A 113,834-nucleotide genomic window follows, 5' to 3' on the forward strand; every position below is an offset into this window, starting at 1 on the left:
GGCTTGACGGCTTGAACCTTGCGAGCCGGTCTGAAGAGCGTGCGGGCGGTTGAGAACGTCTTCTCGATGCCGGCGACACGCAGCGCGATCGGTGCGGACATCTCGGGATTTCCCTTACCGCCGTGGCGTTTCGGGACGGCATCGATCAGCATCCGCGTATAGGGATGACGGGGATTGTTGAGCACCTGTTCAACAGGCCCCTGCTCCACCACCACGCCCTTCTGCATGACAACCACACGGTCGGCGATCTCCGCCACGACGTCGAAGTCATGGGTGACGAACAGGATGCCGGCCTTGCGGCTTTCCTTCAGCGTCTTGAACATATCGAGGATCTGCGCCTGCGTCGTCACGTCGAGCGCCGTGGTCGGCTCGTCGGCGATCAGCAGACGCGGCTCCATGGCAAGTGCGATGGCAATGACGATCCGCTGGCGCTGGCCGCCGGACAATTGGTGCGGATAGGCATGATAGAGCCGCTCGGGTTCCGGAAGCCGCACCTCCTTGAGGAGCGCCATCGTGCGCTCGCGACGCTCAGCCTTCGAGAGCGTGGTATGAGCCTTGAAGACCTCTTCGATCTGATCGCCGACCATGTAGCACGGATTGAGCGCGCTCATCGGCTCCTGGAAGATCATGCCCATGCGGTTGCCGCGCAGGCCGGAATGTTCGGCCTCGGAAAGCTTGAGCACGTCACGCCCCTCAAACAGGATCTCGCCGGCGGAAGGCTTCAACACTTTCGGCAGGAGACCCATGGCGGCAAAGGAGGTGATCGACTTGCCGGAGCCGGATTCCCCGACGATGCAGAGGATCTCTTTCTCACGGATCTCAAGCGATAGGTTGCTGACGGCGTGTGGACGATCGCCTCCTCTTGGGAGATCGATGGTGAGGTTGCGGATTGAAAGGACGGGTTCGGCAACGTTCGTCATCAGTTTCTGCCCTCCGGCGCGGTGATGTCGCGGATGCCATCCCCCAGCATGTTGATCGCAAAGACCAGGACGAACAAGGCGATGCCTGGAATGGTGATCAGCCAGCTTTCGAACAGCAGCATTTCCTTGCCCTCGGAAATCATCAGACCCCAGGAGGGGGTCGGCGGCTGCACGCCAAGGCCGAGGAAGGAGAGAGCCGCCTCCAGAATGATGGCATGCGCCATTTCCAGCGTGACGATGACGATCAGTGCGTTCATGACGTTCGGCAACACATCCTTGAAGAGGATGCGTGGCAGGCTTGCCCCGAGCACCTCGGCCGCCGCGATATAATCCGTCTGACGCACCTGCATGGTGGCGCTTCGCAGCACCACGGCAAACCGATCCCACAGCAGCAGGCCCAATATCGAGACCACGACCGTCAGCGAGCCGCCGAAAAGCGCGACGACCGCAAGAGAGACCAGCGTTGCCGGCAAGGCGAGCCGCACCGAGACAATGAACATCACCACCGCATCCACCTTGCCGCCGAAATAGCCGCCGAGAATGCCGAGCGTGGTGCCGATCACAGCGGAGATCATCGCGGCGGTAAAACCGATCATCAGGGAGACGCGAGCGCCGTAGATCAATCGCGAAAGATAGTCGCGACCAAGCGCATCCGTTCCGAGCACATGCTTCCAATCCCCCCCAAGGAAGACCGGCGGAGCAAGCCGTGCCAGAAGATCCTGCTTGTAGGGATTATGAGGTGCGATCAACGGTGCGAAAAGCGCAATCAGGGCGATGATCAGCAGGATGCCAAATCCGACCATGAAGCCGCGATGCTTCAGCGCCCGGCGCGCGAACACCCGCGATGGTGCCGGAGTGGCTGCTGCCTGGATGACGGTTGCGGTCTGGGACATGTCGTTCATCTCAGGCGGCCCTCAATCGTGGATCGAGCCATGCGTTCAAGACGTCGGCCAGAAAGGTGAAGACGATATAGAACATCGCAAAGATCAGGATCAGCGCCTGCATGGTCGGCAGGTCGTTGCGCGAGATCGATTCCCAGGCAAGGAAGCCGGCGCCATGCAGCGCGAAGATCGTTTCCACCACGACAGAGCCGCTGAACATGAAGCCCAGTTGCACGGCGCTCAGGCTGACGACCGGGATGATGGCGTTGCGCAAGGCATGCTTGAACAGCACCTTCCGTGGCTTCAGGCCCTTGGCCCGGGCGGTCCGAATATAATCGGACGACAGGACTTCCAACATGCCGGCGCGGGTGAGCCGCATGATGGCGGGCGTCGCGTAATAACCGAGAACGATCGTAGGTAAGATATAGCCGGTCCAGCTTGCCGTTCCGGAGGCCGGCACCAGGCCGAGATTGACCGAGAAGATCACTATGAGGATGAGGCCGAACCAGAAGCTCGGAATGGCCTGCCCGACCACGGCGATACCGAGTGCCAGCCGGTCTATAATGGTGTTCGGAAAAGCAGCGGCGAGAACACCCATGGGGATCGCCAGCAGCATCGCAAAGCTCATGCCGAGAAAGCCAATCGTCATGGTCACCGGCAGTCGGTCGGCAATCATTCCCGAGACCGGCTGCTTGAAATAGTAGCTCATGCCGAAATCGCCGGAAAGCGCCCGCATTAGCCATTCGACATATTGGAGCATCAACGGCTGATCGAAGCCGTATTGGCTGCGGATAGCGGCGATCGTCTCCGCCGGGGCGCCCTCGCCGGCAATCGCGATGGCCGGATCGCCGGCCATGAACAAAAGAATGAAGCTGATGAAGGACACAGTCAGCGCCACCAGCGCCGCCATACCGAGTTTGGTCAGGACAAATTTCAGCATCGTGTACCCTTAAGCGGGAGGCGCGACCCAACTAGTCGCCCTTATCTTCCGGAATACGCCATTCGCTGCATCCATGGATGCAGCGAATGGCGTATGCGCATGTCATTTCCAGCCGATTTCGTAGAAGCGAACCAGCTCGTCGGGGGTGGGCGTGAAGGAGACGTCCTTGCTCATGATGTAGTTGGTGGAATAATTCCAAAGCGGCACCCAATAGGCCTTGTCGGCAATCGTCGAGAGCGCCTGTTTGTAGAGTGTCTTGCGCTCGGCTGGATCGACGGAGGAATCGGCTTTCTCCAGAAGATCCGACAGGCTCTTGTCACGCGCATCGTCTTCGCCGCCCATGGTGAAGAACTCGCTGGTGATGGCCGAGGCATCGGCGATCGAGTTGGAGCCCCATGTCAGAAAGGACATGGGCACGCCTTCCTTGATGCGCTTTTCGCGCAACGCCGCATATTGCAGGTATTTGAGATTGGCCTTGATGCCGACTTCGGCCAGCATGCCGATCATGGCTTCCGCCAGCGGACGATCGCGATAGGCGTAGAAATCAATCTCGAAGCCATCGGGATACCCGGCCTCCGCCAGAAGCGCCTTGGCCTTGTCCGGATCGTAGGAATAGGAAGCGACATCGGTCGCGCAGCCGAACTGGCTCGGCGAGCAGGCGCTATTGATCACCTCCGTCGTACCCTTCATCAGCGCCTTGACGATACCGTCGCGATTGATCGCGTGGTAGACGGCCTGCCGAACCCGCACGTCCGTCATTGGATTTTTCGCGCCGCTTCGGCCAGCCGCATCGAGCGACAGATAACCGACACGCATGGTCGGCGCATTGAGGACCTGGAAATTGCCGCGGCCGGCCATCTTGTCAGCCTGGTCGGAAGGCACCTGCCAGACGAGATCGATCGTCCCGTTGAAAAGCTCGGCCATCTGCGTGTTGATGTCGGGGATCGTACGGATATCGATGGTTTCGACCTTGGCCTTCGGCTTGGCGGCGGCGAAATAATCATCGTTGCGCTTCAGCACGTAATGCTTGCCGGGCTCGACGCTGACGACCTTGTAGGGCCCGGTTCCGATCGGCTTGGTTGCTACACCGGCCGGTCCGACTGCGGCGTAATATTCATTCGGCTGTATGATGACGGGTCCGGCAAGATATTCGAGCGCTGCCGGAAAAGGTCCGTTGGTGATGATACGGACCTTGAATTGATCGATCTTCACCGCCTGCTTGATCCAGCTGGTCGCCACCGTGTTCTTGGCGCCATTCTTCGGATCGATCATATAGTTCAGCGTATAGACCACGTCGTCGGCGTCGAAGGGCTCGCCATTGTGGAACTTGACCCCTTGGCGCAACGTCAATTCCAGCGTTGTCGAATCCACCCACGACCAGCTGGTTGCCAGATTGCCGACATATTGGCCCGTCTTCGGATCGCGATAGAGAAGTCCGTCCCAGACCGCATTTCCAAGCAGGACGCCCTCGCGCGCCGTGTTGAAATAGGGATCGATATGCTCGAGCTCCTTTGAAAAGGCGATCGAGATGGTGTCGTTCGCCTTCCCGGCATTGGCGGTCGGCGCCAGCAGGAGCGGCAGAAACAGGGCGGCGGCAATAACAGCTAGTCTCATTGAAGTCCCCTTTATTGCCCATTATATGAGCATTTTTATTTGATGCTTACACTATACGCAATTCCGATTCACTGTATACAAAAATTAAAGATTGAACGCATAATTTCAGCTTTGCGTACAACGCTTTGTCATCATAGGCTTTAAGCAGCACAACTTCGGCAGGAGGAATCATCGTGGCTCAAAACAGACCGCCGGCGTCGGACGCGCTCTACGAACGGATCGAGGCCCTGATTGCCGAAGGCGTTTTCAAGAATGGTGAACGCTTGGACGAAGTACGCCTCGCCGGCGATTTCGGCGTGTCGCGCACGCCGCTTCGCGAGGCCTTGCGCTTGCTCTCCTCGACCGGACTGATTGAACTCATCCCAAACCGCGGTGCTTTCGTGCGGCAGCCGAGCTTCACGCGTCTCGTGGAGATGTTCGAAGTGATGGCGGAAGTCGAAGCCTGGTGCGCGCGACTTGCTGCCGGCCGTATCACCAAGGCACAAGTGCTGCTTTTGCGCCAGACGGCATCCGCCTGCGAGGCTGCCTTGCAGATACAGGACTATCATCGTTACTACGCCGAGAATGCCGCTTTTCACAATATGATCTACGACGCCTCCGGTAACGGCTTTCTCGCCGAAGAGGCGCGCAATCTGCAACGGCGCCTGAAACCGTTTCGCAGGGCGCAACTGTCCTTCGGCGACCGGCTTTCCCAATCGATGAGCGAGCATCGCGAAATCCTGATGGCGCTCGAGGCCGGCAATGTCGGGCGAGCCGAGGCCGTGATGCGCGACCATATCCGGGTGCAGAGCAGCACCTATGAGGAATACCGACTGTCGCTGACCGAGCGTTCGGCCTCTTAGATGAATGGGAAGCAACGCGGGCAAACCAGCAAGTCGGACACTACCGCCCTCTTGCGAGGCGGGATGCCGCTTTGACGATGCTCGTTTTGTTGATCCCATGATGCCCATACAGGTCCTGAACCATTCTTGCCCGGTTGCACGATCCGGCCGGTATCTTCCCAACCGGATCGCGTTTTTCAACATTCAGCCGTTGCGGAACGTATAGGCATAGCCGTTGATGGCCGGGGCGCCACCGAGATGGGCGTAGAGAACCTTCGAGCCCTCCGGGAAATAGCCCTTCTTCACGAGATCGATCATGCCCTGCATGGATTTGCCTTCGTAGACCGGGTCGGTGATCATCCCTTCCAGCCGCGCGCAGAGTCGGATGGCCTCCTTGGTCTCGTCCGACGGCACGCCGTAGACCGGATAGGCATAATCTTCGATCAGGATGATATCGTCCGACGAGAGTTCCCTGCCGAGCTCGACCAGTTCGGCGGTGCGCCGGGCAATCTCCAGTACCTGCGCCTTGGTCTGCTCAGGCGTGAAGGATGCGTCGATGCCGATCACCTGGCGCTCGCGGCCGTCCTTGGCAAAGCCGACGGTCATGCCGGCATGGGTAGAGCCCGTCACCGTGCAGACGACGATATAATCGAACTTGAAGCCGAGTTCCTTTTCCTGGGCTCGGACCTCCTCAGCAAAGCCGACATAGCCAAGCCCGCCATATTTGTGCACGGATGCACCGGCCGGGATCGGATAGGGCTTGCCGCCCTTGGCCTTGACGTCCTCGATGGCGTCTTCCCAGCTCTGCCGAATGCCGATGTCGAAGCCTTCGTCGACCATCTGCACATCCGCACCCATGATGCGGCTCAAGAGAATATTGCCGACGCGGTCATAAACGGCATCTTCATGCGGAACCCAGCTTTCCTGCACGAGGCGGCACTTGAAGCCGATCTTGGCGGCAACGGCGGCGATCATGCGGGTATGGTTTGATTGAACCCCGCCGATCGACACCAGCGTGTCCGCGTTCGAGGCAATCGCATCGGGAATGATGTATTCCAGCTTGCGCAGCTTGTTGCCCCCGAATGCCAGCCCGGAATTGCAGTCCTCCCGCTTGGCATAGAGCTCTACCTTGCCGCCGAGATGTTCGGAAAGCCGTTCCAGCTTCTCGATATGGGTCGGACCGAATGTGAGCGGATAGCGCTCGAATTTCTCCAGCATGAATTCCCCTTCAGCTTGTCGTGATACGGGGAAGACGCTAGCATCCCTTCAATGAAAGGTGCTCTCTAAGATGGGCCTTATATTTCTTCGTTATGACGCAAAAATTGAAATAGGATTACACTTCATCCAAATTATCCTTAATTTTCGGAAGATTCTCTCATGGCATCGGAACTGGATCGTATCGACCTGAAAATGCTGCGCCTGCTTCAAAAGAACGGCCGGCTCAGCAATGCCGAACTCGCCCAACTCGTCGATGTCAGCCCCGCGACCTGCCATCGCCGCACCCAGCGCCTGTTCGAGGAGGGCTACATCAAAACCGTACGCGCGATGATAGAGCCGCAAAAGGTCGGCCGTGGTGCGCTGGTGATGGTCGGCGTGGTGCTCGACCGGTCGACGCCCGAGAGTTTTGGCGCATTCGAAAAGGCCGTTGCCAAGCTGAGCTTCGTTCTCGACTGCAATCTCGTTGCCGGCGATTTTGATTATTTCCTGAAGATCCGCGTCGGCGACATGGCGGATTTCAACCGCATACACGGCACACAATTGATCGCCCTGCCCGGCGTCCGCCAGACCCGAACCTTCTTCGTGATGAAGGAAGTCGTCGACAATGCCTTGCTGGAATTCTAGCTGACCGCGCATCGCACGCGGCCAGCAGACATCTCAGAAAGGCCCTCGCCTCACACAAGTCCCGGCACAATCAGGACAAGCCAGGCGATGATCGGGCCGATGAGGGCGATCAGGGCGCTGTAGATCAGCAGGGTTTTCAGCACGCTCTCCCGCTCACTCTCCTGCGCATTGGCGACGACCAGGGCGCCATTGGTCGAAAACGGGCTGGTATCGACGATGGTGGTGGAGATCGCGATGGCGGCGACCACGCCGACGGCGCTAATGTGCCCCTGCAGGAGGAAAGGCACAGCAAGCGGAATGATCGCCCCCAGAAGCGCCGTCGACGAGGCGAAGGCGGAGACGATGGCGCCTGTAAAGCATAGAAGCAGTGCCACCAGCAGCGGCATTCCCAGGCTGGAAATGCCGTGCGCGACATAGTCGATCGTGCCGATCTTCTCCATGACCCCGACATAGGTGATGATGCCGGCGATGAGGAGCACGGTCGACCAGCTCACCTTGTCGATCGCCGCCTTCTGGGTTTTAGGTGATAGCAATGCCAGGGCAACCGCGACGGTCATCGCCACCAGACCGACATTGAACTTGAAGACCAGCGCTCCCAGCGCCAGCGCGGTCAGGCCAACCAGCGTCATCAGTCGCTCCGCCGTCAGGCCGGCAAGCGCCGTCTCTTCTTTTGTTTCCACATCAAAGACATGATGGCTGATGGGTGCTGCGCGCGTGCCGCCATGGCCGACGATGGCTCGCGTCACTCCCTTGGGATGCAGGTCCGGCAATGGGCCGGACGCCGCCGGCTGCTTGCGCAGCACCTTCGGGCCACCGAAGATGAAGAAGACCAGGACCGCGATGGCGAGGTTGAAGAAAAAGCTCGACAGAAACAGCGAGGTCGGCGCGAAAGGCAGCCCCGCTTTCTGCACGATCTGGTTGGTGATGCCGCCATAGACGCTGATCGGCGAGAAGCCGCCCGCCTGCGCGCCGTGGATCACCATCAGCCCCATCATCACAGGGCTAATGCGATATTGGAATGCGAACCCAAGCGCCACCGGCGCCAGGATCGCGACGGCTGCCGGACCAAGCGCGCCAAATCCGGTAATGATCGCTGCTACGAGGAACATGACCCACGGAATCCAGGCGACATGTCCGCGCACCAGCTTGACCGCACCCTCGATCAGCCAATCGATGGTACCGTTGATCTGCGCGATCGCGAACAGATAGGTGACGCCGACCAGCGTCAGGAACAGGTCGCTCGGAAAACCCGCGAAAATATCGGCGGTCTTCATGCTCATCACAAGTGAGCCGATCAGGAAGGCGCAGGCAAAGGCGAGCGCACCCATATTGATTGGCTGTATCGTGGCAATGACGAACATGCCGGCAAGCAGCACGATCGACAGGATCTGGATATTCATAACTTCCTCCCTCCGGAAACGCCCTCAGGCGCCGGTCCCCATTTTCTTGAATGCATGATCAACCCGCGCCGGTGCTACTCCCAAGCACCGAGGCGGACCTAAGCGCCTCTCAAGAGGCCTTTCCGTAAAGATCCTTGAATTGGTCGCGGAGCAGGTTCTTCTGAACCTTGCCCATCGTGTTGCGCGGCAACTCCTGGGTGAAGAGGACCCGCTTCGGCTGCTTGTAACGCGCAAGGCGATCCTGCAATGCGGCAAGCACGGCCTTCTCGTCCAGTGTCGCACCGCGCTCTAGGACCACGACCGCTGTCACGCCTTCGCCGAAATCCGGGTGCGCGACGCCGATCACCGCGCTTTCGACCACGCCGTCTAGCTCATCGATCTCGTTCTCGACCTCTTTCGGGTAGATGTTGTAGCCGCCGGAAATCACCAGGTCCTTGCCACGGCCGACGATATGGACATAGCCATCCTCATCGATCTTGCCGAGGTCGCCACTGATGAAATAGCCATCCTGGGTGAATTCGGCCGCGGTCTTTTCCGGCATGCGCCAATAACCCTTGAAAACATTCGGGCCCATGATCTCGATCATGCCGGTATCCCCGGGCGAAAGCGTCGCACCTGTGGCCGGATCGGAAACCCGCACGGTGACGCCCGGAAGCGGGAAGCCAACCGTGCCGGCCCTGCGCTCGCCATCATAAGGGTTGGAGGTGTTCATATTGGTCTCGGTCATGCCGTAGCGTTCGAGAATGGCGTGACCGGTGCGCTGCTTGAACGAAACATGTGTTTCCGTCAAAAGCGGCGCCGAACCAGAGATAAACAGCCGCATGTTGGCGACGGCCTCCCGGTTCAATCCCTCATGCTGAAGCAATCTCACATAGAACGTCGGCACGCCCATCATCAACGTTGCCTTCGGCATCAGCGACAGGATCTCGTCGGGATCGAACTTCGGCAACAGGAACATCGATGCGCCGGCAACCAGCGTCACGTTTGTGGCGACGAAGAGGCCATGCGTGTGGAAGATCGGCAATGCGTGGATCAGCCGGTCCTCCGCCGACACCCGCCAGTATTCGCGCAGCGCAAGCGCATTGGAGAGCAGATTGTCATGCGTGAGCATGGCCCCCTTGGAGCGGCCGGTGGTGCCGGATGTGTAGAGGATCGCGGCAAGGTCATCGGGAGCGCGGGCGGCATCAATGAAATCCGCAGGCTCCTCCCGGGCGAGATCCGTCAACGATCCCGCGCCATCCGCATCCAGCGTCTCGACAATCGCGCCATAGCGCTGGGCGAGTTTCTCGACCTCAGCCCGAGCCTTCGGGGAAACGACGACAAGCCTCGGCTCGGCATCGCCGATGAAATAATCAAGTTCGACAAGCGTATAAGCCGTGTTCAACGGCAGATAGACCGCGCCGCAGCGCACGCAGGCGAGATAGAGTATCAGGGCCATCGGGCTCTTTTCCACCTGAACCGCGACGCGATCACCGGGGCGGACGCCGAGCGCGTCGATGGCGCTGGCAAGCTGCCCCGAGATGCGCAGCGCATCTCCGTAGGTCCAGCGCTCGCCGCTGGCCGTCTCGATGAAAATGGCATCCTCGGACGTAGCGGACGCCCTGATGGCGTCGAACAGATGATTGCCCATACTCCCCCTCCTAAATCTGCTGCTCAGGTCTTTTGCATTTCGCCATGACGCCGACGGATCGGCTTGCCGAGACCGGCGTCGGTCGCGCCGGCCTCCGCCAGCTTCTTCACCTCCGGCGAGGCTGCAACCTCGCCGTATTGCGCAAGGGCCTCGTGGTTTTTCTCGATATCATCCAGCTTGTAAAGATAGTTGACCATCAGGCCGTGGGACTGGCGCATAGCCTTCTGGGAACGATCGGCAAGGAAGTTCAGCCGCTCCAGACGGGCGCCGTTGCCGAGATGAAAACGGGCGACCGGATCGATCGGCCGCCTGCCGTGACCTTGCTCCTTGACGAAATAGCGAGCGGCGAGCGGCAAGAGCACAGCCTTGACGGCTTGCGATCGCTCGGGATCATCCGCCCAGTCCGGCTCGTCGAGCAACGCCAAGGTTTCCAGCGTCTGCTCGCTGAGGTCGGCATTCTCGGCCTTGCGCAACCGTGCCAGCCAGCCGGCGAAACCCGGAACCGGCGACAAGGTCACAAAGGTCTTCAGACCCGGCAAATCGCGACGCAAATCCTCCACGACCTGCTTGATCAGGAAATTGCCGAACGAGATGCCCCGCAGTCCCTCCTGGCAATTGGAAATGGAATAGAAAACTGCCGTCGTCGCATCCTTGGCTGTAATCGGAGACCGGCTTTCATCCAGAACATCCGTGATGGCGGCGGGAATCGCCGTGGTCAGCGCCACCTCGACGAAGATCAACGGATCGTCGGCAAGACGCGGGTGGAAGAAGGCGAAGCAGCGACGGTCGGGCGGAACCAGCCGCCGCCGCAATTCATCCCAGCCGGCAATCTCGTGCACGGCCTCATATCTGATGATCTTTTCCAGAATATCGGCTGGCGTTGACCAATCGATGGGACGGAGCGTCAGGAAGCCGCGATTGAACCAGGAGCCGAAGAGATGGGCGAAATCAGCGTCGACAGCGCGAAACTGCTCCGTCGCATCCTTCATGCCCAGCAGGCGTTCGCGCATCTCCACCAGTTTCGCCGTGCCCTTCGGCGCAAGGTTAAGCCTGCGCACCAGCTCCTGGCGGCGTGGTTCGGCTGCCTGATGTAGATCGATAAGCGTGTTTGAATTGCTGTCGCTGCGGTAGCGATCGATCGCCTTGTCCAGTTTGGCGACATCGGGACCGAATTGGTCGTGCAGCATCAGCATGAAATCTCGCCGGCCTGTCGGATCGAGTTCGGTCCAGCGCTGAAGGATCTCGGCGGCCAAGGCCATGCCCGAGGCTTCGCCCCGGCTCGACAGAAGCATGTTGCAAAGAGTCTCGAGCGTCGTCTCTGCTTGAACCGGCCCGGCGCGCGTGCCCGCTGCGAGCAGTCTGCGTCCGCGATCCGTGATGCTTTGCATCATGTCGCTGAAGAAGGAAATGCCTGCCATGTCAGTATCCTCCTGGCGAAGCGGGATTGGGTGGGAACAGCCCTCCCAAGCGTTCCCTGTATATATGGCAGCTCCCGTGAGCTCGTCCATTTGTGTGCGACATATCTATTGTGGTATCGTTCTTAGGTTATCTTGTGCGCAAAGTAAACAATCTTGCATACAAGAATTTGATTTTTGCATTGGAGAGCATAACAAACATGTCCGAGAATGTCGTTCAACGCCTGCGCGACGAGATCGAAAACGGCATCATTTCAAACGATTTCGCCCCGGGCGAGCGGTTGGACGAGGTGCAATTGGCCACGCGCTTCGGTGTATCGAGGACGCCGATACGCGAGGCCTTGATGCAGCTGAATGCGATCGGACTGGTGGAAATCCGTCCACGCCGCGGTGCAATCGTGATCGACCCAGGGCCGCACCGTATTTTCGAGATGTTTGAGGTGATGGCCGAAATCGAGGGCATGGCCGGTTCGCTGGCGGCGCGGCGGCTGACGGATGCCGATCGCGCGGCAATCCTGGCAGCCCATGACGACTGCAAGCGCTCGTCCTCCGCTGGCGACAGCGATGCCTATTATTACGACAACGAGCGCTTTCATCGCACAATCTATACCGCCAGTCATAACGAGTTTCTGACCGAACAATGTATAGCACTGCATCGCCGCCTTCAGCCCTATCGCCGCCTGCAATTGCGTGTCCGCAATCGTGTCGCGACATCATTTTCCGAACATGACGCAGTCGTGGAAGCGCTCTTTGCAGGAGATGCGGAACGCGCACGCACGCTTCTGCGCCAACATGTGAGCATCCAGGGCGAGCGCTTCAGCGATCTCGTGTCGACCTTATCGCGCAGGTAGTCACTTGCGGCCGACGCATCACTTCTTTGGCAGCGACACGGTGCCGGCTGTATCCAAAGCAGGAATTATGCCATGAAGCATGGACTATACACACAACATCTTTGAGCGGTGCGATCATGAAGAAAATCGGTTTCCTATCGTTCGGGCACTGGACGCCCTCGCCGCAATCGCAGACCCGCTCGGCATCCGACGCGCTTCTGCAGTCCATCGACCTCGCCGTCGCGGCCGAAGAGCTGGGCGCGGATGGCGCCTATTTTCGCGTGCATCACTTCGCCCGCCAGCTTGCCTCGCCCTTCCCGCTGCTGGCAGCCGTCGGCGCGAAGACCAGCCGTATCGAGATCGGCACGGCCGTCATCGACATGCGCTATGAAAACCCACTTTATATGGCAGAAGATGCAAGCTCGGCCGATCTCATCGCCGGCGGGCGTCTGCAGCTCGGCATCAGCCGTGGCTCCCCCGAGCAGGTTATCGACGGATGGCGTCACTTCGGTTACGCACCGCCCGAGGGCGAGAGTGAAGCCGATATGGCACGCCGTCACGCGGAAGTTCTGCTCGACGTGCTGCGCGGCGAGGGCTTTGCCCAGCCGAACCCGAGGCCGATGTTCCCCAATCCTCCGGGTCTCCTCCGCCTCGAGCCGCACTCGGAGGGTCTGCGCGAACGGATCTGGTGGGGAGCGAGCTCGAACGCCACGGCGCTCTGGGCAGCCAAGCTCGGCATGAACCTGCAAAGCTCCACGCTCAAGGACGATGAGAGCGGCCTACCGTTTCACGTCCAGCAGGCCGATCAGATCAGGGTGTACCGCGAAGCCTGGAAGGCCGCCGGCCACAAACGCGAGCCGCGCGTGTCCGTCAGCCGCAGCATCTTCGCCTTGGTGGACGACCGCGACCGTGCCTATTTCGGAAACGGCGACCAGAGCCAGGACAAGATTGGCTTCATCGACGACAAGACCCGGGCGATCTTCGGCCGTAGCTATGCAGCCGAACCCGACGCTCTGATCAAGGAACTGGCTCAGGACGAAGCCATCGCCGAAGCCGACACGCTGCTCCTTACCGTCCCGAACCAACTCGGCGTGGAGTACAACGCGCATGTGATCGAGGCGATCCTGACCCACGTCGCCCCTGCCCTTGGCTGGCGTTAGCATCAGCTATGGATTGAGACCCGCCTGACGGAGCGCCTCATTGGTCGAGATAGCGCTCCGTCAGACGAGCCCACATGGCGGCACCGACCGTCAGGCTTTCATCAGCGAAATCATATTTGGCGCTGTGCAGGATTGCCGAATTGATGCCGTTGCCGAGGCGCAGAAAGCTGCCTGGCTTGTGTTCGAGATAGTGCGAGAAATCCTCGCTGCCGGGAATGAGAGCGCAGGTGCCGACCTTATCGGCACCGACGAGTTCCTCGGCGACAACGCGGGCAAATTCCGTCTCCTTTTCGGAGTTCACGACGACGGGGTGACCATGAGCATAGTTGATGGCAACCTGCGCTCCGTAGCCTTCCGCCACCGCTTCTGACAATTTCCGGATCCGCGCTTCGAGAAGCTCGCGCACCTTCGGATCGAAGGAACGGATGCTGAGCAGCATCCTCGCGCTTTCGGGAATGACGTTAGCGGCTTCGCCCGCATGGATAGAGCCTACGGTGATCACAGCCGTCTGCGTCGGATCGATGCTGCGCGAAACGACCGACTGCAAGGCAACGACGAGATTGCAGGCGACGACGACCGGATCGATGGTCAGGTGTGGTCGCGACGCATGGCCGCCCTTGCCCGTAATCGTGATCTCGGCCGTATCGGCCGCAGCCATCAGCGGGCCGGAGCGCATCAGCCAAGTGCCCTCGGGCGCGCCTGGATGATTGTGCAGGCCGAAGATCGCATCGAAAGGAAATCGCTCGAAAAGACCATCATCGATCATGGCCTGGGCACCGCTCTTCGCACCAGCCTCTTCGGCCGGCTGGAAGATAAGGTTCACGGTGCCGTTGAAGCGACGGGTGCGTGCCAGATATTCGGCAGCCCCCAACAGCATCGTCGTGTGGCCATCATGACCGCAGGCATGCATCTTTCCCGGAACGAGGCTCGCATAGGGCTTGCCGCTCTGCTCATTGATCGGCAGTGCATCCATGTCGGCGCGGATGGCGATGCTCTTCGTCCCCGCACCGGCCTTCAGGCGGGCGACGACGCCGTGCCCGCCGACATTGCGGTGAACTTCGTAGCCCCAGGATTCCAGCTTTTCGGCGACGAAACGGGCGGTCTCAGCCTCTTCGAAGGACAGCTCGGGATTGGCATGAAGATGCTGCCGGATACCGGTGAGTTCGGCTTTCATCGGTTCGAAATCCGAGAGGCGGGCAAAGTCGTTGTCGAGAGTCATGGCTGTTCCAATGGTTTGCATGAGCGGCACACCAAGCCCGCATGAGGCCGGCGGTCTCGCATCTGATCGGGGCCGCCGCGCTAGATGAAGCGCGACAGGAAGCTTCTGGTTCGTGGATGCTGGGGATTACCGAGCACATCTTCCGGCTTGCCCTGTTCGACGACCTTGCCGCCATCCATGAAGACGACGCGATCGGCCGCTTCGCGGGCAAAGCCTATCTCATGGGTGACGACGATCATCGTCAATCCCTGCTTGGCGAGATCCCGCATCGTGGCAAGCACTTCACCGACAAGCTCCGGATCGAGCGCGGATGTCGGCTCATCGAAGAGCATCAGCGTCGGCTTGATCGCCAATGCCCGGGCAATCGCCACGCGTTGCTGCTGACCGCCGGAGAGCTGGCGCGGATAACTGTCAGCCTTAGCCGAAAGCCCGACCCGGTCCAGAAGGATGCGGGCGTTCTTAATCGCCTCGGCACGGCTCTCGCCATGGATACCGACCGGCGCTTCAATGATGTTCTGCAGCGCCGTCATGTGCGGATAGAGATTGAACTGCTGGAACACCATGCCGATCTTGCGCCGCTGCAGGGTAATCGCATGGTTGGACAGTCGCTCCAGCCGACCCTTGCGAAGGCGATAGCCGATTTGCTCCCCGTCCACCTCGATCGATCCGCGATCGATGGCTTCCAGGTGGTTGATGCAACGCAGGAAGGTCGACTTTCCGGATCCGGACGGTCCGAGAATGACCACCACTTCGCCCGGCGCGACATCGAGATCGATGCCTTTCAGAACTTCGAGGTGATCGAAAGACTTGTGGACGTTGCGGGCGCGGACAAGCGGCGCCACGGTCGCGATCGCGTTCATTGGCCCGCCTCCTGCGCTACGAGCTGGGACGGTGTCTGTGCAGCCAGCATGATTTCTTTTGCGGGCTTGGCTCCGCCGGAACGACGATCACCACGGCCGTAATAACGCTCGATATAACTCTGACCGACATTCAGCACCGAGGTGATCAACAGATACCAGATGACGGCGACCAGCAGCATCGGCACGACTTCGAACGTGCGATTGTAGATCGACTGAACCGAATAGAGCAGATCCGCCATGGCGATGACGCTGACGAGCGAGGTCGCCTTGATCATGCTGATCAACTGATTGCCGGTTGGGGGCACGATCGAGCGCATGGCCTGCGGAATAATGATACGGCTGAGCGCCCGGGCGCGTGTCATACCGAAGGCCTCGGCGGTCTCGAATTGCCCCTTGTCGACGGACAGCAGGCCGCCACGGATGATCTCCGCCATATAGGCGGCCTCATTCAGCGCCAGACCGGCAATTGCCGCGGTCATCGGACTGATGACCGAATTCGTATCCCAGCTCACGAAGGTCGGGCCGAAGGGAATGCCGATCGACAGCGTCGGAAACAGGGTCGAAAGATTGTACCAGAAGATCAGCTGGACCAGCAGCGGCGTGCCCCGGAAGAACCAAATGAAAAGGGAGGCCAGCGAATTCGCCAGCCGGTCCTGCGACAGTCTGGCGATTGCCAGCAGCAAGCCAAGCACGATGCCGAACGCCATGGCAACAACCGTCAGGCCAAGCGACACGTAAAGGCCGCTGATGACCGTCGGATCGAAGAAATAATGCGCCACGACCGGCCAGCCGAAATTCTCGTTGCCGGCGACCGACCAGGCGAAATAGGTCGCAATCGCCAGCGTAACGACCCAGGCGGCCAGGCGACCCATCGGGAAAGGGCTGTGGGCGTTGGCCACATCCAGGGTATTCGCATCGCTGTCCGGCGATGCGATTTTGTCGGCCGCCGTGCTCATTTCGGCAACGTCCCGCCGAGGTTGATGCCCGGCTCCTTGATCATGTTGTTCTCAAGGCCCCACTTCTTCATGATGGCGGCATAGGTACCATTGTCCATCAAAAGCTTGACGGCATCCCGCAGGACCGGACCGAGCGGCGATCCCTTCGACACCACCGCACCCTGATAGAGATCCTCAAAGCCGTTCTTTTGGCCGACGCCCGTCAGTTCAAGCTGGCCATTTGCCTGCGAGACGAAATAGGTGAGCGGCGCCTGGGACGAGAAGAAGGCATCCGATCGCTTGGACCGCACCGCAAGGATGGAGCTGGGCTGATCGGTAAAGGACTGAACCTCGATCGCATCCTTGCCGTCGGTCTTGCACTTCTCGGCCTGGACCTGGATCACCCTCTCGGCGGAGCCGCCCGCCATGACGGCGATGCGCTTGCCGCAGGCCGTGTCGAGCGAGGTGATGCCTTTCGGATTGCCCTTCTGGACGGAGAAGACGACGAATTCCTGAACCCAGTCGACGAAATCATTCGCCTCTTCGCGGCTCTTGAAATCGCCCACCGGGCCGAAGGCGAACTGATAGCGACCGGAATTGATGCCGGCGAGCAGTGCGGGCAAGCCGCCGACCGTTTCATGCGCGATCTTCACGCCGAGCACCTCGCCGATGGCGTCGGTCAGATCGGCGCTTGCGCCGGTCAGTTCGGTACCGGTGACGATCTCATAGGGAGGAAACGAACCGTTGTTGACGGAAATCATCTTGCCGGCCGTGCGGATGTTTTCAGGCAGCTTGGCCCGCAGCTCTGCGTTCACGGACAGCTTCGGAAGTCCAGCATCCTGCGCGAACGCGGAACCCGAGATCATCAGGCTTGCCAGGGCAAGGTAGGCTACTTTCTTCAACGACATGCTCGTTCCCCTTTTTGGTTTGTATTCCTTAAGTGTCAGCCGGCAGCCCTAGCCTCGATGCGGCTACCATCGGTATCGAACGGAAAGAGTTCCTCCGGCGTCAACAGCCGGGGCAGGATAGCCTGCACATGCAGCTCATTGGCGAAATCATGGATCATGGCGCGATTGACCGCAAAGCCGCTCGCATCCCAGCCCTGCGGCAGCTCGACCGATGACTTTAGAAGTTCATCGAACATCCAGGGCGTGGTCTCGGCATATTTACGCCGTTTGCTCAGCCAGAGGCGCTGGGATTCATCAATAAGTGCGCTGAGTTCGGCGATCACCCAGGGATGTTCGGCAATAAAATCAGCCTTCAGGCCGATAAGATGCATACCGGGGACATAGCCCACGTCGTCGAAATATCGACGCTCGGCACCGCGAAAATCGGAAAGAACCTGCCGGAAGGGTGAACCCTTGGCGAAATAGCCGTCCGGCATGAACGGCGTGAAGATCGCGTCCAGTCCGCCATCCCTCAAAAGGTCGACCATGGGCCGCTCGCCGGGCGCGGCCTCGATGCGGCCGGGACGACCGAAGCCGTCGAGGCGGTCGACGATCGGATGCGCCTCGGTCAGCCGCCCCGCATACCACATGGCATCCTCGATACCGATGCCCTCGCGACGGAGCGCCGCCCGGGTCCAGGTATTGCCGGAATCGCGCCAGCCGGTGACACCGATGCGCTTGCCCGACAGATGCCCAAGCTCCGTGATGGGGCTGTCCTTTGTCGTGATGACGCAGCGGTGGCGAAAACCACGCATGATGAAATTCGGGATGCCCACGACGCTCTCGTCGCCATCGATGCGAAGCTGCGTATAGCGGCTAAATGACATTTCCGCCGCATCATAGGCCTCGCTCTTTCCGACATGCGAAACCAGGGTCCCGACCCTGTCCACCTTGATGTCGAGCTTTGGAGAAGAGACGTCGCCAAGAACGAGCGGCGTCATGTAGTCCCAATCACGAAGAGCAAGGCGGAGAGTCAGAGGCATGGACATTCACTCGCTGAAATCTTGTTTTCGAAGTGAATAAATGTTCAAATAAAGCCGATCAAATGTTATTACGTTATTGAACATTAAAAATGGCGCGGAAATGAGCGAAGACAAAAATCCAGGCTGGTTTGCCGAAAAATTGAGCGACAGGACCATTCGGGGAATCGCCATTGGAACCAGCGCGTTGATCCGCGCTGGCGCCCTGCCGGTCGGCACGAAACTGCCGCCCATCCGCGATCTCGCCTTCGCACTTGGCATCAGCCCTGCCACCATCTCGGAAGCCTGGAGCGAACTCAGGCGCCAGAAGATCATCAGCGGGCGGGGTCGCAACGGCACCTGGGTCAGCGGCGATCGCTTCGTTGCCAAGCCGGCGCGACTGGCAAGCAACGGACATTACGGCGAGGACGTCCTCGACCTCACCGCTGCCGTACCGGACGTCAGCCTGCTCCCAAAGCTGGCGGAGGCAATGGCCTACGGCGCATCGGCCGAAAACCTCAACAGCTATGAACGCAACCGCATCCTGCCGGAGCTTGAGGCGGCGATACGCAAGACCTGGCCCTACGAGCCGGAAGCATTTCTTGCGACAAATGGCGGCTACAACGCCGTCTATACGCTGGCGCATGCCTTGATCGCGCCGGGAGAAACGGTCGCGATCGAAGATCCGACGGGCATGCGTCTTCTGGACATTTTCGAAGATCGCGGCGCGCGCATTATCCCTGTGCAGTGCGATTCCGAGGGGCCACTGCCCTCATCCTTGCAGGCCGCGCTGGAGCATCGGCCTGTGGCCTTCATCTTCCAGCCACGCCTGCATTCGGTCACGGGCCAGACCGTCAGCCGGCAGCGCATGGACGCTCTGGAGCGCATCCTCAGAGATGCCGATACGCTGATCGTCGAGGATGACGGCATGGGCGATATCTCCTCCGCACCGCGCCATTCACTCGGACACCGTTTTCCCGATCGGGTAGTCCACATCTTCTCGTTTTCGAAGACGCACGGGCCGGATCTGCGCCTTGCGGTACTGTCAAGCTCGCGGGCAATCGTCGAGCAGATCCAGTCCTACCGGAGCTTCAGCGCCGGCTGGACGAGCCGCATTCTGCAAGCCGCAACCGCGTGGCTGCTGCGCGACGATGCAACGCAGGATACGCTGCATCAGGCGCGGGGCATCTATCAGACCCGGCGTGACAATCTTATCGACGCCCTGCGAGACAGGGGCATCGACGCCGCGCAGGGATACGGCCTTTGTGCCTGGATTCCCGTTTCCTCCGAACCCTTCGCGATGGTGACTCTGGCCGCGCGTGGCATCGCCGTTCATCCCGGTGCGAAATTCTCCAACCTGCCGAGTAATCATCTGCGCGTTGCGACCGCCACCCTCACCGACCGCTGCGAGGAGGTTGCAAACTCGATTGCGCTATCTGCTATCTATGACTGAGGCAATTTGCCATCGAGCTTGGCCGATGAGCACCGAGCAATTACTTCATCTCCTCCAAGCCAACCGCTTCTAGCTGAACACCACTCTTGATCCGCCTCTCTCGACGCGGAACGGTCGTCGCGCGGTAGCGGATGAAGCAACCGCCGTCGCTGTCGTGTTCCACCTCGACGTCGACACCGAACACATCGCGGATGCATTCGACAGTCAGCACCTCACGCGGCGTACCAAGCGCTACTAGCAGCCCGTCCTTCATGACGGCAAGGCGATCGCAGAACACGGCGGCGTGATTGAGATCGTGCAGGGCCGCGATCACGGTTAGGTCCTGCCGGCGCACGAGATCCAGAAGGCCGATCTGGTGACCGATGTCGAGATGGTTCGTCGGCTCGTCGAGAAGCAGTATCTTTGGCTGCTGTGCAAGCGCGCGGCCAATATGCAACCGCTGGCGCTCTCCGCCCGAAAGCGTGTGCCACAGCCGGCCGGAAAGATGGAGCATGTCGACATTGGCAAGAGCGGCCTCGACGATCGCGTCATCCGTCACAGACCAGGGCGATAACGCCCCAAGATAGGGCGTACGCCCGAGTTCTACGGCCTGTCTGGCGGTAATCCGCTCGCCGGTCTCCGCCTGTTGTTCCACCAGGGCCAAGCGTCGGGAGAGTTCGCGCCGCCCGAGAGAGCAGATCGGCGTGCCATCCAGAAGAATCTCTCCGGTCTTCGGCTTGCGGATGCCGGATAGCATCATCATCAGGCTGGTCTTACCCGAGCCGTTCGGCCCGACGATCCCCAGAAACTCGCCTGTGCGGACATCAAGCGATATCTCCCGCACGATCGTCGCTCCGCCTGCGCTCCACGAAACATTCCTTGCCGACAGGGTCATGCGCGCGCTCTTTTCTGGCTCAAAATCAAGGCAAAAGCGGGGGCGCCGACAAGAGCGGTGACTACCCCGATCGGCAGAACCTGGCCGTGTATCAGGGTGCGCGACAGGATGTCGGCCGCGATCATGAAGATAGCGCCGATCAGAGCGGCTGCCGGCAGAAGCACGCCATGGCGGACACCCACCAGCATCCGCGCCGCGTGCGGGATGACCAGCCCGACAAAGCCGATAGAGCCGACGATCGACACCATCACCGCGGTCATCATTGCGGATGTGCCGACGAGCACGAAATAGGTGCGGCGTACCGAAATACCGAGCGAGGCCGCCGATTCCGCGCCGAAGGTGAAGGCATCGAGCGACCGGGCATGCCAGAGGCAAATGACGAGCCCCAACAACGCGGCCGGAATTGCCAGCCAGGCATCCGGCCAACGCACGCCGGAGAGATTGCCGAGCAGCCAGAACATGATGCCGCGCGCCTGTTCGGCCGTCGCCGCTTTGGTGACGATGAAGGAAGTGAGCGCATTGAAGAGCTGTGAGCCCACAACACCCGCTAGGATGATCGCGGCCGTCCCACGCCCTGCCCTGACGGCCAGCAACGCGACGAGAGCGAAGGCGACCAATGCCCCCAGAAAAGCCCCCATCGGCATCGTCAGGAAGCCCGCGCCCAGACCGAGGATCGCGACACCAACGGCGCCGGTGGAGGCGCCGGCGGAAATGCCGAGGATATAGGGATCAGCCAGGGGATTGCGCAGCAACGATTGCAGGACGACACCGGACACGGCAAGCGCTCCCCCGCAGCAGGCGGCCACCACCGCGCGGCTCAGCCGATAGCTCCAGACGATCCCCTCATCGATCGGCTCAAGCGGATAGCCGGCACCCCAAAGCCGATTGGCCACGGTCTTGGCGACGGTCTCAAACGGGATCGATGTCTCGCCGATCGCCGCGCCCAGCCAGAGCGCAGCGACAAGAATGGCAAGTGCCAAGGCAACTGTACCCGTTCGTCCGATCGAAGAAAGGGCGCGGCTCACTGCGTCAGGCCGGCCGCTGCGATGGCATCAGCAAGCGCCTCGATGCCTTCTATCGTACGGATGGTCGGGTTCATCGCCTGCGCATCCATCTCGAAGACATGGCCACTTTTGACGGCGGGCATCAGGCTGGCGACCGGATCGTTTTCCAGGAACTTGCGCTTGGCCTCCGCACTGTCCAGCGGATAGCGGCGACGCTCCATCGCAGCCGCGACGATCATGCTTGGATTGGCTTTGGCAATCGTCTCCCAGCCCACCGTCGGCCATTCATCGTCGGTCTCGATGATATTCTTGATGCCGAGCGCCGACATGATGTAACCCGGCGCACCATTGCGGCCCGCCACGTAAGGATCGGCATCCTGGGCGCTGGAGAACCAGAAGGCGGCGGAAAGCTTGCCCTGCGCTGAAGCGACCTTGGCACGGGCCGTCGCTTCGCGTTGCTTCAGATCGGCGACCACTTCCTCGCCTTTGTCCTGCACATTGTAGATCTTCGCGAGATCGCGGATTTCCTGATAGACGAGATCCATGGTGAAGACCTGATGGCGGACGCCGTCGCTGGAGCCGGAGTTTTCCTTACCGACGCAATCGGACGGCGAGGTATAGACCGGGATGCCCAGCTCCTCGAACTGTTCCGGCTTGGCAACCACGCCTTCCGGTCCGACCTGCCACTGGAACTGAACCGTGACGATATCCGGCTTCTTGCCGACGACGCTTTCGAAACTCGGATCGTTGTCGGCAAGGCGCTCGATCTTGGCGTTGACGTCCTCATAGCCCTTCAGCACCGGCCCAACCCAGAGTGCTGTGCCGACCACCTTGTCGGCAACACCGAGGCGATAGAGGATTTCCGTCGTGCTTTGGCCGATAGAGACCGTGTGCGACGGCGCCTTCTGGATGGTGATCTGCCGGCCGCAGTTTTGGAGCGTAAGAGGGTAGCTGGTCTCCGCCGCCCTCGCCTGTCCTGTCAGGCCAACGACGATCATCGACATGGCGTACAGGCCGGCGCGAAGGGGCCGCTTGAAAATGGTCTTCATCATAATTCCCCGAAAGTGATGTGAACTCCGCCTAAAAGGGCGGTGGTGAAGGTCAGAATGCCCAACAGGCATTCCGAGCGGTCGAATGATCGTCAAAATTCGGGGAAGGCAGCGCACCAAGGCGCTGCGAAGCGTGAAGGATGGTCATGTCCTGCTCCTGTTTCGGGCATCCCCGCCCGTGACATTGGATAGATCTTCGACGGCAGGTCTCCTGGCTCACGGATATCAGTCGTCCATCTGCCTTCCCGCGCCTGATCAGCGCAGTGGCACGGCGCCTTTCGGCACCACGAGGATGGACGGCAATCCGCTTACAGTTGCGGGGGCAGCCACGGTCTTGGTCCCTTTTGGGTCGTCCGCACCGTGTTCCCTATTAATCCCCTCGGAGTCATCGTCGGGGAACCGTCGCGTTCAGTTATGCCAAGCACGACGGTTGCGTCAAGCCGTGAAAGGGACCGCTAGTGGACGGCGCTCCACATCCGCTGACGATGGCGAACAAATGCAATGTCTGCTTCTCCCTTCAGCGCAGGCGGGTTTATCAGAGTACCCACCGCAGCAAAGCCGCGAATCGATCTGGACATTATGATCAGTCCTCTTGAAATGTAATAACATTACATTCGCTATCAAAGTTCTTACCGGCTGTCCAGCTCCGTTCGGCCTGCTCATCTATGAGGAATACAACGAAAAGCACCAACACTCGCCAGGCCCGAGATCTCCTTCAGAAGCGCGGCGGTGTCGACGCGTGATAAGGGCGACGTGGTGTTCAGATCAAATATCGGTCAGGCGGTAATCTCGATCACGACGCGGCCGCGGATCTTGCCCGCCACTATGTCTTCCGCAAGCTGCGGCAATGCCGACATCGGCTCGACACGGGTCAATTTCTTGAGATGAGTAGGATCCAGATGCTGGCTGAGGGTCTGCCAGGCACGTTCGCGTCTCGCCATGGGCGCCATGACGGAATCGATGCCAAGAAGAGCGACGCTGCGTAGAATATGCGGCAGCACCGTTGCGGGCAGATCCGCGCCGCCCGCCAAACCGCAAGCCGCGACAGCGCCGCCATAGACTGTTTGAGACAAAACATTCGCAAGCGTCGTCGACCCTACGCTGTCGACGGCTCCGGCCCAGCGCTCCTTCTGGAGCGGGCCGCCCTTCTCGCTGAGCGTCGCGCGCTCGACGAAGCCGGAAGCCCCCAGCGAGGCAAGATAGTCATGTGTTTCCGGCCGCCCTGTCGACGCCGTTACCTTGTAGCCCTTGTTGGCAAGCAAGCTCACGGCCACGGAGCCGACGCCGCCCGCCGCTCCAGTGACCAGCACATCCCGACCGTCCACGCCGATCGTTCCCCAATCCTCCAGAGCATCGACGCAAAGAGCGGCCGTATAGCCAGCCGTGCCGATCGCCATCGCCTGCTCCAGGGAGAACTCCTGCGGCAGCGCGATCAGCCATTCCGCCTTGACCCGCTGATATCGGGAATAACCACCCCATTCGGTCTCGGAGAGACCCCAACCGTTCAACACGACCTTGTCACCCGCAACCCATTTGTCCGAGCGCGACTCGATGACGACGCCGGCGAGATCGATACCGCCAACCATCGGCGTGCGGCGCGCAATCCTTCCCTTGCCGGAAAGCGCCAGACCGTCCTTGTAGTTGACCGTGGAAAACGCGACTTCGACCAGAACGTCGTGGTCGGGAAGATCGGCCAAGGTCAGTTGACGGAAGGCGGCCTGCTGTTTGCCATCAACCGTGTCGATCACCATTGCCGTAAAAGAATCTGACATGGAATTCCCTTGAACTTCAATGCTTCTGAGGATGTGAGCCGACCAGCTTCAGGACTGCGCCTGCTCGCTCGCGCGGCGGCCGCGCGCATCGAGTGCGGCGCTATAACTATCACGCACATAGGCGAGGAGATTTGTGAGCGCCGCCGTTGCTTCGCCGACATCGCGATTGCTCAGCGCCTCATGGATCCGCTGATGGAAGGCAACGACCTGGCGGCGCTCGCGCACCCTGAAGACAATCATGTTCGTAATCGGAATGAAGGATTCGATCACGATGTACATCATCAGCTTCAAGGGGCCGTTGCTGGTCGAGTCGACCAGAGCGCGATGGAACCGCACATCGGAAGCGCAGAAATCTTCATCGCTGACGCCCTGATCCCGCTGCAAGGCAATCTCAGTGGCCATGGCCTGCAATCCCTCTTCGCCGCGGTTTTCGCAGGCAAGCCGGCAGCAGATGGTTTCCGTCTCAAGCCTTGCGGTAATGATCTCGTCGATATCGAAAGCGCCGATGCCGACAAGAAGCGTCGCGGCACCAGTAATCGCCTTCGACAGCCCCTCCGGATCGGGCCGCATCACGAAATTACCCCCTAGAGGACCGCGACGTGAATGAATGAGATTCTGCGCCGCCAGACGCTTCAGCGCCTCGCGCACCGTCGGGCGCGAAATTCCAAAACTCCGGGCAAGATCCTCTTCCGTCGGCAAGCGCTCGTCGATCTTCAGGCGTCCGTCCAGGATCGCGGACTTGATATTCTCGGCGACCTGCTTGGCGATGCCAGATCTTACCACTTCGTCATATCTAAGATTCATAGAGCTCCATCCTTCGCTCGAAAGCATTGATGCCATGCCTTCATCGAAAAGGCTATAGGTATTTAAATATAGGTTTGACAAATATCAGATAGGCGATAACCTGCCCCCGATCCAGATAACCAGGGGAACAGAATGGGCGGATCGATCGACCGGGCGCTCGCCGCTCATCCCTTATTTGCGCCGTCTTTACGGCTGCGAGAATTGTTGGCCCGCCTCAACGATAGGCTGGACAAGAACGCTGTTGTCATGGGCCCGGATGTCGGCGATGCCTATTGCGCGGACGCGACAGACAAGCGCGGTGTGCGGCCGTCCATTCTGTTTCGCCCCAAGGATACTGCATCGGTGTCGGCCATTCTTTCCGCATGCGATGCCGTTCGCCAGCCTGTGGTCGTGCAAGGCGGACGGACCGGTCTTGCAGGCGCCGCGCGGCCTTTGGCTGGCGAGGTTGCGCTGTCCCTGGAGCGCATGAGCGCGATCGAACCCGTCAACGCGGATGCCGGAACTGTCATCGCCCATGCCGGCGCGACCCTGCAGGCCGTGCAAGAGGCCGCAGCCAGCCACGGCTTCATGTTCGGCGTGGATATCGGTGCGCGCGGCACCTCCACCATCGGCGGCAACATCGCCACCAATGCCGGCGGCATTCGCGTCCTGCGCTACGGCATGTATCGCGCCCAGGTTCTCGGTTTGGAGGCCGTGCTGACGGATGGTTCGGTGCTGACCAGCCTAAAAGGCCTTCCGAAGGATAATTCGGGTTTCGATCTCAACCAGATCTTCATCGGCAGCGAGGGTACGCTTGGTGTCGTAACCCGCGCCTGCCTGCGCCTTCATCCCAAGCCGCGCTCACTGGCAAATGCATTTTGCGCACTCCCTTCGCTCAGCGCGGCAATCGCGCTTCTGCGGCGTCTGCGCCAGAGGTTGGGACCTTCCCTTTCCGCTTTCGAAGTCATCTTCCCCACCGTCTATGCAGGCGTTCTCAACCGCACCGGCGCGCCGCCGCCTGTGCCGGCGGGTGCCGGAATGTATGCGCTCATCGAGATGCAGGGGCAGGACGAAGCCGGCGACGAGGATCGCTTCGCCGCCGTGCTGATGGAATGCTACGAGGAAGGCATCGTCAGCGATATCGCGGTTTCCCGCTCGCTGCGCGACTACCATGCCATCTGGGCTTTGCGCGAGGCGGCGAGCGAGTTCATTTTCAGCATGGATCATGTCGCGGGCTTCGACGTCAGCCTGCCGATTTCAGCAATGCAGCGGTTTCTGGACAGGGCCACGGCCGAAATCGCAACTGTCGATCCCGCCGCGTCCATCTACATTTTCGGTCATCTCGGTGACGGCAATCTACATTTTCTCGTTCGCACGCACCACCATGATCGCGTCGCGGACGCGACATACTCCTGCGTCGCCAGCGAAGGCGGATCGATATCGGCCGAGCATGGGATTGGCCTTGAAAAGAAGAAGTGGCTGCCGCTGGTTCGAAGCCCGGCCGAGATGGCCGCCATGCGCCGTCTCAAATCGGCGTTCGATCTCAATAACATACTCAATCCCGGCCGCGTCTTCGACATGGAACCGACAGCACCGGGGGAGCGCGCATAAATGGCCACCCTCCCCGCAGCCGCCCACCCCGAAAACCAGCCCCAGGCCTCGGCCGCGACGACACCTAGCCTCGATGACCGCTACATGCTCGATCGGGGACGTATCCTCGTTTCCGGCACGCAGGCGCTCGTTCGCTTGCCGATGATCCAGCGTCAGCGCGACCTTGCGCGCGGACTGAATACCGCCGGCTATGTCTCCGGATATCGCGGCTCGCCCCTTGCCAGTTTCGACCGTGAAATGACACGCGCGAAGACATATCTCGACGATCATCACATCCGCTTCCAGCCCGGCCTCAATGAAGACATAGCCGCCACTGCCGTCTGGGGCACGCAGCAGACGGCGATGTTTCCGGGCGCCCGGTACGATGGTGTCTTTGCCATGTGGTATGGCAAGGGACCAGGCGTCGATCGCAGTATGGACGTGATCCGTCACGCCAACGCCGTTGGCACCAATCCGAATGGCGGTGTTCTGCTGCTCGTCGGAGACGACCACGGCGCGGTTTCGTCGACCCTGCCGCACCAGAGCGAGCATAATCTGATCTCCGCGATGGTGCCGCTCCTGTCGCCGGCCGGTGTCGGGGAATATATCGACTATGGATTGCTCGGCTGGGCGCTCAGCCGCTATTCCGGCGCCTGGGTCGGCTTCAAATGCCAGACGGAAATCGTCGAATGCACGGCGACGGTCGAGCTTGATCCCGATCGGCCCACCATCGTCTATCCCGAGGGTCATGGCGACCTCTCATTGCGCTGGCCGGATGGCCCGCATGCGATGGAGCGGCGGCTGGAAAACAAGATGGAGGCGATACACGCTTTCGCCCGTCAAAACGGCATCGACAGAACGGTCTGGGGTAGCACTGCCGGCAAAGCGAGGCTCGGTATCGTTTCGACCGGGAAGTCATGGCTCGACCTCATGGGCGCGCTGGCAAGCCTTGGCATCGACGAGCGCCGGGCCGGTGACCTCGGCATCCGGCTTTACAAGATCGGCATGGTCTGGCCGATCGAACCGGAATGCCTGCAACGGTTCGCCTCCGGCGTCGAAACCCTGTTGGTGGTCGAGGAAAAGCGCGCAATCATCGAAGACCAGATCAAGGCTCAGCTTTTCAACATGGCCGCGGACTGGCGCCCAAGGGTCTACGGCAAATTCGGCGTGGATGGTAAACCGCTCTTGTCCGCGGCCGGCGAGATCAATGCCGTCGCGGTTGCGAGAGCGATTGTCTCTCTCATCGGTGAGCATCACACCGATCTGCTGGCCAGATCGCGCGATATCGAGGCGCTCCTCGCGGCCAGTGCCACGGAAACGCCTGCGCTGAAACGCGACCCCTATTTCTGCTCCGGCTGTCCGCACAGCATTTCCACCCGACTGCCCGAAGGAAGCCGCGCGTCGACCGGCATCGGCTGTCATATGATGGTAATTGGGCTGGAAGAGCGCAACACCTCGACCTTTACCCAGATGGGCGGCGAAGGTGGCTCATGGATCGGCCTTTCCCAGTTTACGGACGAGAAGCATATCTTCGTCAACATGGGCGACGGCACCTATTTCCACTCCGGGCTGCTTGCGATCCGCGCCGCAATTGCCGCCAAGGTCAACGCCACCTACAAGATCCTCTACAACGATGCCGTCGCCATGACCGGCGGCCAGAAGCATGACGGCGACGTCTCCGTTCCCGGCATTGTCGGACAGATGCTCGCCGAAGGCGCGGCCCGGGTCGCCGTGGTGGCCGAGCGCCCCGAGGTCTGGCAAGGCAATCTGCCGCGCGGCGTTACCGTCAACCACCGCGACGAGCTGGATGCGGTGCAGCGCGAACTGCGCGAGGTGCCGGGCGTTACCGTCCTCGTCTACGATCAGGTCTGCGCTGCCGAAAAACGGCGTCGGCGCAAGCGTGGCGCTTTGGCCGTCTCCGACAAGCGCGCCTTCATCAACGAGCTCGTCTGCGAGGGTTGCGGCGACTGTTCCGCGGTTTCCAATTGCATCTCCATCGAACCGCAGGAGACGGAGTTCGGTCGCAAGCGGCGGATCAACCAGTCGAGCTGCAACACCGATCTCTCCTGCATAAAAGGCTTCTGTCCGAGCTTCGTTACCGTCGAGGGCGGGACCATCCGCAAGCCGGCGCCAAAGGCAGGCCAGGCAAGCTTCGACGACCTCCCTCTTCCGGCCATCCGACCGATCACCGACCGGCCCTACAACATGCTGCTCGCCGGCATCGGCGGGACGGGCGTCATCACAGTTAGCGCCATACTGTCAATGGCCGCGCACATTGACGGCCTAGCTGTACAGACGCTCGACCAGACCGGTCTTGCCCAGAAGAATGGGGCCGTCATTTCGCATCTGCGGGTCGCAATGACGCGAGAGCAGATCACATCCGTGCGCATCGGACCGGGGGAAAGCGATCTGGTCCTCGGCTTCGATATCGTCGTGTCAGCGGCCCAGAACGCCCTGTCCACATTCGCTGCCGGCCGGACCAAGGCCGTTCTTGACGATCATTTCGCGCCGACCGCCTCGTTCGTGCAGAACACCGCGATCGACTTTCGCCAGGAAGCGACGGTGAAGGCGTTGCGCAAAGCGGCTGGTGACAATGCCATCAGCCTTATCGCCGCGACAAAACTGGGCGCGGCCCTGATGGGCGACGCGATCGCGGCCAACATGTTCCTGCTTGGCCATGCCTGGCAGCGCGGTCTTGTGCCAATCAGCCTCCAGGCAATCGATGCGGCGATCGAACTCAACGGCACGGGCATTGCGATGAACCGCGCAGCCTTTGGCTGGGGCCGTCGCTCGGTGGTCGATCCGGAAGCTGTCAAACAAGCCGCCGCAATCGACCTGGACGAGGCGCCAGCCAAGCAGACGCTGGACGACCTCGTCGCCAAGCGCATCGAGTTCCTGACGCACTACCAGAACACCGCTTATGCAGCCAAATACCGCAAGCTGGTGACGACCGCCCGCAATGCCGAGGCACGACTGAAGCTCGGAGATGACTTCTCCGAAGCGGTGGCGCGCAATGCCTTCAAGCTGATGGCCTATAAGGACGAATATGAAGTGGCTCGTCTCCACAACGACCGGAGTTTCGCGGACAAGATCGCCACGCAGTTCGAAGGCGATTTCGAGATCAAGCACCATCTGGCACCGCCGCTCTTTTCCCGAAGGATCGACAAGCGCACCGGCAACCCGGCAAAGATTGCCATCAGCCGCAAGTTCATCTCGCCGGCATTCTCCGTGCTGGAGAAAATGCGCTTCCTTCGCGGCACACCGCTTGATCCGTTCGGTTACACGCACGAGCGTCGCATGGAGCGCAAGCTGGTCGCCGATTATGCGGCACTGATCAACGACCTCTCAGCAAACCTGTCGCCGGAAAACCAGCAGCGTGCCATCGCGCTTGCCCAACTCCCCGATCAGATCAGGGGGTTTGGTCCGGTCAAATCAGCGTCGATAGAACGTTTCGAGAAGAACAAGGCGGCCCTGTTGATGCAGGCTTCGAGCACTGCATCGCAACCGGCTGACACCAGCGTAAAGAGGAAAAGCATATGAGCATGACCGAGAGCTTCGAGACCATTCTCTACGACAAGGATGAACAGGACAAGTTCGCGACAATTACTATCAATCGGCCGGACAAGCTCAATGCGATGAACAAGACGACGGTGCGCGAGATCGACCGCGCCGTTGCGCTGGCCGTCGCCGACAAGGACGTCAATGCATTGGTGATCACCGGTGCCGGCCGCGCGTTTTCGTCCGGTTACGATCTGCAAGGCGCAGACTATGACGTCAGCATCGAGGACTGGCATGCCGACATGTCGGAAAATGCCCAGGCGCTTCTGAATATCTGGAAAGCTCCAATCCCCGTCATCGCCTCGGTGAACGGCTATGCGCTTGCCGGCGCGCTCGAACTCGTCATGTCGTGCGATCTCGCGATCGCCGCGGACAACGCCAAGTTCGGCGAGCCGGAAGTCCGGCACAATTCCGGCCCGCCTGCTCTCTTCATGCCATGGCTGCTGGCCACCCGCGATGTCCGCTGGCTGATGTATACGGGTGATCTGGTGGACGCCGAAGAAGCGCTGCGCATGCATCTGATCAACAAGATCGTGCCCGCCGATCAGCTCAAGCAGAAGACCGAGAACCTGGCGCGCAAGCTGGCGCGGATGCCGGTTCCGGCGATCAAATTCGCCAAGTCCTCCATCAACAACCAGCAGATCGCCGCCGGCCTGATGACATCCTTCGATTACAACGTGCACGCCATTGCCGCCCTCCATGTCAGCAAGGACGGGCAGGAATGGATGCGCAATCTTCAGAAGATGTCGCTGAAGGAATATCTCGAATTTCGCGACGCACCCTTCAAAGGGCTCGACTGACATCATCTCCCTCGTTGGCAGGCCGTCAAGCCGCCACAACAACACGGCTACGTTCATTCCGGAAAGGATCAGACAATGCAGACGGCCCCGTCCTCAAGGCAGGATATGGACAGCATTCCGGTCATAGATATCTCGCCTTTCATTCATCAGACCGCCGGCAGCGATGCCGTAGTCAAGGCGATCGAGGCCGCCTGCCGCGAAACCGGCTTCTTCCTGATCACCGGACATGGCGTCTCCACGGAGGCAACCGCGCAGCTTTACAATCTTGCCCGAGATTTCTTCGATGAACCGCAGGAGTGGAAGAAGCAACAAGGCCGGGGAACCTCGCTAAAGGGGGGCGTCGCTTTCTCCCCCATCGCGGACGAGGCGCTGAGCGCCACGCTTGGGATCAAGACGCCGGGTGACTACAAGGAAAGCCTGAATTTCGGGCCGCGCCTTCCGGGTGACGTCTGGCCTACGGTACCACAGGGATTGCAGGCGGCCTTCAACGCCTATTTTGCCGAGATGGAGACGCTCGCTGGGCATTTGCGACGCGCATTTTGCCGGGCGATCGGGCTTGCGCCCGATTACTTCGAGCCGGCCTTTGCAGACCACCTTTCAGCACTCCGCGTCATCAACTATCCGGAACAACAGGAAAGCCCGCTGCCCGGCCAGTTGCGCGCAGGCGTCCATACCGATTACGGCTTCATGACCATTCTGCGCTCGGAGGCATCTCCGGGAGGGCTTCAGGTCCGTAGGCGCGACGGCGAATGGCTGGATGCGCCGAACGTCGAAGGCGCCTATGTCGTCAATATCGCCGACGCCTTCATGCGCTGGACCAATGACGAATGGCTGTCGACGCCGCATCGGGTTGCCAATCCGCCCGGCCACTTCAAAGGAACGACACGGCGTCAATCCATTCCCTTCTTTGTCAATCCATCGAAAGAGACGCTCATCGAATGCCTGCCGCCTTTTGCGGCAAAGGCGCCGGCGAAATACACGCCGATTACCTATGGAGACTATATCGCGCTGAAGACAAGCCAGGCCTTCAGCAAGTCCTGAGCGCAGAAGCGAAACATCGCCTGCCGCACCAGCACCCACTGACACGCAGTATAACAAGGGGAACCCAGATGATGAACATGAACAGGCGGCAGCTTCTTGCCGGAATGGGCGGCCTTGCCGCAGCAAGCATGATCAACCTTCCCGCGCGCGCGCAAAGCAAGACGCTCGTCGTGCCAACGCTCGGCGGTGCCTGGGAGCAATTCTGGCGCTCCACACTTGCACCGGCATTTACGGCAAAGAGCGGTGCCGCGGTGACACTCGATGCCGGCAACGGCCGTGTCTGGAGCGCCAACCTGCGGGCGGCGGGCGCTGAAAATCCTCCCTATTCGATCCTGATGACCAACGAGGCCTTCGCCTCCAGCCTGCGCAAGGAAGGCTTCTTCGAGAAGCTCGATCTGACGAAACTGTCGAACTACAACGACCTCTACCCCCTTGCGAAGAAGACGGATGGTTGGGGCGCCGTGGCGATGGTCTCGCCGATCGGCATCGCCTACCGCACCGATATGGTCAAAACCCCGCCGAAGGGATGGAAGGACCTTTGGGAAAACCCGGAATTCAAGGGTCGCATCGGCCTCTACAACTTCGCCAACACGGCCGGCAAGATGGAGCTGATGCTGGCATCGAAGATCTTCGGCAAGGATCAATACGACATCGATGCCGGCTTCAAGGCGCTGGAAAAGCTCGGGCCGGTCATACAGGCGGACTTCAACCTGTCAACGGGCCTTGCAGCCGGCGAATTCGTGGTTGCGCCCTTCGACTTCGGCGAAGTGGCGCGCCTGCGCTCACAGGGGCTGCCGATCGATGTCGTCGTTCCCGAAGAGGGCATGCTGATGTTCGACCAGACGCTGAATATTCTTGCCCACGCCCCGGAAAAGGAACTCGCCTACCAATATGCCGACTTCCTGCTCTCGCCGGAGGGACAGATACCGCTCATGAAGCAATTCTTCGTCTCACCCACCAATTCCAAGGTGGTGGTCCCGGCCGATCTGCAAAAGGATGTGCCGATCTCGGGCGAGGCGATGGACAAGATCCTGACATGGGATTGGAATTTCATGAACCAAAAGCAGGCCGAGTTCTCGGAGAGCTGGGCAAAGGTCATGCGCTAGACGCGCCCTGATGATCCCCTCGCTATATGCCGGCCCGCCTCTATGCGGTCCGGCTGCTTTCTCGATATGGTGGCACGAACGTGATCGCCGCCGGCAGAATTTGGAAGATCGATCATGACAGAGGTGAGCATCGAAGCGCTGACCAAGCACTATGGGGCGTCTCTTGCGGTCAACGGCATTTCCGTGAAAATCGCCGACGGGGAGTTTATCTCCCTTCTTGGCCCTTCCGGCTGTGGCAAGACAACCACGCTGAAAATGATCGCCGGCTTCGAGGACGCTACATCAGGTGCGATCCGTTTTGATGGACAGGACGTCGTGCATGTGCCTGCCGAAAAACGCGACATTGGCATGGTTTTCCAGAACTACGCCCTGTTTCCGCATATGACCGTCGCGCAGAACCTGGCGTTCGGACTGGAGATGCGCCGCAGACCGAAGCGCGAGATCGCCGAGCGCACGGCGCGTGTTCTCGACATGGTGCAGCTCTCCGGCTATGCCGACCGCTATCCGCGCCAGCTTTCCGGCGGACAACAACAACGTGTCGCGCTTGCCCGAGCGCTGGTGATCGAACCTCGAATTCTCCTTCTCGACGAACCGCTTGCCAACCTCGACGCCAAGCTGCGCGAAGAGATGCGCGTCTTTATCCGCGACCTTCAAAAACGTGTTGGCATCACCACCGTTTACGTGACCCACGATCAGGCCGAGGCTATGACCATGTCGGATCGTGTCGTGGTCATGTTTGGCGGGCAGATCGCCCAGTATGGCGCACCAGCCGATATCTACGATCGGCCGGCGAGCCTCGAAGTCGCGCAATTCGTGGGACAGGTCAACATCCTGTCGGGCCGGCTACTATCGACGGAAGCGAACGATATCTCGATCATCGATACCGCGCTCGGCACGGTCAGGATAGGCAATGCTCCGAAGTCGCCCGATGGAGCCGTGACGCTGGTATTGCGTCCCGAGGCCGTCGAGTTGTTTCCGGAAAGCGCGGGACAAACAGGCACCCCGGCCACTGTCACTGCGAGCTATTATTCGGGCAGCCTGATTGACTACCGTTTGGCACTCGACAGCGGAGACACAATCAGCGTTCAGACTTTCCCCCGCAGCCGCTTCTCTCCGGGCGACCGTGTCACAGTCAAGGTCGATGGCGATCGCTTCTGGGCGCTCGGAGCTGCCGTATGAGCCTTCGAGCGAAATCTCTGAAGCCCTTTGCCCTGATCGCCCCGGCTGTTCTGCTACTCGGCGTCTTCCTGGTATTGCCATATATCAACATCGTGATCATGAGCCTGCGCAATCCGGGGAGCGGCACGCCCTATGCGCCCGGCTTCACCCTGGGGAACTATCTGAGACTCTTTGCCGACAGCTTTTACCTGGAGCAGACCGCAAACACGTTGATGATCGGTTTCATCACCACCTTTATCTGCCTTGTTCTCGGCTTCCCCGTCGCATGGCAGCTTGCGAAGACCCAGATGCGTTTTCGTGGCCTGGCCTATGGCCTCGTGCTCTCGCCGCTTCTCGTCGGCATCGTCATTCGCAGCTATGGCTGGACGATCCTGCTCGGCAATAACGGCATGATAAACCGCACCCTGATCGGCTTGGGCCTGATCGATCGCCCGCTCGGCCTGATGTACAACTCTCTTGGGATCGTGATCGCCCTGGTGCATGTCTTCCTGCCCTTCATGATCCTGCCGCTCATGAGCGCGCTGCAAGGGATAGACCCGTCGATCGAGACGGCTGCCCGTTCGCTCGGAGCCGGGCGCATCATCGCTTTCCGGAGAATTGTTCTGCCGCTGGCCATGCCAGGCATACAGGCCGGCTGCATACTGGTCTTTGTCCTGTCGCTCAGCGCCTATGTTACGCCGTCCTTGATCGGTGGCCTGCGCGTAAAGACGATGGCGGTCAGTGTGGTCGACGCGCTTATCGACACGTTTCAATGGCCCTTCGGCTCGGCCATGGCGCTGATGCTGTCTTTGACAGGGGCGATCATGGTGTTGCTGTTTGCAAGGCTCACCCGCATGAAATGGAAGGCGAACTGATGTCCAGGCACCTCCTCACCGGCTATTGCCTGCTGATCTACGCCTTTCTGCTGCTGCCGATCCTCGTGGTCGTCGGCGCCTCCTTCAACGCCGGTGCCTTCCTGACGTTCCCGCCGCAGGGACTTTCATTTCGCTGGTACGTGGTGTTCTTCCACAATGAGGTCTTCCTCAGTGCCATCAAGACATCGCTCTGGGTAGCCGCGGTCTCGACGGTGATTTCCTCGATCATCGGCACGATGGCGGCAATTTTCTATGTCCAGCATGCCGGACGCTGGAAGGAAAGCATCCGGCTCGCCATGCTCTTGCCGCTGCTGCTGCCGGAAGTGCTGACGGCCATCTCACTGTTGTTCTTCGTCTATTCGATCGGCATGGGCACACGAACGATCGCCGCGATGATCATAGGCCATTGCCTCATTACCCTTCCCTTCGTCTTCATCAACGTTTCGGCGGCCATGGAGTCCTACGACCCCGCCTGGAGCCTGGCGGCCAAGAGCCTCGGCGCGGGACCACTGACGCGGTTTCGTCGCATCATGCTGCCACTGATCAAGCCCGGCGTGATCGGCGGATGCCTGTTCGCCTTCATCATATCCTTCGACACGTTCACCATATCCTTCATGCTGAAGAACGTGGGGACCGCCACGCTTCCAATCCAGCTCTACGACTATCTGCGCACGAACTTCACCCCCGAGGCCGCCGCCGTATCGACGGTCTCGATCGTGCTCACCTTGTTCGTTGTTATCTTGTCGGAGAAAGTGCTGGGCCTTCGCATTCACCGCTTCTGATGTTCATGTCGAGGCGGAACCGGCGGTGCATTCGCCTCTTACTCCGCGGCCTCCGGCCTGGTCAGCGCCCGGCGGCAGGCCTCGATCGAAGCCAGTTCGATGCTGGCATAGTGATCGAATTCGTTGAGCACGCTCGTCCCGAGATCGGCCTCGAAATGCAGCTGATTGGGGCTGGCGGCAAACTCATGCTGGGCATCGTCGCCGAGATTCGACTGGAAGATACCCGCCGCACTCACCGGCAGGAAGTCCTCGTAGACGATAGGATCGAACTGCACCAAACCATCGGCGATCCACTGCTCGAGATCCTCACCGGTCAGGCTGCCGGCCTTCCGGCCCTTTTCCGTCAGCGAATAGCTGAAATAACCGAGTTCCTCGGTGCGGATCGCCTCCCAATTGTCCGGGAAGGTTTCGAAGGCTTTGGCGAGCGCCGCCTCGTATTCCTTGGCGTTCGAACCATCAGCAGCCGGCCGAACGATCCCGCGGGAATCGGTTAGGAGCGCGTCATAGAGCGCCCGGCCCTTGGGGGTCAGCGCGATGCCGCGCTGCTCGATCTCGCCGAAGCGGGCTGTGTGCGAGCCGGCCTGCCAGGAGCCATCCTCCGCACGAAAGGACACCGGCTCTTCAAGCGCCTTGAACGAGGTCTGGCGCAACAGGATCGGGCATTGGCGAGTCGGCGGCCCCTCGACCACCGCCTTCGGCACGATGCCATGCGCCGGCATGCGGGCCTGGACGAGATCGATGTCAAGCGTGCGCGGCGTCAGGTGATTGATATGCGGCCCCTTGAAGGAGACGACATCGGCGATCAGACGGTGAGCATCGTGCAGGCGGTGATAAAGCTCGGCGCTGACGTTGGCGCGATCATGCCAACGAAAGGTTTCGAGAACTTCGGAAACGAACCTGTCGGCATCGCCTGCTGCAAGCCCTCCATCTTTCTCAGCCTTTTCAGCGAGCGCGATTGCACCTTCCGTGAAGATCTTCCGGCGGGCAAGGACGGCCTCCGCCTCGGCGCGCAGCCTCTCGTCCGCGATCAGATCGAGCCGGAGAAGCGATGTGAAGACACGGAAGGGATTGCGCTTGAGGGCCGCGTCGCCGACGGGGCGAAAAGCAGTCGAATGCACCGGCACACCCGCCGTCGACAGATCGTAATAGCCGACCGGATACATGCCCATCACGGCAAAAATCCGCCGCATCATCGCAAGCTCGGCGGCGGTGCCGAGACGGATGGCGCCATGCCGCTCCTCAGAGATCCGCGCCAGCGAGTCCGTTTCGTCGAGTCGTTCCTGAAACTTGGGGTTCGCGGCCAGCGTTTCCGCATTGACCTCCGACACCAGTTCCATCAGCGCGCCATAGGCGGGAACTTCCTTGCGATACATGTCCGACATGGCGGCGGAGAATGCGTGGCGAATTTCATCGGGGGAAACATGCAACGTGGTCACGGGCATTCTTTCTTGCGAGCGAGTTCATTCCTTTTTCGCACAATATTGCTTGTTGGAATGGTTGTCCCATGACATTCTTGGCTGAGTTGATGCGTTTTGAGAATGAATATGCGCCGCAGCCTGGTTCCGGATATCGCCAATCTTCAGGCTTTCGAGTGTGCCGCACGGCATGGCAATTTCACCCGGGCGGCTGAAGAGCTGAACCTCACCCAAAGTGCCGTCAGCCGGCAGATCCATGCGCTGGAAGAACAAACCGGGCTACTGCTCTTCGAGCGTGTGCGCCGGCGCGTCATTCTTTCCGAGCCAGGAAAACGCCTGCTATCCGAGGTGCAGCGCCTGCTTGCTCAATCGGAACAGCTGATGATGCGGGCAGTCGCCTCGGCGGACAAGGACGAGTCGCTCAACATCGCAACGCTTCCGACCTTCGGCGCACGCTGGCTGATGCCGCGCCTGCCCGATTTTCTGGCCAGCCATCCCTCGCTGGCATTGACGGTGGGTTCGCGGTCAGAGCCCTTCGATTTCGACCAGGAGGATTTCGACCTCGCTATCCATTACGGCCAGCCGAGCTGGGCAAAGGCGACATCGACCTTCCTCTACAGCGAACTCGTGCTGCCAGTTGCAAGCCGGAAAGTGGTCGCAAGATTGCAAGCGCAAACGCCGGCGGATCTTGCCGACGCGCCGCTGCTCCATCTTACCACCCGCCCACGCCTCTGGTCGCAATGGCTGGAAGCGAATGGGGTGACGACGGACAATGGCTTTCGCGGCAACCGCTTCGATCAGTTTTCAATGATCATCGGCGCGGCCCTCGCCAACATGGGGGTCGCACTCCTTCCCTCCCACCTGATTGAGGAGGAGGTTCGCGCGGACGCGCTCGTGCCGGTCTTCGATCTGCCGATGGCCACCGAGTTCAGCTATTATGTCGTGCTGCCCGAAGGCCGCCAGAGCAACGGAGTGGCGAACGCCTTCAAGGATTGGCTAATCAGCCAAGCCAACACTGCTACAGAAGCGCTTACAGGTTAAACAGAACTCCCGATCAAACAGCCTTGCGACGCGGCGAGCGGGCCATCAGCCGGGCATAGGCGATTGCCGAAAGCATGTTCACATGATTGGCCTTGCCGGTTCCGGCAATGTCAAACGCCGTGCCATGATCGACGGATACGCGATCGATCGGCAGTCCCAGCGACACGTTGACGGCGGTCTCGAAGGCGACGAGCTTGATCGGGATATGGCCCTGATCGTGATACTGCGCGATGACGAGGTCGAAGGCGCCATTATAGGCGCGCGCAAACACGGTATCGGCCGAAATCGGACCGACGACATCGATCCCCTTCGCCTGCGCCTGCTCGACGGCCGGCGCCAGGAATTCCATATCCTCGGTGCCGAACAGGCCGTTTTCGCCACAATGCGGATTGAGCCCGGCAACAGCGATGCGCGCCGTCTTGCCGAGCCGCAGGAAGTGATTATGTCCGGCCTCGATGGTCGCCAGTACGCGCTCCGTTTTCGCCCGCTCGATCGCTCCCTTGAGAGAGACATGGGTCGAAACGTGAATGGTGTTCAGCCGTTCCGAGGCCAGCAGCATGAACGAACTCTTCGAACCCGTCAGATGCGCCAGCAAGCCGGTATGACCATCGAAATGATGCCCGGCGAGGTTCATCGCTTCCTTGTTGATCGGTGCCGTGACGATGACGTCGGCAGCACCCGACATGGCAAGATCGACGGCGCGGCTGATATAGCGCACCGAGGCGTCGCCGGCGACCGGACTGACCTTGCCGATCTCGGGTAAAGGCGCGCCGAGCGCCACCTCGTCGACCGCAATCCTGCCAGAGCCGGCGGCATCCGCAGCTGCGAATACCAGCCCGGTCGCGGCGACACGATCGGCGCGCTCAAGCGCTTCGATATTGCCGACGATCACGAAATCACGGCGTTCGTCCTCCGGCATCGCGGCCAACGCCTTGACGATCACTTCCGGGCCGACGCCCGCGGGATCACCCAGAGTCACCGCGACTTTCGCATTCCTGTCCATCAGTCCCATTCCCTTTCGGCGGCGCTCAGAAGGCGGCTTCGTAGATCGAGCGAATATCAGCGCGCGACAGATCACGCGGATTATTATCGAGCAGACGACGGATGGCAAAGGCATCGTCCGCCATGGCGTCGAGATCGCTTTTCGGGACGCCGAGGCCGGAGAGCGTCATGTCTATGCCAAGCTCGGCACAGAAGGCGTAGGCGGCATCAAAGACCGACTGGATGCTATCCGATGTTCCGCGACCGAGCGCATCCATGACGACCCTCGTCTTCTCCGGAACGGACGGCGTGTTGAAGGCGAGCACATGCGGAAAGATCAACGCGTTCGCGGCACCATGAGCAACGTGCCAGCGTGTGCCGAGCGGATAGGCCAGCGCATGACCGCCGGCGGTATTGACCGGGCCGAGACAGAAGCCGCCATAGAGAGACGCGAGCGACAGACCGGCGCGCGCCTCGGCATCGGAACCGTCCCTGACTGCCCGCGCCAGATATTTGCCGACGAGCCGGGTCCCCTCGATCGCGTAGAGATCGACCATCGGATGCGCCTTGCGGTTGGTAAAGGCCTCGACGCAATGAGCCATGGCATCGACGCCGGTTGCAGCCGTTATGCGCGGTGGCACCGTAAAGGTCAGCGCCGGATCGATGACGGCGATGTCAGCGAGCATATGCAGGCTTTCGACGGCAAGCTTGGCCTTCGTGTTGGGGTCGGTGACCAGCGCGCGAATGCCGGCCTCGCTGCCGGTGCCGGAGGTCGTCGGCACCTGCGCCAGCGCGACGCGACGCGGGCCTTTGACCTTGTTCGGACCGACAACCTCCCGCAGGGTCTGCGACGTACCGGTGAGAACCGCCGCGAGTTTGGCGAGATCCATGGCGCTGCCGCCACCGAACCCCACCACGAGATCGGCATCGGCCGCATTTGCCGCCGCAAGAACCTTGTCGAGATTGGTGGTGTCCGGCTCCGGCGCTACATCGGCGAAGATCGTAACATCACCTTTCAAGGCGAGAGCATCGACACGCTTCGCATTGAACGCATCGGAGATAACGAGAATGCGGCCATAGCCTTTTTCGCGCGCCCATTTGCCGAGGCGCTCCGCCGTCCCCACACCGAACTCGATCAGATGCGGCCGGACGATTGTAATAGGCGAATCCAAGCTGACCACCGGACTGCTCCTCCCTGTGAATGCCGCGGCATTCAGCTATCACGCAGATGTAAATTTGTTATACAATGTGGCTTTGCTTGGCAAGCGCCAGCTCTCAGCGAGCCGATCGGCATTCACATCCGATCGCCTCCGGCGACAGCCACACATACTTGATGGTCCGGCGATAATAGGTGTAGGCGACATGCACCACGCCATCCGCCCCCTGCACGATCGACGGATAGGAAAACTCGCGGTTGAGCGAGTCCTTTGAGTTATTGCTGAGGCAATAGCCGTCGCCGGTATCGAGATCGATCCGGCGCGGGAAGCTCGCACCACCATCACTCGAAAAGGCAAGGCTGAGCGGTGCGCGCGGCACACCCCAGACCGCCTTTCGCCGTTCGATCGCCTGCACTGGCGCGGTATCGATCGCCTCCCCGCCCTCGATCTCATCGTAGAGCGACTGCCGCCTGGCATCCGACATCCGCGCGTTGGAGTGGTTGTAAACCATTGCGATAGCGCTGTTTTTCAGCTTTACCGCCTGAATAGAAGAGTTGTTGTTCGGCAGATCTATCGGCTGCGGCGCGCTCCAGCTCTCCCCGCCATCCGTCGAGTGGCTGGCAAGCACGGACTGAGCAAAGCGGTTGCGATAGAAGGCGACGAGATTGTTGCCCTCGAGCGGAACGATGTTCATGTGAACAGCTCCGAGACTGTCCGGCACCGCCGTCATCACCCAGCTCTTGCCTTGGTCACGCGAGATCAACACGCCGGCCGTATCGGCATCGCCGGTCCAGCGCTCGCCGGGCAATCCGACGCAGCGAAAGACCGGGAGCAGCCACGCGCCGCGGCTGTTGACGATAATCGGCTGTCGGACAAACGTACCCGGGAGATCGCAGAGCACGCGGACCTCGCCGAACGTCTTGCCGCCATCCGCCGAGATCCGGCATTTGACAATCGACCCATCCTGATTTCCGGAGGTCTGCGAGGTATAGAGAAGCCAGACATACCCGTCAGCAGCATTGAAAATCAACGGGTTCTGCTCTGATTTGGCTGGATCGTCGGACATTTTCTCCGGTGCCGACCAGCGCGTTGCACCGGGGGAAAGGCGCGACATGTAAATAGAAATGTCGCCCATGCCCTCCATCGTGCCTCCAAACCACACGCAGGTGAGCGTCCCATCGGGAAGAAAGGCGAGATTGGCGGCGTGATTTTGAATGCAGGGAGACGGAAGATAGGCATCCGCGCGTCCCTTGTCCTTGGGGCTAGTAAGGATCTCGCCCGTCATCAGCGCCGGTACGGCATCCGGTTGCAAACCCGAGAAGATCATGATCGCTCTCCTTATGGCAGCTCGGCGTAGGCGTTGGAAAGTGCCGCATGATCCGCATCGCTGAGCGGCATCAGCGGCGCGCGCGTTCGCCTCCAGGCTGGATTGCCGGTCTTCAGCCCGATCATGGCCTTGATCGTCGGGATCTGCACATAGGAGTTGGACAGCGTGCGATAGGCGTTGATGCGCGCCTGGGCCGCGTCGACATCGGCGGCACGCATTTCGTCATGGACATGGTCATAAACGGTGCGCAGCGAATCCGCGACCAGATTGGACGTGGCGGTGATACAGCCGACGCCGCCGGCTTTCATCAGCGGCAGCAGCAACGGGTCGGCGCCGGCGAGAATGGAGAAGCCAGGATAGGCGGCGACGATCGCCTGCATATTATTGAAATCGCCGGCCGATTCCTTGATACCGACGACGGTTTCGCGAAACGCCTCGATCAACCGGCCGATCAACGGTACGGACAGCGGCACGCCGGAAACCTGGGGAATATGATAGAGGATGACCTGCAATCGGGGATCCGCGACCGTCTCGAGCACCTGTGCATAGGCGGCAAAGAGCCCGTCGTCGGAAACGCCCTTATAGTAGAAGGGCGGCAGCATCACCACCTTGGTGACGCCGAGCGAAAGCGCATGCCTGGTCAGTTCCACCGTTTCCGGAATGGCCGTCACGCCGGTGCCCGGAAGCAGCCGATCGGCCGGAATTCCTGCCTTCAGCGCCGCTTCAAGGATTGCACGGCGCTCGCTTGACGAGAAGGAATTCGCCTCGCCGGTCGTGCCGAGAAGTGCTACGCCATGACAGCCCTCATCAAGGAGGCGCTGGCAATGTTCGGTGAACAATCCCAGATCCGGACTGCCATCGGCATTCAACGGCGTTGCGGCCGCGCTGAATACGCCTGTAATCCTGTGATTGCTCATATCGTCCTCCCCGGATGAGCATGGCAGGCAGCAACACAGCCCGCAGAATGATGTTTTAATCGGCCTAGCCCGTATTGTTGTCAATATGACAATGTGCGCAAGATCCGCTTTAATTTTTCAAGTGCTTGAAAAACAATTATAAAACTTTTCCGTTAATTGAATGTACTTGTTTAAAATTAATTTTCATTGACATATTTACATTATCGGTTGAGTGTTTGCGCCTGTCATGACGCCCTTCGGGAGAGAAGGTGGAGGCGTCTCGGATTCTGTTTTTGGGAGGAACGGATGACTGAGCGGAAAACTGCGCCAAAGACGCAGGTGTCGCGCCGCGACGCATTGAAGCTAGGCCTTGCAGCCGGCATCGGACTCACGATTTTCGGAATGAATGCGCGCATCGTGCTTGCCGATGAGGGCCAGGTGCTGAAGGTCGCCAATCCCGCCTTCGACCAGGACTGGTCGCCGTTGCGCGGTGGCGGCAGAACCTTCCGCTGGAACTCGATCTGGTGGGCCTCGCCGATGTATTTCGACAGCGACGGCAAGATCCAGCCATACGTCTTTGTCAGTTGGGAGACGTCCGACAACAAGGTCTGGACCTTCAAGATCGATCCCAAGGCTGTCTTTTCCGATGGCAGCAAGATCACCTCGGCCGATATCAAGGGCTCGTGGGAAGTGGCCTCCATGCCGAACACCAAGAGCCAGCGCGCCGATCAGGTGCTGAGCAAGGTTCAGGGCTTCAAGGATATCAGCAATGGCGCGGGCACGGAACTGATGGGCGTTGCTACGCCTGATGACAGCACCGTCGTCGTCACGCTGACCGAGGTCGACCCGATCTTCTTCATGCGTCTTGCCAACCATATCGCGCCCATTACCAAGGCGGCGCAGTCGCGTGGCAGCGACGGTGAAGAGATCGCCGACTGGTACAAGCCGGAGAACAAGCCTGTCTTCTCCGGCCCGTTCAAGCTCACCAGCATCGACATCGATGCCGGCAAGCTCGCCTTCGAGCCGAACGAGAATTTCTTCGGGCCGAAGCCGAAACTGGCTCGCATCGAAATCACGTCGATCGAGGACAACGTCACCGCGACCTCGCTGATCAAATCGGGCGAATTCAATGCCCATACAGAGCTGATCACCTCGACGATCATCCAGGATCTCGGTCCAGAATTCTCCGCTGGCCCGCTTATCCCGACCAGCCAACATTTCTGGTTCAACATTTCGCGCGCACCGATGGATGATCCGAAGGTTCGCCAGGCGCTGATCATGGCGGTCGACCGAGACGGCCTGTTCAAGGCCTCCTATCCGGATGGCCCACACAAGAAGGCTGATCAGATCCTCAACGCCGTGCCCGGCGCGGAGAATTCCGGCTTCGAGCCCTACCCCTATGATCCGGCAGCGGCCAAGAAGCTGCTCGCCGAATCGAGCTATGGCGGCCCGGAGCGCCTGCCGAAGATCCTGTTCGTCGGCATTTCCGCGCCGGCTATCCAGGCGGCCGCGCAGTTCATCGCCGAGCAGTGGCGCCAGAACCTTGGCATCACCGCCGTCGACATGAAGCCGCAGCAGGATTCCTATGCCGGCCCGGACCAGAATTCGGTTCAGGTCTTCCGCGACGATGTCGGCACCCGCGTTCCGGACGCCGTCTCCTATCTCGCCGGCTGCATCGCCTCGACTTCCTCGAATGCGCAGAACAAGCTTGGCGGATACAAGAACGACAAGGTCGATGCGGCCCTTGCCGAAGCGGCGATCAAAGCTGCCGACGATCCGCAGCGCATCAAGCTGGCGCAGGATGCCCAGAAGGCATTCCGCGACGATTGGGCCTTCATTCCGTGGTATTCTCAGGCGATGTCGCGCTGGGCCACCAAGGAGGTCAAGGGCATGGACAAGAACCTCGACTGGCAGGTCGTGGCGCCCTGGGACATTTCGATCGGCTAGTCCGCCTGATCGCGGACCCTTTCGACCAACAACTGGGAGGTGACCTTGCTACGCTACGTGCTGACCCGGTTTGCCATCTGGATTCCGTCAGTGCTGATCGTGATGCTCGCCGTCTATGCGCTGGCCTTCTACGGCGCCGGCGATCCGATCAAGCTGATCTTTCTGCGCGCGCCCGGCGATGTCGCCTACAATCCCCAGCGCATCGAAGCCATCCGTGAAAGCGCCGGCCTCAACAAGCCGTTCATCGTTCAGTTCGGCCTTTACATATGGAACCTGCTGCACGGCCAGTTCGGCAATTCGCTGAGCTCCGGGCGCTCGGTCTGGGCGATGGTGAAAGCGGCAGCCCCTGTGTCCTTCCAACTGGCGCTCTGTTCCATCATCCTGACGACGATCGTGGCCATCCCGCTCGGCATGATCGCCGCGCTGAACCAGAACACGCGCATCGACTATGCGATCCTTGGCTCGGCTCTCTTCCTCTGGGCGATCCCGGCCTATGTTGCCGGTCCGCTTCTGATGGTCGGGCTGATCGTTCTTTTGCCCGGCGCCAGCGTGCCTTACGGTTGGGGCGGTATTTTCGACGTGCGCATCCTTCTGCCGCTCATCGTGCTCTCCTTCCAGCCGATTGCGCTGATCGTGCGCCAGACACGCGCCGCCGTCATCGAGGTCCTGTCGGAAGATTTCGTCCGCACCGCCCGCGCCAAGGGCGTGCCAGAGATCATCGTCGCGCTTCGCCATATCCTGCGGCCGGTGCTAACGCCCGTCGTTACCCAGCTCGGGCTGATCATGATAACCATCGTCAACGGCGCGATCTTCGTCGAGCTGGTCTTCGGCCTGCCGGGCCTCGGCCGGCTGACGGTGCAGGCACTGATCAATTCGGATTATCCCGTCATCCTGGCGATTACGCTCATCGGATCCTTCCTGGTGATGCTGTCAAACCTTCTGGTCGACGTGCTCTATCCGTTGCTTGATCCGCGCGCCAACGATGCAAGAAGGAGCCGCTGACCATGTCCGCTGTCCCCCTCTCCCCCATCATCAGTGAAGAAGAGCCGCCGGTCAGCCTGTGGCGCGACGCGTGGTATCGCCTGAAGCGCAACAAGCTCGCCATCTTCGGGCTGATCGCCGTCACCATCCTCGCCTTTGCCGCAATCTTCGGCCCATATCTCACGCCCTACGACTATCTGAGCCAGGATCTTCAGGCGCGAAATGCGGCCCCATCACTGCACCATCTCTTCGGCACCGACGATCTCGGCCGCGACGTCTTCAGCCGTGTCGTCTTCGGCACGCGCACGGCCTTTCTGGTTGCGATCGTCGTTACCTTCATCGCCGTGCTGATAGGGCTGGTGCTCGGTGCCATCGCCGGCTTCTTCGGCAATCCGTTCGACCGCGCCATCATGTGGCTGACGGACATGACCATGTCGGTTCCGAACCTCCTGCTCGTCGTCGTCATCAACGCATCCCTGAAGTCGCCGATTTCGAAATGGATGGAAGCGCGCTATATGGCGACGCTCAATCCCTTCTATCGCGAGACCATATGGGTCGATTTCATGCTGGTCTTCGGCTCGATGGCGCTGATCTCCTGGCCGCCCTATGCGCGCCTCGTTCGCGCTCAGGTGCTGTCGATCCGCAGCCGGCCCTATATTACCGCGGCGCAGGCGCTCGGTCTTTCTAACTGGATCATCATGAAGCGCTATGTCATTCCGAACGCGCTCGGGCCGCTGATCGTTTCCGTCAGCGCCGGGCTCGGAACCGCCATGGTACTGGAAAGCGCCTTCAGCTTCCTCGGCATCGGCGTCAATCCGCCGACACCAAGCTGGGGCAACATGATTTCGGATGGCCTGCGTGTCTGGCAGCACTACCCCCATCTCCTCGCCGCTCCGGCAGCCGTCCTCGGCCTTGCCTCGGTCGCCTTCAGCTTCCTTGGCGACGGCCTCAACGATGCTCTTAATCCGCGGGGCAGCAAATGATGGACACGACCAAATCCACCGAACGCCTACTCGATGTCCGCGGCCTGACCGTTGAAATCGCCGGCCGCAACGGGCCGGCCGTTGTGGTTGACGGTATCGATCTTCATGTCAACAAGGGTGAAACGCTCGGTGTCGTCGGCGAGTCCGGCTGCGGCAAGAGCCTGACAATGTTGAGCCTGATGCGGCTCTTGCCCAACAAGATCAGAGTGACGAAGGGCTCCGCCCGCTTCGACGGCCGCGACCTGCAAACCATGTCGAACCGCGAACTGCGCAAGGTACGAGGCGGTGATATCGGCTTCGTCTTCCAGGATCCGATGACCTCGCTGAACCCGGTGATGCGCGTCGGCGATCAGATTTGCGAGCCGCTGATCTATCATCGCGGACTGCGCAAGGCGGAGGCTCGCGAGCGTGCCGTCGAACTGCTGCGCCTTGTCGGCATTCCCGGCCCCGAAGAGCGGCTGCAAGCCTATCCGCACGAACTCTCCGGCGGCATGCGCCAGCGCGTGATGATCGCGATCGGCCTTGCCTGCAATCCCAAACTGCTAATCGCCGATGAGCCGACGACGGCGCTTGATGTGACGATCCAGGCCCAAATCGTCGATCTCGTGAAGGAATTGCGCCAAAAGCTCGGCATGTCCGTCGTCTGGATTACCCATGATTTGGCGTTGATCGCCGGCCTCGTCGATCGCGTCGCCGTGCTCTATGCCGGCACCGTCGTCGAGGATGCGCCGGTCGATGAACTCTACGCCCATCCGAGCCACCCCTATACGCGCGGTCTGCTGGCCTCGATCCCCAAACTTTCGGATGCGCCGGCAAGCCGGCTGAGTTCGATCGGCGGGACGCCGCCGGAACCCGGCCGTCGCCCCAAGGGGTGCCCGTTCGCGCCGCGCTGTCCGCTGGTGGAAGCCATCTGTCACGAGCGCGTGCCGAAGCTAGAGCCATTGAATGGCGGCGGAAACCATCGTACCGCCTGTTTCGTGGTCCAGAAAATGCGGGAGGCTGCATGATGAGCGCCCAACCGCTGCTCAAGATCGAAAACCTGGTGAAGCATTTCCATGTCCGGCTCGGCGCCTTCGGCGAACGGACGGCCACCGTCTACGCGCTCGACAACGTCAACCTCGAGATCATGGAGGGCGAGACGCTGAGCCTCGTCGGCGAGTCCGGCTGCGGCAAGTCGACGACCGGCTTCACCATTCTCAATCTCTATAAGGCGACCAGCGGCAAGGTCATCTACAAGGGGCAGGATCTTGCGACCCTCGGCGAGAAGCAGATGCGGCCCTTCCGCCGCGACCTGCAGATCGTCTTTCAGGATCCCTATTCGACGCTCAACCCGCGCATGACGGTCGGCGAGGCAATCGGCGAGCCTATGCTCTTTCACAAGCTCTGTACCAAGGCCGAGCTGAAGGACAAGGTTGCTACGCTCCTGACCGACGTCGGCCTGCCGACGCGCTTTGCACAGCGTTATCCGCACGAGCTTTCCGGCGGCCAGCGCCAGCGCGTGGTCATCGCCCGCGCACTTGCCTGTCAGCCGAAATTCATCGTCTGCGACGAGGCGATTTCGGCGCTCGATGTGTCGATCCAAGCGCAGATCATCAATCTGCTGCTCGACCTGCAAGAAAAATACGGCCTGACCTATCTTTTCATCGCACACGATCTGGCCGTCGTTCGCCACATCAGCACCCGCGTCGGCGTCATGTATCTGGGTCGTCTGGCGGAACTTGCGAGCCGCGAGGAGCTCTTCGGCAACCCGCTCCATCCCTACACCAAGGCGCTGCTCTCGGCGGTTCCCGAAACCGATCCGGCGCTGGAGCGCAGTCGCACCCGCCAGATCCTGCAGGGCGACGTGCCGAGCCCGCTCAACCCGCCGAGCGGCTGTCGCTTCCATACCCGCTGCCCGATTGCGATGGATGTCTGCGGCAAGGCCGTCCCCGACTGGAAGGAAGCCAAGCCCGGTCACTTCGTCGCCTGTCATGCGGTCAACACGGGAGCGGATGCATGACGCTGAAGGTTGCGATCATAGCCGACGACCTGACTGGCGCGCTCGACACCGGCACGCCGTTTGTCGAGGCCGGTCTCTCCGTCACTGTCGCGATCGATATCGACGCCATAGCGGACGCGCTCGCAAGCCGCTCCGAGGTTGTCGTGATCAACACGGACTCCAGAGCATTGTCCGAGCAGGAAGCAGTGGCAAGAGTCAGCCTCGCAGCCCGCGCTCTTCTCGCTGCCTCGCCGGATATCATTCTGAAAAAGATCGACTCTCGCCTGAAGGGCCATGTGGCCGCGGAAAGTGCTGCTCTGACGGCATTCTTTGGTCACCGCGAAATCGTTCTTGCACCAGCCATTCCCGATCAGGGACGTTTTACCCGAGACGGCAAGGTCGTCGGCCGGGGCGTGGATTATCCCCTGCCGATTGCCGAACTCTTCGAGGCACTGCCGGACACGGTCCTCATCATCGACGCCGAGAATGACGGTGATCTGGACCGGCTTATGGCGAAGCATGATTGGAAGACGACCCTTGCCGTTGGCGCGCGTGGTATCGGCAGCGCGCTTGCCCGCCGTATCGGCCGAGGAGACTTGGCCAGCCAGACGTTCGCGCCGACCAGTAGGACGCTCTTCGCCTTCGGCTCCCGCGATCCGATCACGGCGGCGCAAATGGCGACGCTCGAGGCTTCGGGCAGCTTGCGAGCGACAATCGACGCACCGATGGGCTTGGTGGAATGCGGCAAGGGGCAAGCTCTTCCGCTTCTGCTTCGTTGCATCGGCGACATTACTGAGAAGGCGACGGCTGTCGCCGATCGTTTTGCCAAAGGCGTGACATCGGTGATGGAGGATACCCATCCGGATATGCTGATGATGGGCGGTGGCGACACGGCCGTCGCTGTTTTCCGCACGCTCGGAGTTCGCCTTCTGACACCGAAGGGCGAAATCGAGCCGGGCATTCCATGGTTTGACGTGACGATGCCCAACGGCACGCGGCTCCGCTGCGCTGTGAAATCCGGAGGCTTCGGGAATTCTGATAGTTTGCTAAGACTGATTCCGCAGAATCAGGCGGCCTGAGACATGCCGGCAGGAGAATGAACGTGGACGAAGCAAATGGTGCATCGGCAAATGCGCAGGCGGCCCCAGTAGCCAAGCCCGAGCGCGGCAAGGCCGTGAAGCTTGTCGATCGCGTTTTCGACCAGCTTCTGGAGCGCATCCGATCCGGAAACTATCCGCCGGATTCGCGCCTGCCGGGCGAACACGAACTTGCTTCGATGCTTGGCGTTTCCCGCCCCGTCATCCGCGATGCTTTGGCGCGGCTGCGCGACCAGGGTATGATCTATGCCCGTCAGGGCGCCGGTACCTTCGTCAGCGCCCATGGCTCGCCGATCGCCCAGCTTGCCTATGCGCCGGTCAAGACGATTGCCGATATCCAGCGCTGCTACGAATTCCGCCTGACGATCGAGCCGGCTGCCGCCTATTTCGCGGCGAAGAGACGCGATGACGCCGCCATCCAGAAAATAGCAGCCGCATTGGCCGATCTTCGCGAGGCCACCAGCCACCAGCTTCACCGCACGGACGCCGATTTCAACTTCCACCGCTCGGTGACGGAAGCCGCCAACAACCATTATTACACCGCATCCATGGACGCGCTGAAAGCCCATATCGCCGTCGGCATGCACCTGCATGGACTGTCGTTGCTCGGCCCAAGGCAGGGTCTTGAACAGGTGTTCCAGGAGCATAACGCGATCTACAAGGCCATTGCCGAGGGCCGGGCCGAAGACGCTCGCAACCTGATGCAGGCTCATCTCGAAGGCTCGAGAGACCGCCTCTTCGAAGGCCGGGCGCTCGACCTCTCGTTTTAGTAGGCCCCAGAGCAATACAGAATTGGGAGCGATTCATTGCTCGGAGTTTAAGGTCGCGTGCTCATGCCTGATCAACGCTCGCCACTTCGTAGGTCCAGACCCGAAACGCTTTCAGCACATGCGGCCCGAAGGAATTGATGAGCGGGATATCGGCGGCATCGCGGCCCCGCGCCACAACTATACGGCCAATCCGCGGCTTGTTGTTACGTGGATCGAACGTATACCAGACGCCGTCGAGGAAGACCTCCATCCACGCGCTGAAGTCCATCGGATCAACGACGGGAACACCGATGTCGCCGAGATGGCCGTTGACATAGCGGGTGGGGATATTGAGGCAACGGCAGAGCGTGACAGCGAGATGCGCGTAGTCACGACAGACACCGACGCGCTCATGGAATGCTTCGAATGCCGTCCGCGTCGATCGGGCCTGCATGTAATCGAAGCGAATATGGCCATGGACGAAATCGCAGATCGCCTGCACGCGTGCCCAGCCGGGTGTGATCGTGCCGAACGTATCCCAGGCAAACTGACTCAATCGATCGGTTTCGCAATAGCGGCTTCCCATGAGATAGACGAGGCAATCATCCGGCAAATCTGAAACCGGGAGCTCCCTTGCGTCGGGTACGATCCTGTCCGTTTTGCCATCGTCCTCGATCGTGGCATCACCCCATATCGTCAGGTCGCCCGCCGGCGCAACAAGCCGCCGGCATCGGTTGCCAAAGAGATCGTGGTAAGTCGATGTCGGAACATCTGGGGTGGTGAATACTGTTTCCGGAGATCTAATATCCGCAGCGCGGTCTTCGTGGACTGACAGCAGGCATACCAAGGCAGTCGGTTGCTGGCAGGTCAGGGTCATTTCGTAACCGTAGCGGATCAGCATAAAGGGGTCTCCTGTGCAGCAAGGCTAATAGCCATGCGGACCTTCAGATTTCGGCGGCACTTTTTCTTGTTTGGCTTTCTCGTTTCACGAGAGCCATGGTTTCGCTCCCTGACTATAACCGAACGTTTTCTCCATCAGAGTCGTTCCACCGCCTGACGAGGCGAGAACCGCTTCAAGCTGGTCTTCCGCCATCACTCGCTCATGAGGCTCATCGTCGTTGCGGATACGGTACTGAAGCGCAAAGCCTCTGAGCGGCAGCGTCGCTGTGATACGGTAGGTGCTCCTGAATTTTGGAGCGGCCGTACCGGGGGCTTTCTTTATCCAGACGACCTGTCCTATGGCAAAGATATGGGTGGCAGGATCGCGTCGGATAGGATGGCCACCAGTTTTTATATCGGTCATGATTGCTTGTGGTCCTTTTCGAGTGCGGTTTGGAGATCCGCTGGATTGATCGGCAGCATTTGCGGCCTTGAACCCGGCATGGCAATCGCCGGCAACAGGAATGGGAGCGAAAGACGAACGTTGGTTTGAGTAGTCCGGTTGATCATGGCGCGGTTCTCAACGAGAACACGCCGATGCGCCTCCCTGCACTCTTCCCATCCGAACCGAGGCGTCCCCGAGCCTGCCGGTTCATCAGCGGTCAGCGCAAAGAATCATCAATCGTTCGAGCGGAGCAACGTGCGCATGAGAACGGCGCCATACGTTCGCCATCGGGAATTCGGTAATGCATGGCGGGGCATAGGCCTCAGACACCACGAAAGCCGGAGCGGCCAAAAAATATGCTCTATGTCTAGGCTCACATTGAGATTCGATCAAGGATTATTCGGGATTCATTGTGAATAAAAGCCGGAGACCCTCAGAAATTCTAAAATAAAACCGCAAAATCATGTTGGTTAAACTCGTGCATATCATCTAATTTACGCCAGACGATTGAGCAGAGTAACTGAATTATATTTTACAATAATTTTGGCCGTAGCGTAATATTTCTTGGCACTCCTATCTATCGAGTGCCACAAGTGCTATTTAAGAACATCAGCCGCCATATGCACCGGCTGCAGAAAGAACCCCTATGAAATTCCGTCCACTCCACGATCGCGTCGTCATCCGGCGCGCGGAAGGCGATCTCAAATCCAAGGGCGGGATCATCATTCCAGACACCGCCAAGGAAAAGCCGCAGGAAGGCGAAGTGATCGCCGTTGGTCCGGGCATGCGCGATGAAGACGGAGCATTGATCCCACTCGACGTCAAGATCGGCGACACGATCCTGTTCGGAAAATGGTCCGGGACCGAGATCAAGATCGATGGCGAGGAGCTCCTTATCATGAAGGAGGCCGACATTATGGGCATCGTCGGAAAGACCGATGCAACTGCCCAAAAGGTCGCCTGACAGCCAACCTCCAAACCCGCAATTTCAAGAGTGAACTGGACGACCATCATGACTGCCAAACAAATCAGATTCTCCACCGACGCGCGTGATCGCATGCTCCGTGGTGTCGAGCTGCTCAACAATGCCGTCAAGGTCACGCTGGGCCCCAAGGGCCGCAATGTCGTGATCGCCAGCACCTATGGCGCGCCGCGCATTACCAAGGATGGCGTCACCGTCGCCAAGGAAATTGAACTGGAAGACAAGTTCGAGAACATGGGCGCCCAGATGGTGCGTGAAGTCGCCTCGAAGACCAATGACCTTGCCGGCGATGGCACGACGACCGCAACCGTGCTCGCCGCGTCCATCCTGCGCGAAGGCGTGAAGCTCGTCGCTGTCGGCATGAATCCGATGGACCTCAAGCGCGGTATCGACCTTGCCGTTGCCGCCGTCGTCAAGGAAATTCAGGCGCGCGCCAAGAAGGTTCAGTCCTCCGGCGAGATCGCCCAGGTCGGAACGATCGCCGCCAATGGCGACGCAAGCGTCGGCGAGATGATCGCCAAGGCGATGGACAAGGTCGGCAACGAGGGCGTTATCACGGTTGAGGAAGCAAGAACCGCCGACACCGAACTCGACGTCGTCGAGGGCATGCAGTTCGACCGCGGTTACCTGTCACCCTATTTCGTTACCAATGCCGAGAAGATGCGCGTCGAGCTTGAAGACCCCTACATTCTTCTCCACGAGAAGAAGCTCGGCAATCTGCAGGCGATGCTGCCGATCCTTGAAGCCGTGGTGCAGAGCGGCCAGCCGCTCTTGATCATCTCGGAAGACGTGGAAGGCGAAGCGCTGGCGACATTGGTCGTCAACAAGCTGCGTGGCGGCCTGAAGGTCGCGGCCGTCAAGGCTCCGGGCTTCGGTGATCGCCGCAAGGCGATGCTGGAGGATATTGCCGTCCTCACCGCCGGCCAGGTGATCTCCGAGGATCTGGGCATCAAGCTCGAGAATATCACCATCGACATGCTGGGACGCGCCAAGCGCGTGCTGATCGAGAAGGACACGACCACCATCATCGACGGTTCCGGTGAGAAGGTAGCTATCCAGGCGCGCGTCCAGCAGATCAAGGCGCAGATCGAGGATACGACCAGCGACTACGATAAGGAAAAGCTGCAGGAGCGGCTGGCGAAACTTGCCGGCGGCGTCGCGGTGATCCGCGTCGGCGGCGTGACCGAGATCGAAGTCAAGGAAAAGAAGGACCGCATCGACGATGCTCTGAACGCCACCCGCGCGGCGGTCGAGGAAGGTATCGTGCCCGGCGGCGGCGTGGCACTGCTGCGCGCAAAGTCGGCTCTGATCGGGCTCAAGGGCGAAAACGCTGACATGACGGCCGGTATCTCGATCGTGTTGCGGGCGCTTGAAGCGCCGATCCGGCAGATCGCCGACAATGCCGGTGTCGAAGGCTCGATCGTTGTCGGAAAGCTCATCGACAGCACGGATCACAATCAAGGTTTCGACGCACAGACGGAAACCTATGTCGACATGGTCAAGGCCGGCATCGTCGATCCCGCGAAGGTCGTGCGGACGGCTTTGCAGGACGCCGGCTCGATCGCAGCACTTCTCATCACAGCCGAGGCGATGATCGCAGACATTCCCGCAAGAGAATCTGCCGCGACGGCCGGAAATGGCGACATGGGTGGCATGGGATACTGACACCAGCGTCTGTACCGCTCGGCCAGTCTGGCCGGCGACGGAACTCGAACAACCCCTAGACAAGGAAAATTGCCATGGCCATGCAAAGCGCATCGATCGCGCAGCGTTTCGAAAGCTACCAGCCATCCAAGACGCTGCTCGTATGGGCCTGCATCGCCACGGCGGTCGTCACCATGATCGTCGGCTTCAGCTGGGGCGGCTGGGTGACGGGCGGCACGTCGCGCACTGCGGCGGCGACAGCCGGCGTCGTTGCGCGCGGGGAACTGGCATCCGCCATATGTGTCCAGCGTTTCAACGCCGCGCCGGATGCGACCGCGAAGCTCATCGAGTTCAAGGCCATTCCCGACAACTACAAGAAGCGCCAATTCGTCGACGCCGGCGGTTGGGCGATGATGCCTGGCCAGACCACGTCGGACAGCCGCAACGTCGAGGGCTGCGCCACCGCGCTCGCCATGTAAGACGTCCTTCTGAAGCGCCCCGACCTTGCGCGGGGCGTTTTCTCAATCTGTCAGATCAGGAGAATGACAATGATCCGTTTCGAGAAAAAGGCCGACCCGAAGCCCTTGCCGAAGGATGTCGAAAACAAGAGCGCCGAGAAAACTCGCGAGACAGCGATCGAAGAGCCCAAAAAGTCCGGCAAGGACGGCGTGCAGTCTCGCGCATGGCAGCCGACTGACGACAACCGCCTTCTCTGACAGCATCTTTCGGAAGCTCGTTCGCTTTTGTAAGATCTCTGGATCGGCGGATAAACCCGCCCTTTATAGTCCTGATCACGCGGCGGCGATGTGTCGGCGCCGCTGGGACACCTCGCCGATCGCCACCATCTGTTGCGAACAAGGCCGTCCTATAGCTGCCAAGTACTGAAGCCCCAATGTGGATCGGAGTACTGGTCACGCTGCTGTTATCACCTGCGCTGATGGAGAAAACCAAGGTGATAAGGAGGCGGCCTTGAAGAAGTTTGAGAATGTCCAGCGTTCACCGCGAGAGCGAGACGCCGCCGGCTTGAGATACAAAAAAATACGCTCAGCCTGCGTTGGTCAGCCGAAGGACAACATAAGCAATATTGTCAATAAAATATTCGACGCTATGACTATAATGCGAGGCTTCGGTAAGGGGGGCGCTTGGGAGTTAGTTTTGGCGGAGAATTAGATGAGACGCACGAAGGAGGAAGCGGCGGAAACGCGGCGTATAATATTGCATTCAGCGGAGACGTTGTTTCTCGACAACGGATATGAAAATGTCACGCTGGAAGAAATAGCCGTCGCCGCTGGCGTCACACGCGGAGCAGTTCACTGGCATTTCAAAAATAAGCAGGGCCTTTTGCTTGCGATCCGCGATGAAGCACGTCGGCCATTCCGGGAGCTTGCGGAGCAGATATCGCAAGAGCATCCCCCCAATCCGCTTGAACTGGTCTTCGACACGATTTCGACAATTTTCGCAGAGCTTCAACAGGATCCACGCAAACGCGGGATGCTGAAGGTCATCATGTATCTCGACATGTCGTTCGCTGACTGTGACAGCGGCACCTCTTTCCGGCATGAAATGCAGGAGCATTTTGCGAGGATATTCTGTTCCATGAGCGCGACCGGCGCTTTGCCCTGTCCATGGACGCCGGAGACAGCTGCATCCACATTGACTGCCGCAATTGGCGGACTGGTGGACGAATGGGCTCTCGACAAAGGCGACTTTAACTTGGCCCCTTGCGGACAAGCCCTTATCAAAATGATCCTGACCGCCTGGTTCCCGAAACAAGTACTACGGAACATGGCGGCGGCGATGTGAGCTCAAACAAGCTAATCGAGATCATAAACGATCCGCTGTGACATCGATTTATCGAGCGGCTGAACTCGCTTTCATGCCGCGATCAGGCAAACTCGCTGAATTAAATGAAAAGGATCCGGTAGGGAAAACCGGATCCTTTCCTCTTTGATCGGAGGTCAACCGATCAATGTAAGAAGCCTGGCGGATTGGAAACGACAGGCTTCTCTTATCCGGCACGGGGCCGGATAATTTGGATTAGAAGCTGCGCTGGAAGCGCAGGATACCGGCCCACTGGTCATCGTTGACCGAGTCGAAGTTGGTGTAGGATACTTCCGGCTCGATTAGGAGGTTCTTAACCGGGTTCCACTTGACGTTCGTGGTTGCGGCAAAGATCTTCGAGTCGGTGTAGGCGAGCTGCAGGTTCCACTTCAGCTTGTCGTTGAACGGAACGCCAACGCCACCCCAAACGGCCCAGTCACCCCAGCCGCACTTCGACTCGTCATTAACCGGGCAAGCAGAGCGATCGAGGTTGGTGCCGGCATACTTGTTCAGCTTGTCGCCGTCCGTGTTCCAGCCACCCATCAAGAAGGCCGAGAACGTGCCGAAGTCGGCGTCGACGCGAGCCTTGACAGCACCTTCTTCGACGATGGAGTCATAACCGCCGACGACCTTGAAGGACCATGCACCGGTCTTGTAGCCAATACCGGCAACAGCGTCCGGAGCATAATGGTTGGACTTGTCATCCACCCACCAGCTCGCGCCATAGGAGGAGGAGTCCGAGCCGCTGGAATTGCTGTCTTCCACCGAGACCACAGCCGTGAAGCCGTTGCCGGCGTCGTAGTTGTAGGTCAGCTGGTTGAGTTCGTACGGGCCGTCATAGATCACGTCGTCGTTGATGACGTCGCCGGCATAGTCAGTAAACGAGATGTATTGGGAGTCCGCCTTACCGACGAGGAAACCGCCGAGGCTGATATTGGCGAACAGCAGCTTCGTGCTGGTCGAATTGCCTTCTTCCCAGTCCCAACGGAAGACAGAATTGGTCTTCAGCGGGCCGTATTCGGTGTCGGTGGCCGTGTCGAGGCTCAATTCAGCGCGAGTATGCCACAGCGTGCCAGTGCGGTTCTTCGGGTTGTAAGCGTCGTACCACTTGCCTTCGGTACGGACCATGCCGCCGATCTTAAGGCAGGTTTCGGTGCCCGGAATGAAGAAGTAGCCAGCGCCGTATGCGTCGCAGATGCGAACGTATTCGAGGGGCTCCGGCTCAGCAGCGACGATAGCGTCGGCTGCATGAGCACCCGAAACTGCAGCAAGCGAAGCAGCAGAGCTGATCAGAAGACTTTTCAAATTCATAGTAAACTCCTGGTTGTATTATGCATTTCAAACATTTCCACGAGCACGAAACTGCATTCGCCGCTTACGAAAAGCGACGCCATGTAAATGCGATCGAATAAGTCCCCGATACGCTCCCCAGTGCCGGAGCCAGGCCCATCGGGCCTTCCCCATTCCCTCGTGGTAACAGCCTTGAAATGCCCCTACCGATCCGGCCGAATGTTCGACCGCGAGACAGATTATGTCCTAACTATGATTTACAAACGGACGGTATGTTTGTCAATTATATGAAGCCTACTTTACTATCTACCTGTGTTGCCGTTGCCAAAATGCAACTATCAGCATCGCCATCGGCGCCGGCACTACCAATAACCAACGGGAATTTGACCTGCCCGGACCAGTGCGCGGCGGTTCTCCAGCTGGCATGCCGCCCTGAGAATCGGAAAAGATGATCGCTACGGCGCTCTATTTGATCGGAAATTGTCTCGATTCCACGCCGGACCCGACTCAGCCTGTCTCGATGAGGGTCTTTCATCCGCATTCGATACAGGCCTTAAGATATCAGAGTCCCGCATTTGAGAAGCAGCCCGGGGGGCATCCCGTTTGCTCATTCCACTCGACGAGAGGTATTCAGAATTTCGGCGCGCTTTTCCCCGCTGCCCGATGAGCGGCAATGACGGTATTGGCCATCAGCATGGCGATGGTCAGCGGCCCGACACCACCGGGAACCGGCGTGATCACGGCGGCAACGTCGGATGCCTCGGCAAAGGCGACATCGCCGACCAGACGGCTCTTGCCCTCGCCGCGCTCAGGGGCGGCAATCCGGTTGATCCCGACATCGATCACCGTCGCACCAGGCTTGATCCAGTCCGCCTTGACCATCTCAGGACGGCCGACAGCCGCCACCAGAATATCGGCGGTGCGAGCAACCGTGGCCAAGTCCTTGGTGCGGGAGTGTGCCGTCGTCACCGTCGCATTGGCGTTGAGCAGCAATTGCGCCATCGGCTTGCCGAACAGGTTGGAGCGGCCGATGACGACGGCGGTCAGCCCCGACAGGTCCTCGCCGTGCACGCGGCGCACCAGAAGCATCGCCCCGGCCGGGGTGCAGGAGATCAGGCCGGTTGCGAGGTCACCCGTGGCAAGCTTGCCGGCATTGACCACATGCAGCCCATCGACATCCTTCTCCGGCCGGATCGACTGGATGATCGGCTCCGCGTTCAGATGCTTGGGCAGCGGCAGCTGCACCAGGATGCCGTGGATGGACGGGTCTTCATTCAGCGATTGCACCAGACCTGCCAACTCTTCTTGCGTCGTCTCGGCCGGCAGCGTGTGCTGGACGGACGTGAAGCCGCACTCCTTGGCCATCCTGCTCTTCGAGCTCACATAGCTGTGGCTGGCCGGATCGTCGCCGACGATCACCACCGCAAGACCGGCCTTCGTTCCGGTATCTCTTTCCAGAGCGGACGTCGCCGTCTTCACCGCCTCGATCACCGAAGCCGCCACCTGCTTGCCGTCGATCACGGTTGCCGTAGTCATCGCAGTCGCCGCCGTCATCGCTCAGCCCATCCTCTCGGAAGCATAACTCCCCGGGCTTGCCGGGAAGACGATGGTGCGGTTGCCGTTGAGGAAGGTGCGGTAGTGGATATGCGCATGGATGGCGCGGGCGAGAACCTGGCTTTCCACATCCCGGCCGATCGACACATAATCGTCGGCCGATTGCGCATGGGTGATGCGCGCCGTGTCCTGCTCGATGATCGGACCTTCGTCCAGATCCGCCGTCACATAATGCGCCGTCGCCCCGATCAGTTTTACCCCACGCTCATAGGCCTGCTTGTAGGGGTTGGCGCCCTTGAAGCTCGGCAGGAAGGAATGGTGGATGTTGATGATCCGGCCCGACATCTTTTGGCACATCGAATCCGACAGGATCTGCATATAGCGGGCCAGCACGATCAGTTCCGTGCCGGTCTGCTCGACCACATCCATGATCCGCGCTTCCGCCTGCGGCTTGTTGGCCTTGGTCACCGGAATATGGTGGAAGGGGATGTCATGATTGACCACCACCTTCTGGTATTCGAAATGGTTGGAGACGACGCCGACGATGTCGATCGGCAGTGCGCCGATCTTCCAGCGGTAGAGCAGGTCATTCAGACAATGGCCGAAGCGCGACACCATCAGCAGCACCTTCATGCGCTTCTGGGTGTCGTGGATCTCGGCCTCCATCTCGAACTTGCCTGCAATCGGCTTGAAGCCCTCGACCAGCGCCTCCTGGCCGACGCCCTCTTCGGACACAAAACTGACGCGCATGAAGAACTTGCCGGTATCGAGATCGTCGAACTGGCTGGAGTCGACGATGTTGCAGCCCTGGTCGGCCAGATAATTGGCAATCGCCGCAACTATCCCCCGCGTCGAGCGGCAGGAAACGGTGAGTACATAATGTGTCATGCTATTCTCATCTGCTCGAAAATCATGGACATGTTGTGAAAGTTTGTCAGACAGAGTCGCTATCGGCCACCATCGGTCAGAAGCCGCAGAAAAGCCTGTAGTTCCTCGTCCTCGATCGAGACGAAGTGTTGTCTTTCCGGATAGGCGCCTGAGCGGACATCCGCTGCAAACTCCGTGAAAGCGGCGATACGTTCGCGTTGCAGTCGTTCATATTCGACGGCAAAGTTGCGATATATTTTCGCGTGGCGCGGATAGTGGCCACCATGACTGCCGAGCACGTCATCGGCAAAAAGATACTGGGCATCGCAACCGCTTCCCGCCCCCATCGAGATCATCAGCATCGATGTATTCCGGCTGATGGCTTCGGCAACACCACCCGGCACCACCTCGATCTCGACGGCGAAGGCGCCGGCCTCTTCCAGCGCCTTGGTCTGCCGCCAAACCTCAAGGGCGCTCGCCGCCGTCTTGCCGACGGCGCGAAAACCGCCCGTCCAGGTCGCCTTGGATGGAATAAGGCCGACATGGCCGCAGACTGGAATGCCCTCCTCGCGCATTCGCCTAATCGTCGACACACCGGCTGCGCAATAGACCGCATCCCCGCCTGCCTTCAGCGCCTTGAAGGCTTCGCGCATATACTCTTCCGCCGAGACATAATCGCCATACTCAAGACCGGGAATGGCGAAGCAGGTGGGAGCGGCCTCACGAAAAGCCGGGCCTAGCAGCGCTGGCGGCACGGAAACGATATCGATGCCCGCCTTCTCAGCCGCCTCGGCTTCCTCCAGAGAGGTGACACGCAACATGGTGAGCTGCCTGCTACCTTTCATCGCCAGGAGATCGGCAACCGTTGCACGACTATGTTTTTTCATGGAACTTTCCTCTGAAAGAGATGGAATCATTCATGCGGCGGGAGCCGATTGCGTTTCCCGCGATGTATGCAAAGGGGGCTAGACACAACCGCCCTTCCTCATCTCGATCATCCCTACCTCTTGACGGGAAGGATAGGCCGGGTTTTCGCCGGCCTCAATGCATGCTTGATGGAATCTATCAAAACATATCAAATTCTTATGTCATTGATGATGGGATACATCATCAGCCATGCGAGCCGCACAGATATTCCACTGTCGTGGACTTATCCGGCGCACGAGTTAAAGCAACGCTTGGACTTCGTTATGATCTCGCACGGTCGGGATGCGCCGCCTGAAACGCGGGCAATTCGGCACACTTGCCATCGATATCGACGATGCGCTTGAAACCGGTCATATCCACGCCCCAGCGGCGGGCATTGTAAACTTGCGGGACAAGACAAAGGTCCGCCATCGTCGGCGCATCGCCAAAGCTGAATTTTCCGTCGCCTTCGTCGAGCATCGCTTCCAGTTTACGAAGTCCATCCGAGATGAAGTGCTTCATCCATTCCTCACGCGCCTCGGCCTTGCCCGTCAGTGACATGACCTCTGCCACGACATGCGTATTACATATGGGATGGATATCCATGGCGATCGCATAGGCAAGCGCTCGTACGTGTTGCCGGCCTGCGATATCCGATGGCAGCAATCCGCTCTCCGGTCGCAGCTCCGCCAGATACTCGATGATCGAAAGCGACTGCGTCAGTATCCTTCCGTCGATCACCAATGTCGGCACCAAACCCTGTGGGTTGAGCGCCAGATAGTCTGGCTTCCTCTGCTCACCTTCCAACAAATTGATCGATACGGTTTTGTAATCGACCCCCAGCATATTGAGCGCGATACGGACGCGACAGCTCGCGGACGATCGCCAATAGTCGTAGAGGACGACCTCCTTCATTGCGCCCCGTCTCCGCTATATCGCTCGACGGTCTGCTCGATCGCCCCAAAGATGGAATGGCCGGCCCGATCCTTCATCTCGATACGGACCTGATCACCGAATTTTAGGAATGGAGTCTTCGGCGATCCGGTTTCAATCGCCTCAATCATCCTGATTTCGGCGATGCAGGAATAGCCGTCACCTCCATTCTCGATCGGCTTGCCCGGCCCACCGTCCAGCTTGTTGGACACTGTCCCCGAGCCGACGATCGTTCCGGCGACGAGATTGCGGGTCTTGGCGGCATGGGCGATCAGCTGGCCGAAATCGAACGTCATGTCGACGCCGGCATTCGCCTGGCCGAAAGCCTTGCCATTCAAGCTCACCAGCAAAGGAAGATGCAGCTTGCCGCCATCCCATGCCTCTCCAAGCTCGTCCGGCGTCACCGCGACCGGAGAAAATGCCGATGCGGGCTTGGACTGGAAGAAACCAAAGCCCTTTGCCAGCTCTTCCGCTATCAGACCGCGCAAAGAGACATCGTTGACAAGCATCACTAGCCGGATGGCGCTCCGGGCGACGTCAGGACCGGAACCCATGGCCACGTCACCGACAATGACGGCGACTTCACCTTCCATGTCGACCCCATGGGCCTCGTCGGTCACCGCGATCGGATCGCGCGGCGCGAGAAAACCGTCCGAGCCACCTTGATACATCAATGGATCGACCCAAAAGCTTGCCGGCATCTCGGCGTTGCGCGCCTTGCGCACCAACTCGACGTGATTGACATAGGCCGACCCGTCGGCCCACTGATAGGCCCGCGGCAAAGGCGATGCGGCGTCGTGTTCATGAAACCTGATCGTCGGCTGGGCGCCCGTCTCGATCCCCTCGGCAATCAGCGCCAGTCTCGGCGCCACATGCTCCCAGTCATCAAGTGCCGCCTGCAAGGTGCGGGCAATATGACCGACCTCGGAGCAGCGGGTAAGGTCACGGGAGACGACGACGAGCCGGCCGTCCCGTGTGGAGTCTTTCAATGTCGCGAGCTTCATGTTCTGGCCCCAATGTCGGAGGATGCGTGGCCGGTCTTCACTTGATGCCGGGTGTTCCGTCGAACCTGCGTTCCAGGCCATCCCAACATTCCAGATAATTATCCTGCAGCGTTTCCAGCTCCGCCGCATACTTGGTCACCTGCTGCGGGTAGCGGGTCTCGAACATGAAGGCCATGGTATGATCCAGCTTGACGGGTTTCAGCTCGGAATTGGAGGCCTTTTCGAAGCCTGAAGCATCCGGCCCATGCGGAAGCATCATGTTGTGCAGGCTGATGCCGCCCGGCACGAACCCTTCTTCCTTGGCATCATACTGACCATGGATCAGGCCCATGAACTCGCTCATGATGTTGCGGTGATACCAGGGCGGGCGGAAGGTATGCTCGGCGACCTGCCAGCGCGGCGGAAAGATCACGAAATCGACATTCGCCGTACCCGCACTTTCCGTCGGCGCGGTCAGCACCGTGAAAATCGACGGGTCAGGATGATCGAACAGGATCGCTCCAACAGGGGAAAATGTCCGCAAGTCGTATTTGAAAGGTGCGTAGTTGCCGTGCCAGGCGACCACATCGAGAGGCGAGTGGCCGATTTCCGTGACGTAGAATTTCCCGCACCACTTCACATGCACGCGGCAGGGCGTTTCCTTGTCCTCGTATGCGGCGACCGGCGTCTTGAAATCGCGCGGATTTGCCAGGCAGTTCGCGCCGATCGGCCCGCGATCCGGCAGCGTGAATTTCGCGCCGTAGTTCTCGCATATATAGCCGCGCCAAACCTTCTCGTCGCCTTTGCGCAGCACCTTGAACATCATGCCGCGTGGGATGAGGCATATCTCCAAGGGCTCGATGTCCATGGCGCCCATTTCAGTGAACACGCGGATAGCACCGATCTGCGGAACGATCAGCAGTTCACCATCGGCGTTGAAGGCATAATCATCGACCATGTCCTCATTGAAGACATAGACATGCGCGGCCATCCCGGTCTGCGTCAGGACGTCGCCTGCGGTGGTCATCGTCCGCACCCCGTCGAGAAAACTTAGCCTCTCGTCCGGCACGGGCACGGGACCCCAACGAAGCTGGCCGAGGGGAAGCGAATGATCGTCCAGGCAGGGAGCAGATTTCCAGTGCGGGTAGGAGGTGTTGGAAAAACGACGGGTGTGGCGCACGCTCGGGCGAATACGATAGAGCCAGGACCTTTCGTTCGTCCCTCGAGGTGCGGTGAAGGGCGAGCCGGAAAGCTGCTCCGCGTAAAGACCGTAGTTGCATTTCTGCGGACTGTTCTGGCCTTGCGGCAAAGCGCCAGGAAGTGTTTCCGTTTCGAAGTCGTTGCCGAAGCCTGGCATATATTGCAGCATGTCCGCCACCGAGGCCTCTTTGTCCGAAGCCTGGGTCATTGTCTGGTCCATCGCTCAATTCCTCCCGAAAACTGAGGGCGATCCCACGTAGGCGCAGGATCGCCCAAAAATCACTCCGCCGCAGTACCGATCACGCCCCGCTTGATCTGATCCGCCTCGATCGACTCGAAAAGGGCGCGGAAATTGCCTTCGCCAAAGCCCTCGTCGCCCTTGCGCTGGATGAATTCGAAGAAAATCGGGCCAATGACGGTTTTTGAGAAAATCTGCAGCAGGATCTTCGTCATGCCGCCATTCACCACACCTTCGCCGTCGATAAGGATACCATGTTTCTTCATGCGCGCGATGGGTTCGTCATGCCCGTTCACGCGTGCATAGGACATGTCGTAATAGGTCTCTGGAGGACCGGGCATGAAGCGCAGCCCATTGTCTGCGAGCCTGTCGGTGCCTTCGTAGATATCTTCCGTTCCCACGGCGATGTGCTGGATGCCCTCGCCCTTGTACTTCTTCAGAAACTCCTCGATCTGGCTCGTATCGTCCTTCGATTCATTCAGCGGAATGCGGATCTTGCCACAGGGCGACGTGATGGCGCGGCTCACCAGACCGGTGATGCGCCCGTCGATGTCGAAGAAGTGGATCTGCTTGAAGTTGAACAATTCGCGGTAAAAAGCCCACCATTTGTCCATGTTGCCGCGGAAGACGTTGTGGGTCAGATGATCGAGATAATAGAAGCCGACCCCTTCGGGACGCGGGTCGCGCTCGCCGAGCCAATCGAACTCGGCTGCGTAAGCCGAACCCTTTGCACCATAGGTCTCGATGAAATAGAGCAGCGAACCGCCAATGCCGACAATCGCCGGGACATCGAGTGCCTTGTCATTCCCCTCATAGGGAACGGCGCCTTTTGACACGGCATGATCGAAGGCGTGCTTGGCGTCAACGACCCGCCAGGCCATCGACGGGGCTGCAGGACCATGCTCTCCAACGAAACGGGCGGCATGGCTGCCGGGTTCGGCATTAAGCAGATAGTTGATATCGCCCTGCCGCCAGACGGTGATGTCCTTCGTCTTGTGCCTGGCGACCGGGACATAGCCCATGCGTGTAAAGAGCTCACGCAGCTTCTCGGGCTCGGGATGGGCGAATTCAACGAATTCGAAGCCATCGGTGCCGGCTGGATTGTCGACGCTGATTTCCGGCGGCGGCGCATCATGCGGAAAAGGACCCATTTTCTCCTCCAGGGAAATTTGCATATCAATTATGCAAAGTATGATCCAAAATGCGTGCAATGTGCTTGCATTCTTCATAGTTAAGGGCGAAATTATGCACAGATCGTGAGGATTTCAGGGATTTTGTGCAATGAATGAACAACTCGACAAGTTCGATTTGCGACTGCTCCAGGAATTGCAAAAGGACGGCAGATTGACGAACAACGAGTTGGGCGAGCGGATCGCGCTTTCACCCTCGCAATGCTCGCGCCGACGGACGAGACTGGAGGCTGAGGGCTATATCCAGGGCTATCAGGCCAATCTGGATAGGCAAAAGCTGGGTTTGGATATGTTGGTGGTCATTTCCGTGACGCTCGCAACCCATAACAGGGACAATGCCCAACGATTTTCGCAGCTGATCAGCGGGCTGCCGGAGGTCCTCGAAGCCTATGCGCTGACTGGTGAAATGGACTACCACCTGAAGGTAGCGACCCGCGGGCTCGCCGATCTCTCAAGATTCGTCAACGATGTCCTGTTGCCTCATGAGTCGGTCCAGCATGTGAAGACATCGATCGTTCTCGACACACTCAAGACCTTTGAAGGATTCCCCGTGATCATGTCACATGGCTGACATGGCGACATTGCGCTTTGGTTTGCCAGGAACGCCAAAGATGCAGATCAAACGAACCAGGTTTTAAAGCTGGCGACGATTGATTTGGCCGCGCTCGTTCCGATGAGCGCAACCCGCACGGAGAGCTTGCTTTTCGGCGCATGCTCGCGTTCCAATCATCCTTTAAAAATACACTTCCTTTTCGAGGATAAATTTATATGGAATGCGTCGAAGGACAAACACGACATTTCGAAGAATTCGCCGAAGTCCTGCTCAGATGTCATCACCTATATCACCCGACCACCGATTCCATTGCTCTGCTCAACGCCGTAAAAAGCCGGCGTCAAATCGAGATATTCGATTATAGCCGCTCTGCCGACGCGTTTACCCGCGCATTCGGGATACGCAACTCGCTGAAGTGCCTGCAGGCGCTCCTTAATCTCGGAACAGCGATCCACACATATCAAAAAGTATGCGATCTCGGCTGCGGTTCAGGTGCATTCAGCCTTGCCTTTGCCTATCTCGCCGGCAATCCCGGCCTTGAACTTCATGGGTTGGATTCATCGGAAAGCCAGCTTTCCCTGGGCAGGCAGCTCATGTCGGCTGCCCGGCTTCCGGGAAGGTTCGCGTTCGAACAACGAAGCCTTCCAGCGATGATCGGTTATCTGCCCGACCTGGCGATTTCGTCCTACTGGTTCTGCGAGAACAAGCATGTGATCGCCGATCCCGAACTGTTCGATCTCATGGTCGGTTGGGAGTTGCTGATCGTCGATTACGAAGAGATAATCGATGGCATCGCGACCTGCCTTCCAAAGGGCTTCCATGTCCTTGCGAGACATAGTGCGGAGGTGGAAATTCCAGCCGCATTGACCGAGTTCGTCGCCCAGGAAAAGGCAAAGGTTCATAGCATCCACATCAGCCGGACGATGGATTAGGCACGCCGCGGATTGGGCGACGCGCTAGATCGGCAATTCGGTCGAGAATTTCAGCTCGCGCAGCACAAAGCTCGACACCACCGTGCGCACATGCGGGTTGCGCATGAGATAGCGGGTCATGAAGGCCTCGTAGCTTTCCACATCCCTCGCCCGGATCTTCAGCATGTAGTCGAAGGCGCCGGATAGCGCATAGCACTCCATGATCTCCGGCCGCTCCAGCACCACCGACGCGAAAGACGTGACCGCCTCTTCGTGGTGATCCTCCAGGGTCACATGCGCGATAACGCAGAGCTTGAGATCGAGTTTTCCGGGATCGAGCAGTGTCACACGCTTGCGGATGACGCCGTCAGTCTCCAGCTCCTGGATTTTCCGCCAAGCCGAGCTCTGCGACATCCCGGCCTTCTCCGCCAGCTCCGCCAGCGAGAGGCTGCCATCGGCCTGGACAAGCTGCAGAAGTTTGAGATGAAAATTCCCAGGTTCTTTCATCCACAGCACCATATTCGAGAATATTTACCAGTACTATGCCGATAGCCAGCAGGAAAGAAAAGAAAATCCGCAAAATCCGGCGCATAATTGCAAGAGTATCGCAGCATCTGGGAGGATCAGCCTATGACCAAGGAAAGCAGCTACACCGCTAAGCTGCCTGGCCCAGATGGCTTATACGCCTACACCGCCGAAGAAGATGCGATCTGGGGCGAACTCTACGGGCGTCAGTTGAAGCTGCTGGCCAATATGGCTTGCCGGGAATATCTGGACGGTGTGAAGACCCTGGGGCTCAAGCCGGACAAGGTCCCCCAGCTTCTCGACGTCAACCGGCGCCTGAACGAGACCACCGGCTTCGGTGTCGAAGGCGTGCCGGCACTCATTCCGCCCTCGCGCTTCTACGAACTCCTGTCGCAGGGCAAATTCCCGCTTGCGACCTTCCTGCGCCGCCGCGAGCACATCGACTATATCGAGGAGCCGGACCTGTTTCATGAGGTATTCGGCCATTGTCCGCTGCTCACCAACCAGAGCTATGCCAATTTCGTGCGGCATTTCGGCGAAACCGCCGTCCACCTCGGCAAGGGCTATTCCTGGCATTTGTTCCGCATCTTCTGGTTCACCGTTGAATTCGGACTGATCAACACGCCAGAAGGTCGCCGCTGCTTCGGCGCGGGCATCGTTTCGTCGCCAAGCGAAGCGAAGGCAGCCATGGAAGGCAAGGCGTGCGAGTTCCGCCCGTTCGATCTGCTAAGCGTTCTCAGAACGCCTTACCGGATCGATATCGTCCAGCCGATCTACTATGTCATCGACAGCTTCGCCGACCTTGAAGCGATCGTCGAGCAGGATATAGAAGGTTTGATCCTCAAGGCGAAGTCGCTGGGTGATTTTCCACCCGCTTTCGAAGCCAAGGCCTCCTGACCGCTGATTGCCCAAGCTTGGATGCAATTTTGTCAGAAAGCTCTGCCCTGAAGCTGTCCCGATGCCTGGTGCCCATGACAAAGGTTTGCGGGTGGTGACGCGCGCCACCGAACCATCAGACTAAAGTCCCATTATCCAAGGCATAGGTCTGACCGCTATGGAAACTTTGAGTTTCGACAATATTATAGCTCGCGGTGATTTGCTTACCAAGATCACCGCGACGAACGGTTGAGGCCACGCGGAAATTACCACGCTCAACCTTAAAGTCTTTGTATTGCACGTCGATTGACGTCAACGTGCCTGCCGGCCCGCCCGCCGGCCCTGTCGCCGGATCGAGTGCGCAATTTCTCTTGATCCGGCGACAGACCAATATCACGACGGTCACTTTGCGTCTTTCAACCTCACCCCACAGGCGTTCAGGCGATCGATCCGCTAAGCGCTAACTGCGCTTTGGGACCTTCGCCACTTCGGGGGAAACTACCGCGCGCCTGTTTGGCGATAAGTTTTCGCGGTAGCATGAAGATCATAACGCCCATCCTCGATGCCTTGACGTTTTGATAGCCTATCCTGTAATACCCTGTTGGATCTCTATTTGTCGCAGCGAGGACTGCGATCCCGCGTTACTATCCGTGGGGCCTCGAAGCCGCAGTGTGAAATTAGCTGCTGCAACTTTTTTTGAACCGTAGCTCCCGTGTCCGCCGCACCATCCCGTGACGGCGCTTCCACTATCCATTGTCATTGACGTTGGCCGAATGAGCGTAACGGGGCCATCAATCGGCCTGAGAAGAACGGGAAGCCTTATCCGTGCTTCTCATGCGCAAAGAGCTTGAGATGCTCGTCGCCGAATAACTCGGCTGACGAGCGACGATTTCAGCAACAGCAACAAGGAGAACAAATGCATATTCTAGTCAGAGACAACAATGTCGAACAGGCGCTCAGGGTGCTCAAGAAGAAGATGCAGCGCGAGGGTTTGTTCCGCGAGATGAAGGCACGGCAGTCTTATGAGAAGCCGTCCGAACGACGCGTCCGGGAAAAAGCGCAGGCCATCAGCCGGCATCGCAAAGCGATACGCAAGCAGCTGCAGCGCGAAGGGCTGATCCCCGGCCCCAAGCGGAAGGCGCCGCCGGCGCGTTGATCAGTTCTACCATTTGATGCGATAGTTCACATTCACGTTGCCCGCTGGCGTTAAGGCCAGCGGATCGACGACAGAAGCAGTGAAATTAAGGTTGGGCACGATCGGCTGGTTGAAGGCCAGCGTGCTTGAGAGGGTACCTTTGATATCCGTTACTACACCGCTCGCCGAGATCGACGTGCCGGTCGAGGGAAAGATCATCGTCACCGCCTGCGAGGCAGTGACGGACGTTGGTTGGTTCTGCGCCGCCATATAGTTCACATTCAGCGCGCGGGTCGTCTGCATATCGAGATCTTTCGAGACAATCCAGTTTCGCGAGCGGCCGAGATACAAGGTTCCGCTGCCCCTCAGCGTGTCCAGGCGCAGCGCCACCTCGCGACGCGATTTGCTGGCGAAATTGTTATGAACGTCCACCACTCGTCCCCAGAATGTGGCAAGCTCGGAACCGCTCAAAATCTTTCCGCCAGGCGCGCTTGCCAGGCCGATATCGGCACCCGCGCTCACTTCCCAGGCCATCGGCAGCCGAAAGCCGATGGTTGTCTGATAGGCCCGAGGCGCGACTTTGACAGGCGTCCAGATCAGCAGATCGCTTGCATGAGCCGCCGGCGAAAGCGACACCGTGCTTGCCAGGGCGCCTAAAAAAATGCGCGTTAAAACAAGTCTCATCACAAAAGCCCAATTAGCGTTTGTATCAACGCCAGCACGCCGAAGTGCAGCGCCGACAGCCGAAGGCGATGCGAGAAATAACGCTCGGCCTCGGCTTGATTTGGTTGTTAAGCGCCGATCCACGATGCATTTCGGTACCCATCGGGCACCTGCACCATCCCGCGCGAGGAAGAAATCCAACGCGCATCAGGCAACTCTCACCTAAACGATCCCATCCAAGGGACAGCATGTAAACCCTTTGGGCTCAAGTTTTTTGCTGCGGTGCACATTTGCCGCACTCGCTAGATGACCATAAGGCTCACTGCGCGGACCGATCATGCCCGGCCACGAAACACAAAAGCCGGAAGCTCGCTGAGGCCGTCCTCTTCAGCTCGTGCCGCGATATCCTGATGGAACGGCGAGTGAATGCAGACGGGATCGGTCGCATCCGCGCTGCCCGCGAGCGCCATGGCCTGGCAACGACAGCCTCCATGGTCGATATGTTTTCGCGCGCAACTGCGGCAGGGCTCCTGCATCCAGTCGTCACCACGATAGGCGTTGAAGGCGCTACCGTGATACCAGATGTCCGAAAGCGGTCTGTCACGTACATTGTCGAAGGCAAGCGACGGAATGGTTTCTGCGGCATGGCACGGCAGCACCCGCCCCGATGGGGTGATGTTGAGCCCGGTGCGGCCCCAGCCGCCCATACAGGCTTTCGGATAGCGGGAATGGTGATCTGCGGGCACGTAGTCGATGACGAGAATGCCGTTCAGCGTCCTGCGCGCCTCCACGACCAGCGCCGTCGTCCGTTCGACCTGGGCGCGCGTCGGCATCAGCGCAGCGCGGTTCTTCTCGGCCCATCCGTGGAACTGCACGGTCGCGATCTCTATGCGGCGCGCGCCGAGCTCGACCGCGCTTGCGATCATGTCGCTGATCTGATCCATGTTCTGTTTATGGCAAACGGCGTTGACGGTCAGCGGAATGCCGGTCTCACGAATCCAGCCGGCAACCGCCAGTTTGCGAGCATAGCCGCCTTTGTAGTTGCCGACATGGTCGGCCATTTCCGGCGTCGCACCCTGGATCGAAAGCTGGATATGGTCCAACCCGGCATCGGCGAGTTCCGTAAGACGGGGCTGCGTCAGCCCGATACCGGAGGTGATGAGGTTGGTATAGAGGCCATAGGAAGCGGCTCCCTTGGTCAGTGCGGCAAGATCACGGCGCGCGACCGGCTCCCCGCCGGACAGATGCAGATGCAGGACGCCGAGTTCGGCGGCCTGCCGGAAGGCGGACAGCCATTCCTCGGTCGTCAACTCGTCGCAGCTTTGGGTCAGTTCCAGCGGATTGGAGCAATAAGGGCAGGCAAGCGGGCAGCGATGCGTCAATTCCGCCAGCATGGCAATCGGCGACGGCGCGGCGATGCTGCGCTCCCTGCCATTGCTGGTTTCAAGATGATCGCTCACCGGTTCAGCTCCAGCATCCGCCGGCTGGCAAAATCGCGGATGAAGGCTATCACGTCGTTCAGGATCTCCTCCTTCGGCGCTTCGAACTGCTGCGCAAAGCCAGCGGCGATTTCGTCCAGCGTTCTCACTCCATCGAGAGCGTTGACGATCGCCACCGCAATTTCATCCAATGCAAGCGCGCGCTCGGGCGCAAGCAGGATCGTCTGCCCGCGCGCGGCGTCCTCACGCAGCCTGACGCCGCGCGCGAGCTTGGCGATGGTTTGGCCGTCGATCTTGAGGGCGTCGTCCTCACTCATGATATTACCCCTTCGCGCCCATCCCAGCCGCCAGGCGGGATAAGCCCTGGGCTGACATAGGCATGGGAAAGCGCATCGAGCTGCGACCAGAGGACATCGGTCTTGAATGTCAGCGCGGCCACGGAAGCATCTTGCTTTTCCAGCGTATCGGCGTGATCGAGAACATAGTTCAACCCGAACGCGACCTCTTTCGGCGCTTCGTTGAGGCGCTGGCGAAAATAGGCGAGCGCGCTGTCATTGGCAAAGGCGTAGTGCTCGATCAGGCCAGCGATGCGATTGGCATGGATGGCAGGGGCGAACATCTCTGTCAGCGAGGAAGCAACCGCTTCCAGCATCGGCTTTTCGCGCACGAAATGGACATAGGCATCCACTGCAAACCGCGTGCCGGCAAGCACGCCACGCGTCGAGGCGACAAAGTCCGGATCAAGCCCCACCGCCTCGGCAAGCTTCAGCCAGCGACGTATCCCGCCGCCATCGTCGACGCCACCGTCATGATCCTCGATGCGATTGCGCCAGGCTCGCCGCAATTGCGGGTCCTCGCAACGCGACAAAAAGGCGGCATCCTTCATCGGGATGCGGCTTTGATAATAATACCGGTTAATAACCCAGGCCTGCACCTGGATCATGCTGCAGTGACCACCATGCAACTGCCGATGAAACGGGTGCTTGTCGTGATAGCGCGCCTCGCCGACCGCGCGCAGGCGCGCTTCGAACGCTTCTCTATTGGCTGCCTGTTGCAAGCGTGATCTCCATTCCGTCATAGCCGACCGCGAAGCCGTGTCGCTCAAGCTCGGCGCGCTCCGGTCCAGCCCGCCAGATCGGGTTGGTATTGTTGATATGAATATAGATACTCCGCCCGATCGACAGACGGGACAATGCCTCGAGACTGCCATCGGGGCCGCTGATCGGCATGTGTCCCATCCGTCGGCCGGTCTTCTGACCGGTGCCTGTTCTGATCATCTCGTCATCGGTGAAGACCGTGCCGTCGAAGAACAGCAGATCCGCTCCGGCAATTCGATCCGCCAGGACAGCACTCACCGCCCCGCAGCCGGGAATGTAGAAGATGCGCCTGTCGCCGACGCGAAACTCCATGCCGACGGTCTGTTCGCTTTCAAGCTCAAGCTCCGGTTCACCCTTCTCAAGATAGAGCGGAACCTTGCCGGCAACGGCAAAGAGCCTTGTTTCAAGGCCATCCAGCGGAAAGAACGGCGTTTCGAGCTCGATCGGCTTTTGCTTAACGTGGACGGGATCGAGAACCTTGAAAATCGGGTTCTGCCCCAGCGTCTCCAGCAAGGCTTTTGTTACGAGGAGCTGAAACGGCTGTTTTTCCCGTAGTGTCAGAAGACCCGCGACATGATCGACATCGCCATTCGTCAGGACGACGCTCTTAATCGGGCTGTCGCGCAATGCCTTGGGCCATAGAGCAGCCCGGTCGTGCAACTGCTGGCGGATGTCCGGAGAAGCATTCACAATCAGCCAATCGCGGCCATCGACACTGATTGCCAGCGACGATTGCGTTTGCGGAGCGAGAGCGCCCTGGCGTGCCGCCGCGCAGTTCGGACAGCCACAATTCCACTGCGGTAAGCCCCCTCCGGCAGCTGCACCGAGCACAAGAAATCGAACGGTCAATCTGTTGCTTTCAGATGATCAGCGATCAGAACAGGATCGGCTCGGAACCATCGGCCGGCGCATACCGGTTGATTTCCATGCCGCAGCTTACCTCTACGAATTTCGGAGCATGCCACTTCATAAGTCGTTCCTTTCACGCGGTTTACAGTGCAAGATTAGACTCAATTGCCCGTTGGGGCAATTTCGGATGGTCGTCTTTTAATGCCGTTAATGCCACGGCGTTCCCGGCTATCGCGATCACAATAAATTGCTCTGCGGAATTGCCGCATGGCCGCTTGCGAATGGTCCGCATACGCCATCTCAGGTTTTTCCACCAGCCCCGCCCACCAGCATGGCAAGCTGGCGCTCGTCGTGAATCCCTTGTCGGTACAATTCGATGATCATGGCCGCCACTCGCTCCGCTTCCTCACTGTCTTTCGAAAGCTTCAATTCGACCAGAAGAGCATCAAAAGTGCGCTGGCAGAGGTTCAAATCCAGCGAATCCAGCGGATAATCATGCTTGTTGAGATATCTTTGGATCATCGCGTTCCTCTCCTTTCCCGGTACAATGGACGCGCTTGACGATAAGATATTTGGTGCCGGACAAGCTGGCGCAAGAGCACTTCACTATTAGATATATAGAAAATACAATCGGTGCTAATTTTTTCCTGATTGCTTACCGGGATGCAGCAGGCAGTTCGCCGTTCAGTGCATCAGCAAACTTCCGCATCAGCCTGACAAGCTCATCGATATCATTGGCATCCCAGGATTCAAGGATCGCCCCGCCGATCCTGTCGCGCGCGCCGTCGACCGCATCCGTCATGATCTTTCCCTTCGGCGCAATAATCGCCTCGCGCACGCGGCGGTCCGCAGCAGAGGCCTGGCGCGCGACGAGGTCAAGGCTCTCCAGCTTTGCCACCTGCCGGCTGACGGTCGTGTAGTCGCGGCCGACGCGGTCCGCCAGATCGACGACACCGATCGGGCCGAAACGCTCGATCCCGACCAGCAATGGAAAAAGTGCCCGATCAAGTGGAATTCCGGCCTCCCTGATCAACACCTCATCGCCCTGGGGGCGGTTTATCACAGCGACGATATCCAGCACCGCGGCATGCAGTTTTCGGAATTGGGATTTAATATGTGTATTTTGCACATTATTTCTTGCTGTCACCAACGATCTCCTTTATGTGTGCATTATACACCTAATTTACTTAATCGAAAAGGAAATGCGCCATGAAAGCAGCAATCGTACGAGAAGCGGGTCAAACGCCCGTTTACGAAGACTTCGAGACACCCGTTCCATCCACGGGCGAGAGCCTTGTCTTCGTGAGCACCGCCGCCATCAGCCAAGTCGTGAAGAGCCGGGCATCGGGCGCGCATTACAGTTCCGCCAATCAATTCCCCTTCGTGGTCGGGATCGATGGAGTTGGCCGTCTTGAGGACGGCCGACGTGTTTACTTCGTTCTACCGCGTGCGCCCTATGGCAGCATGGCGGACGTGGCGCCCGTGCCATTCGACCGGTGTGTCGTCTTGCCCGATGAACTTGATGATGTGACAGCAGCGGCGATCGCCAATCCGGGAATGTCGTCGTGGGCGGCCTATCAGGAGCGCGCGAAACTCAAGCCAGGCGAGACCGTCCTGGTCAATGGCGCAACCGGGACCGCTGGCCGGCTCGCCGTCCAGATCGCAAAATATCTCGGCGCAGGCAAAGTCATTGCGACCGGTCGGAATACCGACAGTCTCACGGCCCTGGAGAGGCTCGGCGCGGATCTGACCATTCCCCTCACCCAGGATAGATCGACGTTGGAAGATGCGTTCAAGGAGCAATTCGCCGGTGGCGTGGATGTCGTTCTCGACTATCTCTGGGGCGAAAGCGCGGAAAGCCTCCTCACCTCGGCCGCAAAGGCCGGCAAGGATGGAGCACCAATCCGCTACGTTCAGATCGGCGCAATCAGCGGCTCGGATATCACCCTTCCAGGCGCCGTGCTGCGGTCATCCGCGATTACTCTGATGGGCAGCGGCATAGGAAGCATCCCTCTTGACCGCCTCATCAACGCAACCTCCGAGCTGCTTCACGCAACTGTGCCCGGAGGCTTCGAAATCGCGACGAAAACCGCCTCGCTCTCCGAGGTGGAAGATGCGTGGTCGCTCGATGACAGCAATCGGCGCACGGTCTTCAAGATCTAAGGCAATCATTGAACCGAGGCTGGCGAGGATTTCCATCAGCTCCGCCAGCCCCGCTCAGAACCTTACTGCAAAGCCTTTTCCATCACGCGCACCAACCGCTCGGCAAAGGCGCGAGGATCGGCAGGCTTGTCGCCATCCAAAACACGCGCTTGGTCAAGCAGCAGGAATGCCGCATCGTCGCGCAGGGAAGACTGGTCGCCCTTGGCCGCAATGGCCTTGACGAGCGGGTGGTCTCCATTGATTTCCAGGATCGGCTTTGAGCCGGATTGCAACTGGCCGGCGCCCTGCAGGATCTTTTCGAGCTGCCGGTCATAGCCTTGTTCGGATGCGACCAGGCAGACCGCGCTTTCGATCAGGCGATCCGATGCCCGCACATCGGAAACCTGATCCGAGAGCTTCTCCTTGGCGAAATCGATGAAGGCCTGAACCTCCGCCGGCGCTGACTCGTTGGCGGTCGCATCCTGCTCGACCTTGCGGAACTGCGCGAGATCGGCCGACCCTTGCGTGATCGACTTGAACGCCTTGCCTTCGAATTCCGGCGCGTTCGTGACCCAGAAGCTGTCGACGGAGTCCGAGAGCAGCAGCACCTCGATGCCACGAGCACGAAAACCTTCGAGCTGCGGCGATGCCTTCAATTGCTCCAGGCTGTTGCCGGCAAGATAGTAGATTGCCTGCTGGCCTTCCTTGATGTCCTTCACATAGTCGGCAAGAGAACGATAGCCCTCCCCGGAAGCCGTCGTCCGGAAGCGCGACAGCGCCACCAGTTGGCTGCGCCGCTCGTAATCCTCGTAGATGCCCTCCTTGATCAGGCTACCGAACGATTCCCAGAGCTTGAGGAACGCATCGTTGTCGCTTTCGGCGAGCTTCTCGATGGCGGTGATGATCCGGTTGGTAACACCCTTGCGGATCGCCGAGAGGATGGCACTTTCCTGGATCATTTCGCGCGAGACGTTCAGCGGCAGGTCGTTGGTGTCGACAAGACCGCGCACGAAGCGGAGATAGCGAGGCAGCAACTCGGCCTCGTCAGTGATGAAGACGCGCTTCACATAGAGCTTCATGCGGCCCTTGCGATCGGGATCAAAGAGGTCGAAGGGCTGGGAACCGGGAATGAAGGCAAGCGCGGAATATTCGTGGCGGCCCTCGGCGCGGAAATGCACCGTCAGCGCCGGCTCGTCATACTGACCAGAGATGCCGCGATAAAAGTCGGTATATTCCTCGCTGGTGATATCGTTCTTCGATTTGGTCCAGAGCGCGGTGCCGTCGGTCAGCTGCGTCGCTTCGGCGCCGGGCTTTTCGGCAATCGTGATCGGTACAGGCACATGACCCGATTGCGCCTTGACGATCCGCTCGACGGTCCAGCGTGATGCGTAGCTCTTGGCATCCTCCATCAGATGCAGGGTGATGCGCGTGCCCCGCGCCGGCGCCTCGCTGACATCAATCGGGCTGACGCTGTAGCCGCCCTTGCCATCGGAGGACCAGAGCCAGACATCATCCGCGCCCGCGCGGCGGGAAACGACGTCGACCCGATCGGCGACCATGAAACAGGAATAGAAACCAACGCCGAACTGCCCGATCAGCTGAGCGCCCTCGCCCTGCTTGTTTGCCTCGATGCGCTCCAGGAAGGCGCGCGTGCCTGAGCGGGCGATCGTTCCAAGCGCCTCGATCATCTCTTCGCGGCTCATACCGATGCCGTTGTCCTCGACGACAAGCCGGCCGCCCTCTTCATCCAACGTCAGCAGGATACGGCTGTCCGGGTCGCTCGCCAGCAGCGAAGGCGTGGCGATCGCCTCATATCGCAGCTTCTCGCAGGCGTCGGCCGCGTTCGAAATCAGCTCGCGTAAAAAAACATCCTTATCGGAATAAACCGAGTGAACCATCATATGCAGAAGACGGGCAACGTCGGCCTCGAAAACATGGCTTTCGGCGGGATTTTCTGCGGTGGTTGTCGTCATGTGCGTCTAGTCTCCTGGGAATATTAAAAGTCGCGCGGAAGAGGTGGCGGAAGAAGAGAGGAATTTCAAGTTGATGTCACTTAATTACACATAGGGCGATGTGCTTTTATTGCCTCTGGAAATAGCTGCACGGCTTTGACGTCGAGAACCGCACCCTGGGTTTCGCCACAAAGCGACGGGATTGAATATTTTTTAGGCACGCATGGCATCGCCTAATATTTTGGCGCATGGCTTGCCCGCTGTGTAGCGTTGCGCCATAAAGGCGGCATGAGCCGCCTGGATCTGACCATTCTTGTGATCGACGAAAATACCATCCGCGCTTCGATCATCGAAGAGGGGCTGCGGGAGGCTGGCCATGCGCGCGTGACGGTCATCCACGAGGTTCATGGCGTGGCGCGCACGATCGAGACGCTCAAGCCCGATGTGATCATCATCGATATCGAGAACCCGAACCGCGACATGATGGAGCATCTGTTCCAGCTGACGCGAACGGTCGGACGCCCGATTGCCATGTTCGTCGATCGCTCCGATACGGCCTCCATTGAGGCGGCAGTCGATGCCGGCGTTTCGGCCTATATCGTCGACGGACTGAAGAAGGAGCGGGTCAAGCCGATCCTCGACATGGCCGTCAGCCGGTTCAACGCCTTCAGCCGGCTGCAACGTGAGCTTGCCGATGCAAAATCGGCGCTGGAGGAGCGCAAGATCGTCGAGCGTGCCAAGGGCATTCTCATGAAGATGCGCGGCCTGTCGGAAGAGGAAGCCTTCGCGCTCCTTCGGCAGACGGCGATGAACGAAAAGAAGAAGATTTCCGATATCGCGCAAAGCGTCGTCACGGCCGCGGGCCTGTTGATGTGACGCCGATGCGCGATATGGGAAGTTTCCGGAGGAAACCGGAGGGATATGATGAACAGCAGCAGTTCCGGTAGCAATCTCGCATCACCGTCTCGCCTGACAGGCGAAGGACCCAAGGTTCTGCGCGCGGGGTTCATCCCGCTTGTCGACGCCTCGGTCCTGATCGCCGCGGCGGAATTCGGTTTTGCGCGGAAGGAAGGCATCACGCTCGACCTCGTCAAGGATGTCTCCTGGGCCAATGTCCGCGACCGCCTCGCCTTCCGCCAGTTCGATATCGCCCACATGCTGTCGCCGATGCCGGTCGCCTCGATGCTGGGGCTTGGCTCCAATCCCTCTCCGACCATCACGCCCTTCTCGCTCGGCAGTGGCGGCAATGCCATCACGCTGTCGACGCGGTTGTTCGATCGCATGCGCGAGGAAACAGGCTTATCGGATCTTGCCAGCGCCTTGGAAAATGCCCAGGCGCTGGCGGCCGTGGTCAAGCAGATGAAGGCGCGCGGCGAGCAACCGCCGACACTCGGCATGACCTATCCCTTCTCCTCTCACAACTACGAATTCCGTTACTGGCTGGCCGCCGGCGGCATTGATCCCGATCAGGATGTGAAGCTTGTCGTCGTGCCGCCGCCGCTGACATCCGACGCGCTGGCGGCCGGCGCCATCGACGGTTTCTGCGTCGGCGCGCCGTGGAACATGGTCGCATCGGAGCGAGGCGTCGGCCGCATCGTCGCCGCCAAGCAGGATATCTGGCCGTCGGCCCCGGAGAAGGTCATCGGCATGCGGCCGGACTGGGCCGAAAGCCATCCCGAAACCGTCTCCCGCCTGCTCGTGGCGCTGGACGCTACGGCGCGCTGGTGCGACCGGGCGGAAAATCACGATGCGCTCGCCGAAGCGCTCGCCGATCAACGCTATATCGCCGCCCCCGTCGGCATTATCCGCAATGTGCTTGCCGGCGAGTTCGGCCTGGACGCCAAGGGCAATCGCCGGGTGATCGACAAATACTTCAGCTTCCATGCCGGCTTCGCCAATTATCCGCGCCCCAGCCAGGCGCTGTGGATCCTCAGCCAGATGGTGCGCTGGGGCCAGAGCGCTCTGTCGGAGCACAATATCCGCATGGCTGCCTCAGCCTATCGGCCAGACCTTTACCGGCTGGCGCTCGGCAATGACGCCGCTCCCTTGGACGCTGATATCCGCGTCGAAGGGGATAGCGAGGGCGATCGCTTCATGGACGGGTTCGTCTTCGATCCCTCGGACATGGCCTCCTATGTCGCGGGATTTGCAGTCAAGGCAAAGACGCAGATAGCATCTTCGGGCGAAGAGATCTGACGCCCGACTGACGTTGCGCTGCACAAAATCGACGCAGGTTGTCGTGCTTCCTCAACTGCAGACGCTCAAAATATTTGCAGAACTCACCCTCGCCCTAAAAACAAGCAAGGGTGGCTATGCGGGAAATAATCTAATAATTTCATAAAGATAAGAAATCTCCAGCAAACTGGCACGCTGCTTGCTTGATAAATATCGCTTCGGTCAACGGCGATCGAAGTAAGCCGAGCGCGAGAAATGCGCTCGCAGTGACATTGACGTCGCAAGGTTTTTGCCCCGAGGGACTCTCCCAAGTCCCGGGCTGCATCAACCGAGCGGCGTTTTTTTATTCCCAAAAATCCGTCAGACACCAGCAGAGGGGCCTGCATATGAAGAAGATCCTGTCCGGCAGCGTTACGCGCCGTAGCCTATTGAAGACCTCCGGCACCGCAGCCCTTATCTGTGCGGTCAAGACTGCCTTCCCCTCCGGTGCCTTTGCGGCCACGAGCGGACCGGAAGTCGCCGGCGCCAAGCTCGGCTTCATCGCGCTCACCGATTCAGCACCGCTGGTCATCGCCAAGGAAAAGGGCCTGTTTGCGAAACATGGCCTGCCGGATGTCGACGTTGAAAAGCAGGCATCCTGGGGCGCGACGCGCGACAATCTCGTGCTCGGAGGTGCTGCTAACGGCATCGATGGCGCGCATATCCTCTCGCCGCTTCCCTATCTTATGCACACGGGCAAAGTCACCCAGAACAATCAGCCGGTGCCGATGGCGATCCTCGCCCGCCTCAACTACGACAGCCAGGCCATCTCGGTCGCCAAGGAATATGCCGAAACCGGCGTTCAACTGGATGCTTCCAAGCTGAAGGCCGCTTTCGACGCCAAGCGCGCGGCCGGCAAGGAAATCAAGGCCGCCATGACCTTTCCCGGCGGCACGCATGACCTCTGGATCCGCTATTGGCTCGCCGCCGGCGGCATTGATCCCGACAAGGACGTCTCAACCATCGTCGTTCCGCCGCCGCAGATGGTGGCGAACATGAAGGTTGGCAACATGGATGTCTTCTGTGTCGGCGAACCCTGGAACGAGCAGCTCGTCAACCAGGGCATCGGCTTTACAGCCTGTACCACCGGCGAAATCTGGAAGGGTCATCCGGAAAAGGCGCTCGGCATGCGCGCCGAATGGATCGAGAAGAATCCCAATGCCGCCAAGGCGCTGCTGATGGCTGTCATGGAAGCCCAGCAATGGTGCGACAGCATGGACAACAAGGACGAGATGGCAACCATCCTCGGCAAGCGGCAATGGTTCAACGTACCGCCCAAAGATATTCTCGGCCGCCTCAAGGGCGACATCAACTACGGCAATGGCCGCGACGTCAAGGGAACCGATCTTTACATGAAGTTCTGGAAGGGCGGCGTTTCCTACCCATTCCAGAGCCATGATGCCTGGTTCATCACCGAGAACATGCGCTGGGGCAAGTTCGCGCCGAACACCGAAGTCAAGACGCTGGTTGGCCAGGTGAACCGCCAGGACATCTGGCGTGACGCCGCCAAGGACCTCGGCGTCGCCGCCGCCGACATTCCGGCTTCAACCTCGCGCGGCAAGGAAACCTTCTTCGACGGCAAGGTCTTCGATCCGGAGAATCCCTCCGCTTACCTCGAAAGCCTCTCGATCAAGGTGGCGTCGTGATGTCCGCACTCGCTCGCAAACAAGCAACCAGTCCAGCGACAGCGACTGCGCCCAAAAGCCAGGTCGTTGCCCTCTCCGCCCGTCCCGTTCGCCGTATCGACATCAGGCAGATAGCGATGGCGATCCTGCGCGCCGTCGTGCCGCCGCTAGTCGTGCTCATCATTCTGCTCGGCGTTTGGCAGCTACTCTGTGAGCAGCCGGGCGCCAGCCTGCCGCCGCCGTCGCAGGTCTGGCAGGAGAGCTACGACCTCATCGCCCATCCCTTCTTTTATAACGGCTCTCAGGATATCGGCCTGGCCTGGCGCGTGCTCATTTCCCTGCAGCGCGTCGCCTACGGCTTCGGCCTTGCCGCGATCGCCGGCGTCTTGATCGGCGCGCTGATCGGACAGTCAATCTGGGCGATGCGTGGACTCGATCCGATCTTCCAGATCCTGCGCACGGTGCCGCCGCTCGCCTGGCTGCCGCTGTCGCTCGCTGCGTTTCAGAACTCCAGTCCCTCGGCGATCTTCGTGATTTTCATCACTTCGATCTGGCCGGTCATCATCAATACCGCCGTCGGCGTGCGCAACATCCCGCAGGATTACCGCAACGTCGCCAGGGTACTGCGGCTGAACCAGATCGAGTTCTTCTTCCGCATCATGGTGCCGGCCGCCGCTCCCTATATTTTCACGGGCCTGCGCATCGGCATCGGCCTGTCCTGGCTTGCCATCGTCGCGGCTGAAATGCTGACGGGTGGTGTCGGCATCGGCTTCTTCATCTGGGATGCATGGAACTCCTCGCGCCTGCCCGACATCATCGTCGCCCTCACCTATATCGGCATCACCGGTTTCATCCTCGACAAGCTGGTCGCCGCAATCGGCGCGTTTGTCACGCGCGGCGCCACGGCCAATTAAGGAAAGCATGATGACCAGCCCCTATCTCAAGCTCGATCACATCGACAAATATTTCGACCGCGGCGGCCAACGAACGGAAGTTCTGAAAGGCATCAACCTCGTCATCGGCAAGGGTGAATTCGTCTCGATCATCGGCCATTCCGGTTGTGGCAAGTCGACCCTGCTTAACCTGATCGCCGGTCTGACTCCGGTCTCATCCGGCGCGGTGCTCCTGGAAAACCGCGAGGTCAATGCACCTGGCCCCGAGCGCGCCGTCGTCTTCCAGAACCATAGCCTGCTGCCCTGGCTGACCGTCTATGAAAACGTCAATCTCGCCGTTTCAAAACTGTTTCGCGGCACCAAAACCAAGGCCGAGCGCCATGACTGGGTCATGCGCAATCTCGACCTCGTGCAGATGGCGCACGCCAAGGACAAGCGTCCATCGGAAATCTCCGGCGGCATGAAACAGCGCGTCGGCATTGCCCGGGCGCTCTCCATGCAGCCGAAGATCCTGCTGCTGGACGAGCCCTTCGGCGCACTCGACGCCTTGACGCGCGCCCACCTACAGGATGCGGTGATGGATATCCATGCCCGCCTCGGCAGCACCATGGTGATGATCACCCACGATGTCGACGAGGCCGTGCTGCTCTCCGATCGTATCGTCATGATGACCAACGGTCCGGCCGCCTATATCGGCGATGTGCTCGACGTGCCGATCCCCCGGCCACGCAACCGCATCGAGCTCGCCTCCGACCGAACCTACCTCAAATGCCGCGAAGCCGTGTTGAAGTTCCTCTATGAACGCCACCGCTTCGTCGAAGCTGCGGAGTAAGCCTATGACCCAGAAACTTGTCATCATCGGCAACGGCATGGCGCCCGGCCGCATGCTGGAACATCTCCTTGAAAAGGCGCCTGACCTCTATCAGGTCACGATCTTCAACGCCGAACCGCGCGTCAATTACGACCGCATCATGCTCTCGCCGGTCCTTTCGGGCGAAAAGGATTACGAGCAGATCATCATCCATGGCGATGGCTGGTACATCAAGAACAACATCACCCTCTACAAGGGCCACAAGATCGTCGCCATCGATCGAGCCGCCAAGACGGTGACCTCGGATCATGGCGTCACCGAGAGCTACGACAAGCTGGTGATCGCCACCGGCTCCGTGCCCTTCATCATTCCCGTTCCCGGAGCAAACCTGCCGGGCGTCTTGAGCTATCGCGATCTGGATGACGTCAATGCCATGCTGCTTGCCGCACAGTCCCGTGCCAAGGCGGTCGTCATTGGCGGCGGCCTGCTCGGTCTCGAAGCAGCGGCCGGCCTCAATTTGCGCGGCATGGATGTCACCGTATTGCACGTCAATTCGACGCTGATGGAACGCCAGCTCGACCCGGCCGCAGGCTACCTCCTGGAAAAGGCGATCGAGGAGCGCGGCATCAAGGTCATCACCAAAGCCAACACCCAGGCGATCGTTGGCAATGGCAAGGTCGAGGGCGTGGAACTGGCCGACGGCACCATCATTCCGGCAACGCTGGTGGTGATGGCAGTCGGCATTCGCCCGAGTGCCGGGCTTGCCAAGGATGCCGGGCTTGCCGTCAACAGGGGCATTGTCGTCGATGCCGGCATGAGCACGTCGGATGGCAATATCTACGCACTCGGCGAATGCGCCGAAGTCGGTGGCCAGGTCTACGGCCTGGTGGCGCCGCTCTACGAAATGGCGCGTGTTGCCGCCGCGCAGTTGGCCGGCGAAACATCGGCAGGCTTCGTGCATTCCGACACGCCGACAAAGCTCAAGGTCACCGGCATCGATCTGTTTTCGCTTGGAGACTTTGCCGATGGCGACGACCGCGAGGAAATCGTGCTGCGCGATGCTTCGGCTGGTGTCTACAAGCGGCTGGTGTTGAAAGACAACCGCATCATCGGCACGGTGCTCTACGGCGAAACCGCCGACGGCACATGGTTCAATGATCTGAAGAAGAAGGCCACCGATATTTCGGAGATGCGCGAGACGCTGATCTTCGGCCAGGCCTACCAGGGAGGGTCACCGCTGGACCCTATGGCGGCCGTTGCAGCCTTGCCGGATGATGCGGAAATCTGCGGCTGCAACGGCGTTTGTAAAGGCAAAATCACGTCAACAATCACCTCCAAGGGGCTGACGTCGCTGGACGATGTTCGCGCCCATACCAAGGCATCGGCCTCCTGCGGCTCCTGCACCGGCCTTGTCGAACAGTTGATGTCGATCACGCTTGGGGATTCCTATAATCCCAAGGCCGTGCAGCCGATGTGCACCTGCACCGAGCTCGGCCATGACGACGTAAGAAGACTTATAAAAGCCAAGGGGTTGAAGACCATTCCTGCAGTTATGCAGGAACTGGAGTGGAAGACCTCCTGCGGCTGCGCCAAATGCCGCCCGGCGCTGAACTATTATCTCGTCTGCGACTGGCCGGACGAATATGCTGACGACTACCAGTCGCGTTTCATCAATGAGCGCGTCCATGCCAATATCCAGAAGGACGGCACTTATTCGGTCGTACCGCGCATGTGGGGTGGCGTCACCAATTCCGGAGAGCTGCGCGCCATCGCCGATGTCGTCGACAAGTTCGAAATCCCGATGGTGAAAGTGACGGGCGGCCAGCGCATCGATCTGCTCGGTATCCACAAGGAAGATCTGCCCGCCGTCTGGGCCGATCTCGGCAAAGCCGGCTTTATCTCCGGGCAAGCCTATGCCAAGGGCCTGCGCACGGTGAAAACCTGCGTCGGTTCCGACTGGTGCCGCTTTGGCACGCAGGATTCGACCGGCCTCGGCATCCGCATCGAGAGGTTCATGTGGGGCTCGTGGACACCGGCGAAGCTCAAGCTGGCGGTCTCCGGCTGTCCGCGCAATTGCGCCGAGGCGACCTGCAAGGACATCGGTGTCATCTGCGTCGATAGCGGCTTCGAAATCCATTTTGCTGGCGCCGCCGGCCTCGACATCAAGGGCACGGAAGTTCTTGGCCTCGTCAAGACCGCAGACGAGGCGCTCGAGTATATCGTCGCGCTGACGCAGATGTATCGCGAACAGGGCCGCTATCTCGAACGCATCTACAAATGGGCCAAGCGCATCGGTCTCGACGAGATCCGCCGCCAGATCATGGGGGATAGCGAAAAGCGCGAGGCTTATTACGACCGTTTCGTCTTCAGCCAGAAGTTCGCACAGGTCGATCCCTGGTCGGAGCGCGTCTCCGGCAAGGACAAGCATGAATTCCGGCCGATGGCGACGGTCGGTTTTCCCCAGGCGGCCGAGTGAGGAGATGGACATGAATTGGGTAGAAATCGGCGACATCTCGGACATTCCGCTGCGCGGCGCACGTTGCGTGAAGACCCCGCAAGGCAAGATCGCCGTGTTCCGCACCGCCGAAAACCAGGTCTTCGCCATTGAGGACCACTGCCCGCACAAGGGCGGTCCGCTTTCGCAAGGCATCGTCCATGGCGCGGCGGTCACCTGCCCGCTGCACAACTGGGTGATCTCGCTCGAAACCGGCGAGGCGCTCGGGGCGGACAAGGGCGCGGTCAGGACCATTCCGGTGCGAAATGAGAATGGAGCCCTGTCGATTGCTCTTAATAGTTTGATGATGGCGGCGGAGTGACCGGAGCAGTCATGTCCGCTGAGACCAAAACCACCTGCCCTTACTGCGGCGTCGGCTGTGGCGTCATCGCCAGTATCGACGACCACGGCAAGGTCTCCGTCAAAGGCGATCCGGAGCATCCGGCCAATTTCGGCCGGCTCTGTTCCAAGGGGTCGGCGCTGGCGGAGACGATCGATCTCGACGGCCGTGTCCTCTATCCGGAGATACAAGGGCGACGGGCAAGCTGGGATGAAGCGCTCGATCTGGTCGCCACCCGCTTTTCCGAGACCATCGAGAAACATGGTCCGGATTCGGTCGCCTTCTACGTCTCCGGCCAGCTTCTGACCGAAGACTATTATGTTGCCAACAAACTGATGAAAGGCTTCATCGGTTCGGCCAATATCGACACCAATTCGCGGCTCTGCATGTCATCCTCCGTCGCCGGCCACCGGCGCGCCTTCGGCTCGGACACGGTGCCCGGCACCTATGAGGATATCGAGCTTGCCGATCTGGTGATCCTGACCGGCTCCAATCTCGCCTGGTGCCATCCGGTGATCTACCAGCGCCTCGCCGCCGCCAAGGCCGCACGGCCGGGAATGAAAGTGGTCGTGATCGACCCGCGCCGAACGATGACCTCAGACATTGCCGATCTGCATCTGGCGATCCGTCCGGATGGCGATGTCGCCTTGTTCATGGGGCTCCTAGCCCAGCTTGCCCAGAGCGCCGCCATCAACCAGAACTTCATCGCCCTCCATACCGAGGGCTTCGCGGACGCATTTGCCGAGGCCTCTGCGTTGAGCTTCACCGATCTGCTCGACAAGACCGGTCTGCCGGCGATGCAGCTGCGCGAGTTCTTCCGCCTGTTCGAAACGACGGAAAAGGTGGTGACCTGCTATAGTCAGGGCGTCAACCAATCCTCCTCCGGCACCGACAAGGTCAACGCCATCATCAACTGCCATCTGGCGACCGGGCGGATCGGCCGGCCCGGCATGGGGCCGTTTTCGCTCACCGGCCAGCCGAATGCCATGGGCGGGCGGGAGGTCGGCGGGCTCGCCAACATGCTCGCCGCCCATATGGCGATCGAAAATGTCGATGACCGCGATCGGGTACAGCGCTTCTGGAAGTCGCCTGCAATTGCCGAGCGGCCAGGGCTGAAAGCGGTCGACATGTTCCGCGCCGTTGCCGATGGCCGCGTCAAGGCATTGTGGATCATGGCGACCAATCCGGTGGTGTCGATGCCAGATGCGGATGCCGTCGAGGCAGCTATCAAGGCCTGTCCCTTCGTCGTCGTTTCCGATGTCCTGAAAGAAACGGATACGACGCGGCATGCCCATGTCCTGCTGCCCTCGCTCGGTTGGGGCGAAAAGGACGGCACAGTCACCAATTCCGAACGCCGGATCTCCCGGCAGCGCGGATATCTCTCCGCCCCCGGCGTAGCGAAGCCGGACTGGTGGCAGATGGCTGAAGTCGGCCGCCGCATGGGATTTGCCGAGGCTTTCTCCTTTGGGTCCGGCGCCGACATCTTTGCCGAACATGCGGCCCTTTCCAGCTTCGAGAATGATGGCGGGCGGGACTTCGATATCGGCGCTTATGGGCAAATCGCGATTGACGACTATAACGCGCTTTCGCCGTTCCAATGGCCGCAGCCCACGGGATCAGCGCGGCAGACGACACGTTTCTTCGCCGACGGCGGATTCTTTCATGCTGACGGCAAGGCTCGCTTCGTGCCGGTCAAGGCTCCAGAATCAGACCGCACCAATGCGGACTTTCCGTTCACGCTCAATACCGGCCGCATCCGCGACCAGTGGCATACGATGACCCGCACCGGCAAGAGCGCCCGCCTGTCGGCGCACATCGCCGAACCCTTCGCCGAAATCCATCCCCGCGATGCAATGGAGATCGGTGTCGGTGACGCCGGTCTGGTCGAAATCGAAAGTCCGCATGGCAAGGTGATCGTGCGGGTCTTGGTCACCGAACGCCAAGCGCGTGGCAGTCTGTTCCTGCCGATGCATTGGAACGACCAGTTCGCCGCAAAAGCGCGCGTTGACGCCGTCGTCACCCCTCTGACCGATCCCGTCTCCGGCCAGCCGGCGTCAAAGAATGTGGCCGTCGCCGCCCGCCCCTTTAAGGCGGCACGCTATGGCTTTGCTGTTTCCACGGCAAGACCACAGCGACTGGATAGCGCCTATTGGGCGCTCGCCAAAGCCGATGGCGGCTGGCGGACGGAGCTTGCCTTTGACGAGATGAGCGAAGATTGGGCAAGCTGGTGCCGCGCGACCTTCGATATCCCCGCGCATATCGAGCCGCTCGGCTACGCCGATCAAACGACTGGCGACTTTCGTCTCGCCTTCTTCGACGGCGAAAGACTGCTCGCGGCCTTGTTTCTCGCCCGCCAGCCGGTGGCCGTCGCCCGCAATTGGGCGATCGCACAGCTCTCCGCATCTCACACTGATCTGCGCAAGCGCTTTGCGCTCGTTGCCGGAAGGCCGGGTGCCGATACGCCCGATCCCGGAGCAACCATCTGTTCGTGCTTCGGTGTCGGCGTCAATCAGATCGTTGGCGCGGTCCGTAACGGTTGTCACAGTGTTGAGGCAGTCGGCAAGGCGCTGAACGCCGGAACCAATTGCGGCTCTTGCCGCGCCGAGATCCGCGGGATCATCGACGGATGCCTCGCAGCCGCGGCCGAATAAGAACGACTTCCTTGCCCTCAAGCGTCCTGTCCGAGGCGTGACAAAGTGCCCATGGGATAGGCCGGCACCCACCGGCTTGACAATCTACGCTCAATATGAGAACATAAAGTGAACATATGGAGATATCCATGACAGACACACAGCAAGTCATAGAGCGTGCCATGACATTCGTCGCAGTTTCGAAAGCTTTGCGGCAACGCGAGCAGGAACGGCTCGCTGCCTGGAAGCGCCGTGTCGACATCAGCCGACCGCTGCCGCCTTTGCCGCGCGCCGTGCAGCTTTCGCTCAAACTGGATCGATGACGTCGCGAGCGATCTGACGGTGACCAAGACTTGAGCAAATAAGGGTAGGGATACTCCCGAGGGAACCACGCTCCTGCCATGGCGTTTTCTAGGAGGAGGAGAAAACCATGGCAAAGTATGATCCAACATTGCCGCCGATCCCGGCCCCGGAAACGGGCCTTCCAAACCCTCTTCAACCGCCATCGGTAAAACCACCGAAGATAGACACCGATGACGAGGAGGCTGCCTATGCGCGTGGGGCCGAAGCCGGAAAAAGGGAAGCCGTCACCGACAAGAACCCCTATCCTGAAGAAAGCAGCCGCGCGAAGGCATTCGAGCACGGCTATCTGGATGCGCAGAAGATCCGAAGTAACGATAAGCCGCCCGATTGAGGCTGACGGTGGCCGAGCGCCCACCGCAAAGCGGGCGCTCCATTGCTTTAAAGATCATTATGCCTTGAAGAATTCAAGCAGGTCGGCATTGATGACATCCGCATGCGTGGTGGCCATGCCGTGCGGAAAACCCTTATAGATCTTCAGCGTGCCCTTCTTGAGCAGCTTGGAGGACAGAAGGGCTGAATCCGCGATCGGCACGATCTGGTCGTCGTCGCCATGCATCACCAGGACTGGCACATCGATCTTCTTCAGATCTTCGGTGAAATCGGTTTCCGAGAAGGCCTTGATGCAATCATAATGCGCCTTGGCGCCGCCCATCATGCCCTGACGCCACCAATTGTCGATGACGCCTTCCGAGACCTTAGCCCCCGGACGATTGAAGCCGTAGAACGGACCGGCGGGAACATCGTGGAAGAACTGGGCGCGGTTGGCTACCAGCGCCGAGCGGAAACCATCGAACACCTCGATCGGCAGGCCGCCCGGATTCTTCTCGGACTTGACCATGATTGGCGGCACCGCGCCGATCAGCACCGCCTTGGCGACACGTCCGTGACCGCCATACTGCGCCACGTAGCGAGCGACCTCACCGCCACCCGTCGAATGGCCGACATGAATAGCATTCTTGAGATCGAGATGTTCGGCCAGGGCCGCGACGTCGGCGGCATAGGTGTCCATCTCGTTGCCGGTTGCCGTCTGGCTCGAACGGCCGTGGCCGCGGCGGTCATGGGCGATGACGCGGAAGCCCTTATCGAGGAAAAACAGCATCTGTGCGTCCCAATCGTCGGCGCTCAGCGGCCAGCCGTGATGGAAGACGATTGGCTGACCTGTTCCCCAATCCTTGTAGAAGATCTCGGTTCCGTCCTTAGTCGTGATTGTGCTGCTGCTCATGGTGGTATCCTTACCTTTCGAAGACTGCTTTTTTGCAGAGGCTTGTGCGGGTTGAGCGAAGGGCATGACAGCCGCCGTGGCGGCCAGACCTAATCCGGCCGTCATGACGCCCCGGCGGGTAGCTTGATTGATCGAGTTGCTCATTTCAATCTCCAATAATTTAATATCGCACGATTTATTATCGCGACACTTATTTATGTAAAACGAATCCAAATTGCTGTCCATAAAAAACTTATCGCGATATCATTTTTCGTGATAAAAGGATGGAGCCATCAACTGGAAGACAGCCATGCCCCTGCCCCTGGACAATCAGCTTTGCTTCTCGCTTTACGCAACCAGCATAGCCATCAACCGCACCTACAAGCCGATGCTGGACATGATGGGCATCACCTATCCGCAGTATCTCGTTCTATGCGCGCTCGGAGAAAAGGATGGGCTGACGATCGGCGCTATCGCCGAACGCCTCGCTTTAGAATCGAGCACAATCACCCCGCCGGTGAAGCGCCTGGAGCAAGTGGGTCTGCTGGAACGCAAACGTAGCACGGTCGACGAGCGTCAGGTCCATGTCTGGCTCACGAGTGCTGGCCGCTCCCTGCTTGCCCAGAGCAACTGCCTTGGCGAGACCTTGATGCAACGCTCCGGCATGACGCCCGAGCGGCTGGAAGCCCTGAACCAACAAGTCCAGGCGCTACGCGATGCGCTTACCCTGGAGGACATGCCTGGCTGATTGCGTCAGGTGACAATGGCTATTGCGCCGGCTTGTCCGCGAAATGCGCTGTAGCGAACTCGGCCACCTTTCTGTTCGACGTCTTCGCGTCGTCAATCCAGAATGGGAAGATCTGCCATTGGTGGATCATGCCCGACCAGACCTCGACCGTGACATCCACCCCTGCCAGACGCGCCTTGTCTTCCAGCCGCAATGTGTCGTCCAGCAGCGTCTCACGCGAACCGACCTGCAGCAGCAGGGGCGGAAAGCCGGCCATATCGGCGTAAAGCGGAGACTTGTCCGGATCAGTCGGGGATTTATCGCCGATATAGCTCTCACGCATCAGGTCCAATTCTGGCTTGCCCATGAAGGGATCACTGCCGGCGTTCGCGGTGATGGAAGCACCCGTCGCGGCAAAGTCGGTGATCGGGCTCATCGCCACGACCGCGGCCGGCAAAGGTCCCTTGAGTCGAAGCTGCCTAAGGGTGACTTCGATCGCCAGTGTCCCGCCGACAGATTCTCCGGCGACCACGATATTCTCCGCTCGATATCCCGAGGCGAGAAGCCAGCGATAGGCCGCCAGCGCATCATCGACCTGGGCGGGAAAACCATGCTCCGGTGTGAGACGGTAGTCGATTAACAGGACATCGGCGGACGCCGCCTTCGCAAGGGAACCGGCAATATTGCGATGCGTCCTCAACGAGCCGCTATAGAAGCCTCCGCCGTGGAGATAGAGGATCGCCCGCTTGCCGATCGGATGGTGCAGCCGCGCCGGCCAGATCAGGTCGGCCTCAACCCCGTTGACATCGACATGGCGGATCTGGACGCGCGTCGGGTCCGGCGTGGATGCCATCAACCTCTCGAAAGCACCGCGCCGTTGGCGGAGATCCTGCGTGCCATCATAGGCCTGATGCAGGGCTGCGATCAATTTCTCGATCTGGTCGCTCGAAGCCTTCGGCGCCGGCGCGGCATCAAGCGCCCAGGCGGGTGAACCCGGCAGCAGCAGTGAGATGGTCACCGCCAGCATTGCCGTCAACCTCGTCAAGAATGGGTGCATGAAGAGAAATAACCGACGTCCATTCACACGATTGACCTTTCTGCCGCGGAGACTGAAGGCAATACTGCTCTGTTTGGTTGCAACTGCCAACAGCTTCGTCTGTCTTCAGCCTTGGATATCGCCTATCCTTCACCGCAGCATGACAGGACGGAGACAACAATGTGTTGTCTCCGTCAGAAAGAATAAGATCGACGATAAACCTCGGAAGTCCAAGCCATTGCGCAATGCTTGTGCCTGGGCTTATGCCGGATCACGCCGAGTCGAGGCCAAGCGGGCGAGGATGGCTTCTCGCGCCGCTCTCGAGCCGGCAAGACGCCGCTTCGCTTCGGCGAGCACCTCGGCTGTGGCCTCTTGCGGCGTGCCCGAATGGAACGGCGGCGCCGGCGCATATTCCAGTGAGAGCTGGATCATTTCTGCCTCCCCCTGGCCGCACAGAGCTGCAACAACGGCCAGCCCGAAGTCGATGCCGGCCGTCACCCCGCCGGCGGTGATGAGATTACCGTCCTGAACGATGCGGCCCTCGGTCGGAATGGCGCCGAACTGCGCGAGAAAGTCGTGCGCATTCCAATGCGTCGTTGCCTTCTTGCCCTTGAGCAGGCCGGCGGCACCAAGGACGAGGGAACCCGTGCAGACCGAGGTGACAAAGCGAGCCTGCGCCGCCCGCACGCGGATGAAAGACAAGACGGTCTCGTCTTCGAGCAGCGCGTTGACGCCACCGCCGCCTGGTACGCAAATGACGTCGAGTTGAGGGCAATCCTCGAAAGTCGTCGTCGGCTGCAGCACCAGTTTTGTTGCCGAAACTACCGGCACGGTGTCTTTCCAGATCAGATGGACCTCGGCACCTTCCGCCGAGGCGAATATCTCATAGGGACCTGTCAGATCGAGTTGCTGAACGCCGGGAAAGGTGAGAAGGCCGAAACGGATGGTCATATTCATCTCCAGAGGTTGACTTCGGCAAGCTTACGCCATCACCATGTGGCGTATTTGCCAAAGTACCCTCATTTTGAGCCAACCATGCGCCGTATCGAAATACTCGCCTTCGAAAACGCCCAGCTGCTCGATATAACCGGGCCGCTACAAGTCTTTACCAGTGCCAATGAGGCAGCCATCGCGATTGGCCAGCCAAAGCCCTACGACGCGATCACTGTTGCAAAAAGCGGGCAGACGGGGACTACCTCGGGCCTGGCGCTGGCGACCACGCCACTCCCCGATAGTGACATCCCGATCGATACCTTGATCGTCGCGGGCGGGCGGGGCGTCAACAAGGCGTGCGAGGATGCTGATCTTGTCGACTGGATCCGCCGGCGTTCGGCAAAGGCACGGCGGACAGCGTCTGTCTGCAGCGGCGCCTTTCTTCTCGCCGAGGCGGGACTGCTGGAAGGCAGGCGCGCGGTAACGCATTGGCATCGCTGCGGTGAGTTCTCAAAACGCTTTCCGAAGGTGAAGCTTGAGCCAGATCCGATCTTCATCAAGGACGGAGACATATGGACCTCGGCGGGCGTGACCGCCGGTATCGATCTGACACTTGCGCTGGTCGAGGCGGATCTTGGCCGAAGATTGGCGCTCGCTGTTGCCCGCGAACTCGTCGTCTTCCTGAAACGACCGGGCGGCCAGGCGCAGTTCAGCACCATGCTGACGCTGCAGGAGGGCGGCGAACGCTTCGATCGCCTGCACGGATGGATCATGGACAATCTGCGCGCAGACCTCTCGCTGCCGGCGCTTGCCGATCAGGCCAGCATGAGCACGCGCAGCTTCTCGCGGCACTATCGCCAGACGACAGGACGCACACCTGCAAGGGCCGTCGAGGATATTCGCATCGAGACGGTACGCCGCCTTCTGGAACAGGGTCTTTCCGTCCGTCAGGCAGGCATCCGCTGTGGTTTCGGTTCGGAGGAAACCCTGCGGCGAAGCTTCCTGAAAACCTTTGGCACCACGCCGCAAGCCTTTCGCGATCATTTCGGGTAGATCGGCCGCTCAGGAAACCCGATACCAAAGCCAGAACGCGAGCTCTCGACAGGACCGTCACGCCCTGCGAGCGCACCTCCTCACATTGTTCCCCGGTCGTCGCCTGGTCGGCATTTATAAGATTTTTATATCTTTCCCCTCCCCGCCGTCTCGAACCTTAATGCGGTTTGGGCGCATATTGACATTAGAGATATCTAAAGGATGATCTCCATGCCGGGAAGAAACGAAAGGCGCCTTCTTTGAAGGTGCCTTCGGTCCATTTCGGTGTTCCACAAGAACAATCAAGGATCAACGATCGATGATGGACATTCTTCTTATCGGGATCGGCGCGTTATTTTTCATTCTGTGCATCGCTTATACCAAAGCCTGCGACAGCCTTTAGTCGGAGAGACACAAATGCTCCTGGATTATATTCTCGGCGGCGGCGTGACGCTCTTTCTCACCGCTTACCTGATCTACGCCCTCATTCGCCCTGAGCGCTTTTAATTTCATAGCGCCAGATAGGGAAAGTTACCCCCATGACCTTTAATGGATGGCTTCAGATCCTGATTTATATCGGGATCCTCCTTGTGCTCGTCAAACCGCTCGGCGGTTACATGACGCGTGTCTTCACGGGCGAGCGCACAATCCTCTCCTACGTCCTCGGTCCACTGGAACGGGGGCTTTATCGCATAGCGGGAACAGATGAGCGCGAGGAGCAGCACTGGACAACCTATGCGATCTCCATGCTGCTGTTCAGCCTTGCCGGCTTCTTCGTGCTCTATATGCTGCAGCGGTTCCAGGCGAGCCTGCCTTACAACCCGGCAGGCATGACCTCGATCGGCCCCGAGCTCTCGTTTAACAACGCCGCCAGCTTCGTGACCAACACCAACTGGCAGAATTACGGCGGCGAAAGCACGATGTCCTATCTCGTGCAGATGGCCGGCTTCACCGTCCAGAACTTCGCCTCCGCCGCCACCGGCATCGCGCTTGCCATCGCGCTGATCCGCGCCTTTTCCCGCGCTTCCGGCAAGGCGATCGGCAACTTCTGGGTCGATCTGACACGGGCGACGCTCTATGTGCTGTTGCCTGCCTGCATCGTCATGACGCTGGTCTTCGTCTATCTCGGCGTGCCGCAGACGCTCGGCCCCTATGTCAACGCCACAACGCTCGAAGGCGTGCAGCAGACGATTGCAGTCGGTCCGGTCGCCTCGCAGCTCGCAATCAAGATGCTCGGTACCAATGGCGGCGGTTTCTTCAATGCCAACTCCGCTCATCCCTTCGAAAATCCGGATGCGATCTCCAACCTGATCCAGATGCTGGCAATCTTCGCCATCGGTGCTTCGCTCACCAATGTCTTCGGACGCATGGTCGGTAACCAGCGTCAGGGCTGGGCAATTCTCGGCGCAATGGGCACGCTGTTCATAGCCGGCGTCATTGTCACCTATTGGGCCGAAGCCGCCGGCAATCCGCTGGTCCATGCGCTCGGCGTCCAGGGCGGCAATATGGAAGGCAAGGAAGTCCGCTTCGGTATCACGCTGTCGTCGCTCTTCGCTGTCATCACTACGGCGGCCTCCTGCGGCGCGGTCAACGCGATGCTCGGCAGCTTTACCGCTCTCGGCGGCATGATCCCGTTGATCAACCTCCAGCTTGGCGAAGTCATCGTCGGCGGTGTCGGCGCCGGTTTCTACGGCATCCTGATGTTCGTCATCATCGCCATCTTCGTCGCCGGCCTGATGGTCGGACGCACACCGGAATATCTCGGCAAGAAGATCGAGGCCAAGGAAGTGAAGATGGCGATGCTCGCCGTACTTTGCCTGCCGGCCGGCATGCTGATCTTCACCGCGATCTCCGTCGTCCTGCCGGCGGCCGTCGCGTCGATCGGCAATCCGGGACCACATGGCTTCTCGGAAATCCTCTATGCCTACAGCTCGGCGGCCGCGAATAACGGCTCGGCCTTCGCCGGTCTCTCCGGCAACACGCCCTGGTACAACATCACGCTCGGCGTCGTCATGCTGATCGGCCGCTTCCTGGTCATCATTCCGGCGCTTGCCATCGCCGGCTCGCTGATTGCCAAGAAGACAGTTCCGGCCTCAGCCGGCACCTTCCCGACGGACGGTCCGTTGTTCGTCGGCCTGCTGGTCGGCACGATCCTGATCGTCGGCGGCCTGACCTTCTTCCCGGCGCTTGCCCTCGGTCCCATTGTCGAGCATCTGGCGATGATCTCCGGCCAGGCCTTCTGAGGAACAACCGCAATGACGCAGCCACTCATGACCAGGCTTCGAAAGCTCATCGATCCACGCCCCTTGGACAGGGGGCGTGGCACGGCCCGAACGGCCTGTGCTTCCGATGCCATTCTGGTGGTGATGGTCACGTTGTTCCTCGGCCTTGTCGTCTTTGGATTCTTACTTGGCTGACCGGGCAATCCCGGTCTGCCGTTTCCCTCTTCACGCTGGAGTCTCTTATGAGCCAGTTAAAATCCGCGAGTATTTTGGATTCTCGCATCATCATTCCCGCCGTGGGCGGCGCTTTCAAGAAGCTGAACCCGCGGACGCTTGCCAAGAACCCCGTCATGTTCGTGGTCGCCGTCGTCTCCGTGCTGACCACCGTGCTCTTCCTGCGCGATCTCCTGACCGGCGGCGGCAATCTCGCCTTCTCCCTCCAGATCAACATCTGGCTCTGGTTCACCGTGCTGTTTGCCAACTTCGCCGAAGCCGTCGCTGAAGGGCGCGGCAAGGCGCAGGCCGAGTCGCTGCGCAAGTCGCGCACCGAGACCCAGGCGAAGCTTCTCTCCGGCAATAGCCGCACCGACTACAAGATGGTGCCCGGCACCAGCCTGAAGGTCGGCGATGTCGTGCTGGTCGAGGCCGGTGACATCATCCCTTCCGATGGCGAAGTCATCGAAGGCGTGGCCTCGGTCAACGAAGCGGCGATCACCGGTGAATCGGCGCCCGTCATCCGCGAATCCGGCGGCGACCGCTCGGCTGTTACCGGCGGCACGCAAGTGCTCTCCGACGAGATTCGTGTCCGCATCACCGCCGCCGCCGGCTCGACCTTCATCGACCGCATGATCGCGCTTGTCGAAGGTGCGGAACGCCAGAAGACGCCGAACGAGATCGCGCTCAACATCCTGCTTGCCGGCATGACGCTGATCTTCGTACTGGCCACGGTGACGATCCCAAGCTTTGCGGCTTACGCCGGCGGCTCGATCCCCACCGTCGTTCTCGTTGCCCTGTTCGTGACGCTGATCCCGACCACCATCGGCGCCCTCCTCTCCGCCATCGGCATTGCCGGCATGGACCGCTTGGTGCGCTTCAACGTGCTCGCCATGTCCGGTCGCGCCGTCGAAGCTGCCGGTGACGTCGACACGCTGCTGCTCGACAAGACTGGCACGATCACCCTCGGCAACCGCCAGGCCACCTCCTTCCGCCCGGTCAAGGGCGTGACGGAGCAGGATCTGGCCGATGCGGCACAGCTCGCTTCGCTTGCCGACGAAACGCCGGAGGGACGCTCTATCGTCGTGCTCGCCAAGGAGAAGTATGCGATCCGTGGCCGTGACATGACCAGCCTGAAGGCCACATTCGTACCCTTCACCGCTCAGACGCGGATGAGCGGCGTCGATGTCGAAGGCTCGTCTATCCGCAAGGGTGCGGTGGACGCGGTGTTGGCCTATGTCAGCGGCAGCGCCACCGTTGCATCCGGCGCCGGCGCGACGGTGATCTCGCGCACCAGCAGCGAGACCGTCCGCGAGCTGCAGGCAATATCGGACGAGATTTCCAAGGCCGGCGGCACACCGCTCGCGGTTGCCCGCGACGGCCGCCTGCTCGGCGTCATCCAGCTCAAGGACATCGTCAAGGGCGGTATCCGCGAACGTTTCGCGGAACTGCGCCGCATGGGCATTCGCACGGTAATGATCACAGGCGACAACCCGCTGACGGCAGCCGCCATCGCCGCCGAAGCCGGCGTGGACGATTTCCTCGCCCAGGCGACGCCGGAAATGAAGCTGGCGCTAATGCGCGAAGAGCAAGCCAAGGGCAAGCTCGTCGCCATGTGCGGTGACGGCACCAACGATGCCCCGGCGCTTGCCCAGGCCGATGTCGGCGTCGCCATGAACACCGGCACAGTGGCCGCCCGCGAGGCCGGTAACATGGTCGACCTCGACAGCGACCCGACGAAGCTCATCGAGATCGTCGAGATCGGCAAGCAGTTGCTGATGACCCGCGGCGCGCTCACCACCTTCTCGATCGCCAACGACATCGCCAAGTACTTCGCCATCATCCCGGCGATGTTCATCGCCTTCTATCCGCAGCTGAAGATGCTGAACGTCATGGGGCTGGCAACGCCGCAAAGCGCCATTCTCTCGGCTATCATCTTCAACGCACTGATCATCATTGCGCTGATCCCGCTATCGCTGAAGGGCGTTCGCTATCGCCCGATCGGCGCCGGCGCCCTGCTCAGCCGCAATCTGTTGATCTACGGCCTAGGCGGCATCATCGTGCCCTTCATCGGCATCAAGGCCATCGACATGGCGATTACCGCCATCGGCCTGGTCTAAGGAGTCTTTCCCATGCTGAAACTAATCAGACCGGCCATCGTCATAATCGTGGTCACCACCGCCGTCACCGGCCTTGCCTATCCGCTTGCCATGACAGGGATTGCCCAGGCGCTCTTCCCGCATCAGGCGAACGGCAGTCTCGTGGAGAAGGACGGCAAGGTCATCGGCTCCAGCCTCATCGGCCAGAGCTTCACCACCGACCGCTACTTCCACGGCCGCCTGTCGGCGACAACCGGTGCGGACCCGAATGACGCAACCAAAACAGTTGCCGCACCCTACAACGCGTCCAACTCCATGGGCTCTAATCTCGGCCCAACCAGTTCGAGCCTGATGACCCGCATCAAGGGCGATGTTGCAACCTTGCAGGCGGAGAACCCGAACGCACCGGTTCCGATCGATCTGGTCACCACCTCGGGCAGCGGTCTCGACCCACACATCTCGCCAGATGACGCTTATTTCCAGATCCCGCGTGTCGCCAAGGCGCGCGGTCTGGATGAGGCCAAGCTCCGCGCTATCGTCGACGCCGCCGTCGAGTCCCGCGAGCTCGGTGTCTTCGGCGAGCCCGTCGTCAACGTCCTGGCATTGAACCAGGCGTTGGATGCTTCTATGACAAAGTGAGGTCAAGGGGTTAAGGCGGTAGTGGCCGCCTTAACCCCTGCCCGCCACGAAAGATCACTTAATGCCAGATGATAGCCGCGACACGCTGAACAGGCCCTCGCCCGACGCGCTTCTGGAGAAGGCTCGGCAGGAAACGCGTGGCCGTCTGAAGATATTTCTGGGTGCGGCACCCGGCGTCGGCAAGACCTACGAAATGCTACTTTCCGGCAAGGCCAAGATCGCCGACGGCGTCGATGTCGTCGTCGGCGTGGTCGAGACCCACGGCCGGAGCGAGACACAGGCCTTGCTCGAAGGCTACGAGATCATTCCCCGCGTCAATGTCGACTACAAGGGCCGCGCGCTCGACGAGATGGACCTCGATGCCATTCTCAAACGCCGGCCCGGCCTGGTACTCGTCGATGAACTCGCCCATTCCAATGCCCATGGCAGCCGCCATCCGAAGCGCTATCTCGACGTCAAGGAACTGCTTGATCGCGGCATCGACGTCTATACCACACTGAACATCCAGCATGTCGAAAGCCTGAACGATGTGGTGTCGCAGATCACCCGCGTCCGCGTCCGCGAAACCGTGCCGGATTCGATCATCGATCTGGCCGACGATGTCGAGATCATCGATCTGACACCCGATGACCTGATCAAGCGCCTGCATGACGGCAAGGTCTACACATCGAGGACCGCCGAGCGGGCGCTGACCAATTACTTCACACCCGGCAACCTGACGGCGCTGCGCGAGTTGGCGCTGCGGCGTACGGCGCAACGGGTCGACGACCAGCTTCTGACCCATATGCAAGCCCATGCCATCCCCGGCCCCTGGGCGGCGAGCGAGCGCGTACTCGTCTCCATTGACCATCATCCGCGTTCCGCTTCGCTGGTGCGCTATGCCGCCCGCATGGCCTCGCGCCTGCGTGCGCCCTGGGCGGCCGTCTATGTCGAGACCAATCGGTCGATCAGCCTGACCGAGGCGCAGCGCGATACCATCGCCGCAACGCTGCGGCTTGCCGAACAGCTCGGCGGCGAGGCAATCACCATTCCCGGCCGCGAGGTCGCCGAAGAGCTGCTCCGGCACTCCGCCAGCAACAATGTCACCCATATCGTCATCGGTTCACCGAAGGTCGGCACCTGGCGGGATTGGTCCAGAGCTTCGGTCTCCTACGAACTGATCCGCAAGGCCGGCGACATCAGCGTGCATGTCATCTCCGGCACCGACGCGGAAGCCTCGAGAGCGAGCCACGGTGTCAAGTCAGCACCCATGCCGACGCCGTTTCAGTTACGCGGCTATATACTGGCGACACTCTATGTCGCCGTCGCCCTTGGTGTCTGCGTTATTCTCGATCAGGTACTCGATGTCCGAAACCTGGCGCTTGTGTTCCTGATGGCGGTGCTGGCGACCGCTGTCACCCAAGGCTTGCGACCAGCGCTTTACTCCTGCCTGCTCGGCGCGCTCTGCTTCAACTTCTTCTTCCTGCCGCCGCGCTATACGCTGACGATCAGCGATCCCGAAAGCGTGCTTGCCTTCTTCTTCTTCCTCGGCGTCGCCATCATTGCCAGCAACTTGACCGCAACCGTGCAGCGGCAGGCGGCATCGGCGCGACAGCGAGCGCGGACGACAGAAGATCTTTATCTTTTCTCGAAGAAACTTGCCGGCACAGGCACGCTCGACGACGTACTCTGGGCGACGGCCTTCCAGCTCGCATCGATGCTGAAGGTGCGCGTGGTGTTGCTGCTGCCGGAGGATGGCACGATTGCGGTCAAGGCCGGCTATCCGCCCGATGATACGCTTGATGACGCCGACATCGCCGCCGCGCGCTGGGCCTGGGAGCATAATCATGCTGCCGGCCGAGGCGCCGATACGCTGCCGGGCGCCAAGCGTCTTTACGTGCCGTTGCGCACCGGCCGCACCGCCGTCGGCGTCATCGGCCTCGACAGCGACCGCCGCGACGGGCCGCTTCTGACACCGGAGCAGCAGCGGCTTCTCGATGCGCTCGCCGATCAGGCAGCACTTGCCATCGAGCGCGTGCAGCTCGTGGCCGATGTCGACCGCGCCAAGCTGGCTGTCGAGGCCGACCGGCTGCGTTCTGCCTTGCTGACCTCGATCTCGCATGACCTGAAAACACCGCTCGCTGCCATTCTTGGTGCTGCCGGCACCTTGCGCGATTATCTGGAAACCATGTCGCATGAGGATCGCGTCGATCTGCTTTCGACAGTGGTCGACGAATCTGAGCGGCTGAACCGCTTCATCGCCAATCTGCTCGACATGACCAAGATCGAGTCCGGCGCGATGGAGCCGAATTATGCTCTGCACTATGGTGGCGATATCGTCGGCAGCGCGCTCCGGCGCGGCGCCAAAATCCTCGCCCGCCACCGCGTCGAGACGCAGATGCCGGCCGATCTGCCGATGGTGAAGGTCGATCCGGTGCTCTTCGAGCAAGTGCTGTTCAATCTGCTAGACAATGCCGCCAAATACGCGCCCGAAGAGTCCACCATTCGCCTGGAGGCCTGGGCCGATGTCGACAATGTCGTCTTCCGGATCATGGACGAAGGCCCCGGCATTCCGCCCGCCGATCTCGAGCGAGTCTTCGACACCTTCTATCGTGTGCGCAAGGGCGATCAAGTGCGGGCCGGCACCGGCCTTGGCCTTTCGATCTGCCGCGGCTTCATCGAGGCCATGGCCGGCACGATCACTGCCGGCAACCGGACGGACCGCCAGGGCGCGGTCTTCACTATTCGCCTGCCGAAACCAACAGATTTCCCCAAGCTGGATGAATTGAAATGAACACGACCGCCGTCAAGATACTCGTTGTCGATGACGAGCCGCCGATCCGCAAATTGCTGCGTGTCGGCTTGAGCGCCCAGGGCTATCTGGTCAATGAGGCCCCGAATGCAGCAGCAGCAAAACTGTCGGTGGAAGAAGATCGGCCCGACCTGATCATTCTCGACCTCGGCCTACCCGACAAGCCCGGCCATGACCTGCTACAGGAATGGCGCGAGGACGGATTGGAAATCCCCGTCGTCATTCTCTCGAGCCGAACCGACGAAGCCGGCATCGTCAAAGCGTTGGAAACAGGCGCCGACGATTACGTCACCAAGCCTTTCGGCGTGAATGAACTCGCCGCGCGCATCCGCGTCGCACTGCGCCACCGCCTGCAGCAGCAGGGCGAAAAGGCGATCTTCCAGACAGGCGGCCTGTCGCTGGATCTCGTCAAGCGCATCGTCAAGGTCGACGGCAAGGAGGTAAAGCTCTCGCCGAAGGAATACGATATCCTTCGGGTGCTGGCGCAGCATGCCGGCAAGGTGCTGACGCATCAGTTCCTGTTGAAGCAGGTCTGGGGACCGGCGGCGGACGTGCAGTACCTACGTGTCTATGTTCGCCAACTCCGCCAGAAGATCGAACAGATTCCGGATCAACCGCAATACATCACCACCGAGACCGGCGTCGGCTACCGCCTGCGTGAGCCGGAATGAAGCTGTGATCCCTTGGCTGCGTGCGAAACAGCGCCTCGTCGCAAAGACCGACGAGGCCAAGTCATGTCCAATTTATCGATGTCCGAGCGTGAGAGTGACCATGGACCTTTCCACCATCATCCTGCCCGAACATGTTTTCGTCGGCCTTTCGGCGCCGACAAAGTGGCGGGCGCTGCAGCTTCTTTCGTCGAAGGCCGCCCATTGCCTCGGTCTCGATGAGGGCTCAGTCCTGCAGGCATTGGAGGGACGGGAAAATCTGGGAACGACCGGGATTGGCAACGGCATAGCCGTTCCGCATGCGGCAATCGCCGGAATGACGCGGCCGCGCGGATTGATGGTGCGTTTCGGCCAGCCTGTCGACTTCCAGGCAATCGACGATGTGCCAACGGACCTGGCCTTCGTTCTGCTCTTTGGTGAAAACGGCCGCAGCGAATACCTGAATGTGCTCGCCGCCATCGCCAGACGGCTCAGAGCCGAAGGCGTGCTGCCGACCATGCGGCAGGCAAAAACCGCCGACGAACTCTACTCGGTTTTCATGTCCGACTCGATTTGATAGGATGCTAACCGCCGGCTGCAGCCAAGGCACGGGAATGTGATTTCACATTCCTTGATTATATGGGATTCCGTTCTAGCTATACGCGCCAAACGGGAACAATCTTCGTTACTTTATACGACCAAGTTGATAGGGTTTAGTAACAACGAAGGAGGTCACCCATGCAGACGATAAAGCTTTCCCGGCTTCTCGCCACCGCAGTTCTCATTGGCAGTTTCTCGCTGGCTGGCGCCGTGGCGCCGACATGGGCAGCAGACAAGACGCTTCTCAATGTGTCCTACGATCCGACCCGCGAGCTGTACAAGGACTTCAACACAGCCTTCGCCGCCAAGTGGAAGAAGGACACGGGTGAAACCATCAATATCAAGGCGTCGCATGGTGGTTCGGGCGCGCAGGCCCGATCTGTCATCGACGGCCTTGATGCCGATGTCGTGACGCTGGCACTCGAGGGCGACATCGACGCCATCGCCAAGGCTACGAAAAAGATCCCGGCCGACTGGAAGACCAAGTTCCCGAACAACAGCGTTCCCTATACGTCGACCATCGTCTTCCTGGTGCGCAAGGGCAATCCCAAGGGCATCAAGGACTGGTCGGATCTGGTCAAGGACGGCGTCGAAGTCATCACGCCGAACCCGAAGACCTCGGGTGGTGCCCGCTGGAACATTCTGGCGGCCTGGGCATGGGCCAAGCAGGCAAATGGCGGTGATGACGCCAAGGCGCAGGACTATGTCGCCCAGCTTCTGAAGCATGTGCCGGTGCTTGATACCGGTGCCCGTGGCGCGACCACGACCTTCGTCCAGCGCGGTCTCGGCGACGTTCTGCTCGCCTGGGAAAACGAGGCCTATCTGTCGCTCGAAGAACTCGGCCCGGATCAGTTCGAGATCGTAACGCCCACCGTTTCGATCCGCGCCGACCCGCCGGTGGCCGTCGTCGATGGCAATGTCGATGCCAAGGGCACCCGCAAGGAGGCCGAGGCTTACCTCAACTACCTCTATTCCGACGAAGGACAGAAGATCGCGGCCAAGCATTACTACCGGCCGATCAAGCCGGAAGCCGCCGATCCCAAGGATATTGCCCGGTTCCCAGCATTGAAGCTTGCAACCATTGACGATTTCGGTGGATGGTCTCAAGCTCAGCCGAAGTTCTTCGCCGATGGCGGTGTCTTCGACCAGATTTACAAGCCGGGACAATAATTCTGAATGCATGCAATAACCCGCAAACGGTGGCGGTTTCGGCAGCCGAGTGTCATTCCGGGCTTCGGATTGGCGCTCGGCGTTACCTTGACTTGGCTCATCCTGATCGTTCTCATCCCGCTGTCGGGATTGCTGTGGAAGAGCAGTTCTCTCGGCTGGTCTCAATTCTGGGCCATCGCACTTGATGTCCGTACACTCAATGCCTTGCGCATGAGCTTTGGCGGTGCCTTTATCGCGGCGGTGGTCAATGCCGTCTTCGGGCTAATCATAGCCTGGGTGCTGGTGCGCTACCGCTTTCCCGGCAAGCGCATCATCGACGCCATGGTCGACCTGCCCTTCGCGCTACCGACAGCAGTTGCCGGTATCGCGTTGACGACGCTTTATGCGCCGAACGGCTGGATCGGGCAGTTTCTGGCCCCACTGGGTATCAAGATCGCCTTCACACCCGTCGGCATCGTCATCGCGCTGATCTTCGTCGGCTTGCCCTTCGTGGTGCGCACGGCACAGCCGGTCATGGAGGAGATCGACCGCGAGGTCGAAGAAGCAGCAGCAACACTTGGCGCAAGCCGTTTCCAGACGATCACCCGCGTCCTGCTGCCGGGCCTCGCGCCGGCGGCGCTCACCGGCTTTGCACTCGCTTTCGCGCGCGCTGCCGGCGAATACGGCTCGGTGATCTTCATTGCCGGCAACAGGCCCTATGTCTCCGAAATTGCGCCATTGCTGATCGTCATCCGTCTCGAGGAGTATAATTACGCCGCGGCCACGGCGATCGCGACGATGATGCTGATTATCTCCTTTATCATGTTGCTGGCCATCAATCTCATTCAATCCTGGAGCAGAGGGAGGTACGGCTATGGCGCATGATGCCGTTCCCTCCCTCGACGCGGTTCATTCGGTCATTACCGAAAGCAGGCTCGCACGCTGGACTTTTGTGGCGATCTCGCTCGCCTTCCTGACGTTGATGGTGATGATGCCGCTGGCCGCCGTCTTCGTCGAAGCCTTCCGCAAGGGGGTCGAACAATTCTTCAGCTCCCTGGTGGACGAGGAGACGTTTGCGGCCATCCGGCTGTCGTTGATCGTCGCCGGCATCAGCGTGCCGCTCAATCTGGTCTGCGGCGTTGCCGCCGCCTGGGCGATCGCCAAGTTCGAATTCAAGGGCAAGGCGTTCCTGACGACGTTGATCGACCTGCCGTTCTCCGTGTCGCCGGTTATTTCGGGCCTGGTCTTCGTACTGTTGTTCAGCTCCAACAGCGCTCTCGGCCCCTGGCTCCAGAGCCATGGCATCCAGATCCTGTTTGCGGTTCCGGGCCTGGTTCTGGCGACGATGTTCGTCACTTTCCCCTTTGTCGCCCGCGAATTGATCCCACTGATGCAGGAACAGGGAAATGCGGACGAAGAAGCGGCCCTGTCGCTCGGCGCCAATGGCTGGCAGACCTTCTGGCATGTGACACTGCCGAACATCAAATGGGGCCTGCTTTACGGCGTTCTGCTCTGTAACGCCCGCGCCATGGGAGAGTTTGGCGCCGTGTCGGTGGTTTCCGGCCATATCCGCGGCGAAACCAACACCATGCCGCTGCAGGTCGAAATTCTCTATAATGAATATAATTTCTCAGGGGCCTTCGCGGTAGCCACGCTTCTCGCCCTGCTCGCCCTTGTCACACTTATACTGAAGACGCTGCTGGAAATGCGCTATAGCGAAGAGATCGCAGCCAGCCGGCGTCACTGAAGGAATTGTTAATGGAAGTTCGCGTTCAAAACCTCCGCAAGGAATTCGGTCGCTTTCCCGCGTTGCATGATGTCTCTCTGGATATCCGTTCTAGTGAACTGATCGCGCTGCTGGGTCCTTCCGGCTCGGGCAAGACGACGCTTTTGCGTTTGATTGCCGGATTGGAAGCGCCGACCGAGGGCCAGATCTTCTTCGGCGACGAAGACGCATCGCGGAAGACCGTGCAGCAGCGCAATATCGGCTTCGTGTTTCAGCAATATGCGTTGTTCCGCCATATGACGGTGCTGGATAATATCGCCTTCGGCCTGAAGGTTCGCTCGCCGTCGCGCCGGCCTTCGCGCGCTGAAATCCATCACCGGGCCGTCGAATTGCTGGAACTGGTGCAGCTCAACGGCCTCGAAAAGCGTTATCCGGCGCAACTGTCCGGCGGCCAGCGGCAGCGCGTGGCGCTTGCCCGCGCCATGGCGGTCGAGCCGAACGTGCTGCTTCTCGACGAACCATTCGGCGCCTTGGACGCTCAGGTGCGCAAGGATTTGCGCAAGTGGCTGCGCGAAATCCACGACCGCACCGGCCACACGACCGTTTTCGTGACCCATGACCAAGAAGAAGCTCTGGAATTGGCCGACCGGGTCGTCGTGCTCAACAAGGGTGCGATCGAGCAGGTGGGGACGCCGGACGAGATCTACGACACGCCGAATTCACCCTTCGTCTACGGTTTCATCGGCCAGTCCAATCGCGTGAAGGTGCGCATCACCAATGGCGAGATCTGGTTCGAGGAGCGCCCGCTCGGACTGAGCGCGGCGCACGAGCCCGATGGCGAGGCCTATCTCTATTTCCGGCCGCACGATATCGAGCTTCATGTGGGTGACGGCGGATGTATCGTCGGCCTGCTGACCTCCAGCCGCCGCGTTGCCGGCACCCGTCACATCGAAATAAATATTGGCGCGCAGCACGAGACCATCGAAATCGAGCTGCCGCCGGACAAGGCCGGCGCGCTCGACCGTAACCGCATCGCCTTCAAGCCAACACGCTGGAAGCTGTTCCGCAACGGCGGCTGAGATTTTCAGAGCAGTTCCGCGTTTCACGGAACGCCGAACTGCTCTATCTCATTGTATTTACGCAATTTCGGATGGTGGACCGCTACGCAATTTTCCTGGAATTGCTTGTGCTTCAATCCTCCGGATGCCCCGCTGCCGCAAAGCCGCCGCCCTGATAGATGACGGCCGGATCGGTCGGGTCTTCCGGAGCGGCGTTTGCCAATATTTGCTCGCGCCAGGCCGCAGCACTGTCCTGCGGCTTCCAGCCGAGGAACGCGGCGTTGCGATTGTCCCACCATTGCTCGTCATTATTGGAGGCGCCGTAGACGATCGCGTGCCCCAGCCGAGGTGTCTCGAAGGCGCGGCCACAAAGCGCCAGGAAATCGCGAACGCTGAACCACGTCGCCAGCATGCGCGAATTGCGCGGCTCGAGAAAACACGAGCCGATCCGCACCGATAGCGTCTCCTGCCCAAACTTATCGAAATAGAGGCTTGCTACGGCTTCGCCATAGACTTTTGAGACGCCGTAGAGCGAATCCGGGCGCGTCGGCACTGTGCTGTCGATACGCTCGTCACGGCGGTAATAGCCGATCGTGTGGTTGGAACTGGCGAAAATGATGCGCGGCTTGCCGGCATGCCGGGCGGCTTCGTAGAGATTGTAAAGCCCGATGATATTGCCCTGCAGGATGAGGTCGAAGGCTTTTTCGGTGGAGACGCCGCCGAGATGGATGATGCCGTCGACACCCTGGACCAGCGCATCGACGCTGCCACGGTCGGCAAGATCGCAAGCAACGAAACGCTCGTTCGGGCGCAGATCGTCCACCGCGACAATGTCGGAGAGCACGACATTCTCGGCAATCTGCGAAAGAAGCGGTCGCAGCGCTTGGCCAACACCTCCGGCGGCTCCGGTCATCAACACGGTCTTCAGCATGAATTTCCTCCCCTATGGATCTCGTCGAAGCGGAACCTATAAGATGGGCTTTCGCTCGTCACCAACTATCCGTATCGTCGGCGCCTGAAATGTGAACGGCGTTGTCACCATTACCAATGGTCCGGGCCTCGGCATCGAGATCAATCGCGATGCGCCGGAGTAATATCGACTTAGGGATTGATGCATGAACGCTGGAAAGCAGGCCTGTCGGCTTCGACCATCGATCACGGCTGACTACGATGCAATTGCCGAGGTCTGGCATAGCAGCGCAAGTTTATCCGGCGTTGGTCCTCTCGTCATGCCCACTAAAGCCGAGCTGCGAGAACGAGTTGAGCTAGAGTTTGCTGCGGGATGGAACGTGACAGTCGCCGTTCGCGCCAATGAGATTGTAGGCTTCGTTGCCATCGAGCCGAACAAAGCGGTTCTCGCCGAGCTATTTGTTCGACCCGCATCGATCGGAAGCGGCATCGGCTGGGCACTCCTTGCACATGCGATGACGGTCATGCCGCAAGGCTTCACGCTGATCACGCGGTCGTCAAACACGAGAGCCCGCAATTTCTATGAAAGAGCGGGATTCATTGCTCTTCGCCACGATAAGCATCCCAGAACGGGCGATCCGGTCATTTGCTATGGCTGGAACGCTCGTTGAAAGGTAAATCTGTTTAAAACTCGATTTCGCGAGAGATTGGATAAGCTGGTTCAATTCCGTGGGATAGCAGGATCATCCCCCGCCTTCGGCACCACTGTCAGCTCAGAACCATAGGCTTCGCGCAATTCATCCTTTCCCGCCACGCGATCAACAGCCTTATGGAGCAGGGTCGACGTGTAACCTTCCGCGAGAGATCCCTCGATCAAGGTGACATCCGCATTTCCCGGATTGTCCGAGCGCTCGAACCAGTCGACGGAATGGTGCAGGAAATTCATTTCGAACGCCCTGTTGGTAACACCGTGGCCGACGATGATGACGTTGTCCCTCCCATGCTTGGCGTCGTGCATGACCGTCTGAAGGAATAGGCGGACCCGCTGGGCCACATCCGCCCTGCTCTCACCATCCGGAGGCCGCGCATAGAACTTCCCGCTGTTATTGCGCAGCCTGGCCCATTTTTCGAATTCCTCGGGAAACTTCCGTTTCTGCTCGGCATGGTCGTAGATCTCGGTGAAGAGACCGAAATCCTGTTCCCGTAACAAGTAGTCCTCGCGAACATCCTCGACCAACGCGTTTGGCAAGGCTTCGAGCAGGGCATCCTTGCTCTGTCGCGTCCTAAGATAAGGCGAGTACCAGATGCTCTGTTTTCGTAATTCAGGAGCCGGCAGTCCCTTCAGATAGGACGCGATCACCCGTCCCGCCTCCAGCGCCTGCCGATAGCCCCACTGTGTCAATGGAACATTATGGTCACCGAATTGCCGGTAGGCCTGGTCGCTGATGTTACCCAGGGATTCGCCATGTCGAACAAGAAAGATACGCATCAGCAGTCCGCATTGTCGGATAGGGATTCGAGGTCATCATGGATGGGATGCGCATTGCGCGCAACGTACTTCCCGTTTCAGGCCGTTGCAGCGCGCGCCTCGGTTTCGGCGCGCAATGTCTCCAGGCTGACCACGGCCTTGATCGGCAGGTGATCCGAGGCCACACGCGCCAGGGGCGAGTCATGCACTTCGACGGTCGAGATCAAGCCGCTTCGGTTGGCCATGATGCGGTCGAGCGCCAAAAGCGGCAGCGTGGACGGAAAGCTCGGCACGGCCGGCGGCAGCGGGCCGAAAGCGGCCTGGAAAGTGTTGAGCGACGAGCGGTCGCCAAGCCGCCATTCGTTGAGATCACCGAGCAGGATGGTCGGCGTGTCGTTATCCCTACTCATCAGCTCGACGATCAGGCGCGCCTGCTGGGCGCGCGAGCGGAGCAGCAGCCCGAGATGGGCGGCGATGATCCGGAGCACACCGCCGCGAGCCAGTTCGATTTCGGCAAGCAGCGCCCCGCGCGGCTCGAGCCCCGGCAGGCTGATCTGGTGCACATCGCGCACCGTGCCCTGCTTGAACAGCACGACATTGCCGTGCCAGCCATGCGCCTTGGTGGCGCCCGCCACCGGCACGGGAATAAGTCCGGTCTCGCGCTCAAGCCGGCGCAGATCGAGCAAGCCAGTACGTTCGCCGAAGCGGGTGTCGGCCTCCTGCAGGCCGATGACATCAGCGTCGATCTCATGAATGACCCGGCTGATCCGATCCGGATCGAAGCGGCGGTCGGCGCCGACGCATTTGTGGACATTGTAGGAAGCGATCAGCGTGCCTTCCGGACGCGCCCGGCCGCCAGTCTGCTTCACCCGCGATTTATTTCGGTTCTTCAGGGATTCGAAAATGCTTGTCCGGAGATTCTCGTTCTTTTTTCGCATCTATCCGTTGGCCGTTTCCGTTCTCAAGGCCCCAAGCCGTTTCTCTGCGAGTATAAGAAGCGATTGCCGGGCTTGTCATGTGAAAACGCTTGCAACCGGAAACACAGCTACGTCATTTTCGTCAGAGATAGGGCGAGCCAAGCCACAAGATCTTCTCGATCAGACGGACGATGAAGGGGCGTGCCCGAAGTTTGGCGAGGTCGACCGGCTTAGCCGCTTCGAGAACCGTGTCGATGCGGGCTTCGATCGCGCGGGCAAAGCCGTGGTCGATCACTTCCAGATCGACTTCGAAGTTCAGCCGCAGGGAGCGCGGATCCAGATTAGAAGAACCGACATAGGCCCAGGTGCCGTCGACCGCCATCAGCTTTGAATGGTCGAAGGCGCCCTCGGCGCGCCAGATGCGGCAATAATTCTTCAGCATCTGGTCGAACTGCGCCGTCATGGCGCGGTCGACCAGCACGAGGTTGTTGGCGGCCGGCACGACGATATCCACCTCGACGCCGCGCCTTGCCGCCGTCACCAGGGCGCTGATCAGCTCGCGGTCCGGCAGGAAATAGGGCGACATGATGCGGATGGAGGTGCGGGCGATCGACAGCGCGCCGATGAGCATCTTGTGGTTCGTCTCGAGGCTGCGGTCAGGTCCGGAAACGATGACGCGCATGAAGACCGGCGCTCCCGGTTCGCTCGCGGGCATCGCAATCCGCCAGTGGTCGCCGCTCAGTACTTCGCCGGTCACAAAACGCCAATCCTCGGCGGCTGTGTTGAAGAGATCGGCAACAGCCGGGCCGGTGACGCAGAAATGCGTGTCATGGGCGCAATGATCGGCGGCGAATTCCCTGGTGAAACCCTGGCGGATGTTCATGCCGCCGGTAAGGGCGATGCGGCCGTCGACGACCAGGATCTTGCGGTGGGTGCGCAGGTTCGCATAGGGCAACCGCAGGCCGATGATGACATTGCCGTTGAAGACGTATACCTCAACGCCGCCCTTGCTGAGATAGCCCATGATGCTCGGCACCGAATAGCGGGCGCCGACGGCGTCGATCAGCACGCGCACGCTGACACCGCGCTTGACGGCGGCGATCAACGAGTCGGCGATGCGCAGGCCGATGGGATCACGATCGAAAATATAGGTCTCCAGCAGGATGCTACGTTCGGCGCCGTCAATGGCGGCTTTCATTGCGGCATAGGCGGCATCGCCGCTTTCCAGCATCTCGATGGTGTTGCCGGTGCTCATCGGGTAGCGCGACACGCGGTCGCCAAGCGTCTTCATGGATCCAAACCGTTCGCCGAAGGTCCGACGCACGATATCGCCCTGCGCGTCGAAACTGGCGAGCTCGCCCGCGGCATCCTTCTGAAAGAGTACGCTGCGTTGCGAGCTCAGCGATGCCCGGCGGATGCGGTTGATACCGGCGACGGCATAGAGTACCGCGCCGACGATGGGCGACAGGATGATGACGCCGACCCAGCCGATCGCGGCGCGAACGTCCTCCTTCGTCATCGCCGCATGGATGGCGGCCACCGTCCCCATGGCGATGGACAGGACGGCGAGGAATTGGCCCCAATGGGCGATCAGCAAATCGAACATGCGCGGAGTATAACTTTGCCCACGAAAGCTGCAATCAGCCGTACGCGTCATCCGCGTCGCTCGACCGCTAGCAGTGGGGATGTGGATAGGTTGTGCTTTAGATATTTTTAATTGAACGATGGTCGCGCTGTCGTCATATTGATTGTTCGGCGGCTTCGCTACCGTGCATACGGTACCTCGTTTTTCTCATGCGAAGCGCCCGCCGTGGTTAGGGAGTCGAGACTCGAGGAATTTCTCCATGGCTCGTCGGAGCCAGCGTCTCGGGTGCTCGGGGGAGGCATGCAAGCCCGCGTTTCAAGAACGGGTATTTTTCATCAACCAATGTTCAATGATGCGAACGGAGATCGGCAATGTTGGAATCGCGGGATGAATGGATCGAGAAACGTGCCTATGCCATATGGGAGGCCGAGGGTTACCCTTCCGGCCGCGATGCGGTTCACTGGGAGCAGGCAAGCCAGGAACGTATCGCACTCGATAAAAGCATCGGCAAGGACAAGAAGAGCGCCGCCAAGCCCAAGGCGACGATCGATGTCAAGCCCAAGGCAAAGCCTAAGGTGAAGGCCGCCGTGGCTGTGGCAACCAGCGATGTCACCGCCAAGGCCGCACCAAAACGAGCACCGAAAAAGGCGGCCGAAGCGAAGGTTTGAAGCGAACTTTGCTTTTGATGACCCAGACCATGAAATGACCGGTCCGGTATTCGCACCGGACCGTTTCCCTGAAAGGCTGGATATCGAAATTCGCAGCAATTTCGACCAGTTGCCTGGCGGACGCAAACAGATGTCATACACCGGTGCTATCAGGCGAAGAGGGAGCTTCGCCATGAACGATAGGTGTGTGGATTACATGGGACGTCTCTGTTCCGACTATTGTCGCGGCAGCTTGCCATGTCATGGCCGCGCCGAAGTGATGCCATGACATCGCTTCTCGTTCTCGCAATCCTCTACCTTTTGGCGGCGCTTGTGGTGATCCTCATCATCGACCGTTCCGTCGGCATCCTGTTTCCCACTTCGGGTAAGGAAAGGCGTGTTGCCGCCAGTCGGCCGCTTACGGATGTTCCGAAGCAGTCACCGGCACGCCACTAAGATCGGAACTTTTTCCATGGCGACGGGTTGGTCTTTTCATCCGCAATGAGGAGAAAGACAATGCCAAGAGGAGACAAATCCGCCTATACCGACAAGCAGAAGCGCAAGGCCGAGCATATCGAGGAAGGCTATGAAAGTCGTGGCGTTTCCGAGGATGAGGCCGAACGCCGCGCGTGGACGACCGTCAACAAGGAAAGCGGCGGCGGCAAGAAATCCGGCTCCGGTCGGGGCCATCCCGAAAACCATGCATCGTCCGAGAAAGGCGGTCGGATCGGCGGAAAAGCCTCCGCGAGCCGCCCCGCAGCCGAACGTTCGGCATCCGCGAAGAAGGCGGCCGCAACACGCAAGCGCAATGAGCAACAGGCTCATCATTAGCCATGCATTTGTGGAAAGGAGCCCGTAATGGCCCGATCCCAAAAGAAAAAATGGTCGCAGGAGGTGACAGAGAGCAGCGATGCTTTGGATCTGGAGGACGGTATCTTCAAATTGAAAGATCCGAAGACCATCGCTACCTCTCTCAAGCGCTCGGCGACCGCGAGCAATCGCCGCAAGTCCGACCCCTTCC

The 113,834-nt window shown here is 60.0% G+C and carries 111 protein-coding genes and 1 riboswitch (2 of these 112 cut by a window edge); of the genes, 60 read left to right on the forward strand and 51 right to left on the reverse strand.

The window, feature by feature from the left end; genetic code table 11:
* From EX00_RS12755 to EX00_RS12770, 4 genes are all read right to left on the reverse strand, one after another.
* Nucleotides 1-920, reverse strand: the 5' portion of a protein-coding gene (locus EX00_RS12755) for a dipeptide ABC transporter ATP-binding protein (RefSeq protein WP_047458102.1). It extends 736 nt beyond the left edge of the window; 920 of the gene's 1,656 nt are visible here — the first part of the coding sequence; it begins with the start codon at nt 918-920; its stop codon lies off the left edge, out of view.
* Nucleotides 920-1,822, reverse strand: a complete 903-nt coding sequence (locus EX00_RS12760; protein ID WP_047458104.1) for an ABC transporter permease — start codon at nt 1,820-1,822, stop codon at nt 920-922. Before EX00_RS12760 ends, EX00_RS12755 begins: the two co-directional genes overlap by 1 nt.
* Nucleotide 1,823: 1 nt before the next feature.
* A complete protein-coding gene (locus EX00_RS12765) occupies nt 1,824-2,741 on the reverse strand; it encodes an ABC transporter permease (protein ID WP_047458105.1) in 918 nt (305 codons plus the stop codon).
* A 102-nt stretch (nt 2,742-2,843) separates the two neighbouring features.
* Nucleotides 2,844-4,355 carry an ABC transporter substrate-binding protein gene (locus EX00_RS12770; RefSeq protein WP_047458106.1) on the reverse strand — a complete coding sequence of 504 codons (1,512 nt, stop codon included), beginning with the start codon at nt 4,353-4,355 and terminating at the stop codon, nt 2,844-2,846.
* A 173-nt stretch (nt 4,356-4,528) separates the two neighbouring features.
* Between EX00_RS12770 and EX00_RS12775 the strand changes: the two genes are divergently transcribed.
* Nucleotides 4,529-5,197: a GntR family transcriptional regulator gene (locus EX00_RS12775; RefSeq protein WP_047458108.1), complete on the forward strand. Its 669-nt coding sequence runs from the start codon at nt 4,529-4,531 to the stop codon at nt 5,195-5,197.
* 183 nt (nt 5,198-5,380) lie between these two features.
* Here EX00_RS12775 and EX00_RS12780 read toward each other — a convergent pair whose 3' ends face one another.
* A complete protein-coding gene (locus EX00_RS12780; RefSeq protein ID WP_047458110.1) occupies nt 5,381-6,394 on the reverse strand; it encodes a 1-aminocyclopropane-1-carboxylate deaminase in 1,014 nt (337 codons plus the stop codon).
* A 159-nt stretch (nt 6,395-6,553) separates the two neighbouring features.
* Here EX00_RS12780 and EX00_RS12785 point away from each other — a divergent pair, with 159 nt between their 5' ends.
* On the forward strand, nt 6,554-7,018 hold the full coding sequence (locus tag EX00_RS12785) for an Lrp/AsnC family transcriptional regulator (protein ID WP_047458111.1): 465 nt from the start codon (nt 6,554-6,556) through the stop codon (nt 7,016-7,018).
* 50 nt (nt 7,019-7,068) lie between these two features.
* On the opposite strand, the gene EX00_RS12790 is transcribed toward EX00_RS12785, so the two are convergent.
* The 3 genes from EX00_RS12790 to EX00_RS12800 form a co-directional block, all read right to left on the reverse strand.
* On the reverse strand, nt 7,069-8,418 hold the full coding sequence (locus EX00_RS12790; protein WP_047458114.1) for an SLC13 family permease: 1,350 nt from the start codon (nt 8,416-8,418) through the stop codon (nt 7,069-7,071).
* A 109-nt stretch (nt 8,419-8,527) separates the two neighbouring features.
* Nucleotides 8,528-10,048, reverse strand: coding sequence for a malonate--CoA ligase (locus EX00_RS12795; RefSeq protein ID WP_047458117.1), 1,521 nt, complete (start codon nt 10,046-10,048; stop codon nt 8,528-8,530).
* Between the two features lie 23 nt (nt 10,049-10,071).
* Nucleotides 10,072-11,466: a malonyl-CoA decarboxylase gene (locus EX00_RS12800; RefSeq protein ID WP_047458119.1), complete on the reverse strand. Its 1,395-nt coding sequence runs from the start codon at nt 11,464-11,466 to the stop codon at nt 10,072-10,074.
* 197 nt (nt 11,467-11,663) lie between these two features.
* Between EX00_RS12800 and EX00_RS12805 the strand changes: the two genes are divergently transcribed.
* Entirely contained in the window at nt 11,664-12,314 is a 651-nt protein-coding gene (locus EX00_RS12805) for a GntR family transcriptional regulator (protein WP_047458122.1), read from the forward strand.
* A gap of 116 nt (nt 12,315-12,430) precedes the next feature.
* Complete coding sequence (locus tag EX00_RS12810; protein WP_047460246.1) at nt 12,431-13,453, forward strand: LLM class flavin-dependent oxidoreductase; 1,023 nt, start codon at nt 12,431-12,433, stop codon at nt 13,451-13,453.
* Nucleotides 13,454-13,490: 37 nt separating this feature from the next.
* Here EX00_RS12810 and EX00_RS12815 read toward each other — a convergent pair whose 3' ends face one another.
* From EX00_RS12815 to EX00_RS12835, 5 genes are all read right to left on the reverse strand, one after another.
* Entirely contained in the window at nt 13,491-14,672 is a 1,182-nt protein-coding gene (locus EX00_RS12815; RefSeq protein WP_047458124.1) for a M20 aminoacylase family protein, read from the reverse strand.
* An 80-nt stretch (nt 14,673-14,752) separates the two neighbouring features.
* Nucleotides 14,753-15,532, reverse strand: coding sequence for an amino acid ABC transporter ATP-binding protein (locus EX00_RS12820; RefSeq protein ID WP_047458127.1), 780 nt, complete (start codon nt 15,530-15,532; stop codon nt 14,753-14,755).
* Entirely contained in the window at nt 15,529-16,488 is a 960-nt protein-coding gene (locus tag EX00_RS12825) for an amino acid ABC transporter permease (RefSeq protein WP_047458130.1), read from the reverse strand. The genes EX00_RS12820 and EX00_RS12825 overlap by 4 nt, the downstream gene beginning before the upstream one ends.
* On the reverse strand, nt 16,485-17,375 hold the full coding sequence (locus EX00_RS12830; protein ID WP_047458133.1) for an ABC transporter substrate-binding protein: 891 nt from the start codon (nt 17,373-17,375) through the stop codon (nt 16,485-16,487). Before EX00_RS12830 ends, EX00_RS12825 begins: the two co-directional genes overlap by 4 nt.
* Before the next feature lie 35 nt (nt 17,376-17,410).
* Nucleotides 17,411-18,397, reverse strand: coding sequence for a substrate-binding domain-containing protein (locus tag EX00_RS12835; protein WP_047460248.1), 987 nt, complete (start codon nt 18,395-18,397; stop codon nt 17,411-17,413).
* Between the two features lie 100 nt (nt 18,398-18,497).
* On the opposite strand from EX00_RS12835, the gene EX00_RS12840 reads away from it, so the two are divergent.
* On the forward strand, nt 18,498-19,826 hold the full coding sequence (locus tag EX00_RS12840; RefSeq protein ID WP_047458136.1) for an aminotransferase-like domain-containing protein: 1,329 nt from the start codon (nt 18,498-18,500) through the stop codon (nt 19,824-19,826).
* Nucleotides 19,827-19,866: 40 nt separating this feature from the next.
* On the opposite strand, the gene EX00_RS12845 is transcribed toward EX00_RS12840, so the two are convergent.
* The 5 genes from EX00_RS12845 to EX00_RS12865 all read right to left on the reverse strand — a co-directional run bounded on the left by EX00_RS12845 (nt 19,867) and on the right by EX00_RS12865 (nt 25,329).
* Nucleotides 19,867-20,700, reverse strand: a complete 834-nt coding sequence (locus EX00_RS12845; protein WP_047458140.1) for an ABC transporter ATP-binding protein — start codon at nt 20,698-20,700, stop codon at nt 19,867-19,869.
* Nucleotides 20,697-21,725 (reverse strand): FecCD family ABC transporter permease, encoded by a 1,029-nt coding sequence (locus EX00_RS12850; protein WP_047458143.1) that lies wholly within the window; start codon nt 21,723-21,725, stop codon nt 20,697-20,699. Before EX00_RS12850 ends, EX00_RS12845 begins: the two co-directional genes overlap by 4 nt.
* Nucleotides 21,722-22,753, reverse strand: coding sequence for an ABC transporter substrate-binding protein (locus EX00_RS12855; RefSeq protein ID WP_047458145.1), 1,032 nt, complete (start codon nt 22,751-22,753; stop codon nt 21,722-21,724). The genes EX00_RS12850 and EX00_RS12855 overlap by 4 nt, the downstream gene beginning before the upstream one ends.
* Before the next feature lie 184 nt (nt 22,754-22,937).
* A riboswitch (cobalamin riboswitch) is annotated at nt 22,938-23,171 on the reverse strand.
* Between the two features lie 358 nt (nt 23,172-23,529).
* On the reverse strand, nt 23,530-24,525 hold the full coding sequence (locus EX00_RS12860) for an MDR family oxidoreductase (RefSeq protein ID WP_047458148.1): 996 nt from the start codon (nt 24,523-24,525) through the stop codon (nt 23,530-23,532).
* Between the two features lie 48 nt (nt 24,526-24,573).
* The gene (locus EX00_RS12865) at nt 24,574-25,329 is read right to left on the reverse strand and encodes a FadR/GntR family transcriptional regulator (RefSeq protein WP_047458150.1); all 756 of its coding nucleotides are present in this window, start codon (nt 25,327-25,329) and stop codon (nt 24,574-24,576) included.
* A 132-nt stretch (nt 25,330-25,461) separates the two neighbouring features.
* Between EX00_RS12865 and EX00_RS12870 the strand changes: the two genes are divergently transcribed.
* The 8 genes from EX00_RS12870 (at nt 25,462) to EX00_RS12905 (ending at nt 36,218) form a co-directional block, all read left to right on the forward strand.
* Nucleotides 25,462-26,919, forward strand: coding sequence for an FAD-binding oxidoreductase (locus EX00_RS12870; RefSeq protein WP_047458153.1), 1,458 nt, complete (start codon nt 25,462-25,464; stop codon nt 26,917-26,919).
* Nucleotides 26,920-30,438 carry an indolepyruvate ferredoxin oxidoreductase family protein gene (locus EX00_RS12875; RefSeq protein WP_047458155.1) on the forward strand — a complete coding sequence of 1,173 codons (3,519 nt, stop codon included), beginning with the start codon at nt 26,920-26,922 and terminating at the stop codon, nt 30,436-30,438. It begins immediately after the preceding gene.
* On the forward strand, nt 30,435-31,256 hold the full coding sequence (locus tag EX00_RS12880) for an enoyl-CoA hydratase/isomerase family protein (RefSeq protein WP_047458157.1): 822 nt from the start codon (nt 30,435-30,437) through the stop codon (nt 31,254-31,256). Before EX00_RS12875 ends, EX00_RS12880 begins: the two co-directional genes overlap by 4 nt.
* Nucleotides 31,257-31,331: 75 nt before the next feature.
* A complete protein-coding gene (locus EX00_RS12885; protein ID WP_047458160.1) occupies nt 31,332-32,297 on the forward strand; it encodes an isopenicillin N synthase family dioxygenase in 966 nt (321 codons plus the stop codon).
* A 68-nt stretch (nt 32,298-32,365) separates the two neighbouring features.
* Nucleotides 32,366-33,403, forward strand: coding sequence for an ABC transporter substrate-binding protein (locus EX00_RS12890; protein WP_047458162.1), 1,038 nt, complete (start codon nt 32,366-32,368; stop codon nt 33,401-33,403).
* Nucleotides 33,404-33,517: 114 nt separating this feature from the next.
* A complete protein-coding gene (locus tag EX00_RS12895) occupies nt 33,518-34,582 on the forward strand; it encodes an ABC transporter ATP-binding protein (protein WP_047458164.1) in 1,065 nt (354 codons plus the stop codon).
* Nucleotides 34,579-35,436: an ABC transporter permease gene (locus EX00_RS12900; RefSeq protein ID WP_047458166.1), complete on the forward strand. Its 858-nt coding sequence runs from the start codon at nt 34,579-34,581 to the stop codon at nt 35,434-35,436. Before EX00_RS12895 ends, EX00_RS12900 begins: the two co-directional genes overlap by 4 nt.
* Entirely contained in the window at nt 35,436-36,218 is a 783-nt protein-coding gene (locus EX00_RS12905; protein ID WP_047458168.1) for an ABC transporter permease, read from the forward strand. The genes EX00_RS12900 and EX00_RS12905 overlap by 1 nt, the downstream gene beginning before the upstream one ends.
* A gap of 38 nt (nt 36,219-36,256) precedes the next feature.
* Here the strand turns inward: EX00_RS12905 and hglS are convergent, their stop codons facing one another.
* Nucleotides 36,257-37,660, reverse strand: coding sequence for a 2-oxoadipate dioxygenase/decarboxylase HglS (hglS, locus tag EX00_RS12910; RefSeq protein ID WP_047458171.1), 1,404 nt, complete (start codon nt 37,658-37,660; stop codon nt 36,257-36,259).
* A gap of 96 nt (nt 37,661-37,756) precedes the next feature.
* Here hglS and EX00_RS12915 point away from each other — a divergent pair, with 96 nt between their 5' ends.
* Nucleotides 37,757-38,674, forward strand: a complete 918-nt coding sequence (locus EX00_RS12915; RefSeq protein WP_047458174.1) for a LysR family transcriptional regulator — start codon at nt 37,757-37,759, stop codon at nt 38,672-38,674.
* 13 nt (nt 38,675-38,687) lie between these two features.
* On the opposite strand, the gene pdxA is transcribed toward EX00_RS12915, so the two are convergent.
* The 4 genes from pdxA to EX00_RS12935 all read right to left on the reverse strand — a co-directional run bounded on the left by pdxA (nt 38,688) and on the right by EX00_RS12935 (nt 43,056).
* Nucleotides 38,688-39,677, reverse strand: coding sequence for a 4-hydroxythreonine-4-phosphate dehydrogenase PdxA (gene pdxA / locus EX00_RS12920; RefSeq protein WP_047460251.1), 990 nt, complete (start codon nt 39,675-39,677; stop codon nt 38,688-38,690).
* Between the two features lie 25 nt (nt 39,678-39,702).
* Nucleotides 39,703-40,836, reverse strand: coding sequence for an iron-containing alcohol dehydrogenase (locus EX00_RS12925; RefSeq protein WP_047458176.1), 1,134 nt, complete (start codon nt 40,834-40,836; stop codon nt 39,703-39,705).
* A gap of 94 nt (nt 40,837-40,930) precedes the next feature.
* Nucleotides 40,931-42,139 (reverse strand): sialidase family protein, encoded by a 1,209-nt coding sequence (locus tag EX00_RS12930; protein WP_047458178.1) that lies wholly within the window; start codon nt 42,137-42,139, stop codon nt 40,931-40,933.
* An 11-nt stretch (nt 42,140-42,150) separates the two neighbouring features.
* Complete coding sequence (locus tag EX00_RS12935; RefSeq protein ID WP_047458180.1) at nt 42,151-43,056, reverse strand: dihydrodipicolinate synthase family protein; 906 nt, start codon at nt 43,054-43,056, stop codon at nt 42,151-42,153.
* A gap of 285 nt (nt 43,057-43,341) precedes the next feature.
* Here EX00_RS12935 and EX00_RS12940 point away from each other — a divergent pair, with 285 nt between their 5' ends.
* The 7 genes from EX00_RS12940 to EX00_RS12970 are packed head-to-tail and all read left to right on the forward strand — an operon-like array spanning nt 43,342 to nt 50,791.
* The gene (locus EX00_RS12940; RefSeq protein ID WP_047458182.1) at nt 43,342-44,982 is read left to right on the forward strand and encodes an ABC transporter substrate-binding protein; all 1,641 of its coding nucleotides are present in this window, start codon (nt 43,342-43,344) and stop codon (nt 44,980-44,982) included.
* 45 nt (nt 44,983-45,027) lie between these two features.
* Nucleotides 45,028-45,984 carry an ABC transporter permease gene (locus EX00_RS12945; protein ID WP_047458184.1) on the forward strand — a complete coding sequence of 319 codons (957 nt, stop codon included), beginning with the start codon at nt 45,028-45,030 and terminating at the stop codon, nt 45,982-45,984.
* Between the two features lie 2 nt (nt 45,985-45,986).
* Nucleotides 45,987-46,946: an ABC transporter permease gene (locus tag EX00_RS12950; RefSeq protein WP_047458186.1), complete on the forward strand. Its 960-nt coding sequence runs from the start codon at nt 45,987-45,989 to the stop codon at nt 46,944-46,946.
* Entirely contained in the window at nt 46,943-47,953 is a 1,011-nt protein-coding gene (locus EX00_RS12955; protein ID WP_404944017.1) for an ABC transporter ATP-binding protein, read from the forward strand. The genes EX00_RS12950 and EX00_RS12955 overlap by 4 nt, the downstream gene beginning before the upstream one ends.
* A complete protein-coding gene (locus EX00_RS12960; RefSeq protein WP_047460254.1) occupies nt 47,953-48,945 on the forward strand; it encodes an ABC transporter ATP-binding protein in 993 nt (330 codons plus the stop codon). Before EX00_RS12955 ends, EX00_RS12960 begins: the two co-directional genes overlap by 1 nt.
* Entirely contained in the window at nt 48,942-50,003 is a 1,062-nt protein-coding gene (locus EX00_RS12965) for a four-carbon acid sugar kinase family protein (protein WP_047458191.1), read from the forward strand. The genes EX00_RS12960 and EX00_RS12965 overlap by 4 nt, the downstream gene beginning before the upstream one ends.
* A 23-nt stretch (nt 50,004-50,026) precedes the next feature.
* Nucleotides 50,027-50,791: a FadR/GntR family transcriptional regulator gene (locus tag EX00_RS12970; RefSeq protein ID WP_202903711.1), complete on the forward strand. Its 765-nt coding sequence runs from the start codon at nt 50,027-50,029 to the stop codon at nt 50,789-50,791.
* A gap of 61 nt (nt 50,792-50,852) precedes the next feature.
* On the opposite strand, the gene EX00_RS12975 is transcribed toward EX00_RS12970, so the two are convergent.
* Both EX00_RS12975 and EX00_RS12980 read right to left on the reverse strand, forming a co-directional pair.
* On the reverse strand, nt 50,853-51,671 hold the full coding sequence (locus EX00_RS12975) for a transglutaminase-like domain-containing protein (RefSeq protein WP_047458197.1): 819 nt from the start codon (nt 51,669-51,671) through the stop codon (nt 50,853-50,855).
* Between the two features lie 84 nt (nt 51,672-51,755).
* Entirely contained in the window at nt 51,756-52,073 is a 318-nt protein-coding gene (locus EX00_RS12980) for a hypothetical protein (RefSeq protein ID WP_047458199.1), read from the reverse strand.
* A 667-nt stretch (nt 52,074-52,740) separates the two neighbouring features.
* Here EX00_RS12980 and EX00_RS12985 point away from each other — a divergent pair.
* From EX00_RS12985 to EX00_RS13005, 5 genes are all read left to right on the forward strand, one after another.
* Nucleotides 52,741-53,058 (forward strand): co-chaperone GroES, encoded by a 318-nt coding sequence (locus tag EX00_RS12985; RefSeq protein WP_047458200.1) that lies wholly within the window; start codon nt 52,741-52,743, stop codon nt 53,056-53,058.
* 48 nt (nt 53,059-53,106) lie between these two features.
* On the forward strand, nt 53,107-54,741 hold the full coding sequence (gene groL, locus EX00_RS12990) for a chaperonin GroEL (RefSeq protein WP_047458202.1): 1,635 nt from the start codon (nt 53,107-53,109) through the stop codon (nt 54,739-54,741).
* 74 nt (nt 54,742-54,815) lie between these two features.
* Nucleotides 54,816-55,199: a hypothetical protein gene (locus tag EX00_RS12995; RefSeq protein WP_047458205.1), complete on the forward strand. Its 384-nt coding sequence runs from the start codon at nt 54,816-54,818 to the stop codon at nt 55,197-55,199.
* 69 nt (nt 55,200-55,268) lie between these two features.
* Complete coding sequence (locus EX00_RS31725; RefSeq protein ID WP_202903712.1) at nt 55,269-55,436, forward strand: hypothetical protein; 168 nt, start codon at nt 55,269-55,271, stop codon at nt 55,434-55,436.
* 454 nt (nt 55,437-55,890) lie between these two features.
* Nucleotides 55,891-56,523 (forward strand): TetR family transcriptional regulator, encoded by a 633-nt coding sequence (locus EX00_RS13005; RefSeq protein ID WP_047458210.1) that lies wholly within the window; start codon nt 55,891-55,893, stop codon nt 56,521-56,523.
* 234 nt (nt 56,524-56,757) lie between these two features.
* Here the strand turns inward: EX00_RS13005 and EX00_RS13010 are convergent, their stop codons facing one another.
* From EX00_RS13010 to hppD, 8 genes are all read right to left on the reverse strand, one after another.
* Entirely contained in the window at nt 56,758-57,852 is a 1,095-nt protein-coding gene (locus tag EX00_RS13010) for a porin (RefSeq protein ID WP_047458213.1), read from the reverse strand.
* Between the two features lie 609 nt (nt 57,853-58,461).
* A complete protein-coding gene (folD, locus tag EX00_RS13015) occupies nt 58,462-59,367 on the reverse strand; it encodes a bifunctional methylenetetrahydrofolate dehydrogenase/methenyltetrahydrofolate cyclohydrolase FolD (protein WP_047460256.1) in 906 nt (301 codons plus the stop codon).
* Nucleotides 59,368-59,388: 21 nt separating this feature from the next.
* Nucleotides 59,389-60,273, reverse strand: coding sequence for a formyltetrahydrofolate deformylase (gene purU / locus EX00_RS13020; RefSeq protein WP_047458215.1), 885 nt, complete (start codon nt 60,271-60,273; stop codon nt 59,389-59,391).
* A 59-nt stretch (nt 60,274-60,332) separates the two neighbouring features.
* Complete coding sequence (locus EX00_RS13025; protein WP_047458218.1) at nt 60,333-61,139, reverse strand: 3-methyl-2-oxobutanoate hydroxymethyltransferase; 807 nt, start codon at nt 61,137-61,139, stop codon at nt 60,333-60,335.
* 301 nt (nt 61,140-61,440) lie between these two features.
* Complete coding sequence (gene maiA, locus EX00_RS13030) at nt 61,441-62,073, reverse strand: maleylacetoacetate isomerase (protein WP_047458221.1); 633 nt, start codon at nt 62,071-62,073, stop codon at nt 61,441-61,443.
* Nucleotides 62,070-63,095 carry a fumarylacetoacetate hydrolase family protein gene (locus tag EX00_RS13035; protein ID WP_047460259.1) on the reverse strand — a complete coding sequence of 342 codons (1,026 nt, stop codon included), beginning with the start codon at nt 63,093-63,095 and terminating at the stop codon, nt 62,070-62,072. Before EX00_RS13035 ends, maiA begins: the two co-directional genes overlap by 4 nt.
* Nucleotides 63,096-63,132: 37 nt before the next feature.
* Nucleotides 63,133-64,494, reverse strand: coding sequence for a homogentisate 1,2-dioxygenase (hmgA, locus tag EX00_RS13040; RefSeq protein WP_047458224.1), 1,362 nt, complete (start codon nt 64,492-64,494; stop codon nt 63,133-63,135).
* Between the two features lie 59 nt (nt 64,495-64,553).
* Nucleotides 64,554-65,663: a 4-hydroxyphenylpyruvate dioxygenase gene (gene hppD, locus EX00_RS13045; RefSeq protein WP_047458227.1), complete on the reverse strand. Its 1,110-nt coding sequence runs from the start codon at nt 65,661-65,663 to the stop codon at nt 64,554-64,556.
* A gap of 130 nt (nt 65,664-65,793) precedes the next feature.
* On the opposite strand from hppD, the gene EX00_RS13050 reads away from it, so the two are divergent.
* Together EX00_RS13050 and EX00_RS13055 are read left to right on the forward strand one after the other, a co-directional pair.
* On the forward strand, nt 65,794-66,273 hold the full coding sequence (locus tag EX00_RS13050; RefSeq protein WP_047458229.1) for an Lrp/AsnC family transcriptional regulator: 480 nt from the start codon (nt 65,794-65,796) through the stop codon (nt 66,271-66,273).
* Nucleotides 66,274-66,470: 197 nt separating this feature from the next.
* Nucleotides 66,471-67,187, forward strand: a complete 717-nt coding sequence (locus tag EX00_RS13055; RefSeq protein WP_047458232.1) for an SAM-dependent methyltransferase — start codon at nt 66,471-66,473, stop codon at nt 67,185-67,187.
* A 24-nt stretch (nt 67,188-67,211) separates the two neighbouring features.
* On the opposite strand, the gene EX00_RS13060 is transcribed toward EX00_RS13055, so the two are convergent.
* Nucleotides 67,212-67,673 carry an Lrp/AsnC family transcriptional regulator gene (locus EX00_RS13060; protein ID WP_047460261.1) on the reverse strand — a complete coding sequence of 154 codons (462 nt, stop codon included), beginning with the start codon at nt 67,671-67,673 and terminating at the stop codon, nt 67,212-67,214.
* A 123-nt stretch (nt 67,674-67,796) separates the two neighbouring features.
* Between EX00_RS13060 and EX00_RS13065 the strand changes: the two genes are divergently transcribed.
* Nucleotides 67,797-68,588, forward strand: a complete 792-nt coding sequence (locus EX00_RS13065; protein ID WP_047458234.1) for a phenylalanine 4-monooxygenase — start codon at nt 67,797-67,799, stop codon at nt 68,586-68,588.
* 115 nt (nt 68,589-68,703) lie between these two features.
* Here the strand turns inward: EX00_RS13065 and EX00_RS31450 are convergent, their stop codons facing one another.
* Nucleotides 68,704-68,973, reverse strand: coding sequence for a hypothetical protein (locus EX00_RS31450; protein ID WP_155294058.1), 270 nt, complete (start codon nt 68,971-68,973; stop codon nt 68,704-68,706).
* A gap of 510 nt (nt 68,974-69,483) precedes the next feature.
* Here EX00_RS31450 and rpsU point away from each other — a divergent pair.
* Nucleotides 69,484-69,723 carry a 30S ribosomal protein S21 gene (gene rpsU, locus EX00_RS13070; protein WP_047458237.1) on the forward strand — a complete coding sequence of 80 codons (240 nt, stop codon included), beginning with the start codon at nt 69,484-69,486 and terminating at the stop codon, nt 69,721-69,723.
* Between the two features lie 6 nt (nt 69,724-69,729).
* Here the strand turns inward: rpsU and EX00_RS13075 are convergent, their stop codons facing one another.
* From EX00_RS13075 to EX00_RS13110, 8 genes are all read right to left on the reverse strand, one after another.
* Nucleotides 69,730-70,386 carry a hypothetical protein gene (locus tag EX00_RS13075; RefSeq protein ID WP_047458240.1) on the reverse strand — a complete coding sequence of 219 codons (657 nt, stop codon included), beginning with the start codon at nt 70,384-70,386 and terminating at the stop codon, nt 69,730-69,732.
* Between the two features lie 314 nt (nt 70,387-70,700).
* Nucleotides 70,701-71,759, reverse strand: coding sequence for a pyrroloquinoline quinone biosynthesis protein PqqE (pqqE, locus tag EX00_RS13080; RefSeq protein WP_234709036.1), 1,059 nt, complete (start codon nt 71,757-71,759; stop codon nt 70,701-70,703).
* 62 nt (nt 71,760-71,821) lie between these two features.
* Entirely contained in the window at nt 71,822-72,121 is a 300-nt protein-coding gene (gene pqqD / locus EX00_RS13085) for a pyrroloquinoline quinone biosynthesis peptide chaperone PqqD (RefSeq protein ID WP_047458245.1), read from the reverse strand.
* Nucleotides 72,118-72,882 carry a pyrroloquinoline-quinone synthase PqqC gene (pqqC, locus tag EX00_RS13090; RefSeq protein WP_047458248.1) on the reverse strand — a complete coding sequence of 255 codons (765 nt, stop codon included), beginning with the start codon at nt 72,880-72,882 and terminating at the stop codon, nt 72,118-72,120. Before pqqC ends, pqqD begins: the two co-directional genes overlap by 4 nt.
* Complete coding sequence (gene pqqB, locus EX00_RS13095) at nt 72,842-73,750, reverse strand: pyrroloquinoline quinone biosynthesis protein PqqB (RefSeq protein ID WP_047458251.1); 909 nt, start codon at nt 73,748-73,750, stop codon at nt 72,842-72,844. The genes pqqC and pqqB overlap by 41 nt, the downstream gene beginning before the upstream one ends.
* 25 nt (nt 73,751-73,775) lie before the next feature.
* A complete protein-coding gene (gene pqqA / locus EX00_RS13100) occupies nt 73,776-73,871 on the reverse strand; it encodes a pyrroloquinoline quinone precursor peptide PqqA (RefSeq protein ID WP_007692844.1) in 96 nt (31 codons plus the stop codon).
* Between the two features lie 179 nt (nt 73,872-74,050).
* Nucleotides 74,051-74,272, reverse strand: a complete 222-nt coding sequence (locus tag EX00_RS13105; RefSeq protein ID WP_047458256.1) for a hypothetical protein — start codon at nt 74,270-74,272, stop codon at nt 74,051-74,053.
* Nucleotides 74,273-74,405: 133 nt separating this feature from the next.
* Nucleotides 74,406-74,897 carry a MarR family winged helix-turn-helix transcriptional regulator gene (locus tag EX00_RS13110; RefSeq protein WP_047458259.1) on the reverse strand — a complete coding sequence of 164 codons (492 nt, stop codon included), beginning with the start codon at nt 74,895-74,897 and terminating at the stop codon, nt 74,406-74,408.
* 62 nt (nt 74,898-74,959) lie between these two features.
* Between EX00_RS13110 and EX00_RS13115 the strand changes: the two genes are divergently transcribed.
* Complete coding sequence (locus EX00_RS13115; RefSeq protein ID WP_047458261.1) at nt 74,960-75,913, forward strand: quinone oxidoreductase family protein; 954 nt, start codon at nt 74,960-74,962, stop codon at nt 75,911-75,913.
* A gap of 62 nt (nt 75,914-75,975) precedes the next feature.
* Here the strand turns inward: EX00_RS13115 and htpG are convergent, their stop codons facing one another.
* On the reverse strand, nt 75,976-77,865 hold the full coding sequence (gene htpG / locus EX00_RS13120; RefSeq protein WP_047458263.1) for a molecular chaperone HtpG: 1,890 nt from the start codon (nt 77,863-77,865) through the stop codon (nt 75,976-75,978).
* 267 nt (nt 77,866-78,132) lie between these two features.
* On the opposite strand from htpG, the gene EX00_RS13125 reads away from it, so the two are divergent.
* From EX00_RS13125 to EX00_RS13165, 10 genes are all read left to right on the forward strand, one after another.
* Nucleotides 78,133-78,720, forward strand: coding sequence for an ANTAR domain-containing response regulator (locus EX00_RS13125; RefSeq protein ID WP_047458266.1), 588 nt, complete (start codon nt 78,133-78,135; stop codon nt 78,718-78,720).
* Between the two features lie 48 nt (nt 78,721-78,768).
* The gene (locus tag EX00_RS13130; protein WP_047460264.1) at nt 78,769-80,040 is read left to right on the forward strand and encodes a CmpA/NrtA family ABC transporter substrate-binding protein; all 1,272 of its coding nucleotides are present in this window, start codon (nt 78,769-78,771) and stop codon (nt 80,038-80,040) included.
* Nucleotides 80,041-80,405: 365 nt separating this feature from the next.
* Nucleotides 80,406-81,704, forward strand: coding sequence for a CmpA/NrtA family ABC transporter substrate-binding protein (locus tag EX00_RS13135; protein WP_047458269.1), 1,299 nt, complete (start codon nt 80,406-80,408; stop codon nt 81,702-81,704).
* Nucleotides 81,704-82,597, forward strand: a complete 894-nt coding sequence (gene ntrB, locus EX00_RS13140) for a nitrate ABC transporter permease (protein ID WP_047458274.1) — start codon at nt 81,704-81,706, stop codon at nt 82,595-82,597. The genes EX00_RS13135 and ntrB overlap by 1 nt, the downstream gene beginning before the upstream one ends.
* 10 nt (nt 82,598-82,607) lie before the next feature.
* Complete coding sequence (locus EX00_RS13145) at nt 82,608-83,408, forward strand: ABC transporter ATP-binding protein (RefSeq protein WP_047458277.1); 801 nt, start codon at nt 82,608-82,610, stop codon at nt 83,406-83,408.
* 4 nt (nt 83,409-83,412) lie between these two features.
* Nucleotides 83,413-85,863, forward strand: a complete 2,451-nt coding sequence (gene nirB / locus EX00_RS13150; protein ID WP_047458280.1) for a nitrite reductase large subunit NirB — start codon at nt 83,413-83,415, stop codon at nt 85,861-85,863.
* Nucleotides 85,864-85,867: 4 nt separating this feature from the next.
* Complete coding sequence (gene nirD, locus EX00_RS13155) at nt 85,868-86,203, forward strand: nitrite reductase small subunit NirD (protein WP_047458283.1); 336 nt, start codon at nt 85,868-85,870, stop codon at nt 86,201-86,203.
* Between the two features lie 11 nt (nt 86,204-86,214).
* Complete coding sequence (locus EX00_RS13160; RefSeq protein WP_047458285.1) at nt 86,215-88,872, forward strand: nitrate reductase; 2,658 nt, start codon at nt 86,215-86,217, stop codon at nt 88,870-88,872.
* Between the two features lie 128 nt (nt 88,873-89,000).
* The gene (locus tag EX00_RS31730) at nt 89,001-89,174 is read left to right on the forward strand and encodes a hypothetical protein (protein WP_007692823.1); all 174 of its coding nucleotides are present in this window, start codon (nt 89,001-89,003) and stop codon (nt 89,172-89,174) included.
* A 107-nt stretch (nt 89,175-89,281) separates the two neighbouring features.
* Nucleotides 89,282-89,545, forward strand: coding sequence for a hypothetical protein (locus EX00_RS13165; protein WP_047458287.1), 264 nt, complete (start codon nt 89,282-89,284; stop codon nt 89,543-89,545).
* Between the two features lie 57 nt (nt 89,546-89,602).
* Here EX00_RS13165 and EX00_RS13170 read toward each other — a convergent pair whose 3' ends face one another.
* Nucleotides 89,603-90,436, reverse strand: a complete 834-nt coding sequence (locus EX00_RS13170) for an alpha/beta fold hydrolase (protein ID WP_155294060.1) — start codon at nt 90,434-90,436, stop codon at nt 89,603-89,605.
* 289 nt (nt 90,437-90,725) lie between these two features.
* On the opposite strand from EX00_RS13170, the gene EX00_RS13175 reads away from it, so the two are divergent.
* Nucleotides 90,726-91,163 carry a MarR family winged helix-turn-helix transcriptional regulator gene (locus tag EX00_RS13175; protein ID WP_047458293.1) on the forward strand — a complete coding sequence of 146 codons (438 nt, stop codon included), beginning with the start codon at nt 90,726-90,728 and terminating at the stop codon, nt 91,161-91,163.
* Between the two features lie 19 nt (nt 91,164-91,182).
* Here EX00_RS13175 and EX00_RS13180 read toward each other — a convergent pair whose 3' ends face one another.
* A complete protein-coding gene (locus EX00_RS13180) occupies nt 91,183-92,169 on the reverse strand; it encodes an alpha/beta hydrolase (protein WP_047458295.1) in 987 nt (328 codons plus the stop codon).
* 270 nt (nt 92,170-92,439) lie between these two features.
* Nucleotides 92,440-93,129, reverse strand: a complete 690-nt coding sequence (locus tag EX00_RS13185) for a DJ-1/PfpI family protein (protein ID WP_047458298.1) — start codon at nt 93,127-93,129, stop codon at nt 92,440-92,442.
* 84 nt (nt 93,130-93,213) lie between these two features.
* Here EX00_RS13185 and EX00_RS13190 point away from each other — a divergent pair, with 84 nt between their 5' ends.
* From EX00_RS13190 to EX00_RS13245, 13 genes are all read left to right on the forward strand, one after another.
* Nucleotides 93,214-94,164 carry a GlxA family transcriptional regulator gene (locus EX00_RS13190; protein ID WP_047458301.1) on the forward strand — a complete coding sequence of 317 codons (951 nt, stop codon included), beginning with the start codon at nt 93,214-93,216 and terminating at the stop codon, nt 94,162-94,164.
* Between the two features lie 396 nt (nt 94,165-94,560).
* Complete coding sequence (kdpF, locus tag EX00_RS13195) at nt 94,561-94,650, forward strand: K(+)-transporting ATPase subunit F (RefSeq protein WP_034509905.1); 90 nt, start codon at nt 94,561-94,563, stop codon at nt 94,648-94,650.
* Between the two features lie 32 nt (nt 94,651-94,682).
* Nucleotides 94,683-96,386 carry a potassium-transporting ATPase subunit KdpA gene (kdpA, locus tag EX00_RS13200; protein WP_047458306.1) on the forward strand — a complete coding sequence of 568 codons (1,704 nt, stop codon included), beginning with the start codon at nt 94,683-94,685 and terminating at the stop codon, nt 96,384-96,386.
* 12 nt (nt 96,387-96,398) lie between these two features.
* A complete protein-coding gene (locus EX00_RS31455; RefSeq protein ID WP_155294061.1) occupies nt 96,399-96,560 on the forward strand; it encodes a hypothetical protein in 162 nt (53 codons plus the stop codon).
* Nucleotides 96,561-96,607: 47 nt separating this feature from the next.
* Nucleotides 96,608-98,698 carry a potassium-transporting ATPase subunit KdpB gene (kdpB, locus tag EX00_RS13205; protein ID WP_047458309.1) on the forward strand — a complete coding sequence of 697 codons (2,091 nt, stop codon included), beginning with the start codon at nt 96,608-96,610 and terminating at the stop codon, nt 98,696-98,698.
* Between the two features lie 12 nt (nt 98,699-98,710).
* A complete protein-coding gene (locus EX00_RS13210; protein WP_047458311.1) occupies nt 98,711-99,316 on the forward strand; it encodes a K(+)-transporting ATPase subunit C in 606 nt (201 codons plus the stop codon).
* 61 nt (nt 99,317-99,377) lie between these two features.
* The gene (locus EX00_RS13215; protein WP_047458313.1) at nt 99,378-102,089 is read left to right on the forward strand and encodes a sensor histidine kinase; all 2,712 of its coding nucleotides are present in this window, start codon (nt 99,378-99,380) and stop codon (nt 102,087-102,089) included.
* Nucleotides 102,086-102,778, forward strand: a complete 693-nt coding sequence (locus EX00_RS13220) for a response regulator transcription factor (protein WP_007691784.1) — start codon at nt 102,086-102,088, stop codon at nt 102,776-102,778. The genes EX00_RS13215 and EX00_RS13220 overlap by 4 nt, the downstream gene beginning before the upstream one ends.
* A 100-nt stretch (nt 102,779-102,878) precedes the next feature.
* The gene (locus EX00_RS13225) at nt 102,879-103,331 is read left to right on the forward strand and encodes a PTS sugar transporter subunit IIA (protein WP_047458318.1); all 453 of its coding nucleotides are present in this window, start codon (nt 102,879-102,881) and stop codon (nt 103,329-103,331) included.
* Nucleotides 103,332-103,492: 161 nt separating this feature from the next.
* Nucleotides 103,493-104,524: a sulfate ABC transporter substrate-binding protein gene (locus EX00_RS13230; RefSeq protein WP_047458321.1), complete on the forward strand. Its 1,032-nt coding sequence runs from the start codon at nt 103,493-103,495 to the stop codon at nt 104,522-104,524.
* Between the two features lie 6 nt (nt 104,525-104,530).
* A complete protein-coding gene (gene cysT / locus EX00_RS13235) occupies nt 104,531-105,388 on the forward strand; it encodes a sulfate ABC transporter permease subunit CysT (protein ID WP_047458323.1) in 858 nt (285 codons plus the stop codon).
* A complete protein-coding gene (gene cysW, locus EX00_RS13240) occupies nt 105,378-106,250 on the forward strand; it encodes a sulfate ABC transporter permease subunit CysW (protein WP_047458326.1) in 873 nt (290 codons plus the stop codon). The genes cysT and cysW overlap by 11 nt, the downstream gene beginning before the upstream one ends.
* Nucleotides 106,251-106,261: 11 nt before the next feature.
* The gene (locus EX00_RS13245; RefSeq protein ID WP_047458329.1) at nt 106,262-107,308 is read left to right on the forward strand and encodes a sulfate/molybdate ABC transporter ATP-binding protein; all 1,047 of its coding nucleotides are present in this window, start codon (nt 106,262-106,264) and stop codon (nt 107,306-107,308) included.
* Between the two features lie 112 nt (nt 107,309-107,420).
* On the opposite strand, the gene EX00_RS13250 is transcribed toward EX00_RS13245, so the two are convergent.
* Entirely contained in the window at nt 107,421-108,218 is a 798-nt protein-coding gene (locus tag EX00_RS13250; RefSeq protein WP_047458332.1) for an NAD-dependent epimerase/dehydratase family protein, read from the reverse strand.
* A gap of 184 nt (nt 108,219-108,402) precedes the next feature.
* Between EX00_RS13250 and EX00_RS31055 the strand changes: the two genes are divergently transcribed.
* Complete coding sequence (locus EX00_RS31055) at nt 108,403-108,867, forward strand: GNAT family N-acetyltransferase (RefSeq protein ID WP_080761241.1); 465 nt, start codon at nt 108,403-108,405, stop codon at nt 108,865-108,867.
* 50 nt (nt 108,868-108,917) lie between these two features.
* Here EX00_RS31055 and EX00_RS13260 read toward each other — a convergent pair whose 3' ends face one another.
* The 3 genes from EX00_RS13260 to EX00_RS13270 all read right to left on the reverse strand — a co-directional run bounded on the left by EX00_RS13260 (nt 108,918) and on the right by EX00_RS13270 (nt 112,187).
* Complete coding sequence (locus EX00_RS13260; protein ID WP_047458337.1) at nt 108,918-109,685, reverse strand: histidine phosphatase family protein; 768 nt, start codon at nt 109,683-109,685, stop codon at nt 108,918-108,920.
* A gap of 77 nt (nt 109,686-109,762) precedes the next feature.
* The gene (locus EX00_RS13265; RefSeq protein WP_047458340.1) at nt 109,763-110,602 is read right to left on the reverse strand and encodes an endonuclease/exonuclease/phosphatase family protein; all 840 of its coding nucleotides are present in this window, start codon (nt 110,600-110,602) and stop codon (nt 109,763-109,765) included.
* A 121-nt stretch (nt 110,603-110,723) separates the two neighbouring features.
* Entirely contained in the window at nt 110,724-112,187 is a 1,464-nt protein-coding gene (locus tag EX00_RS13270; protein ID WP_047458344.1) for a phospholipase D-like domain-containing protein, read from the reverse strand.
* A gap of 350 nt (nt 112,188-112,537) precedes the next feature.
* On the opposite strand from EX00_RS13270, the gene EX00_RS13275 reads away from it, so the two are divergent.
* The 4 genes from EX00_RS13275 to EX00_RS13285 all read left to right on the forward strand — a co-directional run.
* A complete protein-coding gene (locus tag EX00_RS13275) occupies nt 112,538-112,834 on the forward strand; it encodes a DUF2934 domain-containing protein (protein ID WP_047458345.1) in 297 nt (98 codons plus the stop codon).
* Between the two features lie 264 nt (nt 112,835-113,098).
* Nucleotides 113,099-113,269: a hypothetical protein gene (locus EX00_RS31460; RefSeq protein WP_155294062.1), complete on the forward strand. Its 171-nt coding sequence runs from the start codon at nt 113,099-113,101 to the stop codon at nt 113,267-113,269.
* Between the two features lie 60 nt (nt 113,270-113,329).
* Entirely contained in the window at nt 113,330-113,644 is a 315-nt protein-coding gene (locus EX00_RS13280; protein WP_047458346.1) for a hypothetical protein, read from the forward strand.
* A gap of 27 nt (nt 113,645-113,671) precedes the next feature.
* Nucleotides 113,672-113,834 carry the 5' portion of a DUF3175 domain-containing protein gene (locus tag EX00_RS13285; protein ID WP_047458348.1) on the forward strand. Its footprint extends 128 nt past the window's final position, so 163 of the gene's 291 nt are visible here — the first part of the coding sequence; the start codon lies at nt 113,672-113,674; its stop codon lies off the right edge, out of view.

It is taken from the genome of Martinezella rhizogenes (genome assembly GCF_000799715.1).
Lineage (GTDB): Bacteria > Pseudomonadota > Alphaproteobacteria > Rhizobiales > Rhizobiaceae > Rhizobium > Rhizobium rhizogenes_C.

Bases quoted from the DNA above. Each gene is read 5' to 3' on its own strand.
- EX00_RS13215 (WP_047458313.1), top strand. From the start codon at position 99,378: ATGCCAGATGATAGCCGCGACACGCTGAACAGGCCCTCGCCCGACGCG.
- EX00_RS13075 (WP_047458240.1), bottom strand. From the start codon at position 70,386: ATGAGACTTGTTTTAACGCGCATTTTTTTAGGCGCCCTGGCAAGCACG.
- kdpA (WP_047458306.1), top strand. From the start codon at position 94,683: ATGACCTTTAATGGATGGCTTCAGATCCTGATTTATATCGGGATCCTC.
- nirD (WP_047458283.1), top strand. From the start codon at position 85,868: ATGGACATGAATTGGGTAGAAATCGGCGACATCTCGGACATTCCGCTG.
- EX00_RS13050 (WP_047458229.1), top strand. From the start codon at position 65,794: ATGAATGAACAACTCGACAAGTTCGATTTGCGACTGCTCCAGGAATTG.
- EX00_RS12820 (WP_047458127.1), bottom strand. From the start codon at position 15,532: ATGAACGCGATCGCGACCGTGGCGCCGCTTGTCCGCGCCCGCAACGTC.
- EX00_RS13160 (WP_047458285.1), top strand. From the start codon at position 86,215: ATGTCCGCTGAGACCAAAACCACCTGCCCTTACTGCGGCGTCGGCTGT.
- EX00_RS12795 (WP_047458117.1), bottom strand. From the start codon at position 10,048: ATGGGCAATCATCTGTTCGACGCCATCAGGGCGTCCGCTACGTCCGAG.
- EX00_RS13065 (WP_047458234.1), top strand. From the start codon at position 67,797: ATGACCAAGGAAAGCAGCTACACCGCTAAGCTGCCTGGCCCAGATGGC.
- EX00_RS12890 (WP_047458162.1), top strand. From the start codon at position 32,366: ATGATGAACATGAACAGGCGGCAGCTTCTTGCCGGAATGGGCGGCCTT.
- EX00_RS12905 (WP_047458168.1), top strand. From the start codon at position 35,436: ATGTCCAGGCACCTCCTCACCGGCTATTGCCTGCTGATCTACGCCTTT.
- EX00_RS12770 (WP_047458106.1), bottom strand. From the start codon at position 4,355: ATGAGACTAGCTGTTATTGCCGCCGCCCTGTTTCTGCCGCTCCTGCTG.
- EX00_RS12995 (WP_047458205.1), top strand. From the start codon at position 54,816: ATGGCCATGCAAAGCGCATCGATCGCGCAGCGTTTCGAAAGCTACCAG.
- EX00_RS12765 (WP_047458105.1), bottom strand. From the start codon at position 2,741: ATGCTGAAATTTGTCCTGACCAAACTCGGTATGGCGGCGCTGGTGGCG.
- EX00_RS13265 (WP_047458340.1), bottom strand. From the start codon at position 110,602: ATGCGAAAAAAGAACGAGAATCTCCGGACAAGCATTTTCGAATCCCTG.
- kdpF (WP_034509905.1), top strand. From the start codon at position 94,561: ATGCTCCTGGATTATATTCTCGGCGGCGGCGTGACGCTCTTTCTCACC.
- EX00_RS13025 (WP_047458218.1), bottom strand. From the start codon at position 61,139: ATGAAAAAACATAGTCGTGCAACGGTTGCCGATCTCCTGGCGATGAAA.
- EX00_RS13035 (WP_047460259.1), bottom strand. From the start codon at position 63,095: ATGAAGCTCGCGACATTGAAAGACTCCACACGGGACGGCCGGCTCGTC.
- EX00_RS12835 (WP_047460248.1), bottom strand. From the start codon at position 18,397: ATGCCTCTGACTCTCCGCCTTGCTCTTCGTGATTGGGACTACATGACG.
- EX00_RS12865 (WP_047458150.1), bottom strand. From the start codon at position 25,329: ATGAATCTTAGATATGACGAAGTGGTAAGATCTGGCATCGCCAAGCAG.
- EX00_RS12810 (WP_047460246.1), top strand. From the start codon at position 12,431: ATGAAGAAAATCGGTTTCCTATCGTTCGGGCACTGGACGCCCTCGCCG.
- pqqC (WP_047458248.1), bottom strand. From the start codon at position 72,882: ATGACGGAATGGAGATCACGCTTGCAACAGGCAGCCAATAGAGAAGCG.
- cysT (WP_047458323.1), top strand. From the start codon at position 104,531: ATGCATGCAATAACCCGCAAACGGTGGCGGTTTCGGCAGCCGAGTGTC.
- EX00_RS13260 (WP_047458337.1), bottom strand. From the start codon at position 109,685: ATGCGTATCTTTCTTGTTCGACATGGCGAATCCCTGGGTAACATCAGC.
- EX00_RS13170 (WP_155294060.1), bottom strand. From the start codon at position 90,436: ATGAGCAGCAGCACAATCACGACTAAGGACGGAACCGAGATCTTCTAC.
- EX00_RS13275 (WP_047458345.1), top strand. From the start codon at position 112,538: ATGTTGGAATCGCGGGATGAATGGATCGAGAAACGTGCCTATGCCATA.
- EX00_RS12845 (WP_047458140.1), bottom strand. From the start codon at position 20,700: ATGACCCTGTCGGCAAGGAATGTTTCGTGGAGCGCAGGCGGAGCGACG.
- EX00_RS12805 (WP_047458122.1), top strand. From the start codon at position 11,664: ATGTCCGAGAATGTCGTTCAACGCCTGCGCGACGAGATCGAAAACGGC.
- EX00_RS12825 (WP_047458130.1), bottom strand. From the start codon at position 16,488: ATGAGCACGGCGGCCGACAAAATCGCATCGCCGGACAGCGATGCGAAT.
- EX00_RS12875 (WP_047458155.1), top strand. From the start codon at position 26,920: ATGGCCACCCTCCCCGCAGCCGCCCACCCCGAAAACCAGCCCCAGGCC.
- maiA (WP_047458221.1), bottom strand. From the start codon at position 62,073: ATGAAGGAGGTCGTCCTCTACGACTATTGGCGATCGTCCGCGAGCTGT.
- EX00_RS12815 (WP_047458124.1), bottom strand. From the start codon at position 14,672: ATGACTCTCGACAACGACTTTGCCCGCCTCTCGGATTTCGAACCGATG.
- EX00_RS13135 (WP_047458269.1), top strand. From the start codon at position 80,406: ATGAAGAAGATCCTGTCCGGCAGCGTTACGCGCCGTAGCCTATTGAAG.
- EX00_RS13225 (WP_047458318.1), top strand. From the start codon at position 102,879: ATGGACCTTTCCACCATCATCCTGCCCGAACATGTTTTCGTCGGCCTT.
- EX00_RS12985 (WP_047458200.1), top strand. From the start codon at position 52,741: ATGAAATTCCGTCCACTCCACGATCGCGTCGTCATCCGGCGCGCGGAA.
- purU (WP_047458215.1), bottom strand. From the start codon at position 60,273: ATGACACATTATGTACTCACCGTTTCCTGCCGCTCGACGCGGGGGATA.
- ntrB (WP_047458274.1), top strand. From the start codon at position 81,704: ATGTCCGCACTCGCTCGCAAACAAGCAACCAGTCCAGCGACAGCGACT.
- EX00_RS13175 (WP_047458293.1), top strand. From the start codon at position 90,726: ATGCCCCTGCCCCTGGACAATCAGCTTTGCTTCTCGCTTTACGCAACC.
- EX00_RS31455 (WP_155294061.1), top strand. From the start codon at position 96,399: ATGACGCAGCCACTCATGACCAGGCTTCGAAAGCTCATCGATCCACGC.
- EX00_RS13130 (WP_047460264.1), top strand. From the start codon at position 78,769: ATGAACAGCAGCAGTTCCGGTAGCAATCTCGCATCACCGTCTCGCCTG.
- EX00_RS13165 (WP_047458287.1), top strand. From the start codon at position 89,282: ATGGCAAAGTATGATCCAACATTGCCGCCGATCCCGGCCCCGGAAACG.
- EX00_RS13220 (WP_007691784.1), top strand. From the start codon at position 102,086: ATGAACACGACCGCCGTCAAGATACTCGTTGTCGATGACGAGCCGCCG.
- EX00_RS12840 (WP_047458136.1), top strand. From the start codon at position 18,498: ATGAGCGAAGACAAAAATCCAGGCTGGTTTGCCGAAAAATTGAGCGAC.
- EX00_RS12980 (WP_047458199.1), bottom strand. From the start codon at position 52,073: ATGACCGATATAAAAACTGGTGGCCATCCTATCCGACGCGATCCTGCC.
- pqqE (WP_234709036.1), bottom strand. From the start codon at position 71,759: ATGCTGGCGGAATTGACGCATCGCTGCCCGCTTGCCTGCCCTTATTGC.
- hglS (WP_047458171.1), bottom strand. From the start codon at position 37,660: ATGCCCGTGACCACGTTGCATGTTTCCCCCGATGAAATTCGCCACGCA.
- EX00_RS13180 (WP_047458295.1), bottom strand. From the start codon at position 92,169: ATGCTGGCGGTGACCATCTCACTGCTGCTGCCGGGTTCACCCGCCTGG.
- folD (WP_047460256.1), bottom strand. From the start codon at position 59,367: ATGACTACGGCAACCGTGATCGACGGCAAGCAGGTGGCGGCTTCGGTG.
- hppD (WP_047458227.1), bottom strand. From the start codon at position 65,663: ATGGGTCCTTTTCCGCATGATGCGCCGCCGCCGGAAATCAGCGTCGAC.
- EX00_RS31730 (WP_007692823.1), top strand. From the start codon at position 89,001: ATGACAGACACACAGCAAGTCATAGAGCGTGCCATGACATTCGTCGCA.
- EX00_RS13270 (WP_047458344.1), bottom strand. From the start codon at position 112,187: ATGTTCGATTTGCTGATCGCCCATTGGGGCCAATTCCTCGCCGTCCTG.
- EX00_RS13245 (WP_047458329.1), top strand. From the start codon at position 106,262: ATGGAAGTTCGCGTTCAAAACCTCCGCAAGGAATTCGGTCGCTTTCCC.
- EX00_RS12975 (WP_047458197.1), bottom strand. From the start codon at position 51,671: ATGCTGATCCGCTACGGTTACGAAATGACCCTGACCTGCCAGCAACCG.
- EX00_RS13190 (WP_047458301.1), top strand. From the start codon at position 93,214: ATGCGCCGTATCGAAATACTCGCCTTCGAAAACGCCCAGCTGCTCGAT.
- EX00_RS13115 (WP_047458261.1), top strand. From the start codon at position 74,960: ATGAAAGCAGCAATCGTACGAGAAGCGGGTCAAACGCCCGTTTACGAA.
- hmgA (WP_047458224.1), bottom strand. From the start codon at position 64,494: ATGGACCAGACAATGACCCAGGCTTCGGACAAAGAGGCCTCGGTGGCG.
- EX00_RS31725 (WP_202903712.1), top strand. From the start codon at position 55,269: ATGATCCGTTTCGAGAAAAAGGCCGACCCGAAGCCCTTGCCGAAGGAT.
- EX00_RS12785 (WP_047458111.1), top strand. From the start codon at position 6,554: ATGGCATCGGAACTGGATCGTATCGACCTGAAAATGCTGCGCCTGCTT.
- EX00_RS12885 (WP_047458160.1), top strand. From the start codon at position 31,332: ATGCAGACGGCCCCGTCCTCAAGGCAGGATATGGACAGCATTCCGGTC.
- EX00_RS13005 (WP_047458210.1), top strand. From the start codon at position 55,891: ATGAGACGCACGAAGGAGGAAGCGGCGGAAACGCGGCGTATAATATTG.
- EX00_RS12855 (WP_047458145.1), bottom strand. From the start codon at position 22,753: ATGAAGACCATTTTCAAGCGGCCCCTTCGCGCCGGCCTGTACGCCATG.
- EX00_RS13210 (WP_047458311.1), top strand. From the start codon at position 98,711: ATGCTGAAACTAATCAGACCGGCCATCGTCATAATCGTGGTCACCACC.
- EX00_RS12760 (WP_047458104.1), bottom strand. From the start codon at position 1,822: ATGAACGACATGTCCCAGACCGCAACCGTCATCCAGGCAGCAGCCACT.
- EX00_RS12860 (WP_047458148.1), bottom strand. From the start codon at position 24,525: ATGTCAGATTCTTTTACGGCAATGGTGATCGACACGGTTGATGGCAAA.
- EX00_RS12965 (WP_047458191.1), top strand. From the start codon at position 48,942: ATGACGCTGAAGGTTGCGATCATAGCCGACGACCTGACTGGCGCGCTC.
- EX00_RS12935 (WP_047458180.1), bottom strand. From the start codon at position 43,056: ATGAGCAATCACAGGATTACAGGCGTATTCAGCGCGGCCGCAACGCCG.
- EX00_RS13055 (WP_047458232.1), top strand. From the start codon at position 66,471: ATGGAATGCGTCGAAGGACAAACACGACATTTCGAAGAATTCGCCGAA.
- EX00_RS13010 (WP_047458213.1), bottom strand. From the start codon at position 57,852: ATGAATTTGAAAAGTCTTCTGATCAGCTCTGCTGCTTCGCTTGCTGCA.
- EX00_RS12900 (WP_047458166.1), top strand. From the start codon at position 34,579: ATGAGCCTTCGAGCGAAATCTCTGAAGCCCTTTGCCCTGATCGCCCCG.
- EX00_RS31055 (WP_080761241.1), top strand. From the start codon at position 108,403: ATGAACGCTGGAAAGCAGGCCTGTCGGCTTCGACCATCGATCACGGCT.
- pqqD (WP_047458245.1), bottom strand. From the start codon at position 72,121: ATGAGTGAGGACGACGCCCTCAAGATCGACGGCCAAACCATCGCCAAG.
- pqqA (WP_007692844.1), bottom strand. From the start codon at position 73,871: ATGAAGTGGCATGCTCCGAAATTCGTAGAGGTAAGCTGCGGCATGGAA.
- htpG (WP_047458263.1), bottom strand. From the start codon at position 77,865: ATGACGACAACCACCGCAGAAAATCCCGCCGAAAGCCATGTTTTCGAG.
- EX00_RS12830 (WP_047458133.1), bottom strand. From the start codon at position 17,375: ATGTCGTTGAAGAAAGTAGCCTACCTTGCCCTGGCAAGCCTGATGATC.
- EX00_RS12800 (WP_047458119.1), bottom strand. From the start codon at position 11,466: ATGGCAGGCATTTCCTTCTTCAGCGACATGATGCAAAGCATCACGGAT.
- nirB (WP_047458280.1), top strand. From the start codon at position 83,413: ATGACCCAGAAACTTGTCATCATCGGCAACGGCATGGCGCCCGGCCGC.
- EX00_RS13185 (WP_047458298.1), bottom strand. From the start codon at position 93,129: ATGACCATCCGTTTCGGCCTTCTCACCTTTCCCGGCGTTCAGCAACTC.
- EX00_RS13230 (WP_047458321.1), top strand. From the start codon at position 103,493: ATGCAGACGATAAAGCTTTCCCGGCTTCTCGCCACCGCAGTTCTCATT.
- EX00_RS12930 (WP_047458178.1), bottom strand. From the start codon at position 42,139: ATGATCTTCTCGGGTTTGCAACCGGATGCCGTACCGGCGCTGATGACG.
- EX00_RS12950 (WP_047458186.1), top strand. From the start codon at position 45,987: ATGTCCGCTGTCCCCCTCTCCCCCATCATCAGTGAAGAAGAGCCGCCG.
- EX00_RS13250 (WP_047458332.1), bottom strand. From the start codon at position 108,218: ATGCTGAAGACCGTGTTGATGACCGGAGCCGCCGGAGGTGTTGGCCAA.
- EX00_RS12790 (WP_047458114.1), bottom strand. From the start codon at position 8,418: ATGAATATCCAGATCCTGTCGATCGTGCTGCTTGCCGGCATGTTCGTC.
- EX00_RS12940 (WP_047458182.1), top strand. From the start codon at position 43,342: ATGACTGAGCGGAAAACTGCGCCAAAGACGCAGGTGTCGCGCCGCGAC.
- cysW (WP_047458326.1), top strand. From the start codon at position 105,378: ATGGCGCATGATGCCGTTCCCTCCCTCGACGCGGTTCATTCGGTCATT.
- EX00_RS12915 (WP_047458174.1), top strand. From the start codon at position 37,757: ATGAATATGCGCCGCAGCCTGGTTCCGGATATCGCCAATCTTCAGGCT.
- EX00_RS12870 (WP_047458153.1), top strand. From the start codon at position 25,462: ATGGGCGGATCGATCGACCGGGCGCTCGCCGCTCATCCCTTATTTGCG.
- EX00_RS13125 (WP_047458266.1), top strand. From the start codon at position 78,133: ATGAGCCGCCTGGATCTGACCATTCTTGTGATCGACGAAAATACCATC.
- groL (WP_047458202.1), top strand. From the start codon at position 53,107: ATGACTGCCAAACAAATCAGATTCTCCACCGACGCGCGTGATCGCATG.
- kdpB (WP_047458309.1), top strand. From the start codon at position 96,608: ATGAGCCAGTTAAAATCCGCGAGTATTTTGGATTCTCGCATCATCATT.
- rpsU (WP_047458237.1), top strand. From the start codon at position 69,484: ATGCATATTCTAGTCAGAGACAACAATGTCGAACAGGCGCTCAGGGTG.
- pdxA (WP_047460251.1), bottom strand. From the start codon at position 39,677: ATGGACAGGAATGCGAAAGTCGCGGTGACTCTGGGTGATCCCGCGGGC.
- EX00_RS13280 (WP_047458346.1), top strand. From the start codon at position 113,330: ATGCCAAGAGGAGACAAATCCGCCTATACCGACAAGCAGAAGCGCAAG.
- EX00_RS12880 (WP_047458157.1), top strand. From the start codon at position 30,435: ATGAGCATGACCGAGAGCTTCGAGACCATTCTCTACGACAAGGATGAA.
- EX00_RS12960 (WP_047460254.1), top strand. From the start codon at position 47,953: ATGAGCGCCCAACCGCTGCTCAAGATCGAAAACCTGGTGAAGCATTTC.
- EX00_RS12955 (WP_404944017.1), top strand. From the start codon at position 46,943: ATGATGGACACGACCAAATCCACCGAACGCCTACTCGATGTCCGCGGC.
- EX00_RS13060 (WP_047460261.1), bottom strand. From the start codon at position 67,673: ATGAAAGAACCTGGGAATTTTCATCTCAAACTTCTGCAGCTTGTCCAG.
- EX00_RS13105 (WP_047458256.1), bottom strand. From the start codon at position 74,272: ATGATCCAAAGATATCTCAACAAGCATGATTATCCGCTGGATTCGCTG.
- EX00_RS31460 (WP_155294062.1), top strand. From the start codon at position 113,099: ATGACATCGCTTCTCGTTCTCGCAATCCTCTACCTTTTGGCGGCGCTT.
- EX00_RS12780 (WP_047458110.1), bottom strand. From the start codon at position 6,394: ATGCTGGAGAAATTCGAGCGCTATCCGCTCACATTCGGTCCGACCCAT.
- EX00_RS13145 (WP_047458277.1), top strand. From the start codon at position 82,608: ATGACCAGCCCCTATCTCAAGCTCGATCACATCGACAAATATTTCGAC.
- EX00_RS12895 (WP_047458164.1), top strand. From the start codon at position 33,518: ATGACAGAGGTGAGCATCGAAGCGCTGACCAAGCACTATGGGGCGTCT.